The following is an 84,244-nucleotide window of genomic DNA, read 5'->3' as shown; positions in this document are numbered from 1 at the left end:
GGGGTGGGTGGTGTGGGAGGGGGCTGCGGCTTCGGGGGAGTGTCCTGACGTCTGTCCATGGTCATCTCGTTCGGATGTCGGAAGTGGTCGGTGGAACGGAGTCTACGACGGAGGGTCGCACGGACACCGCTCGAAGGAAAAGTGAAATCATCTTTACAGGATGTCGATTCCACCGTAGCGTGTGGCGCGGTCGCCGATGGGGGCGACGCTCGACTGTGGACCACGTGGACTCGATGAGGAGATCGCGATGAGATGGAAACTGCCGCCTGTCAGGGCGGCCGGAGCGGCAGTCACTGCGTGCCTGCTGGTGAGCGGCTGCGCGACTGCAGAGGCCGGTGAGCAGCCGACCATGCTGCGAGTGTCGTCGGGCCTGAGCAGCCTCAACATCGCCTGGACGGCGGGCTCCATCCCATGGATGGAGGAGGTCGAGGAGAGGACGGGCGGCGACGTCACGTTCGAGTCGTTCACCGGCGGCGAGCTCGTCGAGCTGCGCCGTGAGACGCACGCGCTGGAGTCGGAGGTCATCGACATCGCGCTCATGCTGCCGATCTACCAGCCGGACCAGTACCCACTCGTCGAAGTGACGATGCTCCCGCTGAAGGAGTCCGACACCCTCATCGGCTCCACGGCGTGGAAGAGCCTCGTGGAAGGCGAGGAGGCGCTCTTCGACGGCCAGACGTACCACGAGTGGCAGTTCGAATCGGAGGGCCTGAAGGCCCTGCCCCTCCACACGACTCCGGAGTACTCGGTGTCGACGACGGGCGCCGCGTTCGAATCGCCGGAGGTGCTCGAGTCGCTCCAGCTGCGTACCGCCTCACGCGTGCAGAACATCACCGCAGAGCTCTTCGGGGCGAACACGGTGTCGATCCCCAACGCGGAGGCGTACGACGCCCTGAGCCGCGGCACGATCGACGGCGGGTTCGCCGCGGTCGCGGACTGGGGGAACTACGGCCTCCAGGACCTCTACCGGACGACGCTCACCGGCGTGAACTTCGGGCACTTCAATCTCAACATGGTCATGACCGACGACACGTGGAACTCCTTGGACCCGGAGGTCCGGGACATCATGCAGCAGGCTCTCGAGGACACGTACGAGCAGGCGGCGGGCAAGTGGATGGACCGGACGGACGAGACGCGCTCCTACAACGAGGACGAGGCCGACGGCCGGTTCGTCGACCTCGCCGATGTCCCCGACGAGGTGCGGACGCCGATCGAGGAATCGGCGAGCGCCACGTGGACCGAATGGATCGACATGATGGAAGCGCGCGGACTGCCCGGCCGGGAGGCCGCCGAGCAGTGGAAGAAGGCGGTCGAGGACGCCGGCGGAGAGGTGCCGGACGGCGCCCTCGAGGACGGTGCCTGACATGGGTGCAGAGATCGTCATCGCCATCACCCTCGTGCTGTTCCTCGGTGCGCTCGCGGTCGGTGCGCACATCCACACCGCGCTCTTCCTGGTGGGGATCGTGGGGATCCTCCTGCTCGAGGGCCCGGGGATGGTGCTCGGAATCGTCGGTCCCCAGCCGTTCGGCAGAGTCGCCGCCTATTCGCTCACCACGATCCCCCTCTTCGTGCTCATGGCGCAGTTCGTGCTGCAGGCGGGCATCGTCAAGGACGTCTTCACCCTGGTGAGCCGCGCGTCGCGGGGCAGGGCGGAACCCCTCAGCGCCCTCACGGTCACGGCGGGAGGTCTGCTGGGGGCGGTGTCCGGGTCGGGCTCCGCGACCTCCGCCGCGCTCGGCAGGGTCGCGATGCCGGAGCTCACGCGATACGGGATGTCGCCACCGCTCGCGGGAGCGACCGCTGCCGCCGCCGGTTCGCTGGCGGGCATCATCCCGCCGAGCATCATCCTGATCATCTACGGCGTCGCGACGGAGACGGCGATCGGCAACCTCTTCATGGGCGCGATCCTCCCGGGCCTCGCCGTGATGCTCGTCTACGTGGTCGTCGTCATCGTCCTCTACGCCATCGATGAGAAGAAGGCGGGGAAGCCGCGGGAGCCGTTCGTCGCAGAGCCGATCGGGATCGGGCGCACTGCGATCGCGCTGGGAACCGGTGCCGTGATCGTCGTCGTCGTGTTCGGCGGCATCTACTCCGGGATGGTGACGCCCACGGAGGCGGGTGCAGTCGGATCCTTCGCGGGGTTCGTCTCCGCCCTGCTCCTGAAGAAGGTGAACCGTGAGTTCCTCACGACGGCGCTCACGGAGACGGTCAAGATCTCCTCGATGGTGCTGCTGATCATCATCGCCGCGCAGGTGTTCAGCAAGTTCGTCTCGCTATCGCTCATCCCCCGCCGCCTCATCGACGCGCTGGGACCGCTGGTGGATCGTCCGATGCTCCTCCTGCTCGTGCTGGCGGCCGTGTTCTTCGTCCTCTTCATGTTCCTGGAGGGGGCGGCGGTCATCCTCATGACCGTGCCGATCCTGCTGCCGGTCATCGCGGAGACTGACATCGACCTGCTCTGGTTCGGCGTCTTCATCTCGATGCTGTGCACGGTGGGCACGATCTCGCCGCCCGTGGGGTTGTCCGTCTTCGCGGTATCGGGGGCGACGGGCGTCCCTTCGGGACCGGTCTTCCGCTACACGGTCTGGATCGCGCTCGTGACGACTGCGCTCGTCGCTGTGGTCATGATCCTGTTCCCCGAACTGGTCACCTGGATTCCATCCCTGGCGGGATGAGTGAGGAGTGTCGACAATGACTGAGATGCAGGCATATCGCCGCTTCAAGAAGGTGACGACTGCGGGCGCGGTGCTGAGCGGGATCGCGGTGTTCGTGCTGATGGCGTTCATCGTCACGGACGTCGTCCTGCGCAATCTGGGCGGCGCCTCGATCCCGGGCGGGTTCGAGATCGTGGAGAACTACCTGCTGCCCCTGATCGTCTTCCCGTCGCTGGCATGGGTCTGCGGGTCCGGCATCATGCCGAACATGGATCTGCTGATCCCCCGGCTGTCGGGGAAGGCCCGTCATCGGACGGTGCAGGTGATCGTCGCGGTGGAGGTCGTCGTGATCGGAGTCGTGTTCCTCGCGGCAGCGGTGCACGGGGTGTGGCACGTCGTGCACCAGTCGTCGTTCCTCGCGGGACTGACGATGCTTCCGCAGTGGCCGACCCAGCTGCTGGCCCCGCTGGGGCTGGGCCTGCTGTTCGTCGAGTGCTGCTTCGTGCTGCTCGTGAATCGGAAGCGCGACGAGGCCGGCTTCACCGTGGATCGCGGACCCGCCGAGGTCGTGCCGGACGGGCTCTGACCCGCGGCGGTCACGCGACGGAGGTCCCGAAGAGGAGACCCAGGAGGTACGTGACCGCGGCGGCGCCGAAGCCGATCGCCAGCTGGCGGAGCGCTCGGGGCAGCGGTGCGCGGCCGGAGAGGATGCCCACGATCCCACCGGTGACGAGCAGTGCCAGCCCCACGAGCGCAGCGGCGAGGATCACGGCGGGCGTCCCGTTCATGCCGAAGACGAACGGCAGGATCGGGATGACGGCGCCGGAGGAGAAGAAGCAGAAGCTCGAGATCGCCGCGCTCAGGCCGGTGCCCAGCTCCTCGTGGTCGTCGGCCGTGCCCGTGGCGGGTGCCGGGTCGCCGCGGTGCCCGGCGATCGGCCGGCGGTGCACGGGCGACTGTGCGGCGCGGATCTGAGTCGAGGCGGCCGAGGCCGCCTGGTCCTCGTCCATGCCGCGGGCGCGGTAGACGAGCGCGAGTTCGTTCGCGTCGAGGTCCAGGTGGGGGATCACGTGGCGGGACTCCGGGTCCGGCTCCGAGGCCTCGAGCAGCTCTCGCTGCGATCGCACCGACACGTATTCGCCGGCTCCCATCGACAGCGCGCCTGCCAGCAGGCCCGACACGCCCGTCAGCAGGACCGCGGCGGGGGTCATGCCGGCCGCGGCGACGCCGAGCACCAGCGCCAGGTTCGACACGAGGCCGTCGTTCGCTCCGAACACCGCGGCGCGGAAGCTGCCGGACAGCCGGGCCCGCGACTGCTGCGCGAGCGCCCTCACGACCTCGGCGTGGATCGTCTCGTCGGCGGCCATGCGGGAGGTCGCCCACCGGTCCGTGGCGTAGGGCGACTGCGATTCGGACTGCTGGGCGAGCGCGAGCACGAACACGGAGCCGAACACCCGGCCCAGGAATGCGAGGACGAGAGTGCCGAACGACGGGCGTCGGCGCGGCTCCGCGTAGTCGCCCAGCAGGGTGATCCAGTGCTGCTGGTGCCGGGCCTCCGCCTCGGCGAGCGCTGTGAGGATCTCCGCCTCCTCGCCGTCGCGGCGCTGGGCGAGCGTACGGTAGAGGCGCTCTTCGAGCCGCTCGTTCGCGAGGTGCTTCTGCCACCGGCGCACCAGCGCGCGGTCGGGACCGGACAGGGTGTCCGACACCGTGTAGATGGGACCGGTGAGCGGTTCGCGATCCTCGTCCGGGGTGAGTGCGGGTCCTCGGGAGTACGCCCCCGGATCGTCCGGTCGCTGGTCCGTCATGCGTGTCGTGCTCCCTCGGAGCGCCCGGAGGGGGCGCTGATCCTTCGTCCGGTGTGCGGTGGTCCGCGTTCGTGGAGAGTCTAGGAAACCACCGCGGTGAATTCAATACTTGCGCAACTGGTTGATCGATTGGGGAGGAGCGTCTCCACGGGCAGCGACGGCCGAAAGTCAGCTCGCACTCAGGTTCGTTATCGGTTCGTGACCTCGTGTCGTGACCATTCCGTTACTGTGTAGATCGTGTGATTGCGATCACAGGACGCTGAGCGGGGACTCCCGCGGCGCGTGATCCCGAAGGACGCACAGCACCTCTGCACACGGCATCGGAAGGATGACCATGCAACCTGTACACACAACGGCCGGGCGCGCTCTGCGCTGCACGGTGGGGGTCGCCGCGGCGGCCGCACTGGGCCTGGCCACTGTGGCACCGGCTCTCGCCTCGCCGACGGCCCCTGACGGGCCGACGGAGCACACCGACATGGATGTGACGGGCGCGGATGCGATGGAGCATCTGCAGCAGCTGTCGGACATCTCGCTCGCGAACGCCGACGACGGCCACCGCGCACTGGGCACAGCAGGATACGAAGCGGCCTCCGAGTACGTGGAAGGAGTCCTCGAGGGCACCGGCGCCTTCGACGTCTCCCGCCACTACTTCGACGTCGCAGACCAGACGTTCGGGGACGTCGCGCTCACCGTGGGCGACACCGACTACGACGTCGAGGCCTTCGCCTACACGGAAGCCGCGGACCCCGCACTCTCCGACGCAGTCCTCGCGCTGCCGGTCGACGACTCCTACGGTGACGGCGCCGGAGGTGAGCTCGGCTGCTCCCCCTCTGATTTCTCCGACGTGACCGACAAGATCGTGCTGGTCCAGCGCGGCGAGTGCGCCTTCGGTGAGAAGACGGCGAGCGCGACCGAGGCCGGCGCGGCCGGCGTCGTGATCTACAACACGGAGGCCGGGCCGGTCAACGGCACGCTCGGTGAGCGGATGGAGGGCAGCGCCCCCACCCTCGGACTGCAGCAGGCCGATGGCGAGGCGCTGCGCGACTCGCTGGTCGAGGCGGCCGAGGCGGATCCGGCTGAGGAGATCACCGCTGACTTCACCCTCGAGACCGAATTCACCACGGTGGAGACCTGGAACGTCATCGCAGAGACCACTGCGGGCGATGACGACAGCGTGCAGATGATCGGCGCGCACCTGGACGGCGTCGCGGAGGGCCCGGGCGTCAACGACAACGCGTCCGGTGTCGCCGGCATCCTGGCGGCGGCGGAGGCACTCGCGGCGCAGCCGACGGACGTGGACCACACCGTGCGGTTCGGGTTCTGGGGTGCGGAGGAGGTGGGCCTCGTCGGCTCCACCGAGTACGTGGCCTCGCTGCCCGCCGACGATCTCGATCGGATCCAGTCCTACCTGAACTTCGACATGATCGGTTCGGAGAACTACGTCGTCGGCACGCTCGACTCCGACGGCTCGGATGTCCCGCTGCCCCCGGGAGTGAATGTGCCGGAGGGATCGGCTGAGCTCGAGGCGATCTTCACCGACTTCTTCGACTCGAACGATCAGCCGCACGTCGGCACGGAGTTCTCCGGGCGCTCCGACTACCAGGCGTTCATCGACAACGGGGTGCCCGCCTCCGGCCTCTTCTCCGGCGCGGACGCGATCAAGACCGCGGAAGAGGTCGAGCTGTTCGGCGGCACCGAAGGCGTCCAGCAGGATCGGAACTACCACACGATCGACGACACGATCGAGAACGTGTCGACCGAGTCGATCGACATCTTCACCCCGGCGATCGCGTTCGCCGCGCACTCCGTGGCCTTCGACCTCGTCGACGGACCCACCGATGATCCGACGGACGATCCGACGGACGATCCGACGGGTGAGCCGACTGATGACCCGACCGGCGAGCCCACGGATGACCCGACGGGTGAGCCCACGGATGACCCGAGCGATCAGCCGACGGACGAGCCGACGGACGATCCGTCGGATCAGCCATCGGACGACCTGGCGCTCACGATCGCACCGGAGACGGTGGGGATCTCCGACTTCGTGGACGCAGACAAGGGCGTCGACCTGCAGGTGACCGGCCTGGAGCCGGGCGACGATGTGGACTTCACCGTCACCCCGACCTCGGGTCAGAACACCGAAGAGGCCGTGATCGCGGCATCCGCGGATGACGACGGCGTGGCGAGCACCAAGGTCTACGGCACCAACTCGGATGCCGCGGACGACTACATCGGCGACTACTCCGTCGAGGTCGACGGCGTGGACTCCGCGGATGCGAACGCAGGTGCAGAGCAGGCGGCGGCCGAGGCCTCGGCGGCGGACCTGAGCGGCACGTTCAGCGTCGTCGCGGACGAGGACGCACCCGACGGCGGCGATGACGGCGACGAGGGCGACAACGGTGACGACGGTGACGACAGCGGCAACGGCGGCGATGACGGTGATGACAGCGACAAGCTGCCGCGCACCGGCGCCGACTCGCTGCCGCTCTTCGCGGCCGGCGCAGCACTGCTGGTGGGCGGCGCAGCGGTCGTGGCCGCCACGCGCAGCCGCCGTCGCAGCTGAGCCCGGCGCGCAGCGGGAAGGGACTCGTCTGCTGACGCGGTCCACCCACGCGACGCGCTGACCGGCCGGTGAGCCGAGCGAGCGGGCTCCGAGCACTCCCTGGGGGAGGGCTCGGAGCCCGCTCGCATTGTGCTCATGGACTGAGCGATGGATTCTCGCGATGCAGATGCCGCGTGCAGTCCGCGACGATGACCGGGACGATGACGGGATGACACCCAAGCGCCTGTTCACCATCGTCGCGATCGGCGAGGCGATCACCTGGACCCTCCTGCTGCTGGGGATGTTCCTCAAGTACGTCACGCGGTCGACTGAGGTGATGGTGAGCATCGGCGGTGGAGTCCACGGGTTCATGTTCCTCGCCTACTGCGTCGCCACGGTGTTCGTGGGGGTGTCGCAGCAGTGGGGCATCCGGGCCATCCTGCTGGGCCTGGGCTCCGCGATCATTCCGTACGCCACGATCCCGTTCGAGATCGGGGCGAGGCGCCGCGGTCTGCTGGACGGTGCGTGGGGCCTGGCTGCCGGTGGTCGCGAGCCGAAGACCCTGCTCGAGCGCCCCATCGCATGGGGCATCCGGAAGCCCGTCTCCGCACTGCTGACAGGGGTGCTGGCGGTCGCCGTCGTGTTCACCGTGCTCCTGATCCTGGGTCCGCCCGTCTGATCTCCTTCATACTGGTAGTCCGCAACGTCGCCGTCGCTAAGGACAGCCATGCTCCAGTCCACACTTCCCGAGATCCTTCTCCTCGTGCTCCTCGTGGTGGTGCTGGCAGGCTGCGTCACCGTCGTCCTCGCCGCGCTTGCCGGCCTGCGCCGGATCGCCGCGCACCTTGCCGAGGACCGGGCGGAGCGCCGCGAGCAGGCTGAAGCCGCTGCGGAGCACGAGGCGGAGGACGCGCGTGCGAGGATCGCACTCGCAGACGCCCAGACGGAACTGCTCCGCGCGCAGACTCGAGCCGCGGAGGCTGGTGTGCGTGCCGCGGAGGCGCAGGAGCGCGCCGCAGACGCACAGACGCGAGAGGCGGAGGCGCGACAGCTCGCGGTCGAGGCGCAGACGCGCGCTGCGGAGGCCGAGGTTCGCGCTGCAGAATCGCAGGGGCGCGCTGCGGAGGCTCAGGTGCTCGCGGCAGAAACACAGCAGCGAGCCGCCGAGGCCGCGGCTGCCGGGACTGCGAGGCAGGCCGGACCGCTCGAGCGAGACGGGGAGAAGGGCGGTCCTTCCGCCGAGGCCGTCGCGAGCGGATCCGCGGACGGTACGACCGACCGCCCGACCACGGGCACGGACGGCACCGGTGGCGCACCGGGATGGAACGATGCGCTGGCCGACATCCAGCAGGCGCTGGGCGGCATGGGCGGCCTCAGCGGTCTGGGGAATCTGGCGAACTGGGGAGGTGCGGGCGGCCTCGGCGGCGCGTCCGGCAGCGGCTCGCGCGGATCGTCGAAGGGCGCTTCGCCGCTGGATCCCGAGCTGTTCGACAGGCTCCCGGACGAAGTCCGCAGGATGCTGCGCGATCTGCAGAAGCGCAGAGGCGACGGGCTCGACACGGATGCGCTGCGGGGCTGGCTCAGTGATCGGCTCGGCGGCTGGGGCGACCGGGGGAGTGCCGGATCCGGCACCGACGGTGGTGCGGGCGCAGGTGACGGTGCGGGTGACAGGTCCGGTGACGGAGAGGCCGGCGCTGCGGGTGGCTCAGGCCGCCGCATGGGCTTCCAGCCGGAGCCGGAGCCAGGATCGGAGTCCGGGTCAGACACAGCAGAAGGCCCGCCCGCGGGAGTGTGGGACATCGACGATGAGGTGACCGATGCGACCGGCGGGATCGACGTGAACGCGCTGATCGAGGACGCACTGCAGGACCGCAGGCGACGCCAGGGTGGCGCGACTCCCGGTGAGCGCGCGGATTCTGGCACCACGGACGACGGGGGCGTCGCTGAGGATGAGGGGGACGCTGACGACGGGGGAGACTCCGCGACCGGCGACGAGGAGCGCTGACCCGGAGTCTGATCTTCCGCAGCCTGAGCTTCCGGTGCCCGGTCGGTCCGGTGCCCGGTCGGTCCGGAGTCAGCGGGTGATGTCGATGGTCTCCGTGCGGAACTTCTCCAGCTGACCCGGGTCGATCGTCACGCCGAACCCGGGACCCGTGGGGATCTCGACGGCGCCATCGCGCTGCACGATCTCCTCTGTGATGTCCTCGTGGAAGAAGCGCTTCGACCCGGAGATGTCGCCCGGCAGTGAGAAGCCGGGCAGCGTCGCCAGCGCGGCGTTCGCCGCGCGCCCCAGGCCGGTCTCGACCATGCCGCCGTGCCAGACGGCGACCCCGTGCGCGGATGCGAGGTCGTGGATCCGCTTCGCCTCGAGGAAGCCGCCCACGCGTCCGGGCTTGATGTTGATGACGGCTGCGGCGCCCAGCGAGATGGCGTCCGCTGCGGACTCCGCGGACACGATCGACTCGTCCAGGCACATCGGCGTGCTCATGAGCTTCGCGAGCTCGGCGTGCTGGCGGATGTCCGCCTCGCCCAGGGGCTGCTCGATGAGGAGGAGGCCGTAGTCGTCGAGCTTTGTGAGGTGCGCTGCGTCGACCAGCGTGTACGCGGCGTTCGCATCGACCTGGAAGAGGAAGTCGTCGCCGTACTCCTTGCGCAGCGCGGCGACGGGCTCGAGGTCCGCGCCGGGCTTGATCTTCAGCTTGATACGGGCGTAGCCCTCATCCAGGTAGCCGCCCACGGCCTCGAGCAGTTCGGGGATCGACCGCTGGATGCCCACGGAGACGCCCGACGGCACGGAGTCGACGACACCGCCCACATACTCCTTGAACGACTGGTTGCGCATCTTCAGCTGGGCCTCGAGCACCGCCATCTCCAGGGCCGACTTCGCCATAGGGTGGCCGATGATGGGCTTGAGGTGCCAGGCGACGGTCTCCGCCGTGAGGTTCTCCACGTCGAAGAGGATCGGGACCATCCAGTCGCGGGTCACCGCGATGCCTCCGTCCACGTATTCGTCGGAGTAGAGGGGCGAGATCATCGCAACGGATTCGCCCCACCCGGTGATCGGTCCGGACTCCGTGTCGAACGACGCCTCGACGAGGTAGCAGTGCTTCTCCGTCTGCCGGGCGAACGAGGTCTCGAACGGTGTGACGAGTGGGAGGGACACGCGGTGGAGTCGGAGCGATGTGAGCTGCATGACATCACAGTAGCAATCGCGTCCGGCGCCTATTCGCCCGTCAGGCCGTCGATCGCCTCGCGGAGCAGGTCCGCGTGGCCGACGTGGCGCGCGTACTCCTCGACGAGGTGGACGAGGATCCAGCGCAGCGTCACCTGCTCGCCGCTGCCCTTGTCCTCGTGGCGTCCGGCCATGGCGGCATCAGGTCCGTGGGCGGCGACGAGGCCGTCGACGATCCCGCGGGAGCGCTCGACACTGTCCTCCCACAGCTTCCACAGCGCGTCCGCGTCCGAGGTGCCGGCGAGGTGCCAGTCCGCGTCCTGGTCCGCGTCCCAGTCGGTCGAGGCCCAGGGCTCCGGCATCTCGCCGCCCACGCAGAGGCTGAGCCAGAAGTCCTCGACGAAGGACAGATGGGAGAGCATGCCTCCCAGCGTCATCGCGGAGGACGGAAGGGTGGCCCGCAGCTGGTCGATGTCGAGTCCGCGGATCTTCCACGCGAGTGTCTGCCGGTGGAAGTCGATGTACCCGGTGACGGTGTCGTGCTCGTCCGCGAGGAGCGGCGGGTCGGTGCGACCTGCCGGGTCGTCCGAGGCAGTGCGGGAGTCATCAGTGGTGATGCGCGAGTCTTCAGAGGTGGTGGAGGTGTCCGGTGCGTCGTTGCTGTCCGCTGTCATCTGGCAATAGTGCCAGCAGTGGAGTCCCAGCGGTAGCGTTCCGGACATGACTGATGCGGCTGCGGTGCGGAACGAACTCAGCGAAGAGTCGCGTGCGGTGCTGGATGCACTCATCGACGCGCGGCCCACCGTCTGGATCCCCGACCGGACGAAGGCGGAGACGCGTGCGGAGGCCTCCGGCCGTATCAGCGCCGATGATGCGACCGCCACGGCTGCCGCGCCGGTGCTGACTCCCGCCCTCATCGACGCGGCAGAGGAGCGGTTCCGCTGGTTCGCGCCGCTCTTCGAGGAGCTGTTCCCCCAGACCCGTGCGCGGGGCGGCGTGATCGAATCGCCGCTGGAGAAGGTCGCATCGCTCAGCCGCGCGCTGGGAGAGGAGTTCGGGGAGGACTTCCCGCACGACCTGTGGGTCAAGCGGGACGATGCGCTCGCCGTCAGCGGCTCCGTGAAGTCGCGCGGTGGGATCCACGAGGTTCTCGAGGTCGCGCTGGGTGCCGCCCGGGACCTCGGCGTCGATCTGGAGCGCGGCCCGCTGGTCTTCCTCGACGACGCGGTGCGGCAGCGCCTGTCGCGCAGGCGGATCGTCGTCGGGTCCACGGGCAACCTCGGCATGTCGATCGGCCTCATGGGCGCGATCCTGGGGTTCAGCGTCACCGTGCACATGTCCCACGACGCGAAGGCGTGGAAGAAGGACACGCTGCGGGGCTCCGGGGTCGAGGTCGTCGAGCACGCCACGGATTTCACCCGGGCGGTGCACGCCGGTCGTGCCGCCGCGGACGCGGATCCGGACGCCCACTTCATCGACGACGAGAACTCGCTCAGCCTCTTCGCGGGCTACGCCGTCGCAGGCAGGCGGCTGGCGGGTCAGCTGGCGGCGGCCTCGGTCGTGGTCGACGAGGACCATCCGCTCACGGTGCACCTGCCGTGCGGGATCGGCGGTGCGCCCGGCGGGATCGCGTACGGACTGCGGACGGAGTTCGGGGACGCTGTCCGCTGCGTGTTCGTCGAGCCGGTGTCGATGCCGGCGTTCCTGCTGGGCAGGCTCACCGGGCTGGACGACGGGATCGCCGTGACGGATGTGGGCCTGGGTGCGCTGACCGTTGCGGACGGGCTGGCCGTCGGGCGGCCATCGGGGTTCGTCGGGAAGGCCGTCGGGCACCTGCTGCACGGGTACGTGACCGTCACGGATGACGACCTGCTGCGCACGCTGGCCGTCGCCGAGGCCGCCGCCGGGCTGCGCCTGGAGCCCTCCGCCTGCGCGGGGCTGAGGTCGGCGGGTCGGTTCGCGGGCGCTGGCACCGCCGGTGCGGACCGGGCCCCCGATCCCGCGCGTGCAGGTCGGACGGACTCCGGCATGCACATCGCATGGCTGACGGGCGGCTCTCTCGTGCCGGACGACGAGTACGCCGGGCTGCTGGAGGCCGGGCGACGACTGCTGCGGAACCGCTGACACGAACGCGTTCAGTGCGCATTCCACGGCGCTCGGAGGTCAGTGGAGCGCGCACTGAACGTATTCGGCGATGTGTTCAGCCTCGCGTTCAGCCCAGCTGGTCGGCGATGAGCGCGGCGAGCAGGGCCGTGCGCGAAGCGATGTACGACGACAGCGCGTGCTCGTGCTCCGCGTGCGCGCCGTCTCCCACCGCACCCAGGCCGTCGAGCGTCGGGATGCCGTCGCCGGCTGTGTAGTTGCCGTCCGAGGCTCCGCCCACCTCGACGCCCTGGGGCGGCTCGATGCCGATTGCCTCCGACAGGGCTGCGGCGCGGTCGAACAGCGACTCCGCCATCGAGCGCTCCATCGGCGGCCGATTGATGCCGCCCTGCACCTCGATCGTCGCGCCGTCCAGCACCGGCCGCAGCGCGCGGATCGCGTCGTCGACCCGCTGGAGCTCGTCCTGTGTCTTGGCGCGCACATCGACGTCGAACCGTGCGAGCGCCGGCACCGTGTTCGTCGTCGTCCCGCCGCTGAAGACGGTGGGGGTCACGGTGGTGCCCTGATCCGGGTTCGCCAGGCCCGCCACGGCCAGCATCTGGTGGGACATCTCGAGTCCTGCGTTCACGCCCTTCTCCGGGTCGAGGCCCGCATGGGACGCCCGTCCGTGGAGGACGATCGTGTACATCGACGTGCCCTTGCGCGCGATCTTCAGCGCACCACCCTCACCGGCTGCGGCCTCCATGACGAACGCGGCGCGCGCCTGTGCGGCCTCCTCGCGCAGCAGCGGGGCGCCGGTGTGTGAGCCGACCTCCTCATCGCCGGTCACGACGATGCTGAGTCCGTCCACCGCCTCGGGCCCGCCCTGTTCGATGAGCATCGCGGTGGCGTGCACGGACATGACCGCGCCGGTGAGCATGTCGAAGCTTCCCGGCCCGCGGACGACCCCGTCCTCGTGCGAGAAGGGGATCCGCTCGAGCGTGCCGTGCGGCCACACGGTGTCCTGATGGTTGACGAGGACCACCTTCGCGGGGCCGGAGCCGAACCGCAGCCTCAGGTGTGTGACGCCGTCGACCGTGACGGTCTCCGGAGTCGCCCCCAGTCGCTCGGTGACGAAAGCGGCGAAGTCCTGGGCGCCTCGGGCGACGGCCTCCAGGTCCGACGACGGGGTCTCGATCGAGATCGCCCGCTCGATGTCCTCGAGCATCTGGGGGAGACGGGACTCCGCGGCGGACAGGAGCGCGGGGTGGTCGAGGGAGGCGTCCGAGTTCGAGGTGGGATGCGTCATGCCTCCGATTCTAGGATCAGTGCGCTCGCGATGGTCGGCGGGTGGGACGGCGGTCGACGATCCGAAGGGCGGAACACGAGACGAGACCATCGTCGGTGTGCCAGTCTGTGCTCCATGGGAGAAGCAGTCGGCTCCGTCCGATACACACCGCGCGAACGGACCCTCTATCGTCGGAAGCTCCAGGAGAACCTGGAGACCTTCGATACGTATCTGCAGAACGCGAGCTTCGAGTCGAAGGGCACGATCGGACTCGAGCTCGAGTTCAACCTCGTGGACGAGCACGGCGCGCCGGCGCTTGCGAACCTCGATGTGCTCGACACGCTGGACGACGGTGATTTCCAATCGGAGATCGGCGCCTACAACCTCGAGGTCAACATGCCGGTCTCGAGGGTGCGGGATGCGGGGCTCAAGCAGCTGGAGAAGGGGCTCGACGAGCGCCTCGCGAAGCTCCGTGCGGCCGCTCGCACGCACGACGTCACGCCGGTCTCCATCGGCACCCTGCCCACGGTGACGACGGAGCTGCTCGAGGACGAGCAGTGGATCACGCCGGAGAACCGCTACCGGGCGCTGTCCACCGCCGTCGTCGAGGCCCGCGGCGAGTACGTCGGGATCGACCTGTCCCGCGAGGACCACTACGCGCACGACTTCACGGACATCGCGCCCGAATCCACGTGCACGTCGATGCAGCTGCACCTCCAGGTGGCGCCCAACCGTTTCGCGGACGCGTGGAACGCGTCGCAGGCGATCGCCGGCGTGCAGATCGCGATGGCGGCGAACTCGCCCCTGTTCCTGGGCCACCGGCTGTGGCACGAATCCCGCCTGCCCGTGTTCGCGCAGTCGATCGACACCCGCACCCCGGAGCTCGAGCATCAGGGCGTGCGTCCGCGCGTGTGGTTCGGCGAGCGGTGGATCACCAGCGTCTTCGACCTCTTCGAGGAGAACGTCCAGTACTTCCCGCCGCTCCTGCCGGAGACCCGGGAGGCATCGGGCCGTCCGATCCTCACCGACAACGGCACCCCGTACCTGCATGAGCTCAACCTCCACAACGGCACGGTCTGGCGGTGGAACCGGCCGATCTACGCGCCCGGTCGGCGCAGCGCCCACATCCGTCTGGAGAACCGGATCCTGCCGGCAGGGCCGACGACCGTGGACATGGTCGCGGATGCCGCGTTCTACTACGGGCTCATCGCCTTCCTCGTGCGGGAGAACCGGCCGGTGTGGTCGCGGATGACGTTCGCGGAGGCGCAGGAGAACTTCGAGAACGGTGCCCGCGACGGGATCGGCGCGCGCCTGACGTGGCCGCGGCACGGCACGATGGACGTCGCAGAGCTGGTGCTCGAGACGCTCGCCCCGCAGGCACGTGAGGGACTGGAGCAGCTGGAGGTCGATGAGGAGGTCATCGACGAGTACATCGGCATCTACGAAGCCCGGGCCCGCACGGGCCGCAACGGCGCCTGGTGGCAGCGGAAGGCGCTCGACGCGTTCGCCGGGCGCGCACCGGTCGGCTCGGTCGAGCGGGAGGAGGCGCTGCTCAAGGTGGTCCGCCTCTATACGCAGAATCAGCAGGACGGCCGTCCCGTGCACACGTGGGAGCTGCCGGGGGAGTGAGCCGCGTGTGCGGCTCACGTGCGGTCCCATCCCCCTAGAGTGGTGGACATGGAGCAGACTGCACGTGTGAAGCCCACGATCTCCCGCCGTTCGGCGAAGGTGCGCCCCTTCGCCGTCATGAATATCCTCAACCGCGTCTTCGAGATGCGGTCGCAGGGTCGTGACGTCATCTCACTCTGCGTGGGTGAGCCGTCCCAGGGCGCGCCCGCAGGCGTCCGCCGCCGAGCCGCCGAGGTCGTGCTCGACGGGACCGGCCTGGGCTATTCGGAGGTGTTCGGGATCGTCCCGCTGCGGGAGCGGATCGCTGAGCACTACAAGCGCTGGTACGACGTCGACGTCCCGATCGAGCGCATCGCCGTGACCAGCGGATCGTCCGGTGCATTCGACATGGTGTTCCTCGCGAGCTTCGACGCAGGCGACCGGGTCGCGCTCGCCACCCCGGGCTACCCCGCCTACTCGAACATCCTCCGGGCGCAGGACGTCGAGGTCGTCGAGCTGCCCTGCGGCCCGGACGTCCGGTTCCAGCCGACGGTGGAGATGCTGGAGGCCGCGCACAGCCAGGCCCCGCTCAAGGGCCTCATGCTCGCCTCGCCCGCGAACCCCACCGGCACGATGATCGAGAAGCCGGAGCTTGCCGCGCTCACCGCGTGGTGCGAGTCCAACGGCGTGCGGCTCATCTCCGACGAGATCTACCACGGTGTGACGTTCACGGACTCGCACGGGACCTCGGCGCTGGAGTGCGGTGACGACGCAGTCGTCATCTCCTCCTTCTCGAAGTACTGGGGGATGACGGGGTGGCGGCTGGGCTGGGCGATCCTGCCGGAGGACCTCGTCGCCCCCTGCGATGCGATCGCGGGGAACCTGTCGCTGTGCCCGCCGGTGCCGGCGCAGCACGCGTGCGTCGAGGCTTTCACCGACGAGGCCTACGAAGAGTGCGATGCGGCCGTGGTGGGGTTCGCGACCGCGCGCCAGTACGTGCTCGACGCCGTCGACGACCTGCAGTGGAAGGACATGGCCCCGGCCGACGGAGCGTTCTACATGTACTTCCGCGTCGATGACGTCCTGGGGCCCTACGCCGATGCGTCGGACTGGTGCGCCGGCCTGCTCGAGACGGAGGGCGTCGCGCTGGCGCCCGGCGCCGATTTCGACCCGATCAACGGCCACAATGCCGTCCGGCTGTCGCTGGCCGCGGGACCGGAGAACATCGCCGAGGCGCTGGTCCGGATCCGCCGCTTCCAGGCTTCGCTGGGCTGAGGACGGGGGAGACCGCGGCGCATTCCGAGGAGCGACGGGGGAGTCTGACGCGCGGCCACACCGGTGTGACGGCCGCGGACGTGAAGACGACGCAGACCGACGTGGATCCTGCCGCGTGGGTGGAGCAGCTGGAGTGGCCGCGCCGGCGGGAGCACGGCCGCCTGCTGCTCGAGGTGTTCGGGCGGGTCACGGGCGAGCAGCCGGTGATGTGGGGGCCGACGATGGTGGGGTACGGCGAAGTGCACTACGTGTCCTCGGCGGGTCGCGAGGGCGACTGGTTCCTCGTGGGCTTCAGTCCCCGGAAGGCGAACATCTCCCTCTACGGGCTGCAGGGCTCGGCGCGCTCCGACGAGTTGCTGGCGCAGCTGGGCAAGCACCGGGTCGGTGCGGGATGCGTGTGGATCAACAAGCCGGAGGACGTGGACCTCTCCGTGCTCGAGGCCCTCATCCGGGAGGCCTGGGCAGCGGTGGAATGAGACGACCACCGGGTCCGTGACAGGATGCAGAGATGACGAAGGCCATCGTGATCGGCAGCGGCCCCAACGGTCTCGCCGCCGCAGTGACCCTCGCCCGGAACGGGGTCGAGGTCACGGTTCTGGAGGCGGCGGACGAGGTGGGCGGCGGCACGCGATCCGCGGAGCTCACCGTCCCCGGCCTGCTCCATGACGAATGCTCAGGATTCCACCCGCTCGCCGTGGACAACGCATTCACCCGGTCCGTCGATCTGGCGGATCACGGTCTGCGCTGGTCCCGGCCAGATGTCCAGTACGCCCATCCGCTGGACGGGGGCGGCGGAGCAGCGGTCTGGCAGGACGTCTCCACGACGGCGCGGCACCTGTTCGATGACGGGGCACGGTGGGCGCAGGTCTTCGGGACGCTGGCGACGCACTTCCCCGACATCGCGGATGACTTCCTGCGCCCGATGCTGCGTGTCCCTCAGCATGTCCTGAAGCTCGGGATGTTCGGGGCGTTCGCAGGCCCACCGGCGTCGTGGGTCGCCCGGCTGTGGCGGACAGAGGAGGCGCGGGCACTCTTCGCCGGTGCGGCAGCGCACTCGTTCCGGCCGCTGGATTCTCTGCTGTCCTCGGCGATCGGGGTGGCCCTGGGAACCGCCGCGCACACGTACGGCTGGCCGGTGGCGGAAGGCGGTTCGCGGAGCATCGCCCGTGCGATGTGCGCGTCGCTGGAGAGCTCTGGCGGGACAGTGGAGACGGGGATCCGAGTCGACGCACTCGCCGATCTGCCTGCTTCAGACATCGTCATGCTCGATACGAGCCCTGCAGCGGCAGTCCGGATCGTGGGTGACGCGCTGCCGGGACGCGTGGCGCGGGGACTGAGCCGGTTCCGACACGGTCCCGGTGCATTCGTCGTGAACTTCGCCGTCGAGGGCGGGATCCCGTGGACCTACGAACCAGCGCGTCGCGCCGGCACTCTTCACCTGGGCGGGCGCTTCGACGAGATCGCTGCTGCCGAGGCCGCGATCAACCGGGGGCACATGCCGGAGAAGCCGTTCGTCCTTCTGGGTCAGCAGTACCTGGCGGACTCGCAGCGTTCGCGCGGCGGTGTTCATCCGGTCGACGCCTATGCGCACGTCCCGGCTGGCTACGACGGCGATGCGACGAGGGCCATCGAAGACCAGATCGAGCGCTTCGCTCCCGGCTTCCGGGACCGTGTCATCGCGCGGAACGTGCGCACCACGACTGAGGTCGCAGCCGGCAACGCGAACTTTGTGGGCGGCGACATCGTCAGCGGCGCGAATTCGGCAATGCAGCTGGTATTCAGGCCGCGGCCCGCTCTGGATCCCTACTCGTTGGGAGTGCCGGGGCTCTTCCTCTGCTCGGCGGCGACGCCACCGGGCGCGGGTGCGCACGGCATGGCCGGGTACAACGCTGCGATGTCCGCGCTCGCGCAGTGCGGTGGCGATCGACGAGCATGAGCAGCGTCGATGGGCAGGCGACGGCGTGCCTCGTTCCCATCGGCGACCGGATGAACGGCTGAGATCCAGGAGGAACGGATATGACCGAGACAGAGCACAATGCCGAGCAGCGCGATGCGGAGCGCGGCGCTGAAGCCGCGCCGACCATCTTCATGACGGGAGGAAGCCGCGGGATCGGGCTCGCGATCGCCACGAAGCTGGCGGCAGGAGGCGCGAAGGTCGCGCTCATGGCGAAGACGGATACACCGGACCCTCGCTTGCCGGGCACGGTGCACACTGCCGCGGCGCAGATCGAGGAAGCCGGGGGACAGGCGCTTCCGATCATCGGAGACGTGCGGGACGACGTCGCGGTCGGTGAGGCGATCGCACGCACGGCGGAGCGCTTCGGCGGGATCGACATCGTCGTGAACAACGCGTCGGCCATCGCGCTGCAGGGCTTCGGTGAGTTGTCGATGAAGCGCTACGACCTCATGCAGGACATCAACGCGCGCGGCACGTTCAGCGTGCTCTCGCATGCGCGGGAGCATCTGCTGAAGTCCGCTCGTCCGCGCGTGCTCACACTGTCGCCTCCGTTGGCGCTGGAGCCGCAGTGGTTGGCGGAGTACGCGCCGTACACGCTCAGCAAGTTCGCCATGACGATGCTGACGGTCGGGTTCGCGGAGCAGCACCGTGCTGAGGGTGTCGCAGCGAGCTGCCTGTGGCCGCAGACCCTCATCGCCACGGCGGCAGTGCAGAATGTGGTCGCAGGTGACGAGGGGATGAAGTCCGCCCGCCGCCCGGAGATCATGGCCGATGCCGCGGCACGGGTCCTCTCGATGTCGGCGGATGAGGCGAACGGGCAGTGCTTCGTCGACGAAGCGGTGCTGCGGGATGCGGGGACCAGTGACTTCTCGCAGTATCTGTTCGAGGGGGCGACCGAGGAGAGCCTGGAGAAGGACCTCTTCCTCTGAGCGGACGGTTTCTCTGTGCTGGCGGTTCCTCTGAGCGGACGCCGCCGTGCGGTGCTGGCGGGCGGCTGACCCGTCAGCCTGGCACGTTGATTCAGCAGTTCGGCACAGTGAGTCGACATTCCTGCACACGGGACAGGTGATTCCTGTGCAGGATTGATGGGTCAGTCGAGCTGAGGCGTCCGTCAGACAGTGACGCGTGCGGGGCCGGCGAGGACACGCGCTCCCGGCGGATCACCGCTGCGGCGGCCCGCTCAGTCGTCCTCGGGGTGCTCCAGTGCGTGATCGAGTGCGTCGATGAGGATGTGCGACACGTGCGCGTCCTTGAAGGAGTAGATCGCCTCACGCCCCACCCGGTCGACGTCGACGAGGTGCAGGCTGCGCAGCTGCTTGAGGTGCTGCGAGACGAGCGGCTGCGACAGTCCCGTCTCGTCGACGATCTCCGTCACGCTCGCCTCTCCTTGGGTGAGGACGAGGAGGATGCGCAGACGAGAGCTGGCAGCCAGAGCCTTGAAGACCTCGGCGGTCCGTTCTATCGCAGCTGCGTCATAGGGGGGCGTGCGGACTTCGCCGACCTCCGGCTCGCAGATCTCGACGGGACCGGGCTGCGCGCCGGAGGGAGGAATCGCCGTCGGGCCGCGGCGCAGACCGCTGCCCGCTGTCCCGCCGACGGAGGAGTACCGGGCGCGGTCCCGCGATCCGCGTGTCTGATCAACCATGGGTCGAATCGTATCGCTCCGCTGGCCGATCGTCCCGGGAACGTCGCCCGCGCTGCCGCACCACGAGCCGGTTTGGCCCGCCACCGCGCGCCTGACAAGATTGTGGCATGCGTTACATCGTTGCGATCGCCGCCGCCGTGCTCGTGCTCCTGCTGCTGTCAGCCACGACCGGCTTCGGTGACTGGCCCCGACCGTGGGGGCCGCTGTCCCGCGGCGCGGTGGGAGGCGCCATCGCGATCGGCGTCCTGATCATCTGGGAGCAGCTCTATCCCCGCGAGGATTCGCTGACCGAAGAGGAGAAGGAGCGCATCGCCCTCGAGGATGCACAGGGTGTGGGTGCGATCAGCACGGTGTCGGGCGACTCGGGCAGTCCGGTCGAGGACGAGCCCGCGCCTGCTGAGGCCGGGTCCGGTGCTGCCGATGACGCCGCGCCTGCGGCGGATGGCACTGCCCCCAGCGACGACGAGGACCCCCGCGCCTGAGCGCGAGGGTCCTGCCGCGGACCAGCCGGCCCCGTTCGGCCGACTGGTCAGGCTGAGCCGGTCGGTCGAACCAGACGGCCGAACCGGCCCCATGAGGTCAGTCGATGGGATCGACGTCGTCGTTCTCCTCGAGCAGCTCGTCTGCCAGGGCTTCCCACTTGTCGTAGGCATCGGGGAACGCGGATCGCTGCACGGCCTGCGCGGCGGCGCCCGGGTTCATGTCCTCCCAGCCTGCGATGTCGTCGAGGCCCGGATTGGCGACCTCGTCGTTCGTGCCGAAGAACGACTGGGTCGCGCGGACTGGGTCCGTGACGTCCGACTGCGAGCCCCAGCCCGTCGAGGGGCGCTGCTGGAAGAGTCCGGCGGAGTCGCGGTCGCCGCCGTCCAGGTTCTCGAGGCCCGACTCCTGCATCGCGGTCATGAGTGCGATCGTGATGGCTTCGTCGGACACGTCATCGGCTTTCCCCGTGCCGATGATCGTCCGGGCGTTGTCGACCTGCTCCTCGGAGAGGCCGGAGGCAGTCACGCCTGCCGCCGCGGCTGCGACACCGCTGTCTGCGGGGGCCGCGAACGCGGATGAGGGTGTGAGGAGGAGGCCTGCTGAGAGGGCTCCGGTGGTGAGGGCGGCTGCCAGGAGGCCTGTGCGAGTGACGGCCTTCCGCGACGAATCCGGCATAGGGACTCCGTTCAGGATGTATGGGGTTCAGGATGCACGGGCTGTGCTCGTGCTCGTGCTCGGCGAGGTCGATGGGCGACGACGCGGAGACCACGGTGACAGCCGCAGAACCCCGGTTTCAAGCGGCTCGACCGCTTCCGACCGCGGGAGGGGCGCGGCGGGGGCGGCGAGTCCGGAAAGCTGAACGAAGCATGAGAGCCACGCCGATGTGTCGTTACCGCTTTGTGATGCGGAACGATCCGGTCCGCGACAGGGCGCGCAGAAGATAACGAATTGATAACTGTCAAGGTGCTTCATGTTCGCTCAGTGACCGCTGGACTCGGCGAGAAACAGCAACACGAAGTGGGACACAGCGGGACCCCGGGCCGAAGCGACCCGGGGTTCCGCTGACTCGCCGACAGCGGTCACAGACCGTTCAGGCGGTACGGGACGTAGGAATCATCCTGGTCGTAGGGGTACGCGATCTCGCGCTCCACGGCACCGGTCGCTCCCGCCTGCTCGAGACCGTTGTACGAGGTCATGGACTCGTCCGTCCACCCCTCGAAGATCGTGACGTGGCCGGCGGCTCCGGCCGTGCCGGGCCCGCCCTTGAGCAGGATGTCGCCGGGCTGCAGATCCTCCTTGGCAATCGGATGCGCGACGTCCGGGAGCGTGACCGTCGACAGCGAGCTGTCGAGTCCCCACGCCATCGAGACGAACCCGGAGCAGTCCGTCCGGTACTGCACGCCGTCCGGATCGGGGAAGTAGTCGTACATCGAGTACGCGATGTTCTGGCTGGTCCAGTGCCGTGCGCGGTCGATGATCGCCTGGCGCTGGTCCGCGTTCTCCTGGTCCAGGACGACCGGGGCCTCGGATGCGGTGTTCGCGGACGTCTCCGCGCCCTGGCCGCCGGTGGCGGCGACTGAGCCGGCCGAGGCCGAGGTGCCGGTCGGCTCGGACGGCGCCGCGACCGCCGGTCCGGCGAGCAGCCCGACCCCTGCAGCGGCTGCGGCTGCCGCAGCACTGAGTGTCACGATGCGGCGGGATCGTGCGGGTCGAGTGACAGGCATCGTGGTGTCGTGATGGGCGTGGGGGTGAGTGTCGTTCTGCATGCTCATGGGATGTCTCCTCTGCGGGGTGGTCCGGCGGTGCCGGACGAAGCGTCTCGTGCAGTGTCGAGTCGCATGATGTGCGGTCCGAAGCGTCACGTGAGGGGTGCGACGTCGCCGTTCTGGGAGAGCAGGTCGCGTGCGAGCGGCTCCCACTGGGCATAGAGGTCCGGGTACGCGGACCTCTGGACGGCCTGCGCGGCATCTCCCGGCGCCATGGACTCCCAGCCGGCGATCTGCAGCAGTCCGGGGTTCGGTCCCTCCGGGTTCACTCCGTAGAAGGACTTCGAGGAGTAGACCGGATCCATGATGTCCTCCGGGGTCCCCCATGCCATCTCGGGCCGCTGCTGGAAGAGGCCCAGCGAATCGCGATCCCCGTAGTCGAGGTTCAGCATGCTCGACTCCTGCATCGCTGTCATGAGCGCGATGACGATGCCCTGGTCCGGGATGTCGGCACCTCGTCCCACGGCGATGATGGTGCGGGCGTTCTCGACCTGTTCGGGACTGAGCTGCGCCACTGTCGTGTAGGCCTCGATCCGTTCCGTATCGGTTGCGTTGAAGGGGGTGAGCGCGCTGCCGGACGTCTGGCTCGCAGCCGTGGTCGACTCGGCTGACGGTGCGGCCTGCGCGGAGGAGGGGGAGAGCAGCGGGGCCGCTGCCAGGGCTCCAGCGCTCAGGACGGTTGCGGCGATGATCCCCGTGCGTGTCACAGGGCGTGTCGACAGTGTCGACATGTCGGATTCTCCTGTCGTCTCTGTGTGCGGCGACGGGGCTTCGCGCGGTGAGCCCGCCGCAGGTGTCAGGTGCATCCGGATGCGGTGACCACGCTGGCAAAGCGGACGGGTGCGCACAAGGGACCTGCTCGTCCTGGACCGTTCCAGGCCGGCCCTGGAACGGTCCAGGTCAGGAGAGGGGAATGGTGTGTGATGAACTCCTGTGAACCACGTCTCCGCGGACGTGACCGCGTCGTGATGCGGCGAAGGACGCCCTGGTGAGACGATGTGCAGAAGGTCACGATGGGATCACTGGGAGTCTCCTCACCATTCGCCGATCAGCATCTGGCCGTGCTGTTTCCGCACGGCCTCACCCGGCGGCCGCGTCGGGTCAGGCACCTGGGTCTCCGCGCGTCCCCGTCTCGCGTTGAAAGGTGTGCGATCCCACGAGGCGAGGGGGCCTCGGCGGCGTGCATCCGTCTTGACGCGTAGGGCAGAATGGTACGCGGTCGTCTCATCAGACGACCATCCTCACTATCTGGAAGCATCACCATGCTGTGGAAGCTCGTCCGGCACTACGGCAGGCCCTATGCTGGCCATGTCCTCGCCGTCCTGGTGCTCCAGCTGGCCGCCACCCTGGCCACGCTGTACCTGCCCAGTCTCAACGCGGACATCATCGACAACGGCATCGCGACCGGCGATACCGACTACATCTGGCGAGTCGGCGGCATCATGCTCGCCGTCGCCATGCTGCAGGTCGTCACCGCGATCGCGGCCGTCTGGTTCGGCGCCCGCATGTCCATGTCGATCGGCCGCGATCTCCGGCAGGCCATCTACCTGCGCGTCGACCGATTCTCCGCTGAGGAGATGGGACGGTTCGGCGCTCCCACGCTCATCACCCGCGGCACGAACGACGTGCAGCAGGTGCAGATGGTCGTCCTCATGGCGCTGAACTTCATGGTGATGGCTCCGATCATGTCGATCGGCGGGATCGTCATGGCGATCCAGGAGGACCCCGGCCTGTCATGGCTGGTGTGGGTGTCGGTCCCGCTCCTGGTGGTCATCGTCGGTGTGCTCGCGAGCCGACTCATGCCGCTGTTCGAGCGGATGCAGCTGAACATCGACGACGTGAACGGCGTGATGCGCGAGCAGATCATCGGCATCCGCGTCGTGCGCGCCTTCGTGCGGGAGCAGCACGAGACAGCTCGCTTCACCGACGCCAACGCCGCACTCACCAAGACGTCGATCAGCATCGGTCGCCTCTTCGTGCTTATGGGCCCGGTGATCACGCTCGTGCTGCACCTCGCCACCGCCGCAGTGCTGTGGTTCGGCGGCCTGCGCGTCGACGACGGGCTCGTGGAGGTCGGCGCCCTCACCGCGTTCATGCAGTACCTCCTGCAGATCCTCATGGCGGTCATGATGGGCACCTTCATGTTCATGATGTTCCCGCGGGCGATCATCTCCGCCCGCCGCGTGGGCGAAGTGCTCACGACCACCGGATCGGTGCAGGAACCGGCATCTCCCACCACCCCGCAGAGGCGTGACGGCACCGTCGAGTTCCGCGGGGTGTCCTTCGCGTACCCGGGCGCCGACGCCCCGGTCCTCGACGACGTCTCCTTCACCGCCGAAGCGGGGAAGACCACCGCGATCATCGGCTCCACCGGCGCGGGCAAGACCACCCTGGTCAACCTGATCCCCCGTCTCTACGACGCGACCGCGGGCGAGGTCCTGGTCGACGGTGTGCCCGTCACACAGTTGTCCCGGGAGACCCTCACCGAGGCGGTCGGGCTGGTCCCGCAGAAGCCGTACCTGTTCTCCGGATCCATCGCGGAGAACCTCCGCTTCGGCGATCCTGAGGCCACCGACGGCCAGCTGTGGGCCGCGCTGGACATCGCCCAGGCGCTTGACTTCGTCGCAGACCGGACGACCGGTGACGGCGAGAGCGCCCGCAGCGGCCTGGAGTCCTCCGTCTCGCAGGGAGGCACGAACGTCTCCGGCGGGCAGCGGCAGCGACTGTGCATCGCCCGCGCTCTCGTGGCGAAGCCCCGCGTCTACCTGTTCGACGATTCCTTCTCCGCACTGGACGTCACGACCGACGCGAACCTCCGGGCTGCGCTGCCCGGATACACCGACGGCGCCACTTCGATCATGGTGGCCCAGCGCGTCGCCTCGATCACCGAGGCGGACCAGATCCTCGTGCTGGACGAAGGACGGATCGTGGGGCGCGGCACGCACGCCGAACTGCTCGAGTCCTCGGACACCTACAGGGAGATCGTCGATTCCCAGGTGCGGGCGGAGGAGGTGTCATGAGTACCGGTACGAACCGTCGCACGCGGCCCGAGGACCTGTTCCCCGACGTCCGCAGGCCGGCCTACCGCTCCCGCGCCTCGGGATCGACCGATGGTCGGTCCAGGGACGTCGTGGTGTCCGAGGACGAGATCGCCGAACTCGAGGCCGGCGCGGCCTCCGGCGACGGAGGTTCCGCGCCGCGGAAGGCGAAGGCCTTCTGGCCGTCGCTGGGACGCCTGTTCGCGACCCTCACGGACCACAAGGCCGGGATCGCGATGGTGCTGCTCTTCGGCGCCATCTCCACAGTGCTGTCCGTCTGGGCGCCCGCAGTGCTCGGTCAGGCGATGGACGTCATCTTCGACGGCTGGCTGGACGGCTCCATCGACTTCGTCGCGCTGTCCCAGAAGCTGTTCTTCGTGCTCGGCATGTACCTGGTGGCCTCCGTGTTCGACTGGCTGCAGGGCTTCGTGCTCAACGAGATCGTCATGCGGGTCGTCTACCGGTTGCGCCAGCGGATCGAGGCCAAGGTCAACCGGCTGCCCCTGAGCTACTTCGACACGCGCCAGCGCGGCGACCTGCTGTCGCGGACCACGAACGACGTCGACAACGTGCAGACCGCGATGCAGCAGGCGTTCGCGTCGCTCTTCTACGCGGTGCTCACCATCGTCGGCATCACGATCATGATGTTCGCGCTGTCCTGGCGGCTCGCCGTCATAGCGCTCGTGGCGCTCCCGATCGCCGCGCTCGTCGTGGGTCTCGTCGGGTCGAAGTCGCAGAAGCTGTTCGCCGCGCAGTGGAAGAACACGGGACGCCTCAACGGCCATATCGAGGAATCCTTCACCGGCCATGACCTCGTGACGGTCTTCGGCCGCCAGGAGGCGATGCGCGGAACGTTCGACGAGAGGAACGAGGACCTCTACGAGGCGTCCTTCCGCGCGCAGTTCTACTCCGGGATGATAATGCCGATCATGCAGTGGGTGACATACCTGGGCTACGTGGGCATCGCCCTGGTGGGCGGGCTGCGCGTCGCGTCCGGGCAGATGTCGCTGGGGCAGGTCACCGCCTTCATCCAGTACTCGCGCGAATTCAACGCTCCGCTCGGGGAGATGGCGGGCATGGCGAACATGCTCATCTCCGGTGTGGCGTCTGCTGAACGGATCTTCGAACTGCTCGATGCGGATGAGCAGGAGGACGATCTGTCGCAGCAGGCCGCGGCTGGAGCGCTGGATCCGAACGAGCCGCAGCCAGCGGAGTTGGAACAGCCGGTGCAGGGTCGGGTGGAGTTCGAGCATGTGGCCTTCTCATACACCTCGGAGAAGTCGCTCATCTCGGATCTATCCATCGTCGCGGAGCCCGGTCAGACGGTCGCGATCGTCGGACCGACCGGCGCCGGCAAGACCACGCTCGTGAATCTGCTCATGCGCTTCTATGACATCGACGCCGGCCGGATCCTGCTGGACGGCGTCGATATCAGCACGCTCGACCGCGGGGTGCTGCGCGGTCAGATCGGGATGGTGCTGCAGGACGCAGTGCTGTTCGGCGGGACCATCCGCGACAACATCCGGTACGGGCGACTCGACGCCACGGACGACGAGGTCGCAGTCGCGGCGAAGGCGACCTTCGTCGACCGCTTCGTGCAGACTCTTCCGGACGGCTACGACACTAAGATCGAAGACGGCGGAGCGAACGTGTCCGCGGGCGAACGCCAGCTCATCACCATCGCACGCGCGTTCCTGGCCCAGCCCGCACTGCTCATCCTCGACGAGGCGACGTCATCGGTGGACACCCGCACGGAGGTGCTCGTGCAGGAGGCGATGGCCGCGCTGCGGACTGACCGCACATCGTTCGTGATCGCCCACCGCCTCTCGACGATCCGCGACGCGGACACGATCCTCGTGATGGAGGACGGCGACATCGTCGAGCAGGGCGACCACGAACAGCTGCTGGCCGCCGAAGGCGCCTACCACCGTCTCTACATGTCCCAGTTCACGCAGGGCGTGGACATGGATGCCGAGGAGGCGACCGGCGTCACTCCGCCCGGCGACTGAGGGTCGCGCGCATCGCGTCGAGCACCGACGGGTCCTCGATCGTCGACGGGACGACCACGTCGCCCTCGCCGTCAGAGATCTGGCGCATCGTCTTCCGCAGGATCTTCCCCGACCGGGTCTTGGGAAGGGCGTCGACGACGTCGACGCGCCGGAGTGCGGCGACGGGACCCACCTCACTGCGGACCAGTGCGACGAGCTCCTGGGAGATCGTTTCCGGATCCGCGTTCGGCGACAGCACGACGAACGCGCGCGGCGACTGTCCCGAGGTCTCGTCGTGGACGCCGATGACCGCGCATTCGGTGACGGCGGGGTGCCCGGCGATCGCGGCCTCGAGCACGCCGGTGCTGAGGCGGTGGCCCGACACGTTGATGACGTCGTCGGTGCGTCCCATGACGAAGACGTACCCGTCCTCGTCGAGGTAGCCGGAGTCTCCTGTGAGGTAGGTGCCCTCGAACGTCGACAGGTAGGTGGACACGAAGCGCTCATCATCGCCCCAGATGGACGCCATCGTTCCCGGAGGCAGCGGGAGATCCGCGAGGATGAGCCCCTCCGTGCCGGCCGGCACGTCGTTGCCTGCCGGATCGACGACGCGCAGGCGGTAGCCCGGTGTCGGCACGGTCGGTGAGCCCGCCTTGAGCGGCAGGCGCTCGATCCCCAGCGGGTTCGCGGCGATGGGCCAGCCCGTCTCCGTCTGCCACCAGTTGTCGACGACGGGGATGTCCCTGCCCGTGGCCTCCGCCATGGTCTTCGTCGTCCACTCGTAGGTGTCCGGATCGAGGCGCTCGCCCGCGAGGAACACCGCACGCAGGGCGGAAAGGTCCGCGGTCCTCGCATGCTCGGCGTCCGGGTCCTCCTTCCGGACGACGCGCATCGCCGTGGGCGCGGTGAAGAAGACGTTCACGTCGTGCTGGTCCATGACGCGGTAGAACGCGCTGGCATCGGGAGTGCCGACTGGCTTGCCCTCGTAGAGGACGGTGGTCACCCCGGCGAGGAGCGGCGCATAGACGATGTAGGAGTGCCCCACGACCCAGCCGACGTCCGACGCGGTGAACATCGTGTCGCCGGGCTGCAGTCCGAAGAGATTGCCCATCGACCACTGGAGCGCGACCGCATAGCCGCCCGCATCGCGCAGGATGCCCTTGGGCTTGCCGGTCGTCCCGGATGTGTAGAGCACGTAGAGCGGGTCCGTCGCCAGCACGGGCACCGGGTCGATGCCCTCAGGCGTGGCGGCCAGCAGGTCGGCGTAGTCGAGGTCGAAGCCGTCCCTCAGCTCCGCGCGATGCTGCTCGCGCTGGACGACGACGCTGAACTCCGGCTGGGCCGTGGCGATCCGCAGGGCCTCGTCGAGCAGCGGCTTGTACTCGATGATGCGGGTCTTCTCGATGCCGCAGGAGGAGCTGATGACGGCCTTGGGCCGCAGGTCGTCGATGCGCACCGCCAGTTCGTTGGCCGCGAAGCCGCCGAAGACGACCGAATGCACGGCGCCCAGTCGCGCACACGCGAGCATCGCGATCGCGGCTTCCGGCACCATGGGCATGTAGATGACGACGCGGTCGCCCTTCGTGATCCCGCGGTCGGCGAGTGCCCTGGCGAAGCGGGAGACCTCGTCGAGGAGCGCTGTGAACGTGTACTCGCGCACGGTGTCCGTCACGGGGGAGTCGTACACGAGCGCCACGCGCTCGCCGTTGCCCATCTCCACGTGCCGGTCGAGCGCGTTCGCGCAGACGTTGAGGGTCCCGTCGGGGAACCACCGGTAGATGGGCGCGTTCGCGTCGTCGAGCGCCTGCGTGGGGGAGGTGACCCAGTCGATCGCCTGCGCGGCGCCCAGCCAGAACGCCTTCGGATCCTCTGCGGCGGCCTGCGCCACGGAGGCGTAGGTGCGCTGCTCGTCGTCGTGTGCGGCGGGTGTGCTCTGCGTCATACTCTCACTCTACGCCCGGCCGTGCGTGCGTGCCCTGCGGCACGTTGCACCGCCGTCGCGCGGCGGATCGCCGTGCGGCCGGCGCGCAGTCGCGAGCGATCGTGCCGGGACCTGCGAGGTGACTGTTGTCTGAGACCCGCGGAGGCTCTAGTCTTGAGTCACACGCAGCACTGAACGATCGTTCAAAGGAGAGCGAAACCATGATGCAGAGCCCGCAGCGCGCAGTCCGCACCGCCGTGTCCGCCGAAACGTCCGCGGGCAGTGCCGCGTCGGCGCTGGAAGACCTCACGCAGGACGAGCAGCTGGCCGCCAGCCGGCGGCTGCACTGGATGAACATGCTGAGCCTGCACGCGCACAGCCGCACGGATGACGTCGCGCTCACCGGGGCGGGCGGCACCGTGACCTGGGGGCAGCTGGACGCCCGGGTGAGCGCCGTCGCCGCGGACCTGCAGGAGCGGGGTGTGGCCCCGGGCGATCGGGTCTTCATCCTGAGCCTCAACAGCGTCTCCTACGCGACTGCACTCCTCGCGATCAACACCGTGGGCGGCATCGCCGTCCCCCTCAACATCCGATCGGTCGCCGCAGAGGTCGACTACCTCGTCACGGACAGCGGGGCGAAGGTTGGCTTCGCGGACCAGATGGGGGCCGGGATCCTCGCGGATGCGCCGGAGGCGGGGGTGATCCCGCTCATCGGCTTCGGCGAGCAGTTCGAGCAGATCGCGTCGTCCGGACGGACGCATCGGTCCGTCGACGTCGCGGAGTCGGACACCGCGCTCATCGTCTACACGTCCGGCACGACCTCGGCGCCCAAGGGCGCGATGCTCACCCACCTGAACTTCGCGGCGCAGACGATCAACACGAATCGACTGGGCCCCGCGGGCTCGGGCAGTGAGACGGCGATGATCGTCGTCCCGCTCTTCCACATCGCGGGGCTGGGCTTCCTCTATCCCGCCTTCTTCAACGGGACGAAGACCGTCATCGCGCCGCCGCAGGTGCTCATGAAGATCGAGGCGCTGGCCGACCTCATCGAAGCGGAGAATGTCACGAAGCTCTTCCTCGTGCCCACGCTCTGGCAGGCGCTGTGCTCCCTGCCCGGCATCCGCGAGCGGAACCTGCCGCTCGACGCAGTCTCGTGGGGTGCATCGCCGGCCAGTCGCGAAACCCTCCAGCTCATGGCGGACACCTTCCCGAACGCGGTGATCTCCGCGGCCTTCGGCCAGACGGAGATGTCACCCACGACCTGCGCGCTCACGGGGGAGGACTCGTTCCGGAAGATGGGCTCCGTCGGCAAGCCGATCGGGATGGTCGCGGCCCGGGTCGTCGACGCGATGGGCGACGACGTGGCGCAGGGTGAGACCGGCGAGATCGTCTACCGGGGGCCCGGCTACATGCAGGGCTACTGGAACAAGCCCGAGCAGACGGAGGAAGCGGCCGCGGGCGGCTGGTTCCACTCGGGTGACCTGGTGCAGGTGGACGACGAGGGGTTCTACTACGTGGTCGACCGGGCGAAGGACATCATCATCTCCGGCGGCGAGAACATCTCGTCCGTCGAGGTCGAGCAGGCCGTCGCCGCGCACCCGAAGGTCGCGGACGCGAGCGTGATCGGCGTCCCGGACGCAAAGTGGGTCGAGACCCCCCTGGCGATCGTGGCGCCGGCCGACCCGGAGGACCCGCCCACGCTCGAGGAGGTCCAGGCGTTCATCTCCGACCGGATCGCGTCGTTCAAGAAGCCCACCAAGCTGGAGGTCGTCGCGGAACTGCCCCGCAATGCCTCCGGCAAGCTGCAGAAGCACCTGCTCCGCAAGGAGTTCGTCCCGGAGGGGTGAGGTACGGGCCTCCGCCAGGCCCTGCCCCGCCAGGCCCCATCTCGCGAGGGACGAGCTGAGGGTTCGAGGGACAGCCGTACTCGACCGTCCCTCGAACCCTCAGCCCGTCCCTCGCCGTGGTCGGTGCCAGCGGTGTGCGCGGTGCTACGACGCGCCTGCAGGCCTCCTCGCCGGCGTGCACACCGCGCGGCGTCAGCTGCTGCGGTTTCGGCCCTTCGGCGGGGTCGGCGTGCTCATCACACTGACCCTCGCAGTACCGTCTTGTGGATCTTGCCCATGCCGGTGCGGGGCAGCTGGTCGAGCACGACGAGGTCCTTCGGATGCTTGTACCGGGCCAGTCGATCGTTGAGGAATCCGCGGACGTCCGCCAGTGTCGGTGCCGCGGCGCCCTCGACCGGCACGATGCAGGCGACGGGTACCTCGCCCCAGACGTCATCCGGGCGGCCCACGACAGTGACCTCCGCCAGGTCGGGGTGCCAACTCAGTGCGTTCTCGATCTCAGCGCAGTAGATGTTCTCGCCGCCGGAGATGATCATGTCCTTGATGCGGTCGACGACGTAGAGGAAACCGTCCGCGTCGCGACGGACCAGATCGCCGGAGTGGAACCAGCCGCCGGCGAAGGCTTCAGCAGTGGCGGCAGGGTCGTCCCAGTAGCGGTTCATGACGCACGTGCCGCGATAGACGATCTCCCCCACCTCGTTGACGCCCACATCGTTCATGCTGGGGTCGACGATGCGGATCCATGTCTCCGCTGTCGGCCTGCCGACGGAACCGATCTTCGTGAGCGAGTCCTCGAACGCCAGGCTCACGGCTGTCCCGCAGGTCTCGGTCTGCCCGAATACGGCGGTGATCTGTGCCTTCGGCATGCACGAGGCCATCCGACGCAGGAGCTTCTCCGTGGCCGGTGCGCCGCCCCACGAGGCGTGGGTGAGGGAGAGTCCGGAGTCGCCTCGGCGTTCGATCTCGTCGCACAGGAGGTGCCACTGCTGGGGAACCATGAACGCGGAGGTGACATCCTCGTCCTGCATCGTTGTCAGCGTCGTCGCGGCGTCGAACCCGGCACTGGGGATGACGAGCGAGGCTGCCCCGGCCGCCAATGCGGCATGGGAGGACATGAATGAGCCCACATGGAAGAGTGGCGGTGCGAGCATGACGGTGCTCGTGTCGTCGGCGCCCCAGCGCAGCCCGTTCTGCACCCCTCCGTTGTAGAGGTTGAGGTGCGAGAGGACCGCCCCCTTCGGCCGCCCAGTGGTTCCCGAGGTGTAGAGGATCGCATAGTCGTCGTCATCGTGCGGGATGTGGATCTCGTCGACGGCCAACGGTGTGCCATCGGCTGTCACCCGTGTGAGCCAGTCGTCAGTGCAGTCGAGCAGGGCCGGGGCCGCGGCGGAAGCTGCAGCGGGGACCATCGGACCGGTCGAATCAGGGCGATGAGCCACCGCGTTCTCCGCGAGTGACCGCGTCTGGGGCTCTGTGACGAGGACCCGCGGCGACGAATGACCGAGGATGAAGGAGACTTCTTCCGCGGTGAGGCGAAAGTTCACCGGAACCGTGATCGCCCCGATCGCGGCTGCGGCGTGGGTGACGGTGAGGAACTCCGGCCGGTTCGTGAGGAGGAGGGCGACGCGGTCACCCGGACCCACTCCTCGGTCGCGGAGATCGTGAGCCGTCCTGAGGACCGCATCACGATGCTCTTCCCAGGACGTCTCCGATCCCTGGTAGCGCAGTGCTGGGCGGTCCGGCACCTCGTGCGCGTGTCGCAGGAGGCGAGCGATGAGCGATGGCGACCGGCTGAGCCGGGAGGCGACTGTGGCCGCGGGGTGAGGGACGTGTGTGCCCGGCAGAGCCTCGTCGGCCGTGTCGGCGGACGGGTGCGGGACGGTCGGGGTGTGCGCAGGGGGCACTGCTTCTCCTCATGATGGGGGGGGGTGGAAGGTGTTGTCGTGGTCGCTGCTGCGGCCACGACCAGACGTGTCAGCTGGGACGGTGGGGGAGGTAGACGTCCTCGAAGACCCGTTGGGCGAAGTCCTCGACTGTGAACGGATCCTCGTCGAACGTCTCTGCGAACTCCCGGTAGTCGCCGCTGGGTGCGTAGCCGAGCTCCTCTGCAACGCCCTCCCACTTCTCGAGCGCCGCATCGAAGTCCGTGATGAGCGCCTCACCGTCGAGTGCATCCGTCTCGACCGTCTGCTGCCGCAGTCCGTCGAGGGCGGTGGCAAGATCCGCCTCCGCATCGGCGTCGAGCTGCATCACGTCGCCGCCGTGCGCGTCGATGTCCGCGATCGACTCGCTGTTGTACTTCGCCTTCGCCTCATGGTGCCCGGTGAAGTACACCAGAGCCTGGTCGAAGATCAGCTGCTGCGCGGCCACAGGCAGCGCTTCGATCTGCTGCCCCGTGAGGATCGAGGTGGGATTCCGTGAGAACGAGGACTCCGTGGGGAACGCGACATAGGGCGCGACCTCGAGGAAGCCGGAGCCCGTCTGGATCTTCAGCGCGCCGAACGTGCAGTCGATCGTGTTGCGCTGCAGCGCCTCGTACGTCTCCACGTACTGCATGGACACCGGAGTGGCACCCAGCGCCTCCGCGATCGCGAAGTCCGCGGCGGACGCGACGCGCAGCTGCTTGCCGTCCAGCTCGTCCGAGGACGTCACCGGCTCCGTGCACGCGAGCGCACCGGAGTACTCGAACTCCAGTGGGACGAGCACATTGGCGCCCTTGTCCCGGTAGTCGTCGAGGATCTCCTCCGTGCTCCACGCGACATCCTGCGCCGCCGCGGTCGTCACCATCTCGTAGAAGTACGGGTCTGCGGGTGCTGTGGGGGCGATGTTGATGAGGGAGGTGATCGCGGGATACTTCGCAGGGGTGTAGATGGGGATCTCCAGTCCGATGTCGATGCGGCCGTCCGCCACGGCCTCCGTCACCTCGTCGTACGGGGCGATGGGCTGTCCCCACACCGTGTTGATGGTGATCTTCCCGCCGGAGATCTCCTCGATCGCGTCGACGAAGTCCTGCTCCCGCAGTCCGGTGTGATCGGTGCCGTTGCTGCTTCCCGCCTGGAAGGTGAGTTCGACGGGGTCCATGTCGGCGAGGGCGTCCTGGAACGCCTGGGGGTCGGAGCCGAACTCGACGGAGTCTCCGCTGCCTTCGTCCGATGTGCTCACGCCGCCTGCGCAGCCGCTCACCAGTGCGAGTCCAGCGAGGGAGGCGCTCAGTGCCAAGAGGGGCCGTGTCTGTATGGCCATCGTCATTCTCCCTTGAATGAGTGGTCCTGATTGAACATTCGTTCGATGCTCGTGGTCTGCACCATACCGGCTGCGCGATCCGATGTCACGAGGTGCGCTGCGAGCGGTGGACGGGCAGGGGCCGGAACGGCAGGGCACTCCTGACTGAACATTCGTTTGATCAACTACGGTGCCTGCATTAGTGTTCTGAATCACGAGCAGCTTGCCGAACGATCGGTCAGTGTCTCGAGTCGGACGCTCGGCGACCAGAAACCTCGGGTCGAGCCGCGACCGCATTCAACGACGAATGGAGACTTCATTGCAGACCCCCATCACGCGCGCCCTCGCCGTCCTGAGCGTCGCCGCACTGACAGGATTGGCCGGTTGCGCGGGTTCGGCAGCGGGCTCGGACTCCGGCTCGGATTCGGGTTCAGGCGCCGGACCCGGTGTCGCGTTCGGTGCGACGCCGGAGGAGTATCAGGAAGCACTCGCTGACATGGACCCCGTCGCCCTGACCTACCAGCCCGGCGCCCAGTCGGCTCAGGGCCACACGGGCGAGGCGGAGCAGGCCTTCATCGATCAGGTCGCGGAGATGTCCGGCGGCAAGGTCACCCTGGAGCCGGTGTGGGGCCAGGCCGTCGCGGCGTTCGACGAGGTCTCCGAGGCGGCTGCGGACGGACGGATCGACATCGGGGTCGAGATCCCGATCTACACGCCCAGCAAGTACGAGGCGGTCAACGAACTCATCAACCTCGCGCCGGGTCCTCCCGCGAGCCCGTACGTCACGGAGGTCTCCACGACCGCGGCGATGATGGAGGTCGCCTGGAACACGCCGGAGATCATCGAGAACTACGACGCCCTGGGCGTGTCCGTCCTGCGACCGGTCATGTTCGAGACGTCGAACGCGCTGATGTGCACGGAACCGGTGACGAGCCTCGACGACTTCGAGGGCAAGCAGATCCGGGTCGGATCCGCCGCAGACCTCGCGATCGTGGAGGACATGGGAGCCTCGCCGGTGTCGATGCAGTTCGTGGAGGCGTACGAGGCCCTGCAGCGGAACACCATCGACTGCACGCTCGGCGGCTTGCGGATCGGAGCCGAGTACGGCTTCCTCGAGGTCGCGCCGCACGTCACTCTGCCGAACGATGCGGCGTGGGGACGCAGCCCGACAGCGGTCGTGGCCGGCCCCGGATATCAGAACCTGCCGCTGGCGGCGCAGCAGGTCGTGTTCGACGCCTATGCGCAGAGCAACGCCCGGAGCCTGGAAGCGGCCGTCGCGTTCTCCGCGGACGCCGTCGAGATGGTCGGGCAGAACGGAGGCGATATCCGTCGTCTCGAGGGCGACGCGGAGGAGACGCTGTCCGGCGCGATCGGCGCCCTGCGTGAGGAGACCGCCGGCTCGGATGCGCTGGACGGTGAGGACGCGGCCGCGCGGCTGGATGACGCGTATGACAGGTGGCTCACGATCGCTGAGGAGGAGGGGCACGAGGACACGGGGGACTACGTCGGCTTCGCCGAGGACTTCGCAGCTGAGCCGGTCGACCTGACCACCTTCGGCGAGCGGATGTTCGAGGAGATCTACCTGCCTCATCGTCCGAGCTGACACAGAGACTCGCCTGCACGAGACACCGGTCCCGTGTTCCACCCACCGTGTTCTGGCGCGGTGTCCGGAACACGCAACCGGTGTTTCGGCAGAATGGCCTCGGCCCCGCCCCGCTCGATCAGATGGTGACGCCGCCGTAGTGCGCGGCGAGGCGCTCGAAGCCCTCCTCCATGGACACGCGCGGCGTCCACTGGAGCACTTCACGCGTGCGGCGCTGGTCGAACCAGTGAGCCGTCGACAGCTGCTCCGCGAGGAAGCGGGTGAGCGGCGGCTCCCCGTCTCCCGCGTCCTTGGCGGACTGGGGCAGGCGGGTCCAGATCGCCTCGACGGCGGTGCCCGCAGACAGCCCGACTCCGGTCGGCACGCGCAGCACGGGAGGCTGTGCCCCGCCCGCCACGGCCAGACGGCTCAGCAGCTCACCGATCATGCGCGGCTGCCCGTTCGTCACGACCAGCGCCTCGCCGTGCACGCGCTCCAGCGCCGGGAGCGCCGCGAGGATCGCATCGACGGCGTTCTCCACGTACAGCATGTCGACGAGCGCGGCCCCGTCGCCCAGGATCGGCATCCGCCCCGCACGTGCGCGATCGATGATCCGCTCCGTCAGCTGGGTGTCGCCGGGACCGAACATGAGGTGCGGGCGCAGCGCCAGCACCCGGAAATCCGACGAGTCCGCCTCGAGCGCGAGCAGCTCGCCGGCCGCCTTGGTCCGCGCGTAGTCGCCCCGCGCCCGTGCCGGGCTGGCCTCGCTCGCCCCGTCGCCCATGAGCGCTGATCCGGCATGCGCGACCGACGGTGACGAGATGTGCACCCACCGGGTCACGCCCGCTTCCTTCGCCGCATCGAGCAGCAGCCGCGTGCCCTCGATGTTGATCGCGTCGAACTCAGCGGGATCGCCCGCCATCGAGACCTTCGCCGCCAGATGGACGACCGCGTCGACAGAGCCCAGCTCCGCGCCGCCGCTCAGGGCATCGTCCACCGCATCGGCGTCCGTGACGGATCCCTGGACGTCGCGCGCCCCGTCGACCCCGGAGGGCCTGCGCTGCAGCGTCGTCACGGTGTGCCCGAGCTCGACGAGCCCGCGGGCCACCGAGGACCCCAGCAGGCCCGAGGCCCCGGTCACCAGCACATGCATCGCGTTCGTCACGGCGTGCCCGCCTTTCCTCCGGCCAGCACGCGTTCAGCCCAGCGGGCCAAGCGGGTCCGGTCGATCTTCGAGTTGTGGCGGATGTCGGTGGGGAACGACTTCGTCACGAGCACCGCTGCGACGTCCGCCCCGGTCCGCTCCGCGACGATGTCGCGGACCAGCGTGTTCAGTGCGAGCGACGCGCGCCCCTCCTTCACCTGCGCGGCGACGTCCGCGGACGGCTCCACGATGATGACGAGCGCCTGCGTGCCGGCCGGACCCACACCCACGGCCGCCGAGCGGTAGACGTGGGGCAGCGTGTCGACGACGGCCTCGGGCCCGCCGGGTCCCAGCGGTCCTGCGGGAGGGGTGATGAGGTGCTGGACGCGGCCCTCGAGCCACACCCGCCCTGCTGCGTCGATGTGGCCGATGTCGTTCGTGCGGTGCCACAGGAGCCCGTCGACGGTGTCCCGGGCCGCTTCGCGGTCCGTCTTCCACAGGCGGTCGTAGCCGGCCTTGGAATGCGCGGCATGGACGACGAACTCGCCCAGGATCCCGCGGGCCTCCGGGCCTTCGACCAGCTGCTCCGAGGGGGTGCCCGACGCGTCGATGGGGGCCAGGGCCACCCGCACGCCGTCCACCGGACGACCGACGCACACGCCGAGGTCTCCGTCGCTGTTCGCCAGCGCCTCCGCGACCTCGACCCGTTCGATGTCCGTGAGCAGCAGTCCCTCGGTCATGCCGTAGGGGGAGCGGATCGCCGCGTTCGGGAACAGGCCCGCGAGCTCGTCCATGAGGGCCAGCGGCACGGGTGCGCCGGCGGACAGGGCGAGCGTGATGCGGGACAGCGACTCGCGCTGGACGGCCGTGAGCTCATGCGCCGTCGCGACGATGTTGTGGTACGCCGCCGGCGAGGCGAAGACCATCGTCGCCTCCCCGTCGATGACGGCGTTCGCCAGCGCGTTCGCGGTGAGCGTGCGCGGCTTGGTCACCTCCATGTCCGGAGTGATCGACACGGTCGAGATGCCCGGCCCCAGCAGGGCGAAAGGCGCGAACCCGGCGACCAGCGAGGTCCCCGGACGCACCTGGAAGAAGTCCCTCAGCACGCCCATGAGCGCGGCCATCCGAGCGTGCGTGTACCGCACGCCCTTGGCCGGACCCGTGGATCCGGAGGTGAAGAGGATGGCAGCGTCCGCGTCCGGGTCCGGCAGGGGGACCCGGACCGGTGAGACGACCGTGCCCGAGGCGGAGGCCGGGGTGCCGTCCGCAACGAGTTCCTCGATGCTCGTCTCCACATCCAGGAGACGACGCTGGACAGCGCCCATCGCGTCGACGCTGATGCGGCGGCCGGGCCAGCCGGCGACGCGCGAGAGGGTGAGGCCGGGGACGGCGCCGATGATCCACTGCGGATCCGCTGACTTCACCGCGCGTGTCATGCCCTTCGGCCCCAGGCCGGCGTCCGCGACGACGGCGACGCCGCCGGCGCGCAGGACCGCGTACAGCACGATCGTGAGGTCGTTGCCCGGAGGCACGAGCATCGAGACGCGATCACCGGGCTGCAGGCCGAGGTCGTGGAGACCTTCCGCGATCGCACGGACCCGATCGTTCACCTCGCGCCAGGTGAGCTTCGCAGGCGGATTCTGAGACATGTCGACGCTGGCCAGAGCGTCGGAGGTGGCATTCTCCTCGAGCGCGGTGAACATGAAGCGCTGCGCGGAGGCCGCAGACTGGTCTGCGTCTGCGGACGAGGAGGTCGACGAAGCGGCCGAGGCTGCTGCGGCGGAGCCGACCGCAGCGGCCGGTGCCGTGCCTGCGGACGAGGCGGTGGGCTCGGCGGCGGGGGCCTCGACGGTGTCGCCGCCAGCAGTGCCGTCGGGGAACTGCTGGGCGAGCCAGTCCAGGGCGACGCCGTGCACGTCCTCCTGCTCGCTGAGCATGTGACCGGACTTCTCGAACCGGTGCAGGTCAGCCTGCGGCAGGCGCTGCCGCAGGTCGCGCAGGAAGCGCTCGATGAACACGGGGTCCTTGGGACCCCACAGGATGAGGGCGGGCCTGCGGAGGCCGGCGATGTCCTCGCCCAGCTGCACGAGTTCCGAGTACGACGGGTGCGTGTCCGGATGAGGGATGTCCGCGACGAACCCGCCGATCCCGCCGCGACGGGAGGCAGAGAGGTAGGGGGCGCGGAATCCGGCCCGGGCTGCCGGTGTCAGCGAGTCGCCCGCCAGGGCCAGGGGGGCCCGCAGGAACAGGTCCGTGTGGACCGTGGAGGTGGGCAGCGCCGGTCCCGCGAGTACAGCGGTGAGTGACGCGGGCAGAGGCTTGTCCGCCGCCTGGTGCACGGCGGTGTTGAGCGTGATCGCCGCAGCGACGCGGTCCTGGTTGCGAGCGGCCCACGTGAGCGAGATGACTCCGCCCCAGTCGTGGCCGATCGTCACGACCCGGTGGGAGGAGCCCTCCGCCAGCAGTGCCGTGACGACGGCGTCGAAGTCTGCGACGCGGTCGGCGATCCGGCGGATGCCGGCGTCCGCCGGGCGCGGTGCGCGGTCGTGGGGGAGGCGTTCGGAGAAACCCATGTCCAGGTGGTCCGGGGCGATGACGCGCCAGCCGCGGTCGAGCGCCTCTGCGGCCAGATGCCGCCACAGGTAGGACCAGGTGGGGTTGCCGTGCGCGGCGACGATGGTGCCGACGGGGGTGCCGCCTGCCGCCTGCAGTGCGGGACCGGTGTCCAGGACGTGGAGGGTGCGCGGGCCGTCGAGGGTGTCGACGGTGACGAGCCGCGACCAGGCAGGGTCGAGCCCGTCGAGAGGAGCGCCCACAGCCTCGTGCGGCAGCTGTGCCTCTGCTGCCGGGATCCCCGATCGGGAAGACGACGGGGGGACTGGGCGCGGATTGGGCAGGCCGGGGAGGCCGCTGCGGGTGGAGGGGCCGGAGGCGCTCGGGTTCATGGAGAGGTCACCACTCGATCTCTGTCAGGGCGGCGTTGAGGCCGCTGCCCACGCCGATGGTGAGGACGCTGTCGCCCTTCTGCAGCGTCTCCGCCTGCCGCGCGAGCGTGATCGGCAGGGCTGCGGGGCCCACGTTGCCGAGCGTGGGGAAGCTGAGGGGAACGCGGTCCACCGGCAGGTCGAGTGCCTTGACCAGTGCGTTCGTGTGGCTGGAGGACACCTGGTGCGTGACGTAGCTGGTCATGTCAGTCCAGTCCCAGCCGTCCTGCGCGGCATCCGTCCAGGCGTCCATGACGAGGCCGACGCCGTTGTCCATGAGGGCCTTGGAGTCGGTGTACATGCCGTCCCAGCCGCCCACGCACAGTTCGTGGTTCCAGGTGGCCGCGCGGGTGACTCCACCCTTGATCCGGTGGCCCTCCGGGTGCGCGTCTGCGCGTCCCAGGACGGCGCCGACCGCTCCGGAGCCAAGAGTCAGCGACGCGAACTCCTCGAGGTACTCGGCGCGCGTGATCCCCTCGCGGTGGAGGTGGCGCACGGTGTTCTCCCGCAGCCAGGTGGTCTCCTCCGCCGCGACGACCATCGCGTAGTCGATCTGGCCGGCGTCGATGAGCGTGGCCGCCATGGTCATGCCGTTCATGAAGCCCAGGCACGCGTTCGTGATGTCGAAGTTCATCGTGTGGGTGCCCAGACCCAGCTCGTTGTGGACCGATACCGCGACGGAGGGCTCCAACGAGGCCCGGGACACGGACCCGTTGATCATGAGCCCGATCTGCTCGCGCTCGACGCCCGCCTGCTCCAGCGCGAGGCGGCCCGCTTCGGCGCTTCCCTTGATGAAGCCGTCCGGGGTGTCCCACTGGCGGCGTGATTCGACACCCGCGACGCGCTGGAACAGTCCGGTGGGCAGCCCCAGCTTCGTGAGCACATCGCCGAGTTCCGCATCGAGTTCGTCGGAGGTGACCACGACGGGTGCCTCGACTTCTGCGATTCCCAGGAGCGCGACGTTCTGGTGCCGGAAGGTGGTGTTGCCGTTCATCTGGTTCATGCCGTTCAAGAGGTCCGTTCCGTGTCGGGTCTGTGCTGCGCGGCCCGAGGGTGTGCTTCCGGTGCTGATCGCGACGGTGCTGCGACCAGCGAGGACGCCGGGGCCGAGGGGCAACGGCTGTGCTCCGGCCGGCAGAGGAGAGGGGTGCTGCTGATGCACGGTCGGCTGAAACGCGGTCGTGGCCCGGATACATCTTAGTATCCGAGGAGTCGTTCACGTTTCAGCGGCCTATCAGGTGTGACCGGCCCGACAGGAAGGTGTGACCGGACCAGCGGCCGGGCGTCAGCACCCGCGTCGTCAGCTCTCGTCGAGGTCGGTCAGCAGACCCAGCACCCGATCCCACATGAGGTCTGCCGATTCCTTCACGTAGTCCGGCTTGGTCGGATCCGCGAACAGATGCGAGGCGCCCGGATACAGGTAGTGCTCCGTGCGTGCCCCCGCGCGGGCCGCGGAGCGCAGCAGGTGCTCCGGCATGCCCTCATCGATCCACGGGTCATTCACCGAGTAGTGCATCTGCAGGGCGCAGTCCGCGGGCCACTCGACCGGTTTGGCCTCCCCGCCGGCATGCAGGAGGAGGGCTGCCCGCACGCGGGGGTCCTTCTTCCCCAGCCGCTGAGCCATCGCGGAGCCCAGGGAGATCCCCGCGGCGACGACGGGGCCCTCGATGTCCTCGATAGCCTCATTCACGCGGTCGACCAGCGTGCGGAAGCCGACCTCATCGCGGTAGGCGATGCCCTGCTCCGCCGAATCGAAGGTGCGTCCGTCGTAGTAGTCGGGGGTCGTGACGGTGTGGCCGGCGTCGCGCAGCGTCTGGGCCATCGCGTGGACGCCGTCGTCCAGGCCGACTGCGGAGTGGAAGAAGAGGATGTGGCTCATGCCACCATCCGACCACAGGTAGCGGCGGAGGTCCACTGAGATGATGCGCACCGAGCCGAGGTCCGATGGGTCGAGGTCCGCGGCATCGTCATCCGCCGAGGTCTAGGCTCGGTCGCGTGGATATCGGCATCGTGGTGATCGCTTTCCTCGCCGTCCTGGTCGGCGCGACGCTGCAGCGTCTGTCCGGCACCGGCGTCGGGCTGGTCGTCGCGCCCTGCCTCGCGCTGGCCATGGGGCCGCACGTGGGGGTGTTCGTCGCGAACTCGACGACGGTCGTGTCCGGATTCCTCATCATGTTCGCAGTGCTGAAGGACGTCGACTGGCGGCGCTGGGGCGTGTTCGCCGGCGTGGGGATCGTGGGTGCGCTGCCCGGGGCGCTGCTGGTGCGCGAGCTGTCTGCGGGGTGGCTCGACGTCATGATCGGCGGCGTCGTCCTCGTCGCGCTCGTCCTGACCTTCTCCGTGCCGCGGGTGCCGCACGTGACGGGCAGGCGCCTGCCCGTCCTCACCGCAGCGGCGGGTGCGGCGGGAGGGTTTCTGAACACGGCCTCGGGCGTGGCCGCTCCCGCGATGGTGATGTACTCCCAGTTCACACGCTGGCCGCAGCGGGACTTCGCGGCGACGATGCAGCCGACCTTCATGATGTTCGGCCTCACGTCCGTCCTCATGAAGCTGTTCACGGGGGCGACGACGGTGGAGCAGCTGCCGCATGCGGGGCTGTTCGGTGCGATCGTCCTGGCGGTCATCGCGGGCATCCGGTTGGGCGGGCTGCTGGCGCGGAGGGTGAGCGCGGGCAGTGCTCGGCGGGTGGCGATCGCACTCGCGGGAGCGGGGGCGCTCAGTGCGCTGGTGCGTGGAGTGCTCGCCCTCGTGGGATGAGCAGGTCGGTGATGTGAGCCGGTCAGTTGTGCGGTGGACGACCGGGCGGTCGATCCGGGGTGCTCAGCTGACGGTCGCGGACTCCACCGCGCCGAGCATGGCGAGGAGCGCTGCGAACACCGCCGCGATCGCCGCGAACAGCACGATGTAGACGACGATGACGAGTACGATCTGCGCGATGATGATGCAGACGGTCACCCAGATCGCCATCGTCCTGTTCTGCTCGTAGCCGGCGAGCGGCCGTCCCAGCGAATCCCGCATGGCCCCGGCCAGGATCATGATGAGGTCGATGAGGGCCCAGATGCCGAACCCGCCGCCGGTGAGGAGCTTGACGACGCCCAGGCCGGGCTGCCCCAGGTAGAAGCGGTCGATTCCCCACCCGCCCAGGAAGAGGGAGAGCAGCCACGTGGTGACGAATGACTTCAGCGGCGTGGCGTACGGGGTGTACCCGCTCGGGGCGCCGCCCGTCCCGTGCTGGGCATACGCCGAGTGTCCGTAGCTGGTCTGCGGGATGGAGGCGAGTGCCTGGTGCTGGGCCTGGGGGTGCTGAGGCTGGGGCTGGTGCTGCTGGGGTCCCCTCGCCTGTGCCCCGTAGTGGATCGTGCCCTGCGGGCCGGTGCCGCGACCTGCCGCGTACGGACCGGAGCCGAACTGCTGCTGCTGGCTCATGGGGACTCCCTGGGGTGTGTGCGAGTGGGGCTGTGCACCTATCGAACCACACGGGGACGCCGGAACAGGAGGGTGCGCTGTTGCAGGGCCGCAACACGCACGCCGCCGAGGCCGTGGGGCCGGGTAGTGTGATCTGCGACTCGACCTGAAGGAGACACCATGTCAGACACTGTCGTCCCCGCGCCGGACTCCTCCGCCGCGATGCCGCTCGGGACCGTGCGGGTGGAGCGGTACGGTCCCGTCGCGCACGTCGTGCTCGACCGGCCGGACTCGCTCAACTCGATCACGCCGGACATGTTCTACGACCTGCTGGACGCCGGTCGCGGCCTCATGGCGGACGAGGGTGTGAGCGCCATCGTCATGCGGGGCGAGGGACGCGCCTTCTGCGCCGGGCTGGACATGGGGCAGTTCAAGAGGATCCTCGAGGGGACCATGGCCGGGACGCCGATCGATATGCCGGGGGCGTCTGCGGCGCTCGCCCAGCAGGCGGTCGAGGTGTGGTCGCTGGTGCCGGTGCCCGTCATCGCTGCGATCCACGGGCCCGCGCTGGGCGGCGGCTTCCAGTTCGCACTGGGAGCAGACATCCGCATCAGCACACCGGATGCCTCCCTGTCCGCGATGGAGATCGCGTGGGGCATCATCCCGGACATGATGGGCACGCAGCTGCTGCCCCGGCTCATCGGGCCGTCGCGTGCCAAGCAGCTGATCTTCACGGCGGAGACGATCACCGGTGAGCGGGCACTCGAGTGGGGCATCGTCGATGAGCTCGCGGAGGATTCCCTGGGGCGTGCGCACGAGTTCGCCGTGGAGATCGCGGACAAGTCCCGCTCCGCGCTCGTGTGGTCGAAGAAGCTGATCGACATGGCGGACACCGCGAGCCTCGAGGAGGGGCTCGCGGCGGAGCAGCAGGCGCTGAGCGAGCTGCGCGGCACTGACGAGCAGAAGCTCGCCGTGCAGAAGCGCATGGAGGTCCTCGCAGCGCGGAAGGCCGCCAAGCAGGGGTGACCGGGGCGGCGGTGACCGGGCGGCGGTGACCTGAGCTGGGGCCTCGGCGGGCGTGACGTGAACCGGGGCCACAGTGGCGGTGACCAGAGCTGGGGACCCGGTGGGGCCTCGGCAGGGGCGCGCGAGGGCTCAGATGCGGTCGGCGCGTCCGATGCGGGAGGGGACCAGCGCCTCGACGATGGAGGCGACCGAGTCGCCCAGCGCCCGCTTCTGCTCCTCGTCCAGCCCGTCGAAGACGTAGTTCCGGACCGCCTCGACGTGACCGGGTGCGGCCGCGACGACGCGGTCGTACCCGGCGTCGGTGAGGACGGCGAGGGTGTAGCGGCCGTCCACGGGGTCGGGGGTGCGGCGGACGAGCCCCGCCTTCTCCATGCGGGATACGACCCGCGACAGGTGCGAGAGCGTCATGTTCGTGACCGCTGCCAGCTCGCTCATGCGGAGAGTGCGGTCTGGGGCCATGGAGATCTGGGACAGCGAGTGGTACTCGACGAGGCTCATGCCGGCGTCGCGGCGCAGCTGGGCGTCCAAGCGGGACGGCAGCCACACGGTCATCGTCCACACCGACAGCCACGTCGAGGATTCGTCCGGCTCCAGCCAGCGGGTCTCATCGCGATTCGCCATAGCCTCACAGTATCAATTGCTTGATGTGGAAACTGCCGGGTGTCGTGGCTCACCTGCTGAGAAGTCGGTGTCCGAGTGGCCGCACGGCACGTAGCGTGGGAGGTGCGCCGGGGACGGCGCGGGAAGCGCCCCCGTGCAGGGCGGTGAGTCTGTGACTGTGAGGAGCGGAATCGTGGCGAAGAAGATCTACGCATCATTCGGAGTGGACATCGACGCCGTCGGCGGATGGCTGGGCTCGTATGGCGGTGAGGATTCGATCAACGACATCCAGCGCGGGATCTACGCCGGAGAGCTGGGCGTTCCGCGGCTTCTGAAGATGTTCCGGCGCGAGGACATCAGGGCGACCTGGTTCACGCCGGGACATTCGGCGGAGACGTTCCCCGACCAGCTGAAGATGATCGTCGACGCGGGCCACGAGGTAGGCGCGCACGGCTACTCGCACGAGAACCCCAAGGACATGACGGCGCAGCAGGAGCGGGACGTCCTGGAACGCTCCGTCGAGGTGCTCGAGAAGGCCACCGGTGCCGCCCCGCGCGGGTACGTCGCACCGTGGTGGGAGATGTCGCCGCGCACGGCGGGCCTGCTGCAGGAGTTCGGCTTCGACTACGACCACTCCCAGTCCCATGCTGATTTCATCCCGTACTACGTGCGCCTCGGCGAGACGTGGACCAACATCGACTACTCCAAGGACGCGGCGGAGTGGATGAAGCCGCTGGAATTCGGCGAGTCGATCGACATGGTGGAGATCGCGGCGAACTGGTACGTCGACGATCTGCCGCCGATGATGTTCATCAAGGCCAGCGCGAACTCCCACGGCTTCGTGAACCCCCGCGACATCGAGCAGCTGTGGAAGGACCAGTTCGACTGGGTCTACCGCGAGCTGGACTACGGCGTCTTCCCGATCACGATCCACCCGGATGTGGCGGGCCGTCCCCAGGTGCTGCTGATGCTCGAGCGGCTCATCGAGTACATCGGCGGTCATGAGGGCGTCGAGTGGGTGACCATGGGCGAGATCGCCGACGACTTCAGGAAGCGCTACCCCTTCGAGGGTGCAGCGCGTCCGCCGATGTACTGAGGGCACGGGGAGACGCGTGGAAGACGGATGGAAGGAGAGCGGAGGCGACGTGGTGACAGGGACTGGGGCTGGGAGTGGGGCTGCCGCCGGGGCCGAGGCCGGAGCTGCCGCCGGGGCCGAGGCCGCGGTGGCGACTGAGGCCGGGACTGAGGTCGTGCGGCTGGGGCCGCACACCGTGCAGCTGAGACCGGAGAACGGCGGGAAGTATCCCTACGGGAACCCGCTCGTCGTGCAGGGAGCGGAGCGCACGGCGATGCTCGACGCCTGCCTCCATGCGGCGCCGGTCGACGTCGACCTCCTGCTCATCAGCCACTACCACGAGGACCACACGGTCGCTGCGGGCCGATGCGCGGGTGAGGTGTGGGTCCACGAGCGCGATGCGGAGGCCGTGCGCTCCGAGACGGAGTTCGCACAGGCGATGGCGGTTCCGGCGTCCCAGATGGACAGAATGCGCGAGGAGTTCCGCTGGTCACCCGTCCCGAGCGCCCAGGCGTTCGTGGACGGACACGTATTCGACCTCGGCGGCGGTGTGCGGATCACCGCGCTCCATCTTCCCGGTCACACCCCAGGGCACTCGGGGTTCTTCATCGAGCCGGATGGCGTGGTGTTCCTGGGGGACGTCGACCTCTCCTCGTTCGGGCCGCTCTACAGCGACGCGGAGTCGCGCATCGCGGACTTCCGGGCGACGCTCGATCGCTGCGCCCAGATCGAGGCATCCGTCTATGCCGCGGCCCACCACAAGGGGCCGTACTGGGCCCGCGATGAGTACCTCGCGGCGCTGCGCGTGTACGCGGATGTGCTCGATGAGCGCGAGCGGAAGGTCCTGGACCTCGTGCGCGCCGGAGCGACGACGGCGGAGGAGATGGTGGGTCGGGGCGTCGTCTACCGCCCGGGCAGACGGCCGGCGTTCGCAGATCAGGTCGAGGTCAGTACGTGTGGGAAGCACCTGGACGACCTGGTGGAGCGCGGAATCCTTGCGGTGGACGCGGGCGGCGCACACACGATCGTGTGAGGGCCCGTCAATGGGGGACCATGCCGACGAGTGCTGACTCGTGACGAACCGTTTGATTGCCAGGAGCGGCCTGGGTGAGAACAGGTCTTTCCACGTCAGCTGGAAGATCCGGAATCCGGCGTTCCTGAGGGCGTAGTCCCGTCGGCGTTCCCGTTCGAAAGCAGAATCGCCGTCCCGGCTCGCATACCCGCAGACCACGGACGGGTCCATGTCCAGCCTCAATTCGCACGCGTCATGCGACGCTCGCACGTCATCGATCAGGTGTTCTTCATGTACCTACGCAGCCGTGGCGTTGCGACATAGACGTTCCTGACCGGCTCAGAAGTGAACGTTTATGGTGCACTCCGTGCGCTCCATCCCGAGAAGGCGATGTTCGGTGAACACCTTTGTACACAAGGTACACATGTGTTCACTGAAAGGGTGAGATGCCTACACCGCTGAACCCGTTCCGGCCGACCGCCGGCGCCGAGTCACCACTATTGGTGGGCCGAGCAGGGTTGTTGGATGAGTTCTCATATGGGCTTCAGATTCGCGCCGGCGCCCCTGGCCTATTGACGATCTTTACCGGCGCACGAGGAGTGGGCACGACTGTCATGCTCGGTGAAGCCGAGGACGAAGCACGCCGTGCCGGGTGGGCGGTGATCTCCGAGACCGCCACTCGCGGGTTCCTCGGCCGAATTGGTCAGGCCATGTATCCGCTAGTCGATCAGCTCGGCTCCGGGCCACCCACACGGCGGATCACCGGCCTTGGGGTCGCCGGGTTCTCGGTAGATACCGAACTGCCCCCGGATCAGCAGACTAGCTGGCGCCAGCTAGGCGAAGAATTGCTGCGGCTGCTGGATGCTCAGAGGACCGGGTTGGCTATCACCCTGGATGAGATCCACGGTGTCGACCGGGACGAGCTGGCCCAGCTGGCGGCCGCAGTCCAACATTTCATCCGCGCTGAGCTGCCGGTGGCTCTGGTGTTCGCCGGTCTACCAGCCGCTGTCTCGGATCTGCTCGACGAGAGTGTAGCCACCTTCTTGCGTCGGGCCGACCGTATTGATCTCCACGCTGCGGCAGTCGACGAGGTCGAAGCGTCCTACGCGGAGGTCTTCGCGGCCCTGTCGACCCCGGTTGCTTCAGGCCTGTTACGCACCGCGGCCGAGGCTACCGGTGGCTATCCCTTTCTGATCCAGCTTGTCGGCTACCATCTGTGGCAGGTCGCCGAGACCGTGCCCGGGCCCCTGGAGGGTGAGCAGGTGCACCTAGCCATATCTGCCGCCCGCCGCCGTAATACCCGCATGGTTATCGGTGCGGCCTTGGCTGCAGTCTCTCCCCCCCCAAAGACCTGGAATTCCTCCGCGCTATGGCCGAAGACGACGGACCCTCAAGAACCGCCGACATTGGCCGGCGCCTGGGCGATGCCCGCAATACCATCGGCAACTACCGCGCTCGCCTCATCGACGCAGGTTTGATCGAATCAGCAGGCCACAGTCTGATCGATTTCGCCATTCCCAGCCTCCGCGACCACCTGCGCACCTGATCCGGTGGACTGCCATGCGGCACGCCACAACTCTCTTCTCGAGCTCGCGCGTGGTCATTTCTCCGGCCGTGTTCGGGGTTCATCCGTCGGTGGCGTGAAGATTGGCTGTGACTTTCGCCGGTAGATGGCGGTGTTCTGTCGATGCTCCGTGGCGGTCTCCGCTCCCGAACGATGCGGGCGGGGCTGCACTGACACGTTCCGTAAGCCGATCCCTCGATCGGGATGCTCCCGCACGACGGCACCGTGCCCCAGCCGCCGGGTATCCTCCTCCGCGGGGATCGACAGACACACGAACGACTCTCCCCGTCGACGGCCTCAGGCCGGTGGCGTTACCAGTACAAGCGATGCTGCATCCACGCCGTCCCGTGTGCGAATCTCGGGCAGGTCGGAGTCCTCCGGCGTCGCCATCTGCATTGCCACCCTCGCTTGCTCGACCGCCGAGGCGACGGACTGCGCTGAGGCGATGGCTGCGTAGAACTTGGCCCCGAAGTTCACGGCGGCCAGGTCCGTGATCGACTCCGACATGCCGATGACGGTCGGCACCGTATGGAGAAGGTCCTCAGCACCCTCCAGGCTCTCGCAGGCGTTGAGGACGACGAGCCGGGGCGGGTCATCCGTAGCGCCGAGGATCCGGCCCAGCAGGCCGAAATCCACTCCCGCCCCTTCCAGTGAACCTTCGTCGTCCTCCAGCAGGACGCCCCATGAAGAGGCGTGGCCGGAGAAGTGAACCACGTGTGGCCGGTGGTTGTTCAGGCCGTCGATCAGGTCCTCGCCTGTGGCCGCAGGGAGATGCTCGACGGTCACCTGATCACGGAAGTTCGCGGCCCGAAGCGACTGTTTAACCTGGCGTACCTCCTGGCCCACGCGCAGCCAGACGCCGTTCGTCTCGACGGAACCGTCCGGGTGCTGCATGGTCGTTTCAACGGCGTGTGGGTTAGCGGTCAGGTACAGGATTCGCAGCGGTTCGGGTGTGGGTGGCTGCACCTCGACGTAGCGAACCTGCGTGGGAGGTCGGCTCAGCCTGGCTACTTCCCGAGCGTGGCTCTTCTCCTTCTGACGGCGACGCTGGTCCTGCTGGTCTCGTGTGCGCTGCTGACTTCGCTCCTTCTGCCGCCGACGCTGGACCTCGCGGTCCTGGGCGCGCTGTTCGCTCTCCTCGGCGCTTCGAAGCGAAGTCCGCTTGGTGCCCACCGACTTGTTCGCCTCCGCGATCTTGCGCCCCAGCTCGGCAACCTTGTTGCTCGCGGTCGTGGCTTCCTTCGCCTTGCGCTCGGCGGTGGACCGCGCCATGCGGCGCGTCGAGTCGCTCTTGGTGCTTCCGGCCTCGTCCCGTTTCTTGCGAGTCGCTGCCACCGCGCCGTCTGCCGTCTTCTGTGCCCTTGTCTGTTCCTTCTGGTATCCCGCCACCTTTGCTTCCAGACTGGCGATCTCTCGTCTAAGTTGGTCACTGCGTGCCATGGGTTCCTCCCTCTCGTTACTGACACAATGGCAGGAAGCACTGACAGCCCTGGCGGGCTCGGCGAACCATCCTGACGCACTGGGACCACCCGGAGTCAGAATCGACCGATTGTGGCTCACTCGACCGCGGGACGCATCTGGGCCGATCGGCAGCTCTATTGCAGAAGAAGATGACATGTTGTGCATCTACTTCAATGACGAGTTGGCGGAGACCGCGGGAGCTGTCGAGCAGCGGGCACCCTCAAGCTTCGGCTCCACCTAATTGAAGAGACTTTCCCCGGTTACCGGAAGACTTCTCGCCATGCCTCTCCCGCTGGTCACTCGGGCAGCAGACGTTTATTGAGCGCTGGTGGGTCGCGTGCATTGAGAGCGCCCTTGCCGGCCGATTGCCTCGGTGAACAAGCATCGGCTGGACTTCGTCCGCCAGCACGACAAGCTGGCCCTCATATGATCTGCGACGCGCCCTTATTCTGGCCTCTTCGCTCGGTCATGAGGTGCCAAACAAAGCCACCTAGTAGGGCTACGAGTCCAGCGATCCCAATGATCTGACCAGCAACTGCTGCATCAGTGCCCTCGCTGCCGTTCACGATCAGGATGCCCAGCAGGGCTACCGCTCCACCGATGAGGGAAATTTTCTCCCCAACGGTGAAAGGAAGGGCCTCCTCCGCGGACCGGTTGTACGCGATTCGCTGGATCAGTCCAACGATCCACGCGACGAGACCCGCTATCGAGATCAGCGCGCCGACCGTCGTCAATGCTCCCAGCAGAACGCTGCCTCCGAGGAACGCAAGAGCATATCCCCCGACTACCCCGAAAGCGCCCCACTTTAGAGGCGCATGACCAGTTTTCTTCATTCTCGCATCTTCGCATATCGGTATGAGTGGGCCGAGCAGCTTCAGCGGATCAGTATTGGCCGTCCGCTGCGGCCTGAAACCGGTCGGCGTGAACGTGCTGCGAGTGTGGCGGCGCCACGGCATGCCGCAGACAAGGCGGTGCGGCAAAGCGGGCAAGAGGCAAGACGGCGAAGCGGCACCACGGTGCCGCGGCATGGCGGCATGGCGTCATGCCGCGGTGGCAGCGCGGCGGCATACTCAAGGCATGAAACTTGCGATTGCAAACGTGAAGGGCGGTGTGGGGAAGACGACCACCGCGATTTATCTGGCTACTGCTCTCGCTCGAACCGGTGAGACAGTGACAGTGCTCGACGCGGACCCGCAGGGAAGCGCCAGCGAATGGGCAGACTTGGCAGATGCACTGGGCGCCCCGTTGCCGTTCTCGGTCCAGTCGGCGAATCTGCGGACGCTGGGCAATCTGACACCCAGCGATGGTCACGTAGTCATAGACACCCCTCCTGGCGGGGCTGACACGATCCGTGCCGCCGTGGATGCGGCCGACCTTGTGATCGCGCCTGTCACTCCTAGTGCTATGGACGTGAGTCGTACGTGGGCCACTCTCGATGGGGTGGCGCACGGTGCGCCTGCGGTTGTGCTGCTCACCCGTTTCGCCAAGGGTGAGGATCTCTCGTGGGAGACGTTGACCGCGCTTCGCACGGCGGAGGACGTGCCGCTCTTCGCTGCGCTCATTCACCGTCGCTCTGTTCTGGCTCGGTCCGCGAATGGCCCAATAGCGGCTGACCTGCTCAACTACGACCGCGTTCTTACTGAGAGCAAGGAGGTACTGGCATGACCGCCAAGAAGTCACCATCGTTGAACGCCACCCTGAAGCGCCGCAAGGAGCAGTAGGAGGACGCGAAACCGCGTCCGACTTTCGTGAAGGAGGCTCCCGTTACGGAAGGAGTGACAAAACTTTCGGTGCGACTCCCTAACGAGCTGCACAGGAGGCTCAAGATTAAGGCGGTCGTGGACGAGCGTTCGATTCAGGAGCTGGTGGTCGCGGCAGTGGAGCAGATGGTTGCGGAACACGACAGCCAGCGGGCGTAAGCCGCCATGCCGTCGTGACGGCAAAGCGGCTGTGGCGGGATTGAGCCCAGAATGCGGCTGTGGCAGGGTCAGTGGCGATACTGGCGAAGCCGCAGTGCCAGCAGTGCCGCACGACAACGAAAGCGAGCGAGGAGGCTTTGGCGTGGGCGCTGGAGAACGATTCCCGTGGTGCACCCATCGTGGTGATGGTGGGGAGACAACGACGGAAGGGTTCGACGCTTGGGCGGCTTTCCGGCCTGACGGAACCGGCGGCCTCTCCTCTCGGATGAACGGACGCCCACAGTGAAGCGCGCGTGGATCCTCGTGGCTGGAATAGTGTACGCGGTGCCGCTGGGCGTGTTCGTCGCCGGAGGGCTGGACGCATTGCCATGCCAGACGACAGCGCACCCCAGGGAAAGCGCAGACGAGGCGGTCGAGATCCTGCGCGTGATTGACGGAGACACGATCCTCGTGGACCGCGACGGCTACGAGGATCGAGTGCGAATCCTCGGGATCGATAGCCCGGAGGTCGCCCGTGACGGACTGCCGGGGGAGAGGTGCGCGGACGAGGCGACCGCACTCACAGAAATGCTGACGGCCGACGCTGACGTCGTCATCGTCACTGATCCATCTCAGTTGGAGCCTGATCCCTACGGCCGCACGCTGGCCTACGTCGAGGCGGACGGTCAGGACGTGAGTGGGGCACTGCTGAGTGCGGGATTGGTAGAGGTTTACGAGTCCGCTCCGGAAATCGCCCGGGATGCCGACTATGAAGAGTTGGCTGCGGAGGCGGAATTGCCGGACCGTGAGCGCTAGTGGCGGATTCGGGTTCAGAATACCGACAGGTCAACGCCCAACTAAGGTCATATAACAGTCTATAGCAGATTCTAACCTTCTCTACTTTGGTGAGGTGAAGCGCACGACGGTCTCGATCCCTCCACCGCCTGACGATGAGTTTCGTCGTTCTCCGTTTACGCCGACGTTCGGGTCGACACCGCCCGCGCTGGTGGGCAGGCAGCAGGAGGTCAATGACTTAGCGTATGCCCTCGATAACGGTCCGGGTTCGAAGGGGCGAGCCACGTTCGTGACTGGCCAGCGTGGCGTCGGCGCGTCGGTGATGCTGAACGTCCATCACGACATCGCGGCGTCGCGTGGGTGGGTGAGCATCCATGCCTCAGCCTCGAAAGGATTCGCCCGTCAGCTCACGGAGGCGCGTCTGCCTGAAGTCCTCGAACCGTTGGACTCCGCCACCTTGTCGAAGTCGAAGGGTCTGCTGAAGGTTTAGTTGACTCCGGGGTTTATGCCGCCAGAGCGACGGCATCGTGGTTAACAGTCTCGTATTCGACCGGGGTCAGTTTGCCCAGCCGCCGCTTTCGTCGACGGCGATGGTAGGTCCGCTCGATCCAGTGAATGATCGTTGCCCGCAACTCGTCGCGCGTGCCCCACGTGCGTCGGTCGAGCACGTTGTTCTGCAAGTTCGCGAAGAACGCCAGCTGGAATCTCCGAGATCTGAACTGGCTGCCGCGATCGGAGTGGACCACGCACCCAGCCACCCTGGAAACCCCGCCACGACGGGCCACCGCGTCATTGAGCGCCGCCACAGCCAAGCGGGACTTCATCCTGGAATCGAGGGCGTAACCGACGATCCGGTTGCTGTAGACGTCTTTAACCGCGCAGAGGTAGATCTTCCCTTCACGCGTGCGATGTTCCGTGATATCCGTCAACCACAACTCATTGACACCCTCGGCGGTGAAGTCCCGCTCGACGCGGTCATCACAGACCGGCGGGCCAGGCTTCTTGCCGTTCTTCCTGGCCTTCCTCACCGTCTGAGAGAACAGGCGCTGCTGGGAGCACAGACGCCATACGCGCCGCTGTGAGGCCCGGTGACCGGCGACCTGAAGCTCATCCGCGATGAAGCGGTGGCCGAACTCGAGATCATCGGCGTGGATGTCGTAGGCGGCGTTGAGCAGGTGCGCTTCGTCCCAGTCCCGGTCCGAGACGGGATGCGCGTACCATGCGTAGAAGGCCTGCTTCGAGCCCAATACCCGACAGGTCACCGCCACCGGCACTCCGGCGGCGGCAAAGTCACGGACCAGCGGGTACATCATTTTGGGGACGAGCCGCCCAGCTTCAGATTCGCCTGCGAGAGATACGCTACGGCCTCACGGAGCACCTTGTTCTCGCGTTCGAGCTCACGGATACGCCGCAGCGCCGCGGACTGCGCGGTTCTCGTCCGGGTCCCGCGTAGGCTGGATTCCGTGCTCGTGGAGACGGGAGCCCCTCACCCACGCCTGCAGCGCTGACTTCGAGACCCCGAGATCGGCACAGACCTGCATCTGCGTCATCCCACCGGCAATGAGATCCAGCGCGGTCTGCTTGAACTCCTCGGTATAGATCTTCGGCATGACTTCATCCTTCCTGGTTCCAAACCAGTCGTGAAGTCAACCGAACCTTCAGCAGACCCACTGGGGGCAACAGTCATGCCGGGCCCGACAGGCCAGCAACCTCATTCCTGTAGAAGTACCGGGGCGACGAACACGGTAACGGGGCAATGGCTTCAGAGCGCAGCGTCCCTTGCAGCCGTCCCGGCCCGGTGCACCATCTTCGCAGCCGCGTCCGACCTCCCCCCCGAGGGGATAAAGAACCGCACCCGCGCCACCGGCGGACCTGCCGAGCAAAAAGGGGTGCCGGCCCTCCCGAGGAAGAACCGGCACCCGCTCTTGACATAATGGTCGGTAGTGGCCAAAAATGGCTGTGGTGCTCATCACGGCACCCACGTTGTCCCGCTCGGGCAGCACAAAGCAGTGCGGCACATCGGGTCGAGCTGACAAGGAGGAAGTTGATCCGACGAGCGTGATGGCGGTGTATTGCTATCAGTCGGATTGGTTGCTCCGCGCGACGGGATCAGCCGCGGCACGAGTTTCAGAGAGACCGGTTCGAATCGCGAAGCCGGGAAATAGCACGGTAGATCAATGCATCTATTCGACCATCAGGCAGAAACGGAAAATGCATGTTCAAGTATCGCAATGGCGCGGGCATCCAAAACAAGGTATTCCCTCTAATGGCAATCATGGCACTCGGGCTCGTGGGTTGTGCCAGCAGCGTCGGAAACACTGCGCAATCGGGAGAGCAGGTCAACGGCTTCGACTATGGCGCAGACCAGGGAGCGGTAGAAGAGACTATCACCGGATTGGAACCCGTCACGATCACCTATCAATCTGATGCAGCATCGCCCAACGGCGTGACCGCGAAGGCTTCGGAGATGTGGAAGGAGGAGATCGAGAAGCGATCGAACGGTCAGATAACTGTCGACATCGTATGGGGTCAGAGTATTGCCGGCTTCACCGAAATCGGCGATGCATTGGTCGACGGACGCATAGACGTCGCATCGATGATCATCGCTTACGAGCCGGCAGAGTATCCCGCCTTCGACTCCTTCGCCAAGCTGTCGGCTGCGATCCCGCCATCGCCGATGGTAGGTGAACTCATCTCGTCCGGAGTGGGGTCAGAGTTCGGCTGGTCCACACCGGCGCTCACCGAGGAGTTCGAGGCGCAGGGACTGGTACCGCTGGCTCCATTCGGCGGAACGGGTGAGTACTACTACTTCTGTAATTCGCAGAATACCGGTACCGCGTCCGAGGACTGGGTCGGGCGACAGATCCGAACCGGTACATCCTCGCACCACACGGTGCTGGGAGCGGCTGGCGCAACCCCTGTGTCGTTGGAGATGGCTGAGTCCTTCGAGGCACTGGAACGGAACACCGTCGACTGCACGCTTCAGCAGGCGGGCACGACGCTGACCTACGGGATCACAGAAGCCGCCCCCAATCTGAGATTCGCCGACAGTACGTCGAATTCCGGCCGCTTCTCAGCCGGCCTGGTCGCCGGCTCAACCTTCTCTGAGCTGCCGCTCCCGTACCAGCAGGTCATCTTCGATGCCACGCCCGCACTGCAAAGTGGATTCCTCGAGAGCGTCGTCAACTCGGGGGTCGGGATCACCGAGCAGTCTCTGGCCTCGGGCGGAAGCGTCGAGCCTTTGCCGGCGGACTTCCAGGAGACGGTCCAGGTCACACAGACCGAGATGATCCAGGAGGCCGGAGCTACAGGGGTCCTCGGAGAAGATCCCGAAGCACGGGTCCAGGAACTCGTGGAGAAGTGGGAAGGGATCGTCGAGGAATACGGATTCACCGACGGCGGCGACATCTCGACGATGCACGACTGGTATTCCGCCGACGGCAAGGACTATCGCGGCTTCGCTGACCGCGTATTCGATGAGGAGGCGGCCGGCCACAGGCCTGAATGATCGGTGTCCAGGCAGTGGGGCGATTCTTCGCGCCGAATGATCACCGGTGTTGGGCGTACCGACTGCCTGGGGTCGATAGAAACCAGAAATGTATCGATCGTCGAGCACATCATCTCCGTACCACTGCAGTTGTGATGTGAGGAGAGAAGGAACGATGAAATCTAACATAATAGCACAGCATGATCTGACTGGTCGGAACGTCCTGATCACGGGCGCGGCATCCGGGATGGGTCTGGGCGAAGCGCGGGAGCTGGCTGCTCTCGGGGCGCATGTCTGGCTATCAGATGTGGACGGCACCAAGGTTGAGGAGCAGGCCGCCATTATCTGTGCGGACGGAGGACGTGCCCAGGGGACGGCTCTCGACGTGACGTCGTGGAACGACTGGGAGAGAGTCGCCGGCGAAATCAGCGACGTCTCGGGTCGGCTCGACGGCTTGGTTAATAATGCCGGCGTCAGCTTTCGCTTCGGAATCCTTGAGACGTCGGCGGAGGACTGGGATCGTGTGATGTCGGTGAACCTGTCGGGCGTCTTCTACGGCATGAAGGCATGCTTCCCGCTGCTGGAGAAGTCCACCTCCGGATCCATTGTGAACATCTCATCCGGAGCCGGGATGATGGGTTATCTGCCAGCAGCATATACGGCCAGCAAATGGGCTGTACGCGGTCTGACGAAGACTGGGACCTTGGAATTCTCATCGTCTGGAATCAGGGTGAACTCGGTGCATCCGGGCCTGGTGTCCACTCCGATGCTGAGTTCGGGCGCCGACGGAGCCGACTTTATCAAGCGCGGTCTGAAAGGCGTCCCAGCAGGTCGTGTGGCATCGCCGGACGAGATCGTTAGTGCGGTCGCATTCCTGGTGTCGGATGCTTCGAGCTATATCAACGGTGCTGAGATAGTCGTCGACGGCGGGATGCTGGCGGCCGGGCTAAATTACCATGCCCAGTCCGTCACGCTCGATTGAGACGGCCTCGACGCCCGTCCCTCTTTTCAGATGATCCGGCACTCAGGCGAACCAGACCGATCGCGGTCCGGAGCGCTCCGACGCCTTCGAGTAGGCAGCGAAGCCGCTCCCGGCCGAACGAGGGGAGACTCGTCTCTGACCGAGTGAGCATCACCACCGGACCCCTCGCTGGTGCCGGCGGCGCCAACCGGCTCTGTGCCTACTTTCCAGGTTCAGCGCCGATGCGCCGGCATCGCCCATGGATCACAGACCCGCGACGGACGATGGCGCGCGACAAAGATAGGAAGAAACTGTAATGACGCAGACTCTGCACATAAGGACCACCCGATATGCCGAGCTGAGGGAGAAGCTGAGGCTCGACTTCGATCCTGAGACGGTGCAGGCTCGCTACGACAAGGAGCGGTCCATCAGGATGCGGAAGGACAGCGGCCGTCGCTACCTCCGTGTGGAAGGCGAATATGCCGACTACTTGACTGATCCGTACACGCCGCGACCGGATCGCGAAGCCAGGACCGAGAGCGTCGATGTGGTCATTGTCGGAGCCGGATTCGGGGGACTGCAGGCCGCCGCCCGTCTCAAGCAGGCCGGGGTGGATCGGATCCGCGTGATCGACAGAGCTGGAGACGTCGGCGGGAACTGGTATTGGAACCGGTATCCGGGGGCTGCGTGCGACTCGGAATCGTACTGCTACCTCCCTCTCCTCGAGGAGACGCAGTACATGCCGACGAAACGGTATGTCGATGCGGCAGAGATCCAGCAGCATGCACGACGAATCGCCGAACATTTCAAGTTCGACGACGGACTGATGATGAGCACTACGGTGACCGGGATGACCTGGGACGAGTCGTCATCCTCCTGGCTGGTCGCCACGGACTATGGCGATGAGATCACATCCCGGTTTGTTATCGTGGCCGGCGGTGAGCCCGGAAGCCCGAAGTTGCCCGGGATACCCGGGATCGCAGACTTCGAAGGCCACTCGTTCCTATCCCAGCGCTGGGACTTCGAGTACACGGGTGGAGACATCCAGGGCGACCTTGTGAATCTCGCCGACAAGAGGGTAGCGATCATCGGTACTGGAGCCAGCGCGCTGCAGGCTATTCCTGCCTTGGGCCGCAGCTCCGAGCATCTGTATGTCTTCCAGCGGACGCCGTCCGGCGTCGATCCGCGCAACAACGAGGAGACCGATCCCGAGTGGTGGAATAGCCTGCCTGCCGGCTGGCAGGAGGCCCGCATGCGTGACATGGCCGTCACCGTCGGGGTGAGCGGAACTCCAACGGAGGAGATCTACGACAACGGATTCGCCGACCAATCGCGCGCCCGAGTCGAATTCGCCGCCGATATCCGTGAGCGAGCCCGAGCGGCGGACGTGGAAGTCGACGACTACACCGTTATGAAGCTGGCGAACATGATGTATATGGAACGGCTGCGAGCTCGCTACGACGAAGAGGTGGATGATCCAGAGACCGCGGAGGCGCTGAAGCCGTACTACGATCTGTGGTGTAAACGTCCGACGTGGAACGACGAATATCTGGCTACGTTCAACCGGGAGAATGTCACGCTGATCGATACTGCGGGAATGGGTGTCGAACGCATCACCAATAACGGGATAGTTGCGCTCGGAAAGGAATTCGAGGTTGATCTCATCATCTACGCCTCGGGTCTTGAGATCGGCAATCCGGACCTCTTCAAGCTCGTCCGGTTCCCCATCGTCGGTCGTGGCGGTGAAACGTTGGAAGATCACTGGGCAGATGGATTCCGGACATGGTTCGGCATCCAGGTGCACGGCATGCCGAACTACTTTCAGATGTCGCTGATCGGGAACGGTCTGGGTTCAAACTACCTGCATGCCAACGGCAAGCAGGCGGAGTACATCGCGTATGTGGTGAAGCGGTGCAACGACGAGGGCATCGTCGCCGTCGAACCGACCGAGAGCGCAGTGGACGAGTGGTCGAGCATCCTCGAGATGTCCCACGAGTTCCCCGCGGCCAGGGTCCAACAGCAGTTCCTGTCGGAATGCACCCCTGGGCTCCTCAGCAATGAGGGCGACCCGCTGAATCCGCGCGGCGTATTCAAAGCGATCTATGGCGAACGAGGAGTCGGATACATTGATCGGCTGGGCGAGTGGCAGGATGCGGGAGACATGCGCGGTCTCTCAGTGTCGAGTAGGGACGGAGTCGGAGCGAAATGACACACAACACAGCGTCGCTGGAGGGTCGCGAGACGCAGTACGAGGAGTTCGGCGAGGCAGAGGACCCCGTTCTCATGGTGATCTCCGGCATCGGAAGCCATATGTACGGCTGGCCGACCGGGATGTGCGTCGAGCTCGCATCGCGGGGCCTTCGGGTGATCCGTTTCGACAACCGCGACACGGGCTTCGCGACGAAGACGACGACTCCTCCGCCGGCATTGGTCCCTCAGGATGCCGAAAACGCCGGACCTGGATTGCTCGGACTTGCAGCGGAGCCTCCGTACGGCCTTCACGACATGGCGGCCGACATGGTCCAACTCATGGACTTCCTCGACATCGGAAGCGTCCATGTTGCAGGCATATCGTTTGGCGGGATGCTGGCGCAGCGCCTGACGATAGACTGGCCCGACCGTGTGCTCAGCCTGGCCTCAATCATGTCGACGTCCGGCTCCCCAGACGTGGAGCCTTCCGATCCCGAAGCAATGGACCCGATCATGCGACTCACGGACGGGACGCTTGCCAACGTCATCGACAACGCGATCGAATTCGCCCGTATCTCCGGAGGCCCCCACGTCGATGAGGAGACGCTTCGGAGTTTCACCACTGAATCCTTCGAGCGTGCGTACGATCCCCAGGCGAGGGCGTACCATTTCGGGGCGCAGCTGGCCGATGGCGACCGTTCGGAGGAACTGGGTTCGGTTTCGGCTCCCGCACTTGTAGTCCATGGGTTGCTCGACCGTCTGATTGATGTGTCCGGCGGCCGGTCGACTGCGGAGAGCATCCCCGGGGCGGAGTTGCTCGAACTCAGTGATATGGGTCACTCCATAGTTGCGCCGTCGCTCTGGCCGGTGCTCGCCGATGCGATCACCCGCAACGCGCTCGCTCCTGCCTAGATTGCACAGGAAGGCGCCGGAGCGGACTTTGTCCTGCTCCGGCGCCTTCCTGTGCAACGGCGGGACGATGGGCAAAGGTCTGCTAAATCGGTCAGGGCTGATGGCTCTAGCCAAGTCGATCCGACTGGTTTACCGTCTTGTGAGCGTTCCTGCCACGGACGGACGTATCTCATGACGGTCTGCATCCCCGATCACGCGCGGGTGAATCGTTGGTGCCGCAGCATCGACGGAAGTAGACTGACTTGGGAACTTGCATTCGAGAGGGAAACAGAACCTAGATGACCGGCCAGGTGAGTTCAATTTCAGAGGGTGACCTGAATCGTTCCGGCGGTCGAGCTGCCAAGCCGGCTCTCGGGCGCCCGCGAGAGCTGCGCATCGATCATGCAGTCCTTAGGGAGGCGCTCGTCGAGATCAGCACCAGGGGTCTTCGGAATCTCCGGATCACGGCAATTGCAGATCGCGCTGGTGTTTCGAAAGCGTCAATTTATTCGCGCTGGCCGACTCGTGAGTGCTTGATCACTGCTGCTCTCACCGTGGATAATTTTGTGGCGACGAAGCCGTGCACGGGTACCCTCCGAGGCGATCTCCGATACATCATCAGCCAATGGGCCGAGATGTACAGGGATCCGGTGATGCTCAACTTGTTCACGCAGTTGGATGCGGACCGCTCGCATTATCCGGAGATCGTCGAAACCTATGTTCAGAAGGTGCGGTCTCCTGCGAACAAGGCCGTCGAGGACGTCATCAGCACGGCGCGGGATCGCGGAGAGCTCAGAGACGGAGTAGATATCGGAGTTACTGCACGAGTGATCGTCGGGTCTTTGAGATTCCAGACACAACTCGATGGCCCGGTATCGACACGCTTCGAGCGAATGTTGCTGGATTTCGTATGGAATGCGATCGCTAAGGACGCTTCAGGCACAGAGTCAGCGGTTGCTCGATCACTCGAACTCGAGTCCGGACCGGCACAGGAATAGCATCCTCGAGGACGGGCCAGACTGCCTCTTCGGTATGTCGCTGGAGCGGCCTACCGGTCACCTCATGAGCATGCTCATGCGAGGCGCTCTGCGACTCGTTGAAGCGGAAGTTGTAGGCGTCGGACTTGCGCCCGGATTTCGCTCGTGCCGTCCACCCACGCGGCACGGTGTCGGCGTTCGCCGCCGGTTCGACGGCGTTGATGAATTCTTCGACTGCTTCCGGGTTGCTGGCCGGCTGGACCGTTCTCTGCCGGCGGGAGTAGGCGGCCGGAAGGCGGGGAGCGGCCCCCTCAGACTTTCTGCCGAAGCACCGTCTTCTGGATCTTGCCGGTGCCACTGCGCGGGAACCCTTCGCGGATGACGACGTCCTTGGGCAGCTTGTAGCGGGCCAGCTTGCCATCGCAGAACTCGCGGATCTCCTCCAGCGATGGTAGTTCCTCTTCGTTGCGCGGAACCACCACGGCAACCGGGATCTCGCCCCACTTCTCGTCGCGTCGCCCGACGACGGCCACCTCGGCGACCTTGGGGTGCCAAGCAACGACGTTCTCCAGTTCGGCGCAGTAAATATTCTCCCCACCGGAGATGATCATGTCCTTGACCCGGTCGACCACGTAGAGAAAGCCCTCCTCGTCCTGCCGGACGAGGTCCCCGGAGTGGAACCAGCCGCCGTGGAACGCCTCGGCAGTCGCCTTCGGGTTGTTCCAGTACCGGCTCATGAGGCCCGGCCCCTGGTAGACGATCTCGCCGACCTCACCGTGGGGCACGTCGTTCATCTCCGGGTCGACCACCCGGATCGAGAAGTTCCGGTCCGGTTTGCCCACCGATCCGAGCTTGCGCAGCGAGTCCTCGTGGCTGAGCGACACCCCACCGCCGGAGGTCTCCGTCTGCCCGAAGGCCGCTTGCGAGCCCGCCTCGGGAAACACCTCGCGTAGGGCGGTGAGCAGCGCCTCGGTCGCTGGCGCCGCGCCCCAGCCGTAAAACCCCAGCTTGATGTCCCGCGGCCGGCGGCGCTGCTCGTCGACCATGAGCTGCCATTGCGAGGGCACCATGAACGTCACGGTGATTCCGTGCTCCTCCATGAGGTCGAGAATGTTAGCCGCGTCGAACCCGGTGGACGGGGTGATGACAGTTGTGGCGGCATTGGCGAGGTTCGTGTCTATCGCGTTGAAGGCGGCGATGTGGAACATTGGGGAGGCCAGCAGTCCCACCTCCTGCCCCGGCCGGTATTGCCCGGAGACCGAGGAGCGCATCGTGGTCGACAGCACGCTGGAGTAGGACAGCACCGCGCCCTTGGGCCTGCCCGTCGTGCCGGAGGTGTATATGATCGCCTGATCGTCGGTGAGACTGCGGATCATCGGGTCCGGCACGGACTCCGAGGCGCCGATCGGGCCTGGTCCGGCGAGCTCGGTCAGGTCGAACATCGTCAGCGGTGCATCGCCAATGGCGTCCCGCGTGACATCGGCCCGCTCCGCGTCCGTGACGACGACCGTCGGTTCGCAGTTGCCTAGGATGTAGGCGATCTCGCCGGCCGCCAGCCGGAAGTTCACCGGCACGATGATCGCGCCGAGGTAATTCGTGGCTAACACGACGACAGGAAACGCGGCACAGTTACCCGCCACGACCGCCACCCGGTCATCGGGCCTGACCCCCGCGGCATGCAGGCGCGCGGCCACCACCTGAACACGGAGCAGGAGTTCCCCATAGGTGACGCTCGTCGTCGAATCGACGAGCGCGAGGCGGTTGGGCAGCTCGCGGGCGTGGCGGAACAGGGATGCCACGGGCAGGTGCGTGCGGGAGAGTTCAAGTTCGATCGTCAAAGCAACTCCTTCGTTGCGACTTCACGGTCACTGAGCAATCATTAGGTTTGTTAATTGTAGCGAAGGCAGACTGTTAGTTGATGTCGTGGCCGGTTCGGTTACCTAGCGGACATTCTTGGCCACAGCCGGTCATACGGCCGTAGATCCGACGTGGACAAGATGGCAAGCTGGTAGCGCGCCTCAGAATCTACCGTTAGACAAGACGCTGGCGTGCCTTACTCGTTGGACCAGTCCAGTCGGAACAAGTCCGGGACGGTTAGAGGAGAATGCGGCAATGGCTCCGGCATATCCCGTTCGCCATCCGGGCCCGTCTTGTTCGGATCATAGGTGTGGAACGGTCCGGCAGGATCGAGGATGACCCGCATCATCGGGTCCAGGTAGTCACGGAAGAACGCCACGATCCCCGGCCCACCTTCCAGCCGCATCTTTTCCCACGACGCCCACAGCGCTTCCAGGCGCATGACGACCTCCGAGTAGCGCCACCACTGCGGGTCCCACCGGAACTGCGAGACATCACGCAGCGGCCGCGAGTAGTTCGGCAGGAGCCAATCGGTTACCCAGGCATCCAGAGATGAGTAGAACGGCTCGAACGCCGGTGGCTCCTCGACTGGTTCATCCGCTTCGAAGTCATCGGACATGCTGTTCCTCCTTGCCGATCTGCGACTCGTAGAACTCCTGGGACGCCTTCACATCGTCGACGTAATCCTTCTGCGAGAAATGCTCCAACTCCAACAGCGCGGCCGGCTGACCCGAAGCAGTCATCACCGCGCGACCACGCGGTAACTGAGCCAGGTCCGAAGGCTCCATGATCCGTTCACGCTGGACCGACGTGGACGAGGACCGACCACCCATCCGGCCGCCCCCCTGACTCTGCGAGGTCCGCTTCACCACGTCGCGGTCACCGATGAGCGAGGATAAGAACGGCAGGAACCGATCTTCTGACAGGCCCGATCCGGCGACGCGAATGTTTGCGGCCGACCACATCTTCTTCATGCCGTGCTCTCCGAACGCCTCTATTCCCTGTTCGAAGGACTGGAAGAACGTCGACACGACGATCCCGCGCGAGCCGTAGTGGCTGTAGAGGTCCGGCAGTTCCGGCCACCGGACCACGTTCGCCGCCTCATCGAGCACCGCCATGAGCGGAGTCGAGAGCCGGCCCCCGGCCTGCCGGGAAGCCACCCGCTCAGCCGTGTGCAGGATCGCCATGACCAACGCTGCCGTGATCGCACGCGCCGACCCGCCGCCCTCGCGGCTGATGAGGTAGATCGTGTCTGAGGACTTCACAAACGCCTCTGGATCGAACTGAGGCCGGTTCGGGTCCGCATCCGGTCGCACCCACGAAGCGACCTTGGGATTGCCCAGGATGCCCACCCAGGTGCGCACCTGACCGAAGATGCCGTCACGCTGCTTCGAGGTCACCTTCTGATTGCCCTCAAGGTTCTCCGCGTGACCGAACTCGCCAGCGTCCCGTAGCAGGCGTACCGCCGTGAAGTCAGTCTCGTCATTGACCCACCGGTACACGTCCGTGATCGGACGCTGACCGAGTGCAGCAGCAAAGATGTAGCGCGATAGCACGCCCTTGGCTGTCGGCCCGAAGTACGCATCCTCGCGCGCCTTCGCGTTCGTCATGGCCGAGACGAACACATCGGTCAGCTTCTCCGCGTTCTCCATGCCGTCTACGAAGCTCAGCGGGTTCCAGTATCAGGACGCAGGTTCACCGATGATGCCCTGCACGTCGTGGACCCACACCACGCCCTCACGTGAACGCGGACCCCGCGTGAGGTCGACGATGTCGCGCTTGTTCGAGGTGGCCACGACTGGCCCCTTCGTCTCCAGGATCTGCGGAACACACACGCAGGACGTCTTACCCGCACGCGGACCCATGATCCACAGCTGCACCCACTCCCACGACGCGAACAGCCGCTTGCGGTTGTTCACCAGCTTCGCCAGGGGCACACCCTCTGACGCTCCACTCGCGCCGAGACGTTCCGCATCGGCGGCCTGCCGCTTCGCCGTCAGCTCGTCCATGTCTTTCACTCGCGCCATGGACGTCGCGCGATCGTCGACGCGGGAGCGGCCCCCTGTCTGTCGCCACGCGGCCCACCCCAGCAATGCCGCGACAGCGAACAGCGCCAGCACTGATAAACCGAACACGGTGAGCTGACCGGCCGTGACAGGCACGCTGCCGCCGAGCTGGCCGAAGATCATGGTCGCGGGATTCGCTGATCCGGTCGCTTCCTTCACTGGAGTGCTGGTGAGTCCTCCGATCCACCACGCGGCCGCGATCAGGAACACCACGGCGAGACCGCCACCGAGAATCAGCCACGGCAGTTCGTCACTCTGCGGCTGCGGGCGCCGCCCTGCTTGTCGTGCCATCACTGCCCCTTACCTTTTCTCTCGCGCAGCGTCTTCGTCCCTGGGTTGTTGTAGTGCTCGAGCAGAGCTTTAGCCCACGCCTCATACAAGCGCCCCGCGTCCTTCACATCTTTCGTGTTCTTCTTTAGCTCGTTACGGGTCTTTCGGTGCGTCCATGCGTTGACGAAGCTCTCCGGCTTCTCGACCATTGCCTCAGCTCCACCCGGCAGCGCGATCACACCAACTAGAACTCGCTGGAGCTGTTGCCGTCTCTGGGGCGTAGTGGTTGCATCCGCGAATGCAAACACGCCACCTGCGAGAACCACGACAGCGACGACAAACCACGGCACCGGGGATGCGACGTCTGCTAACTCTGCGGCGTCTGCGCGTTCTGTCGCGAGCTGCTGGGCCCGATAGAAGGAGAACGCTCCGAAGGCGTAGCTCAGCCCGCCAGCCGCCCAAGACGCGGCAGCACCTGGCACGCCGGTCCGGCGAATGGCCTCATCAGCGTCGACATACGCGAGCGCGATCTCCGCACGCTTGCGCAGCCAGCCCTCGGCAGGCCATTCCTTATCAGGCCCGAACCGTTCTTGAACCTCTCTCTCCCAATACCCACGTTTGGCGGGATTCCTGCTGCGGATACCTGCAAGGATCGGGATGAGACCCCCGACCAGGGCGACGACGATTGGCACTACCCACTCGCTCATCGGTCAGCTCCCGACGCATCGTCGCGACGGTCGGACGTCTTCGACCATGCCTGGTTCGTGTCGTTGACTCGACCCTCGATGCTGGTCATCACGGACTGGAACGGGATTCCCGGCTTCTTGCCGATCTTGAGAATGAACTTCCCCAGTCCCGGTGGGGATGCTGCCCGGTTCGTGTCGGGGTTGATGCCGCCTTCGGCGGACCAGTCGGTGATCATCGACTTCTCATCCTGGCTGAGCATACGTCAGGGTACCGTACACCTCGACGATGGCGTGCGCCTCCTCGTCGAGGAAGTCAGTGCGGGCGATGACACGACCCGCGCGATCGCGCACGACCACTTGAGCGGCGAACCCAGTGAGGCCGTACTCGTGGAAGCGAACAGCACAGACGGATTCCGCGGGGGACTCCCGCGCCCCATCCGCCAGAGCGATCGCGGTCCGCGTGCGTGCGACACCGGGACGCGTCCCTCGAGCCTCCAGTTGGTCTTCCAGGTCGGGCCGGGTCGTCATGCCGTGCCGCAGAGCGTGGTCGATCATGGGCACGGAGACATCGAGGTGATGGTCGGCGGCCACATCGAGGAGGGTGCGCGTCAGGGACGTGACGCGAAGGCCGTGGTGGATGACGCAAGCGCCCGCCACGCTGCGGTGGCGCACATGGAGCGACGCGTATCGCCTGGATCGTCTCGGCCTGCTGACCTCCGCGGTACTGACGACTGGACGGGTGAGTGGAAGGTCCCATACGAGAGCAGCGGAGATGTGGGACAGCGCCGCATCGTCGGGAAGCGAGTGACCGTATGAGGCGGTGAGGGCGCGGAGGAAACGGACATGCGCAACCAGGCCGTTCGGCCACGAGATTCGAGAAGGGAGGGCGGGACCCTGGGGGCCCTGGGGCGACGGCGGCTGCGCGTGCGGGGAGTGCGCTGCATCGGCACATCCGGGCAGCAGCACATACGAGCCGCGCCGGACGACATGGAGGCAGCAGCCGACCGCAGCGGTGATGTGGTTGCGGGAGAACCCCATCCGGGTGAGATCAGCACGTGTGAAGACATCGTCCATCCACCGAATGTCGTCGTCACGTGCGGGTTCGGCAACCCTCCATGCGAAGCTGTGGATGCAGAGAGGTCCAAGCGGTGAGCCTGTGACGCATCGCGGTCCACCGGACACGTAGTCAGCTAACCGCTGGCCGTTCGCCGCCGGCGTGTTCGATGCGCCGCCGTGGGCGCCGGTGGACTGAACACGGAAGCGGCGAACGGACCTGGCACACCCGCGTCCCGCTCACCTGAGCCAGCTCACCCGCCGCGCGCCGGCTCAGTGGATGCCGGGGATCACCGGGCGGATCGACTCGATCGTGCGCGATCCGTCAGCGGCGTGCGTGAGCACGGCCTCCAGCGACGCCATGGACTGCAATTCGGTCAGCAGGGCGAGCGTCGGCCGCATGAGGCGGTAGCGCCCTTCCGTCTCTCCGGTGAGCAGCTCGTCGACGCCCAGCCATTCGGAGTTCGTGGCCTCCGTCGTCTGGTGCGTCAGTTCCACCAGCTCCTCGCCCGCTGCGAGGAAGAAGTACGTGTCGAACCGCTTGGTCCGGCCGGGAGGGGTCACGAGGTTCGCCCAGGGGTGCAGCAGCGCAGGGTCGATCCGCTGCCCGGTCTCCTCCTCGACCTCGCGGATCGCGCACGCCAGCAGAGTGCGGACACCCTGCGCGGCCTGCGCCTCCGATGCGTCGTCGGAGTCGGGCTGCGTTTCCGGTGCGACGAGGCTGTCGCCCAGCCCCACCGTCGACGCATCGGTCTGCCTCCACGCGCGCAGCTGCGACGCGAGGAGCTCCTCCTCCAGGCCGAGGCCGTCGGCGAGCTTCACGTCCTCGGGGTCGACGCGGCCTCCTGGGAACACGACGACGCCGGCTGCGAAGTCCATCGTCGTCACGCGGTGCTGCACGAACACCTCGAGACCAGCCGTCGCAGATTCGCGCAGCATGATGACGCTCGTCGCCGGGCGCACCGGGACGCTCTTCGAGTAGTCGAGCGGCGCTCCTGTGGACGAGTGGGTGGGCCGGCCTGCGGCATCGGTGCCGACCGTGCCCGTCGCCTCCGCGTGCGTCGTCACGGCTCCGCTGGATCTCCGGCCGACGTAGCCGCCGGAACTCCTGCTGTCGCCGTCGGCTCCACCGGAACTCCCGGCGTCGCCCCCGTCGCCGTTCGACGCTGCCTGCGCCTCCGACACGAGCTTCTCGTGGTCCGCCGGGGCGGACAGGTCCGCACGGTCGTCGCCATGGACGAGCGCGGCGAGGTCGAAGCCGTTCGTCGGCGCTGATTCGGAACTCATGGGTTCTCCTCCGTTCACGGCCCGCTTCCACGAGGGCCCTGGTGCCGATGCTATCCCCGGCGGGACGGTCGTTCGTTCAGTGTCCACGATCCGTCCGTGGGTGCCCAGGCGCCACCACTGACAAACCGGTGGCCCAAACGCTACACTGTTGCTGAAACAGTCTTAGGCGATATCGCATTTGTGCCTCAACAGAAAACAATCGTGCGGGTCTTCCGCGCGAGGGAACGGAGTACGCAATGGCGCGAGTCATCAATGGAGCAGCAGAGCTGGAGCAGCTGGTCGGCCAGGAGCTGGGTGCCAGCGAATGGGTCCAGATCGACCAGGAGCGGGTCAACCTCTTCGCGGATGCGACGGGCGACCACCAGTGGATCCACATCGACGAGGAGAAGGCCAAGGACGGCCCCTTCGGCGCGACGATCGCACACGGGTTCCTCACGCTGAGCCTGCTGCCGATGCTGGGTGCGCAGGTCACCGACGTGACCGGTATGAAGATGAAGATCAACTACGGCCTGAACAAGGTGCGCTTCCCCAACCCGGTGAAGGTGGGGTCGAAGGTCCGCGACGTGGTGAGCCTCAAGGAGGTCACGCGGAAGGACTCCGGCATCCAGGTCGTCATGAACCACGTCCTCGAGATCGAGGGGCAGGATCGCCCGGCCGCGATCGTGGAGGCCGTCACGCTGATGGTCGAAGAGGGCTGAGACGGAAGAGCAGGCAGGAAGAACGAGCATGGCACACACGAACCCGTATCCCGTGACTGAAGGCGTCGACGAGGAGACGCTGCAGGAGATCCTCGCGACCGTCCGCGCTTACGTGCGCGAGAAGGTCGTCCCGCGCGAGCTGGAGATCGAGGACACGGACGAGATCCCGCAGGTCGTCCGCGAAGAATCGGCGGAGATGGGCCTCTTCGGCTGGGCCATCCCGGAGGAGTTCGGCGGGCTGGGGCTCAACGCGCGCCAGGACGCACTCCTGTCGTTCGAGCTGGGCTACACCACACCGTCCTACCGCTCCCTGTTCGGCACGAACAACGGGATCGCAGGTCAGGTGCTGGTCAACTACGGCACCGATGAGCAGAAGCAGGAATGGCTGCCGAAGATCGCCTCCGGCGAGGCCATCGCCTCCTTCGCCCTCACGGAGGCGGATGCGGGTTCGGACCCGTCAGGTCTGACGACGAAGGCCGTCAGGGACGGCGACGACTACGTCATCAACGGCGCGAAGCGCTTCATCACGAATGCCGCGATGTCCGACGTCCTGATGGTCTTCGCGCGCACCGATCCGAACGCCCAGGGCTCGAAGGGCATCTCCGTCTTCCTCGTCCCGACCACGACCGACGGCGTCACAGTCGGTCCCAAGGACAAGAAGATGGGACAGGCCGGTGCCTGGACCTCGGAGATCTTCTTCGACGATGTCCGCGTCCCGTCCGCCTCGCTGGTGGGCGGTGAGGAGGAAGTGGGCTTCAAGGCCGCCATGGCCTCGCTCAACAAGGGCCGGCTCCACATCGGCGCGATCTGCGTCGGGCAGGCGACCCGCATCCTCGACGAGACCATCGAGCACGCGAAGAACGCCCAGCAGGGCGGTCGCCCCATCGCGGACTTCCAGTTGGTGCAGGCCATGCTCGCGGACATGTACGCGGATCTGCAGTCCGCCCGTGCGCTCGTGCTCGACTCCGCGCGGCGCTGGGACGAGGGAACCGACCGCAAGCTCGGGCCGTCGTCCTCCAAGCTCGTCGCATCGGAGATGCTCGGCCGCGTTGCTGACCTGGGCGTCCAGGTCCACGGCGGCATGGGCTACATGCGCGAGACCAGCGTGGAGCGCTTCTACCGCCACGCCCGCCTCTTCCGGATCTACGAGGGCACCTCGGAGATCCAGAAGCTCGTCATCGCCCGTCAGCTGCTCAAGGGCGCGCACAAGCAGAAGTGACGGCACCCCGCACACATCCTCAGAAGGAGACACACATGGCACTTCTCGAAGGCCGCACGGCCGTCATCACCGGAGCCGCCCAGGGGCTGGGCCTCGCGATCGCAGAGGCGTTCGTCGCTGAAGGCGCGAACGTCGTCCTGGGCGATCTCAACGAGGACGCGGTCGTCGAGGCCGCGAAGGGCCTCGGCGTCGGCGACCGTGCCATCGGCATGGCCTGCAACGTCGTCGAGCTCGAGCAGGTCGACGCGCTCGCCCAGAAGGCCGTCGAGGTCTTCGGCAGCCTCGACGTCATGGTCAACAACGCCGGCATCACGCGTGACGCGACGATGCGGAAGATGACCGAGGAACAGTTCGACCAGGTCATCGCCGTGCACCTGCGCGGCACCTGGAACGGGCTGAAGTCCGCATCGGGCATCATGCGCGAGCAGGAGAAGGGCGGCTCGATCATCAACGTGTCGTCGATCTCCGGCAAGGTCGGCATGCTCGGACAGACGAACTACTCCGCGGCGAAGGCCGGCATCGTCGGCATGACGAAGGCCGCCGCGAAGGAGGTCGGCTTCAAGAACGTCCGCGTCAACGCGATCCAGCCGGGCTTCATCAAGACGGCGATGACTGCGGCCATGCGCCAGGACGTCATCGACTCGAAGCTCGCGGAGATCCCGATGGGCCGTGCGGGCGAACCCTCCGAGGTCGCCTCCGTCGTCGTGTTCCTCGCGTCCGACATGTCCTCGTACATGTCGGGCACCGTCCAGGAGATCGCGGGCGGCCGCCACATCTGATCGGCGCTCTCCCCGGAGATCGCTGTGGACACCGGCTCTCACCGGACCGATGATGAAGGACATCAGCCGGTCTGCTGGGAGCCGGTGTCGTCTGCATACGGAGGTGAGTGCCGTGGCCGAGGTGTCCGAAGGAATCCGCGAGGCCATGGCCCGCCGTGTGCGCACGGACTTCCTGCCGCCGGACGTGCACCGCGGTGCGGGGGAGGACCGCCCACTCCCGATCGGCCACGGCCAGACGAACTCGCAGCCCAGTACCGTCGCCGTCATGCTGGCGCTGCTCGAGGTGCGGACCGGTCACCGGGTCCTCGACGTGGGCTCCGGCTCCGGCTGGACGACGGCGGTGCTCGGCGACCTGGTCGGGCCTGACGGCTCCGTGACGGGCGTCGAGCGCGTCCCCGCACTCGTGGACAGGTCCCGGCTCGCGCTCGCCGCGCAGCAGTCCTCCGGCGGGCCGATGACCTGGGTGGAGATCCGACAGGCGACCGAAGGCGTCCTCGGTGTCCCGGACCTCGGGCCGTTCGAGCGGATCCTGGTCTCTGCAGAGGCCGCCGAGGTCCCCTCGCCTCTGCTCGGCCAGCTCACTCCCGCTGGGGTGATGGTCGTCCCCGTGCGCGGAGAGATGCTGCGCATTCGGCGCACAGGGCCGCGTCCGGAGGACCACGCGATCACCCGGCACGGCTCCTTCCGCTTCGTCCCACTCATCGAGGACTGACACCGGCACCTCGGCCGCCCGGGGCACGGACCACACCGGAACCGATAGGATTCCGGACAGCAGTGCAGGTGATCGCGGCGGTTGTTCGGGGAGGAGGCTGTCCTGTGGACCCGAGCGGAATTCTCGTGTGGATCCAGTCCGTCTTCCCTGCGTGGATCGCAGTCGCGCTCCTCGTCATCGACTTCTGCGTCCGCGTGGTCGCGCTCGGCACGATCCCGTATCGCAGGAAGCCGTCCGTCGCGCTCGGCTGGCTGATCCTCATCTTCATGATCCCCTTCGGCGGGATCCTCGTCTTCTTGGTCTTCGGCTCGCCGAAGCTGCCCGTGCGACGGCGGGAGAAGCAGCACGAGATCAACCAGCGGGTGAAGGCGGCGACCGGACATCAGGCGATCATCGGGACGTCGGATCACCTGATCGAGCCCCTCAGCACCGCCGCTCAGCTCAACTACGAGCTGGGTGCCCTGCCGATGGTGCACGGCAACGACTTCGAGCTGATCACCGATTCCGTGCACTGCATGGAGCGGATGACGGAGCAGATCGAGACAGCGCAGCACTACATCCACTTCGAGTTCTACATCGTCGCGCTCGATGACACGACGCGACCGCTGCTCGACTCGCTCATCGCCGCGCATCGCCGGGGAGTGGCGGTGCGGGTCCTCATCGACCACGTGGGCTCGATCGGCTACCCGGGGTACCGGAAGCTCGTGCGGACGCTCGACGACGCGGGGCTCATGTGGCGCCGCAGCCTCCCGATCCGCCCCTGGAGGGGCGAGTACCAGCGCCCGGACCTGCGGAACCACCGGAAGATCCTCGTCGTCGACGGGCAGACGGCCTTCACAGGCTCGCAGAACGTCATCCACCCCTCGTACAACAAGCGGAAGAACGTGAAGCGCGGGCTCATGTGGAAGGACCTCATGGTGCGGTGCACGGGTCCGATCGTCGACGAGCTGGACGCGGTGTTCGCCTCCGACTGGTATTCGGAGACGGACGACGCGCTGCTCGGCGAGTTCGACGAGGAGCTCGACGCACCGCCCGATTCGACCGGGATCATGGCGCAGGTCGTGCCGTCCGGCCCGGGCTTCGAGCAGGAGAACAACCTCCAGCTGTTCACCCACATCATCTACAACGCGAACCGCTCGGTCGTGATCTCGTCACCGTACTTCGTGCCGGACAACGCTCTGCTGACCGCTCTCAAGACGGAATCGCAGTCCGGGGTCGACGTGCGCCTGTACGTGGGTGCGACGAGCGACCACTGGATCACGGGGAAGGCGCAGGAGTCGTACTACGACGAGCTCGTCGAGGCCGGGGTGACGATCTACCAGTACCACTCGCCGACCGTGCTCCACTCGAAGTTCATCCTGGTCGATGACGAGGTGACGGTCATCGGATCCTCGAACATGGACGAGCGGTCGTTCGCGATGAACCACGAGGTCTCCCTCTTCATCGTCGACGAGGAGTTCACGCAACGGATGTACGCGCTGGAGCGCGACGACTACCAGCTCCACTCCGTCCCGCTCGATGCGGAGACGTGGCGGTCGCGCTCGTGGGTCCGCAAGTACGTGGAGAACGTGTGCCGGCTGGGCTCGTCACTGCTGTGAGCCCAGCACTGCATTGATCTCCGCTTGGAGCTCTGCTCTGAGAACCGCCGAGGCCGCCCGGAGATGACGGAGGCGCGCACCGTCGCAGGTGCGCGCCTCCGATCCACCGACTCAGACGGTCGGCGCGGGACCTTCGGCTTCGGGGTCGGTCGACGGGTCGGAGACGACGTCCGGATCCGCGCCGTCGACGGGCACCTCGTCGGCGTCGCCGTGTGTGAGGTCGGAGATCTTCTCCCGGCCTGCGGACACCGCGTCGGCGGCGGCCGACTGCACACCGGCTGCGACCTCCGGGGCCTTCTCGCGGACCGTGTCACCGGCCTTCTGGAACTGCTCCTGCACACGAGGATCCGACCACAGCTGGTCGACCTGTGCGCGCAGCTTCTCGTAGCTTGAGCGTCCCGAGTATGAGCCGAGCACGAATCCCACACCCAGGCCTGCCAGCAGAATCAATCGCTTCTTCACGCGTACCTCCCGATGGTCGTGCAGTTCACGATGAGTCTATCCCCCCACGTGACCAGCGCCATAGTGCGCGCCGTGCAGTGCCGGATGATCCGCTGTGCACTCCTCTCACTACGATGAAGCGGTGACCTCACATTCCACCGCATCCGACCGGACCGTCCTCGCAGTGGACATCGGGACCAGTCACATCAAGGCAGCGCTGATCGGCGCTGATGGGCGGATCAGAGCAGAGGCTCAGGCTCCTCTGACGACCGACCGCGGGCCCCACGGTGCGATGCGGCAGCACGTCGAGGAATGGCACGGCGCGCTGGGCGAGGTGATCGCCGCGTGCTGCGGCACGGCCTCATCGGCGTCGCAGCCCCCCGCCGCGATCACGCTCACCGGGCAGATGCAGGACCTCATCCTGGTCGATGAGCATGGCGATCCCACCCATCCAGTCGTCCTCTACTCGGACACGAGTGCCGCGCCCGAGCTCGTGGAACTGCTCGCGGCGAACCCCGCGTGGGCACCCGGCATCGCTGTCGCACCGGCCCCGGACCTCGACTCCGTCCCGCCCAAGCTCCTCCGCGTGGTGCGCACGGAGCCGGCCGCCGTCGCAGCGGCGTCCACAGCCCACTTCTCCGCGGCGGGGTGGGCGGCGCACGTCCTGTGCGGCGCCCACGTGTGCGACCGCGTCACCGCGAGCACGACCTCGGCGTACGACCCGCGCGCGGATGCGTGGATCGCTCTGCGGACGGCCGAGGACCAGCCCCTCGTTCCGTCGCACCTGGCGCTGCCTGAGCTCGTGGATCCCGGGGCGGTGGGACACGTGTCGCCCGAGGCCGCACGCATGTTCGACGTCCCCGCGGGGACGCCCGTCGTCATGGCTCTGGGCGACGCCGGATCCGCGACGGACGGGATGGTCGGCAGTGAGCCCGGAAGCGTGTACCTGCACCTCGGGACGACCGGCTGGGTCGCCTACATCGATCCGGAGCCCGCCGGTGACCTCCTGCGGCCCGCGGAGACCGGCGAACCGGTGGACCGCCATCAGCTCGCGCATCCCGCCGGGCATCTGGTGATCGCGCGGCTGCCGGAGGCGGGGGAGGCACTCGAGCATGCTCGCCGCGTCCTGCTCGGCACCACCGCACCGCATTCGGCGGCGGCCCACGACATCGCCGAGGCCGCACTCACCCGGGCCCTCGGATCCGCTGCCAGCGGCGATGCCGGGCTCGCTCGCGCGCAGGCCTACGCCGAGGCGGTCGCAGCCATGGCCGCGGAGGTCGCCGACCTGCTCGATCACCTGGATGCGAGGCCGTCGCGTCTGCCCGCGACCGGGGGAGTGGTGCGCTCGCCGGGGGTCCGCCGGATCCTCGAAGAGGCCGTGGGCGTCCCGCTCGATCTCATCCCCGACGTCGAAGCCGGGCTGGTCTCCTGCGCACGCACCGCGTTCGACGCGCTCGGCATCCGCCACAGCGTCGTGCCGCTGGTCCGTCGAGAGGTCACGGCTCAGTCGAAAGGTCACGGCGACCTCGGCGGCACCGACAACGGCTGACACGGCCCGGGAGGCGACCCGGAACGACCGGCAGCGCTCCCGGGCGGCGACCGGGGACACGCTGAAGGCCCAGGCGGCGGGGACGCACCGACCCCTGAGGGGGATGCGGACCCGACGCCCGGGCCTTCAAGACTGAACAAGTGTAGGAAGGACCGTCTCTCACTTCAAGCCGACGACGGCCCTGCCCACCGCCGAATCACAGGAGATTCGGCACGTCACTCACTTGCGTGCGTTGACCGCGTCGGTTGCCTGGGGGAGGACCTGGAACAGGTCGCCCACGACACCGAAGTCGGCGAGCTCGAAGATCGGTGCTTCGTCGTCCTTGTTGATGGCGACGATGTTCTTCGAGGTCTGCATGCCGGCGCGGTGCTGGATCGCACCGGAGATGCCGGCCGCCACGTAGAGCTGCGGCGACACGGCCTTGCCCGTCTGGCCCACCTGGTGGGAGTGCGGGTACCAGCCGGCGTCCACCGCGGCGCGGGATGCGCCCACAGCGGCACCGAGCGAATCGGCGAGTGCCTCGACGGCTGCGAAATCGCCGCCGGTGCCGCGTCCGCCGGACACGACGATCGCGGCTTCGGTGAGGTTCGGGCGGCCGGAGGCGGCCTTCTCCTCGACCTTGACGATGCGAGCGGTCTTCGCGGCGTCGGTCGGTGCGAACGACACGGCTTCGACGGTGCCGGCGGCCGCAGCGGGCTCCGGAGCAGTCGAGTTGGGCTTCACGGCGATGAACGGAACGCCCTGCGCCACCTTGCTGGTGACGTTGTAGGACGCGGCGAACACCTGCTGCGAGGCGGAGCCGTCCGCAGCGACGTCGACGGCATCGGTGATGATGCCGGAACCGGTCTTGATCGCCGCGCGGGCGGCGACCTCGCGGTCCTCCGCACCTGCGGTCACGATGACCGCGGCCGGCTGGCGCTCCTGCACGAGGGCTGCGAGCAGCTCTGCGTGTGCGGCGACGAGGTACTCCCCGTATGCCGGATCGGAGGCCACGAGGACCTTCTCCGCGCCGTGCTCACCCAGTGTGGTGGCCGCGGCCTCGCCGGCAGCGGCGTCGCCGACGAAGACGGCGACGGGTGTGCCGATGCGGCGGGCGAATGCGAGCAGTTCGAGCGTGGACTTCCGGACCTTGCCGTCCGCGTGGTCGACGAGAACGAGAACTTCAGACATAGTGCGCTTCTCTTCCTTCGCGTATGTGGTCGATGGTGGGCGGACGGCTCAGACGAGCTTCTTGGATGCGAGCCAGTCGACGAGCTTCTGCCCGCCGTCGCCCTCATCCGTGACGACCTCACCGGCGGTGCGGCCGGGGGCCGGTGCCAGTTCGATGATCTGCGTGAGCGCACCCGCGCCGCCGGCGGAGGCATCGAGGCCCAGGTCGCCCAGGTCGTACTGCGCGACAGGCTTCTTCTTCGCCTTCATGATCCCCTTGAAGGAGGGGTAGCGGGGCTCGTTGATCTGGTCCGTGACGGACACGAGCGCCGGCAGGGCCACCTCGACGTACTGCGAAGCGGTGTCGCCGTCACGGCGGATGGTCGCGGTGGTGTCCGTGACCTCGAGCGAGGAGCCCTGGGTCGCAGCGGGGCGGCCCAGCAGCTCCGCCACCATGGCGGGCACGACGGACATCTGGCCGTCGGTGGAGGCCAGGCCCGTGATGATGAGGTCGATGGGGCCCTCGTCCTCCTCGACCTTCTTGACGGTCGCGGCGAGGATCTTGGCGGTGCCCACGGCGTCGGCGCCGGAGATGGCGTCGTCGTTCACGTGCACGCCCTTGTCGGCGCCCATCTGCAGGGCCTTCCGCACGGCGTCCTTGGCATCGTCGGGGCCGACGGTGACCGCGATGGTCTCCGAGCCCTTGTCCTTGTCGGTGAGGTTCAGGGCCTCTTCGATGGCGTATTCATCGAGCTCGGACAGCAGGCCGTCGGTCTCACGATCGACGGTGTTGTCCGATTCGAAGGAGCGGTCGCCGGCGGCGTCCGGGACGTACTTGACAAAAGTGACAATCCGCATAGGGGTGATAAATCCTTCCTGGGAACCGCGTTTCCCCTTCCACGGCGCTGTGGCGCACCGCACTTCCGGGTCGGTCCCCTTACGTTATCAACTGTTCAGGACACCGGAGTCGGAGAGTCTTCCCAGCTCCGTCTGTGTGAGGCCCAGCTTCTCGCTGAGCACCTCGTGGGTCGCTTCGCCCAGGACCGTGGGCTGCTCGCCGGAGAGGTACTCCCCGTCGAACCTGATGGGGTTCGCGCCGACGAGCATGTCGCCCAGCTGCTCGGATGCCAGGCCCCGGATCACTCCGGCCCCAGCACCGTCCGCACCGCTGGCTGTGGAACCGCCCGCGCCCGAGGTCCCGGCCGCCTCGCGGGCGACCTCCCCGATGCTGCGGTACGGAGCCCACAGGACGCCGGAGCCGGTCAGCTCCGCGGTCACCTGGTCGAGCGTCCGCGCGGCGAACCACGGCTTGAAGAGCGCTTCGAGCGTCTCCCGCTGCGCGTACCGGGCCTCCTCCTGCGACAGGTCGATGCCCAGCGCGGTCTGGAGGGCCTCGACGACGGCGGTCATGCCCGTCGACTCGACGAGCGCCTGCCACTGCCGCCGGGTGATCGCGGTGATCATGACGGAGCGGTGATCGGACGTGGTGAAGTCCGTGCCGAAGGTGCCGAAGATGTGGTTGCCGTGCTTCTCGCGCTCACCGGCGGGCTGGAGCGCCTCCGTGTACCAGCCCAGATTGGCGACGGCGGACAGGGCGATGTCCTTGAGCGCGATCTCCGCGTAGGTGCCCTGCCCGGTCGTCGACCGCTGGAGGAGGCCGGAGACGACAGCCGTGACCGCGGCCTGTCCGCACAGCAGATCCCATGCGGGCAGCGCGTGGTTGGCGGGCCTCGGCGACTCCGCCGGTCCGGTGATGCCGGGGATGCCGGTCTCCGCGTTGACGGTGTAGTCGACGCCCGGCCCGCCGTCGGCGGAGCCCTGCACCTTCACGTGGATGAGGTCGTCGCGCTTGGCGCGCAGCACGTCGTCCGTGAGGAACGAGCGGCCCACGTTGTTCGTGATGAAGATGCCGGTCTTCGCGGGATCCTCACCGGTCGCGGTGATGAGCGACTGCGCGAGCTCCTGACCCTCCTCGCTGCGGAGGTCGATCGCCACGGAGCGCTTCCCCCGGTTGAGGGTGCCCCAGTAGATCGACCTCCCCTCCGCCGTGATCGGCCAGCGGTCGATGTCCGGTCCGCCTTTGAGTGGATCGATCTTGATGATCTCCGCGCCCATCTGGCTCAGCGCCAGGCACGCGGACGGTGCGGCGACGAAGGAATCGTTCTCGACGACGGTGAAGCCGGAGAGAGGCTGCGTCATGCTCAGGCCTCCACGCGCTCGAAGATCGCGGCGAGGCCCTGGCCACCGCCGATGCACATGGTCTCGAGGCCGTAGCGGGCACCGCGGCGGTCCATCTCGCGTGCGAGCGTCGTGAGGATGCGCACGCCGGTCGCGCCGACGGGGTGGCCCAGCGAGATGCCGGAGCCGTGGACGTTCGTGCGCTCGAAGTCGGAATCGCCGAAGCCCCACTCACGGGTGACGGCCAGCGCCTGCGCGGCGAACGCCTCGTTGAGCTCGATGAGGTCGATGTCCTTGATCCCCAGTCCGGCGCGGTCCAGGGCGACCTTGGTCGCGGGGACCGGGCCGATGCCCATCGTGCGCGGAGGAACGCCGGCCACACCCCAGCTGACGATGCGGACGAGCGGCTTGAGGCCCAGCTCGTCGGCCTTCGCGCGGGTCGTGACGATCGTGGCGGCGGCACCGTCGTTCTGGCCGGAGGCGTTGCCCGCGGTGACGGTGGAGTTCTCATCGATCTTCGCGCGCATGGCCTTGAGCTTGCCCAGCGATTCGAGGCTGGCGCTCGGACGGATGTGCTCGTCGAGCGTGATCTGCTGCTCCGGCTGCTTGCGCGTCGCGGGGATCGTGATCGGGACGATCTCCTCGGCGAACACGCCGCTGTCCGTCGCGGCGGACGCACGGCGGTGCGACTCGACGGCGAGGCGGTCCTGCTCCTCACGGCTGATCGAGTACTCCTCGCGGAGGTTCTCCGCGGTCTCGATCATGCCGCCGGGGACCGGGTGGTTCTTGCCGCCGGCCGTGAGGCGGCCGCGGACCAGTCCGTCCTTGAGCTCGACGTTGCCGCCGCGGATGCCCCAGCGGATGTCCTCGTTGAAGAACGGAGCGCGGGACATCGATTCGGCGCCGCCCGCGACGACGACCTGGGCGCCGCCGGTGGCGATCGCGCCCATGCCGTCGATGACGGCCTGCAGGCCGGAGCCGCAGCGGCGGTCGACCTGGCGACCGGGGACGGTCACCGGCAGGCCGGAGTCCAGGGCGACGACGCGGCCGATGGCCGGGGCCTCCATGTGCGGGTAGCACTGGCCGAAGATGACGTCGTCGATGACCTCGGGGTCGATGCCGGTCTTCTCGATGAGGGCGGTGAGGACCTGACGGCCGAGCTCCTCGGGGGCGATGTCCTTGAACTGTCCGCCGAAGGCGCCCACGGGCGAACGCAGCGGTTCGCAGATGACGATGTCGTTCGCGGATGCGGGTGTCTGTGTCACGGTGACTCCTCGTTGGGTTGTGATCGGTGTTCTGCGTGCGGTGTGTGGTCGGTGGTCAGGTCCGGGTCGCGGTGGGGACGGCGGCCTCGGCGGCGGCGATGACTTCGCGGAGCGCGGGCTCGAGCTCGCCCTCGCGGTGCGCCAGGTAGACGGTGATCGGGTCGTGCTCGACGGCGAGCGGCACGGCCACGAGGTGCGGGTCGTGGATGTTCGCCATGACCGAGTCGTACGTGATGGTGATGCCCATCTCCGCAGAGACCAGCGCGCCGACCAGCTGGGTGTCCGGCGCCTCCTGGACGACGCGGGGGCTGAACCCGGCGGCGTAGCACCACTGGAGCGTGAGGTCGCGCATCGTGGACCCGGGATCGGCCGGGAGGAGGATGAACGCCTCGTCGCGCAGCTCATCGACGGTGACGGACGATCGGCCGGCCAGGCGGTGGTCGGCGTGGACCGCGACCATCGGGCGCTCGACGATCACCGGACGGCCGACGACTCCCGGCGGCAGCGTCTGCCAGCGGACCAGTGCGAGGTCGAGCGTTCCGTCGTGCAGGCGGGCGATCCCCTCCTCCGTGTACACGTTGCTCTCCAGCTCCACGGTGATGCCGGGCTTGCGGCGGTGCGTCGCGGCGACCATCCGGGAGGCGACGCGGTGGGAGGACAGGGTTCCCAGTCCCAGCCGCACGCGGCCTATGTCTCCCGCGGATGCCATCTGCACGGACTGCTCCGCGGTCTCCGCGGCTTCGAGCAGCGCGCGGGCCGGGCCCAGCAGTGCGGTGCCGGCGGGTGCGAGGGCGACCTGTCGGGTCGTGCGGTGGAAGAGTTCGGTGCCCAGTTCATGCTCGAACTGGCGGATCGCACGACTGAGCGGCGGCTGCGCGATGCCCAGTCGTTCTGCCGCACGTCCGAAGTGCAGTTCCTCTGCGACGGCGAGGAACGCACGTACCTGCTGGAGCTCCATAGGGCGATTATGCCACGATTCATGCCCGCGTGGTAAGTATCACCACTGGATTCCTCGTCGAAACTGACTTAATCTAACGGGGTCACAGTTGACTGATGAGGGGTGGAAGAACACATGGCGAAGGACAAGGTCCTGCCGCTGCCGGAAGCGATTGCAGCGCTGGTGCGCGACGGCGACACCATCGCACTCGAGGGGTTCAGCCACCTCATCCCGTTCGCCGCAGGCCACGAGATCATCCGGCAGAAGCGCCGCGGTCTGACGTTCTGCCGCATGACGCCGGATCTCATCGCGGACATGATGATCGCGGCCGGGTGCGTCGATCGGCTGATCTGCTCGTTCTTCGCGTCCGGATCCGCGGGCAGCCTCTACGAGATCCGCCGCCGGCTCGAGGACCACGACCCCGCGCCCCTGGCGGTCGAGGAGTACAGCCACCACGCGATGGTCCTGCGCTACCACGCGGGCGCCTCCCGCCTCCCGTTCATCCCGATCCGTTCCTTCGCGGGCTCCGATCTGCCGGCGGTGAACCCGGACATCCGGCTGGTCGACAACCCCTACGGCGAGGGCACGACGTACGTCGTCCCGCCGCTCAATCCCGATGTCACGATCATCCACGCGCAGCGCGCGGATCGCCGCGGCAACGCGCAGATCTGGGGCATCACGGGAGTCCAGCAGGAGGCCGTCTACGCCGCCGAGCGCGTCATCGTGACGGTCGAGGAGATCGTCGATGACGAGGTCATCCGCTCCGACCCCAACCGCACCCTCATCCCGGCCCACGCGGTCGATGCCGTCTGCGTCGTGCCGCGGGGAGCGCACCCGTCCTACGTGCAGGGCTCGTACGACCGGGACAACGCCTTCTACCGGATGTGGCCGAAGATGGCGAAGGATTCTCAGCGCCTGCAGGAGTGGCTCGACGAGCACATCCACGGCACTGCCGACCACGAGGAGTACCTCGCGACGATCGGTGAGGAGCAGCTGGATTCGCTGCGCGTCGCGTCGAAGCCGTCCCAGCCGGTCGACTACGGCAGGCGCCTGACCGCGGCTGCGAACGAAGGAGAAGCGTGATGACGACCGCCCCCGACTACTCCCAGACAGAGCTCATCGTGTGTGCGGCGTCGAAGATGCTGGCCGGCAAGCGCACGGTGTTCGCCGGGATCGGCCTGCCGACACTCGCAGTGGATCTGGCGCACCGCACCCTCAACCGCGACATCGAGCTCATCTACGAATCGGGCGTCGCCGGCGCCCACCCGGAGGCGATGGCCGAGGGCATCGCCGATTCGGTCGTGGTGTCCGGCTCGGAATCCGTCGTGAGCATGCAGGCGCTGTTCGGCTACGTCCTGCAGGGCGGCAACGTCGACGTGGGCTTCCTGGGCGCCGCGCAGATCGACCGCCACGGGTCGCTCAACACGACCGTGATCGGCGACTGGGAGAAGCCCACCGTGCGGCTGCCCGGATCCGGCGGTGCGGCGGACATCATGGCGAACTCGGGCGAGATCTTCGCGATCATCCGTCGCCACGACCACGCGTCGTTCCCCGCGGAAGTGGACTTCGTCACGTCGGCCTCACCCGTCGCGGCGGCGGAGTCCGGCGACGGCATCCAGCCGCAGGGCCACGGCGTGAGCGTGGTCATCACGCCGCTGGGCGTCCTGCAGCGGGCCGACAAGTTCGGCGAGCTCGTGCTCACGCACACCCACCCCGGCGTCACCGTCGAGCAAGTGCGAGAGGCGACGGGCTGGGACCTGCAGGTCGCCGACGAGGTGCGCCCGACGATGGAGCCCACCGTCGAAGAGGTGCGCCTGCTGCGCGACGAGATCGACACCGTCCGCCTGTACCTCCGCTGACGACCAGCTGCTGGCCCCCCTGACGACCAGCTGCTGACCCCTCTGACGACACGCATCACCACGACCAAGGAGCACCCACGCACATGAGCACTGAAGACCTCCACGAGATCTTCGATCGGCAGGGCAGCGGTCCGCTGTCCGGGATCGTGGTCGCGGACTTCTCCCGCGTGCTCGCGGGCCCCTACGCGACGATGATGCTCGCGGACCTGGGCGCCACCGTCATCAAGGTGGAGGGCCCCGGCGGGGATGACACCCGGCAGTGGAGGCCGCCGGTGCGCGACGAGGACGCGACGTACTACCTGTCGATCAACCGCAACAAGTACGACGTGGTGCTCGACTTCAAGGACGCCGACGACCTGGAGCTCGCGCGTGAGCTGGCGCGCCGCGCGGACGTCGTCGTGGAGAACTTCAAGCCCGGCGGCCTCGTGAAGTTCGGGCTCGACTACGACTCGGTGGCGAAGGACAACCCCGACGTCGTCTACTCGTCGGTGACCGGTTTCGGCCCCTCGAACCCGCAGCCCGGCTACGACCTGCTGGTCCAGGGTCTGTCCGGCTTCATGAGCCTCACGGGTGACGCGGACGGGCCCCCCTTCCGCGCGGGTGTCGCGATCTTCGACGTCATCACCGGCCTGCACACCACGATCGGCATCCTCGCCTCCCTGCAGCATCGGCTCACCACGGGGGAGGGGCAGAAGGTGGACACGAACCTTCTGTCATCCGCGCTGTCCGGGCTGGTCAATCAGACGTCCGGGTACGTCGCCGCGGGCAATGTCCCGCACCGGATGGGCAACGAGCACCCCAGCCTGTACCCGTACCAGCCGATGCCCACGAAGGACGGCGACCTCATCATCGCCTGCGGCAACGACCGTCAGTTCGTGATGCTGGCGAACGGCGTGGGTCGGCCGGAATGGCTCGAGGACGACCGGTTCGCCACCGCGCTGCCCCGCAATGCGCATCGGAAGGACCTCGAGCCGCTGCTCACGGAGGCCCTGTCGCACAAGGACGCGCAGGAATGGTACGAGATCCTCTCCGCCGCCGGCCTGCCGTGCGCCCCCATCAACACGATCGAGCAGGGCGTGCAGCTGGCCGAGTCGATGGGGCTGGATCCCGTCGCCGAGGCCGGATCCGGTGACCGCGTCATCCCCACCGTCCGCAACCCGATCACGATGTCGAAGACGAAGGTCTCCTACGACCTCGCGCCGCCCACTCTGGGGCAGGACTCCGAGCGGGTCCGCGCGTGGCTGAGCACTCCGACGCAGGAGGACTGACCCGGGATGAGTCGACCGCCGGGAC

Annotated in this window: 73 protein-coding genes and 1 pseudogene (1 of these 74 running past the window's edge); 40 read left to right on the top strand and 34 right to left on the bottom strand. The window is 67.4% G+C overall.

Translation table 11 applies throughout. The annotated features are described in order from the left end of the window. The first annotated feature begins 247 nt into the window (after positions 1 to 247). From FM105_RS13895 to FM105_RS13885, 3 genes are read left to right on the top strand one after another with little or no spacing between them, the layout of a single operon-like run. The gene (locus FM105_RS13895; RefSeq protein ID WP_179207203.1) at positions 248 to 1,363 is read left to right on the top strand and encodes a TRAP transporter substrate-binding protein DctP; all 1,116 of its coding nucleotides are present in this window, start codon (positions 248 to 250) and stop codon (positions 1,361 to 1,363) included. A gap of 1 nt (position 1,364) precedes the next feature. Further along, positions 1,365 to 2,675, top strand: a complete 1,311-nt coding sequence (locus FM105_RS13890; protein ID WP_087009203.1) for a TRAP transporter large permease — start codon at positions 1,365 to 1,367, stop codon at positions 2,673 to 2,675. A gap of 16 nt (positions 2,676 to 2,691) precedes the next feature. Continuing rightward, the gene (locus tag FM105_RS13885; protein ID WP_087009201.1) at positions 2,692 to 3,240 is read left to right on the top strand and encodes a TRAP transporter small permease; all 549 of its coding nucleotides are present in this window, start codon (positions 2,692 to 2,694) and stop codon (positions 3,238 to 3,240) included. Positions 3,241 to 3,250: 10 nt separating this feature from the next. Here FM105_RS13885 and FM105_RS13880 read toward each other — a convergent pair whose 3' ends face one another. Next, complete coding sequence (locus tag FM105_RS13880) at positions 3,251 to 4,462, bottom strand: VIT1/CCC1 transporter family protein (RefSeq protein WP_087009199.1); 1,212 nt, start codon at positions 4,460 to 4,462, stop codon at positions 3,251 to 3,253. 334 nt (positions 4,463 to 4,796) lie between these two features. Between FM105_RS13880 and FM105_RS13875 the strand changes: the two genes are divergently transcribed. From FM105_RS13875 to FM105_RS13865, 3 genes are all read left to right on the top strand, one after another. Further along, positions 4,797 to 7,025, top strand: a complete 2,229-nt coding sequence (locus FM105_RS13875) for a M20/M25/M40 family metallo-hydrolase (RefSeq protein WP_256970423.1) — start codon at positions 4,797 to 4,799, stop codon at positions 7,023 to 7,025. A gap of 160 nt (positions 7,026 to 7,185) precedes the next feature. Next, a complete protein-coding gene (locus FM105_RS13870) occupies positions 7,186 to 7,683 on the top strand; it encodes a DUF3817 domain-containing protein (protein ID WP_256970422.1) in 498 nt (165 codons plus the stop codon). Positions 7,684 to 7,731: 48 nt separating this feature from the next. Beyond that, entirely contained in the window at positions 7,732 to 9,009 is a 1,278-nt protein-coding gene (locus FM105_RS13865) for a hypothetical protein (protein ID WP_087009195.1), read from the top strand. A gap of 69 nt (positions 9,010 to 9,078) precedes the next feature. On the opposite strand, the gene menC is transcribed toward FM105_RS13865, so the two are convergent. Continuing rightward, positions 9,079 to 10,197, bottom strand: a complete 1,119-nt coding sequence (menC, locus tag FM105_RS13860; RefSeq protein WP_087009193.1) for an o-succinylbenzoate synthase — start codon at positions 10,195 to 10,197, stop codon at positions 9,079 to 9,081. Positions 10,198 to 10,226: 29 nt separating this feature from the next. After that, positions 10,227 to 10,850: a DinB family protein gene (locus FM105_RS13855; RefSeq protein WP_087009191.1), complete on the bottom strand. Its 624-nt coding sequence runs from the start codon at positions 10,848 to 10,850 to the stop codon at positions 10,227 to 10,229. 46 nt (positions 10,851 to 10,896) lie between these two features. On the opposite strand from FM105_RS13855, the gene FM105_RS13850 reads away from it, so the two are divergent. Then, complete coding sequence (locus FM105_RS13850; protein WP_087009190.1) at positions 10,897 to 12,300, top strand: D-serine ammonia-lyase; 1,404 nt, start codon at positions 10,897 to 10,899, stop codon at positions 12,298 to 12,300. Positions 12,301 to 12,388: 88 nt separating this feature from the next. Here the strand turns inward: FM105_RS13850 and FM105_RS13845 are convergent, their stop codons facing one another. Next, a complete protein-coding gene (locus FM105_RS13845) occupies positions 12,389 to 13,567 on the bottom strand; it encodes a M20 family metallopeptidase (RefSeq protein ID WP_087009188.1) in 1,179 nt (392 codons plus the stop codon). A gap of 114 nt (positions 13,568 to 13,681) precedes the next feature. Here FM105_RS13845 and FM105_RS13840 point away from each other — a divergent pair, with 114 nt between their 5' ends. The 5 genes from FM105_RS13840 (at position 13,682) to FM105_RS13820 (ending at position 19,315) form a co-directional block, all read left to right on the top strand. Then, on the top strand, positions 13,682 to 15,175 hold the full coding sequence (locus tag FM105_RS13840) for a glutamate--cysteine ligase (protein ID WP_087009186.1): 1,494 nt from the start codon (positions 13,682 to 13,684) through the stop codon (positions 15,173 to 15,175). Positions 15,176 to 15,223: 48 nt separating this feature from the next. Further along, a complete protein-coding gene (locus tag FM105_RS13835) occupies positions 15,224 to 16,429 on the top strand; it encodes a pyridoxal phosphate-dependent aminotransferase (protein WP_087009184.1) in 1,206 nt (401 codons plus the stop codon). An 80-nt stretch (positions 16,430 to 16,509) separates the two neighbouring features. Next, entirely contained in the window at positions 16,510 to 16,905 is a 396-nt protein-coding gene (locus FM105_RS13830) for a DUF1801 domain-containing protein (protein ID WP_256970421.1), read from the top strand. A gap of 32 nt (positions 16,906 to 16,937) precedes the next feature. Continuing rightward, positions 16,938 to 18,365 carry a phytoene desaturase family protein gene (locus FM105_RS13825; protein WP_087009182.1) on the top strand — a complete coding sequence of 476 codons (1,428 nt, stop codon included), beginning with the start codon at positions 16,938 to 16,940 and terminating at the stop codon, positions 18,363 to 18,365. Positions 18,366 to 18,445: 80 nt separating this feature from the next. Beyond that, on the top strand, positions 18,446 to 19,315 hold the full coding sequence (locus FM105_RS13820) for an SDR family oxidoreductase (RefSeq protein ID WP_373404787.1): 870 nt from the start codon (positions 18,446 to 18,448) through the stop codon (positions 19,313 to 19,315). A 251-nt stretch (positions 19,316 to 19,566) separates the two neighbouring features. On the opposite strand, the gene FM105_RS15020 is transcribed toward FM105_RS13820, so the two are convergent. Further along, entirely contained in the window at positions 19,567 to 20,031 is a 465-nt protein-coding gene (locus FM105_RS15020; protein WP_087009179.1) for an ArsR/SmtB family transcription factor, read from the bottom strand. A gap of 107 nt (positions 20,032 to 20,138) precedes the next feature. Here FM105_RS15020 and FM105_RS13810 point away from each other — a divergent pair, with 107 nt between their 5' ends. Next, on the top strand, positions 20,139 to 20,513 hold the full coding sequence (locus FM105_RS13810; protein WP_087009176.1) for a hypothetical protein: 375 nt from the start codon (positions 20,139 to 20,141) through the stop codon (positions 20,511 to 20,513). A 97-nt stretch (positions 20,514 to 20,610) separates the two neighbouring features. Here the strand turns inward: FM105_RS13810 and FM105_RS13805 are convergent, their stop codons facing one another. The 3 genes from FM105_RS13805 to FM105_RS13795 form a co-directional block, all read right to left on the bottom strand. Beyond that, entirely contained in the window at positions 20,611 to 21,189 is a 579-nt protein-coding gene (locus FM105_RS13805) for a hypothetical protein (RefSeq protein ID WP_087009174.1), read from the bottom strand. Between the two features lie 404 nt (positions 21,190 to 21,593). Next, a complete protein-coding gene (locus FM105_RS14740; RefSeq protein WP_179207202.1) occupies positions 21,594 to 22,286 on the bottom strand; it encodes a cell wall-associated hydrolase in 693 nt (230 codons plus the stop codon). An 86-nt stretch (positions 22,287 to 22,372) separates the two neighbouring features. Continuing rightward, positions 22,373 to 22,987 (bottom strand): peptidoglycan-binding protein, encoded by a 615-nt coding sequence (locus tag FM105_RS13795; RefSeq protein WP_256970420.1) that lies wholly within the window; start codon positions 22,985 to 22,987, stop codon positions 22,373 to 22,375. Between the two features lie 555 nt (positions 22,988 to 23,542). Between FM105_RS13795 and FM105_RS13790 the strand changes: the two genes are divergently transcribed. Both FM105_RS13790 and FM105_RS13785 read left to right on the top strand, forming a co-directional pair. Next, complete coding sequence (locus FM105_RS13790; RefSeq protein WP_087009171.1) at positions 23,543 to 25,300, top strand: ABC transporter ATP-binding protein; 1,758 nt, start codon at positions 23,543 to 23,545, stop codon at positions 25,298 to 25,300. Beyond that, a complete protein-coding gene (locus FM105_RS13785) occupies positions 25,297 to 27,327 on the top strand; it encodes an ABC transporter ATP-binding protein (protein ID WP_087009169.1) in 2,031 nt (676 codons plus the stop codon). Before FM105_RS13790 ends, FM105_RS13785 begins: the two co-directional genes overlap by 4 nt. Here FM105_RS13785 and FM105_RS13780 read toward each other — a convergent pair. Beyond that, a complete protein-coding gene (locus tag FM105_RS13780; protein WP_087009167.1) occupies positions 27,308 to 29,248 on the bottom strand; it encodes an acetate--CoA ligase in 1,941 nt (646 codons plus the stop codon). The two genes, FM105_RS13785 and FM105_RS13780, sit on opposite strands and share 20 nt — an antisense overlap. Positions 29,249 to 29,448: 200 nt before the next feature. On the opposite strand from FM105_RS13780, the gene FM105_RS13775 reads away from it, so the two are divergent. Continuing rightward, a complete protein-coding gene (locus FM105_RS13775; RefSeq protein ID WP_218777963.1) occupies positions 29,449 to 31,074 on the top strand; it encodes an AMP-binding protein in 1,626 nt (541 codons plus the stop codon). Positions 31,075 to 31,310: 236 nt separating this feature from the next. On the opposite strand, the gene FM105_RS13770 is transcribed toward FM105_RS13775, so the two are convergent. Further along, complete coding sequence (locus FM105_RS13770) at positions 31,311 to 32,978, bottom strand: AMP-binding protein (RefSeq protein WP_218777962.1); 1,668 nt, start codon at positions 32,976 to 32,978, stop codon at positions 31,311 to 31,313. A gap of 70 nt (positions 32,979 to 33,048) precedes the next feature. Continuing rightward, a complete protein-coding gene (locus FM105_RS13765) occupies positions 33,049 to 34,317 on the bottom strand; it encodes a hypothetical protein (RefSeq protein ID WP_179207201.1) in 1,269 nt (422 codons plus the stop codon). Positions 34,318 to 34,615: 298 nt separating this feature from the next. Between FM105_RS13765 and FM105_RS13760 the strand changes: the two genes are divergently transcribed. After that, positions 34,616 to 35,899 carry a C4-dicarboxylate ABC transporter substrate-binding protein gene (locus FM105_RS13760; RefSeq protein ID WP_179207200.1) on the top strand — a complete coding sequence of 428 codons (1,284 nt, stop codon included), beginning with the start codon at positions 34,616 to 34,618 and terminating at the stop codon, positions 35,897 to 35,899. Between the two features lie 118 nt (positions 35,900 to 36,017). On the opposite strand, the gene FM105_RS13755 is transcribed toward FM105_RS13760, so the two are convergent. The 4 genes from FM105_RS13755 to FM105_RS13740 all read right to left on the bottom strand — a co-directional run bounded on the left by FM105_RS13755 (position 36,018) and on the right by FM105_RS13740 (position 41,885). Continuing rightward, entirely contained in the window at positions 36,018 to 37,031 is a 1,014-nt protein-coding gene (locus tag FM105_RS13755; protein ID WP_087009257.1) for an NAD-dependent epimerase/dehydratase family protein, read from the bottom strand. An 8-nt stretch (positions 37,032 to 37,039) separates the two neighbouring features. Continuing rightward, on the bottom strand, positions 37,040 to 39,967 hold the full coding sequence (locus FM105_RS13750) for an alpha/beta fold hydrolase (protein ID WP_087009162.1): 2,928 nt from the start codon (positions 39,965 to 39,967) through the stop codon (positions 37,040 to 37,042). Between the two features lie 7 nt (positions 39,968 to 39,974). Beyond that, positions 39,975 to 41,009, bottom strand: a complete 1,035-nt coding sequence (locus FM105_RS13745) for a 3-oxoacyl-ACP synthase III (RefSeq protein WP_087009255.1) — start codon at positions 41,007 to 41,009, stop codon at positions 39,975 to 39,977. Between the two features lie 297 nt (positions 41,010 to 41,306). Further along, positions 41,307 to 41,885 (bottom strand): dienelactone hydrolase family protein, encoded by a 579-nt coding sequence (locus tag FM105_RS13740; RefSeq protein WP_087009253.1) that lies wholly within the window; start codon positions 41,883 to 41,885, stop codon positions 41,307 to 41,309. A 116-nt stretch (positions 41,886 to 42,001) separates the two neighbouring features. Here FM105_RS13740 and FM105_RS13735 point away from each other — a divergent pair, with 116 nt between their 5' ends. After that, on the top strand, positions 42,002 to 42,763 hold the full coding sequence (locus FM105_RS13735) for a sulfite exporter TauE/SafE family protein (RefSeq protein ID WP_087009160.1): 762 nt from the start codon (positions 42,002 to 42,004) through the stop codon (positions 42,761 to 42,763). Positions 42,764 to 42,826: 63 nt separating this feature from the next. On the opposite strand, the gene FM105_RS13730 is transcribed toward FM105_RS13735, so the two are convergent. Further along, the gene (locus tag FM105_RS13730) at positions 42,827 to 43,432 is read right to left on the bottom strand and encodes a TM2 domain-containing protein (protein WP_087009158.1); all 606 of its coding nucleotides are present in this window, start codon (positions 43,430 to 43,432) and stop codon (positions 42,827 to 42,829) included. Positions 43,433 to 43,591: 159 nt separating this feature from the next. Between FM105_RS13730 and FM105_RS13725 the strand changes: the two genes are divergently transcribed. After that, complete coding sequence (locus FM105_RS13725) at positions 43,592 to 44,437, top strand: enoyl-CoA hydratase-related protein (protein WP_087009156.1); 846 nt, start codon at positions 43,592 to 43,594, stop codon at positions 44,435 to 44,437. 129 nt (positions 44,438 to 44,566) lie between these two features. Here the strand turns inward: FM105_RS13725 and FM105_RS13720 are convergent, their stop codons facing one another. After that, positions 44,567 to 45,058 carry a MarR family winged helix-turn-helix transcriptional regulator gene (locus tag FM105_RS13720; RefSeq protein WP_087009154.1) on the bottom strand — a complete coding sequence of 164 codons (492 nt, stop codon included), beginning with the start codon at positions 45,056 to 45,058 and terminating at the stop codon, positions 44,567 to 44,569. A gap of 172 nt (positions 45,059 to 45,230) precedes the next feature. On the opposite strand from FM105_RS13720, the gene FM105_RS13715 reads away from it, so the two are divergent. From FM105_RS13715 to FM105_RS13705, 3 genes are all read left to right on the top strand, one after another. Further along, entirely contained in the window at positions 45,231 to 46,133 is a 903-nt protein-coding gene (locus tag FM105_RS13715) for a polysaccharide deacetylase family protein (protein WP_087009152.1), read from the top strand. Between the two features lie 49 nt (positions 46,134 to 46,182). Beyond that, on the top strand, positions 46,183 to 47,145 hold the full coding sequence (locus FM105_RS13710) for an MBL fold metallo-hydrolase (protein ID WP_179207198.1): 963 nt from the start codon (positions 46,183 to 46,185) through the stop codon (positions 47,143 to 47,145). Positions 47,146 to 47,570: 425 nt separating this feature from the next. After that, a complete protein-coding gene (locus FM105_RS13705; RefSeq protein WP_373404786.1) occupies positions 47,571 to 48,602 on the top strand; it encodes an AAA family ATPase in 1,032 nt (343 codons plus the stop codon). 383 nt (positions 48,603 to 48,985) lie between these two features. Here FM105_RS13705 and FM105_RS13700 read toward each other — a convergent pair whose 3' ends face one another. Both FM105_RS13700 and FM105_RS13695 read right to left on the bottom strand, forming a co-directional pair. Continuing rightward, positions 48,986 to 50,128, bottom strand: coding sequence for a CHAT domain-containing protein (locus tag FM105_RS13700; RefSeq protein WP_179207197.1), 1,143 nt, complete (start codon positions 50,126 to 50,128; stop codon positions 48,986 to 48,988). Positions 50,129 to 50,571: 443 nt separating this feature from the next. Further along, positions 50,572 to 50,982 carry a hypothetical protein gene (locus tag FM105_RS13695; protein WP_087009146.1) on the bottom strand — a complete coding sequence of 137 codons (411 nt, stop codon included), beginning with the start codon at positions 50,980 to 50,982 and terminating at the stop codon, positions 50,572 to 50,574. A gap of 244 nt (positions 50,983 to 51,226) precedes the next feature. Here FM105_RS13695 and FM105_RS13690 point away from each other — a divergent pair, with 244 nt between their 5' ends. The 3 genes from FM105_RS13690 to FM105_RS13680 all read left to right on the top strand — a co-directional run bounded on the left by FM105_RS13690 (position 51,227) and on the right by FM105_RS13680 (position 53,332). Continuing rightward, entirely contained in the window at positions 51,227 to 51,814 is a 588-nt protein-coding gene (locus FM105_RS13690; RefSeq protein WP_179207196.1) for a ParA family protein, read from the top strand. Between the two features lie 536 nt (positions 51,815 to 52,350). Continuing rightward, positions 52,351 to 52,863: a thermonuclease family protein gene (locus FM105_RS13685; protein WP_087009142.1), complete on the top strand. Its 513-nt coding sequence runs from the start codon at positions 52,351 to 52,353 to the stop codon at positions 52,861 to 52,863. Positions 52,864 to 52,957: 94 nt separating this feature from the next. After that, a complete protein-coding gene (locus FM105_RS13680) occupies positions 52,958 to 53,332 on the top strand; it encodes an ATP-binding protein (protein ID WP_179207195.1) in 375 nt (124 codons plus the stop codon). 13 nt (positions 53,333 to 53,345) lie between these two features. Here the strand turns inward: FM105_RS13680 and FM105_RS13675 are convergent. Then, a pseudogene (locus FM105_RS13675) lies at positions 53,346 to 54,452 on the bottom strand (IS3 family transposase). A gap of 605 nt (positions 54,453 to 55,057) precedes the next feature. On the opposite strand from FM105_RS13675, the gene FM105_RS13670 reads away from it, so the two are divergent. The 5 genes from FM105_RS13670 (at position 55,058) to FM105_RS13650 (ending at position 61,369) form a co-directional block, all read left to right on the top strand. Then, positions 55,058 to 56,350: a hypothetical protein gene (locus FM105_RS13670; RefSeq protein ID WP_087009140.1), complete on the top strand. Its 1,293-nt coding sequence runs from the start codon at positions 55,058 to 55,060 to the stop codon at positions 56,348 to 56,350. Between the two features lie 154 nt (positions 56,351 to 56,504). Then, entirely contained in the window at positions 56,505 to 57,311 is an 807-nt protein-coding gene (locus FM105_RS13665; protein ID WP_087009138.1) for an SDR family NAD(P)-dependent oxidoreductase, read from the top strand. A gap of 295 nt (positions 57,312 to 57,606) precedes the next feature. Further along, positions 57,607 to 59,499, top strand: a complete 1,893-nt coding sequence (locus FM105_RS13660; protein ID WP_087009136.1) for a flavin-containing monooxygenase — start codon at positions 57,607 to 57,609, stop codon at positions 59,497 to 59,499. Further along, a complete protein-coding gene (locus tag FM105_RS13655) occupies positions 59,496 to 60,392 on the top strand; it encodes an alpha/beta fold hydrolase (RefSeq protein WP_087009134.1) in 897 nt (298 codons plus the stop codon). The genes FM105_RS13660 and FM105_RS13655 overlap by 4 nt, the downstream gene beginning before the upstream one ends. Positions 60,393 to 60,670: 278 nt before the next feature. Beyond that, positions 60,671 to 61,369 carry a TetR/AcrR family transcriptional regulator gene (locus FM105_RS13650; RefSeq protein ID WP_087009132.1) on the top strand — a complete coding sequence of 233 codons (699 nt, stop codon included), beginning with the start codon at positions 60,671 to 60,673 and terminating at the stop codon, positions 61,367 to 61,369. A gap of 290 nt (positions 61,370 to 61,659) precedes the next feature. Here FM105_RS13650 and FM105_RS13645 read toward each other — a convergent pair whose 3' ends face one another. The 8 genes from FM105_RS13645 to FM105_RS13615 all read right to left on the bottom strand — a co-directional run bounded on the left by FM105_RS13645 (position 61,660) and on the right by FM105_RS13615 (position 68,567). Further along, positions 61,660 to 63,186, bottom strand: coding sequence for an AMP-binding protein (locus FM105_RS13645; protein WP_087009129.1), 1,527 nt, complete (start codon positions 63,184 to 63,186; stop codon positions 61,660 to 61,662). A gap of 215 nt (positions 63,187 to 63,401) precedes the next feature. Next, the gene (locus FM105_RS13640; protein WP_087009127.1) at positions 63,402 to 63,824 is read right to left on the bottom strand and encodes a DUF4913 domain-containing protein; all 423 of its coding nucleotides are present in this window, start codon (positions 63,822 to 63,824) and stop codon (positions 63,402 to 63,404) included. Further along, positions 63,814 to 64,857, bottom strand: a complete 1,044-nt coding sequence (locus FM105_RS14965) for a type IV secretory system conjugative DNA transfer family protein (RefSeq protein WP_256970417.1) — start codon at positions 64,855 to 64,857, stop codon at positions 63,814 to 63,816. The genes FM105_RS13640 and FM105_RS14965 overlap by 11 nt, the downstream gene beginning before the upstream one ends. Positions 64,858 to 64,887: 30 nt before the next feature. Next, positions 64,888 to 65,562 carry a hypothetical protein gene (locus FM105_RS14960; protein WP_256970416.1) on the bottom strand — a complete coding sequence of 225 codons (675 nt, stop codon included), beginning with the start codon at positions 65,560 to 65,562 and terminating at the stop codon, positions 64,888 to 64,890. Then, positions 65,562 to 66,248, bottom strand: coding sequence for a hypothetical protein (locus FM105_RS13630; RefSeq protein WP_087009125.1), 687 nt, complete (start codon positions 66,246 to 66,248; stop codon positions 65,562 to 65,564). The genes FM105_RS14960 and FM105_RS13630 overlap by 1 nt, the downstream gene beginning before the upstream one ends. After that, on the bottom strand, positions 66,245 to 66,487 hold the full coding sequence (locus FM105_RS13625) for a hypothetical protein (protein WP_179207194.1): 243 nt from the start codon (positions 66,485 to 66,487) through the stop codon (positions 66,245 to 66,247). The genes FM105_RS13630 and FM105_RS13625 overlap by 4 nt, the downstream gene beginning before the upstream one ends. Further along, positions 66,471 to 66,818 carry a hypothetical protein gene (locus FM105_RS14580; RefSeq protein WP_143275895.1) on the bottom strand — a complete coding sequence of 116 codons (348 nt, stop codon included), beginning with the start codon at positions 66,816 to 66,818 and terminating at the stop codon, positions 66,471 to 66,473. Before FM105_RS14580 ends, FM105_RS13625 begins: the two co-directional genes overlap by 17 nt. Positions 66,819 to 67,553: 735 nt before the next feature. After that, positions 67,554 to 68,567, bottom strand: a complete 1,014-nt coding sequence (locus FM105_RS13615) for an NUDIX hydrolase (RefSeq protein ID WP_256970415.1) — start codon at positions 68,565 to 68,567, stop codon at positions 67,554 to 67,556. A gap of 236 nt (positions 68,568 to 68,803) precedes the next feature. Here FM105_RS13615 and FM105_RS13610 point away from each other — a divergent pair, with 236 nt between their 5' ends. The 5 genes from FM105_RS13610 to cls all read left to right on the top strand — a co-directional run bounded on the left by FM105_RS13610 (position 68,804) and on the right by cls (position 73,573). Continuing rightward, a complete protein-coding gene (locus FM105_RS13610; protein ID WP_087009121.1) occupies positions 68,804 to 69,265 on the top strand; it encodes a MaoC family dehydratase in 462 nt (153 codons plus the stop codon). A gap of 28 nt (positions 69,266 to 69,293) precedes the next feature. Continuing rightward, entirely contained in the window at positions 69,294 to 70,484 is a 1,191-nt protein-coding gene (locus tag FM105_RS13605) for an acyl-CoA dehydrogenase family protein (protein WP_087009119.1), read from the top strand. 35 nt (positions 70,485 to 70,519) lie between these two features. Then, entirely contained in the window at positions 70,520 to 71,263 is a 744-nt protein-coding gene (fabG, locus tag FM105_RS13600; RefSeq protein ID WP_087009117.1) for a 3-oxoacyl-ACP reductase FabG, read from the top strand. A gap of 112 nt (positions 71,264 to 71,375) precedes the next feature. Beyond that, positions 71,376 to 71,975, top strand: a complete 600-nt coding sequence (locus tag FM105_RS13595; RefSeq protein WP_256970414.1) for a protein-L-isoaspartate O-methyltransferase family protein — start codon at positions 71,376 to 71,378, stop codon at positions 71,973 to 71,975. Between the two features lie 104 nt (positions 71,976 to 72,079). Beyond that, complete coding sequence (gene cls, locus FM105_RS13590) at positions 72,080 to 73,573, top strand: cardiolipin synthase (protein WP_087009116.1); 1,494 nt, start codon at positions 72,080 to 72,082, stop codon at positions 73,571 to 73,573. A 111-nt stretch (positions 73,574 to 73,684) separates the two neighbouring features. On the opposite strand, the gene FM105_RS13585 is transcribed toward cls, so the two are convergent. Continuing rightward, positions 73,685 to 74,035, bottom strand: a complete 351-nt coding sequence (locus tag FM105_RS13585; protein WP_087009114.1) for a hypothetical protein — start codon at positions 74,033 to 74,035, stop codon at positions 73,685 to 73,687. A 121-nt stretch (positions 74,036 to 74,156) separates the two neighbouring features. Between FM105_RS13585 and FM105_RS13580 the strand changes: the two genes are divergently transcribed. Continuing rightward, positions 74,157 to 75,563, top strand: coding sequence for an FGGY family carbohydrate kinase (locus tag FM105_RS13580; RefSeq protein WP_179207193.1), 1,407 nt, complete (start codon positions 74,157 to 74,159; stop codon positions 75,561 to 75,563). A gap of 219 nt (positions 75,564 to 75,782) precedes the next feature. Here FM105_RS13580 and FM105_RS13575 read toward each other — a convergent pair whose 3' ends face one another. From FM105_RS13575 to FM105_RS13555, 5 genes are all read right to left on the bottom strand, one after another. Next, positions 75,783 to 76,733, bottom strand: coding sequence for an electron transfer flavoprotein subunit alpha/FixB family protein (locus tag FM105_RS13575; protein WP_087009111.1), 951 nt, complete (start codon positions 76,731 to 76,733; stop codon positions 75,783 to 75,785). Positions 76,734 to 76,781: 48 nt separating this feature from the next. After that, on the bottom strand, positions 76,782 to 77,570 hold the full coding sequence (locus FM105_RS13570) for an electron transfer flavoprotein subunit beta/FixA family protein (RefSeq protein WP_087009109.1): 789 nt from the start codon (positions 77,568 to 77,570) through the stop codon (positions 76,782 to 76,784). A gap of 87 nt (positions 77,571 to 77,657) precedes the next feature. Beyond that, on the bottom strand, positions 77,658 to 78,911 hold the full coding sequence (locus FM105_RS13565) for a CoA transferase (protein ID WP_087009107.1): 1,254 nt from the start codon (positions 78,909 to 78,911) through the stop codon (positions 77,658 to 77,660). Between the two features lie 2 nt (positions 78,912 to 78,913). Further along, on the bottom strand, positions 78,914 to 80,155 hold the full coding sequence (locus FM105_RS13560) for an acetyl-CoA C-acetyltransferase (protein WP_087009105.1): 1,242 nt from the start codon (positions 80,153 to 80,155) through the stop codon (positions 78,914 to 78,916). 55 nt (positions 80,156 to 80,210) lie between these two features. After that, on the bottom strand, positions 80,211 to 81,113 hold the full coding sequence (locus tag FM105_RS13555) for a LysR substrate-binding domain-containing protein (RefSeq protein WP_087009104.1): 903 nt from the start codon (positions 81,111 to 81,113) through the stop codon (positions 80,211 to 80,213). A 114-nt stretch (positions 81,114 to 81,227) separates the two neighbouring features. On the opposite strand from FM105_RS13555, the gene FM105_RS13550 reads away from it, so the two are divergent. The 4 genes from FM105_RS13550 to FM105_RS13535 all read left to right on the top strand — a co-directional run. Then, positions 81,228 to 82,175 (top strand): CoA transferase subunit A, encoded by a 948-nt coding sequence (locus tag FM105_RS13550; protein WP_087009102.1) that lies wholly within the window; start codon positions 81,228 to 81,230, stop codon positions 82,173 to 82,175. After that, on the top strand, positions 82,175 to 82,951 hold the full coding sequence (locus FM105_RS13545; RefSeq protein WP_087009101.1) for a CoA-transferase subunit beta: 777 nt from the start codon (positions 82,175 to 82,177) through the stop codon (positions 82,949 to 82,951). Before FM105_RS13550 ends, FM105_RS13545 begins: the two co-directional genes overlap by 1 nt. An 83-nt stretch (positions 82,952 to 83,034) precedes the next feature. Beyond that, a complete protein-coding gene (locus FM105_RS13540) occupies positions 83,035 to 84,219 on the top strand; it encodes a CaiB/BaiF CoA transferase family protein (RefSeq protein WP_087009099.1) in 1,185 nt (394 codons plus the stop codon). A 6-nt stretch (positions 84,220 to 84,225) separates the two neighbouring features. Next, positions 84,226 to 84,244, top strand: the 5' portion of a protein-coding gene (locus tag FM105_RS13535; protein WP_087009097.1) for an MFS transporter. It continues 1,397 nt past the right edge of the window; 19 of the gene's 1,416 nt are visible here — the first part of the coding sequence; its start codon is at positions 84,226 to 84,228; the stop codon falls past the right edge of the window.

It is taken from the genome of Brevibacterium yomogidense (genome assembly GCF_900163715.1).
Classification (GTDB): domain Bacteria; phylum Actinomycetota; class Actinomycetes; order Actinomycetales; family Brevibacteriaceae; genus Brevibacterium; species Brevibacterium yomogidense_A.
This window is presented reverse-complemented; position numbering and strand designations above follow the sequence as displayed.

Bases quoted from the DNA above. Each gene is read 5' to 3' on its own strand.
- FM105_RS13895 (WP_179207203.1), top strand. From the start codon at position 248: ATGAGATGGAAACTGCCGCCTGTCAGGGCGGCCGGAGCGGCAGTCACT.
- FM105_RS13890 (WP_087009203.1), top strand. From the start codon at position 1,365: ATGGGTGCAGAGATCGTCATCGCCATCACCCTCGTGCTGTTCCTCGGT.
- FM105_RS13885 (WP_087009201.1), top strand. From the start codon at position 2,692: ATGACTGAGATGCAGGCATATCGCCGCTTCAAGAAGGTGACGACTGCG.
- FM105_RS13880 (WP_087009199.1), bottom strand. From the start codon at position 4,462: ATGACGGACCAGCGACCGGACGATCCGGGGGCGTACTCCCGAGGACCC.
- FM105_RS13875 (WP_256970423.1), top strand. From the start codon at position 4,797: ATGCAACCTGTACACACAACGGCCGGGCGCGCTCTGCGCTGCACGGTG.
- FM105_RS13870 (WP_256970422.1), top strand. From the start codon at position 7,186: ATGCAGATGCCGCGTGCAGTCCGCGACGATGACCGGGACGATGACGGG.
- FM105_RS13865 (WP_087009195.1), top strand. From the start codon at position 7,732: ATGCTCCAGTCCACACTTCCCGAGATCCTTCTCCTCGTGCTCCTCGTG.
- menC (WP_087009193.1), bottom strand. From the start codon at position 10,197: ATGCAGCTCACATCGCTCCGACTCCACCGCGTGTCCCTCCCACTCGTC.
- FM105_RS13855 (WP_087009191.1), bottom strand. From the start codon at position 10,850: ATGACAGCGGACAGCAACGACGCACCGGACACCTCCACCACCTCTGAA.
- FM105_RS13850 (WP_087009190.1), top strand. From the start codon at position 10,897: ATGACTGATGCGGCTGCGGTGCGGAACGAACTCAGCGAAGAGTCGCGT.
- FM105_RS13845 (WP_087009188.1), bottom strand. From the start codon at position 13,567: ATGACGCATCCCACCTCGAACTCGGACGCCTCCCTCGACCACCCCGCG.
- FM105_RS13840 (WP_087009186.1), top strand. From the start codon at position 13,682: ATGGGAGAAGCAGTCGGCTCCGTCCGATACACACCGCGCGAACGGACC.
- FM105_RS13835 (WP_087009184.1), top strand. From the start codon at position 15,224: ATGGAGCAGACTGCACGTGTGAAGCCCACGATCTCCCGCCGTTCGGCG.
- FM105_RS13825 (WP_087009182.1), top strand. From the start codon at position 16,938: ATGACGAAGGCCATCGTGATCGGCAGCGGCCCCAACGGTCTCGCCGCC.
- FM105_RS13820 (WP_373404787.1), top strand. From the start codon at position 18,446: ATGACCGAGACAGAGCACAATGCCGAGCAGCGCGATGCGGAGCGCGGC.
- FM105_RS15020 (WP_087009179.1), bottom strand. From the start codon at position 20,031: ATGGTTGATCAGACACGCGGATCGCGGGACCGCGCCCGGTACTCCTCC.
- FM105_RS13810 (WP_087009176.1), top strand. From the start codon at position 20,139: ATGCGTTACATCGTTGCGATCGCCGCCGCCGTGCTCGTGCTCCTGCTG.
- FM105_RS13805 (WP_087009174.1), bottom strand. From the start codon at position 21,189: ATGCCGGATTCGTCGCGGAAGGCCGTCACTCGCACAGGCCTCCTGGCA.
- FM105_RS14740 (WP_179207202.1), bottom strand. From the start codon at position 22,286: ATGAGCATGCAGAACGACACTCACCCCCACGCCCATCACGACACCACG.
- FM105_RS13790 (WP_087009171.1), top strand. From the start codon at position 23,543: ATGCTGTGGAAGCTCGTCCGGCACTACGGCAGGCCCTATGCTGGCCAT.
- FM105_RS13785 (WP_087009169.1), top strand. From the start codon at position 25,297: ATGAGTACCGGTACGAACCGTCGCACGCGGCCCGAGGACCTGTTCCCC.
- FM105_RS13780 (WP_087009167.1), bottom strand. From the start codon at position 29,248: ATGACGCAGAGCACACCCGCCGCACACGACGACGAGCAGCGCACCTAC.
- FM105_RS13775 (WP_218777963.1), top strand. From the start codon at position 29,449: ATGATGCAGAGCCCGCAGCGCGCAGTCCGCACCGCCGTGTCCGCCGAA.
- FM105_RS13765 (WP_179207201.1), bottom strand. From the start codon at position 34,317: ATGGCCATACAGACACGGCCCCTCTTGGCACTGAGCGCCTCCCTCGCT.
- FM105_RS13755 (WP_087009257.1), bottom strand. From the start codon at position 37,031: ATGCATGTGCTGGTGACCGGGGCCTCGGGCCTGCTGGGGTCCTCGGTG.
- FM105_RS13750 (WP_087009162.1), bottom strand. From the start codon at position 39,967: ATGAACCCGAGCGCCTCCGGCCCCTCCACCCGCAGCGGCCTCCCCGGC.
- FM105_RS13745 (WP_087009255.1), bottom strand. From the start codon at position 41,009: ATGAACCAGATGAACGGCAACACCACCTTCCGGCACCAGAACGTCGCG.
- FM105_RS13740 (WP_087009253.1), bottom strand. From the start codon at position 41,885: ATGAGCCACATCCTCTTCTTCCACTCCGCAGTCGGCCTGGACGACGGC.
- FM105_RS13730 (WP_087009158.1), bottom strand. From the start codon at position 43,432: ATGAGCCAGCAGCAGCAGTTCGGCTCCGGTCCGTACGCGGCAGGTCGC.
- FM105_RS13725 (WP_087009156.1), top strand. From the start codon at position 43,592: ATGTCAGACACTGTCGTCCCCGCGCCGGACTCCTCCGCCGCGATGCCG.
- FM105_RS13720 (WP_087009154.1), bottom strand. From the start codon at position 45,058: ATGGCGAATCGCGATGAGACCCGCTGGCTGGAGCCGGACGAATCCTCG.
- FM105_RS13705 (WP_373404786.1), top strand. From the start codon at position 47,571: ATGCCTACACCGCTGAACCCGTTCCGGCCGACCGCCGGCGCCGAGTCA.
- FM105_RS13700 (WP_179207197.1), bottom strand. From the start codon at position 50,128: ATGGCACGCAGTGACCAACTTAGACGAGAGATCGCCAGTCTGGAAGCA.
- FM105_RS13695 (WP_087009146.1), bottom strand. From the start codon at position 50,982: ATGAAGAAAACTGGTCATGCGCCTCTAAAGTGGGGCGCTTTCGGGGTA.
- FM105_RS13690 (WP_179207196.1), top strand. From the start codon at position 51,227: ATGAAACTTGCGATTGCAAACGTGAAGGGCGGTGTGGGGAAGACGACC.
- FM105_RS13670 (WP_087009140.1), top strand. From the start codon at position 55,058: ATGTTCAAGTATCGCAATGGCGCGGGCATCCAAAACAAGGTATTCCCT.
- FM105_RS13665 (WP_087009138.1), top strand. From the start codon at position 56,505: ATGAAATCTAACATAATAGCACAGCATGATCTGACTGGTCGGAACGTC.
- FM105_RS13660 (WP_087009136.1), top strand. From the start codon at position 57,607: ATGACGCAGACTCTGCACATAAGGACCACCCGATATGCCGAGCTGAGG.
- FM105_RS13655 (WP_087009134.1), top strand. From the start codon at position 59,496: ATGACACACAACACAGCGTCGCTGGAGGGTCGCGAGACGCAGTACGAG.
- FM105_RS13650 (WP_087009132.1), top strand. From the start codon at position 60,671: ATGACCGGCCAGGTGAGTTCAATTTCAGAGGGTGACCTGAATCGTTCC.
- FM105_RS13640 (WP_087009127.1), bottom strand. From the start codon at position 63,824: ATGTCCGATGACTTCGAAGCGGATGAACCAGTCGAGGAGCCACCGGCG.
- FM105_RS14965 (WP_256970417.1), bottom strand. From the start codon at position 64,857: ATGGAGAACGCGGAGAAGCTGACCGATGTGTTCGTCTCGGCCATGACG.
- FM105_RS14960 (WP_256970416.1), bottom strand. From the start codon at position 65,562: ATGGCACGACAAGCAGGGCGGCGCCCGCAGCCGCAGAGTGACGAACTG.
- FM105_RS13630 (WP_087009125.1), bottom strand. From the start codon at position 66,248: ATGAGCGAGTGGGTAGTGCCAATCGTCGTCGCCCTGGTCGGGGGTCTC.
- FM105_RS13625 (WP_179207194.1), bottom strand. From the start codon at position 66,487: ATGCTCAGCCAGGATGAGAAGTCGATGATCACCGACTGGTCCGCCGAA.
- FM105_RS13615 (WP_256970415.1), bottom strand. From the start codon at position 68,567: ATGAGTTCCGAATCAGCGCCGACGAACGGCTTCGACCTCGCCGCGCTC.
- FM105_RS13610 (WP_087009121.1), top strand. From the start codon at position 68,804: ATGGCGCGAGTCATCAATGGAGCAGCAGAGCTGGAGCAGCTGGTCGGC.
- FM105_RS13605 (WP_087009119.1), top strand. From the start codon at position 69,294: ATGGCACACACGAACCCGTATCCCGTGACTGAAGGCGTCGACGAGGAG.
- fabG (WP_087009117.1), top strand. From the start codon at position 70,520: ATGGCACTTCTCGAAGGCCGCACGGCCGTCATCACCGGAGCCGCCCAG.
- FM105_RS13575 (WP_087009111.1), bottom strand. From the start codon at position 76,733: ATGTCTGAAGTTCTCGTTCTCGTCGACCACGCGGACGGCAAGGTCCGG.
- FM105_RS13570 (WP_087009109.1), bottom strand. From the start codon at position 77,570: ATGCGGATTGTCACTTTTGTCAAGTACGTCCCGGACGCCGCCGGCGAC.
- FM105_RS13565 (WP_087009107.1), bottom strand. From the start codon at position 78,911: ATGACGCAGCCTCTCTCCGGCTTCACCGTCGTCGAGAACGATTCCTTC.
- FM105_RS13555 (WP_087009104.1), bottom strand. From the start codon at position 81,113: ATGGAGCTCCAGCAGGTACGTGCGTTCCTCGCCGTCGCAGAGGAACTG.
- FM105_RS13550 (WP_087009102.1), top strand. From the start codon at position 81,228: ATGGCGAAGGACAAGGTCCTGCCGCTGCCGGAAGCGATTGCAGCGCTG.
- FM105_RS13545 (WP_087009101.1), top strand. From the start codon at position 82,175: ATGACGACCGCCCCCGACTACTCCCAGACAGAGCTCATCGTGTGTGCG.
- FM105_RS13540 (WP_087009099.1), top strand. From the start codon at position 83,035: ATGAGCACTGAAGACCTCCACGAGATCTTCGATCGGCAGGGCAGCGGT.